This window comes from Pseudomonas sp. LAP_36, from assembly GCF_019456785.1.
In the GTDB taxonomy this organism is placed as follows: Bacteria; Pseudomonadota; Gammaproteobacteria; order Pseudomonadales; family Pseudomonadaceae; genus Aquipseudomonas; species Aquipseudomonas tritici.
Genome location: NZ_JAHZMS010000003.1, coordinates 172,324 through 285,024, shown reverse-complemented (window position 1 = coordinate 285,024; position 112,701 = coordinate 172,324). Strand labels below are relative to the sequence as shown.

Sequence of the window (112,701 nt, the reverse complement as noted above, 5' to 3'; positions counted from 1 at the left end):
GCCAGAAAAAGCGTTTGGCGTGGTTGAACAACGAGGAAGTCCACCGCGTGGCCGAAAGCCTCGGCGTGGAACCTCGTGAAGTGCGCGAGATGGAAAGCCGCCTGACCGGCCATGACATGGCCTTCGACCCGGCCGCCGAAGCGGACGACGACAGCGCTTTCCAATCGCCGGCCAATTACCTGGAAGACCACCGGTACGACCCGGCGCGTCAACTGGAGGATGCGGACTGGAGCGACAATTCCAACCACAACCTGCACGAAGCGTTGGAAGTGCTGGACGACCGCAGCCGTGACATCCTCTACCAGCGCTGGCTGGCAGAAGAAAAAGCCACGCTGCACGACCTGGCACAGAAGTATAACGTGTCGGCCGAGCGGATTCGTCAGCTTGAGAAAAGCGCGATGAATAAGCTAAAGTTGTCGATCGCCGCCTAAAACGCTGCGAAAAGCCAAAAAAATGCCCCGCTCGAAAGATCGGGGCATTTTTGTATGTATTAGAAAACCTGAAGCTCAACGCGGTTCACTGTGGGAGCTGGCTTGCCTGCGATAGCGGTGTGTCAGTTTCCAAAGGGTTATCTGGCAGGCCCTTATCGCAGGCAAGCCAGCTCCCACAGGAACCGTGTGGTGTCAGTCGGACCAGGGGGCTTTGCGCGAGTTATTCAACTCAACCAGATAACCCTCCCCACCCAGCTGGCTCATCTGCCGCCGAATCCACGCCGCGCGCCTTGCCACATACGCCGTCGGGTGGCTGGCACTCCAGACCCGAGGGTTAGGCAGTACAGCGGCCAAATAGCTGGCCTGCTGCCGCGAAAGGCCCTTGGCACTTACCCCAAAGTGATGCCGCGCTGCCGCTTCTGCACCAAACACTCCCTCATCCCACTCAACGCTGTTGAGGTACACCTCAAGAATCCGCTGCTTGGGCCACAACACCTCGATCAGCCCGGTAAACCACGCCTCCAGGCCTTTGCGCAAATAACTGCGGCCGGCCCACAGGAACAGGTTTTTCGACACCTGCTGGCTCAACGTGCTGGCGCCGCGTATCGAACCACCGCGCTCGTTGTGCTGGATCGCCGCCTGGATTGCGCCGAAATCAAAGCCCCAGTGCTGCGGGAAACGCTGGTCTTCACCGGCCATCACCGCCATTTTGAGGTCATCGGAGATCTCGTCCCACGGCACCCAGCTGCGCTGCAGGTCGATGGGCTCGCCGTCAAACCAGGATTCGACCTTGCGCTCCACCATCAGCGCAGTGAAGGGCGGCGGGACGAAGCGAAACAGCAGCACCAACAGCACACTGCCGATGGCGAACCATTTGACGACGTTGAGAAAGCGTTTGAAGAGGACACGCAGCATAGAGATGGCTTGGCCGAACCCGTTGAGCGGGCCATTATACAGACCCTGCCCGATGAGTCTGACTGGAGTTCCTCATGCTGCGTAGCTTTCTGATGCTGGCTGCCTTTTTCGGCTTCACCGGTGTCGCCCTTGGCGCCTTCGCCGCCCACGGCCTGAAGAATCGTCTGAGCGCCGAATACCTGGCGATCTTCCATACCGGCGTGACCTACCAACTGGTGCACACCCTGGCCCTGTTTGGCGTGGCACTGTTGGCTGCGCACATTCCGGGTCGGCTGGTCACCTGGGCGGGCATCTCCTTTGTCATCGGCATCCTGCTGTTCTCCGGCAGCCTGTATGTGCTGACGATGACCGGTATCAGCAAGCTCGGCATCATCACGCCATTTGGTGGCCTGGCTTTTCTGCTCGGCTGGTTCTTCCTTGGTTTGGCTGCCTGGCGTTTGCAGGCGATCTGACCGAGGGACTTGGGCCCGCTACGTCAATCGGGCTAGAATGCTGGCCCCTAAAAACGATGGCGGCCCCTGGCATGCGCATTCAGTTGAACGGCGAATTCCTTGAACTGCCCGACGGTGAAACCGTTGCGGCCCTGCTGACCCGTCTGGACCTGACCGGGCGTCGCGTCGCAGTGGAACTCAACCTGGATATCGTCCCGCGTAGCCAGCACGCCGAGACCGCGCTCACCGACGGTGACCAGGTCGAAGTGGTCCACGCCATCGGCGGCGGCTAGTCGCGCAGCTTGCTGAATTCTGCAGAACCTCACCCCCATTTCGAGGATTTCCCATGAGCATCGTTCGTAGCGACAAGCCCTTCGTCCTGGCCGGTCGTACCTACCAGTCCCGCCTGTTAGTGGGTACCGGCAAGTACCGCGACATGGAAGAAACCCGTCTGGCCATCGAAGCCTCGGGCGCCGAGATCGTCACCTTCGCCGTGCGCCGCACCAACCTCGGCCAGATAGAAGGCGAGCCGAACCTGCTCGAAGTCCTCTCGCCGGATCGCTACACCTTCTTGCCGAACACCGCCGGGTGCTATGACGCCATCGAAGCCGTGCGCACCTGCCGCCTGGCCCGTGAGCTGCTCGACGGCCATAATCTGGTGAAGCTGGAAGTGCTGGCCGACCAGAAAACCCTGTTTCCCAACGTGATCGAGACCCTCAAGGCTGCTGAAACGCTGGTCAAGGAAGGCTTCGACGTGATGGTCTACACCAGCGATGACCCGATCATCGCGCGCCAACTGGCCGAAATCGGTTGTATCGCCGTAATGCCGCTGGCCGGTCTGATCGGTTCCGGCCTGGGTATCTGCAATCCGTACAACCTGCAGATCATCCTCGAAGAAGCCAATATTCCCGTACTGGTGGACGCGGGCGTAGGCACTGCCTCCGACGCTACCATCGCCATGGAACTGGGCTGCGACGCGGTGCTGATGAACTCAGCCATCGCCCATGCCCGACAGCCAATCATGATGGCCGAAGCCATGAAACACGCCATCGTCGCGGGCCGCCTGGCGTACCTCGCCGGTCGCATGCCAAAAAAACTCTACGCCAGCGCCTCCTCGCCGCTGGATGGTCTGATCAAGTAAGAGCCATTGATGACTGAATCAAACGAAACGCCGAACACTCTGGACGAAGCCGACGAGTCCAAGCATCGCCGCATCAAGAGTTTTGTGATGCGCGCCGGTCGCATGACCGAAGGCCAGCAAAAGGGCCTGGAGCAAGGCACGCCATTGTTTGTGCTGCCCCTGGCCGACGCGCCGGTGGATTACGACCAGGTATTCGGCCGTTCGGCCCCGCGTTCCCTTGAAATCGGCTTCGGCATGGGCCACTCCCTGCTGGAAATGGCCGCAGCCTCGCCAGAACAGGATTTCATCGGTGTTGAAGTGCACCGCCCGGGTGTTGGCGCGCTGCTCAACGGCGTGTTGACCCAAGGGTTGACCAACCTGCGGGTCTACGACTGCGACGCGATCGAAGTGCTCAACCGCTGCATCGCCGACAACAGCCTTGATCGCCTGATGCTGTTCTTCCCTGATCCTTGGCATAAATCCCGTCACCACAAGCGTCGTATCGTCCAGGCGTCCTTCGCGGAGCTGGTGCGCAGCAAGCTCAAAGTCGGCGGCATCTTGCACATGGCCACCGACTGGGAACCTTACGCGGAATACATGCTGGAAGTCATGAGCGTGGCCCCTGGCTACCGCAACCTGGCCGAAGACGGCAAATGCGTGCCACGCCCGGCTGAACGCCCGATCACCAAGTTCGAACGTCGCGGCGAGCGATTGGGGCATGGGGTTTGGGATTTGAAGTTCGAGAAGGTTGACTGACAGGCCACTAGCTTGGAATGCAGTCAAAAATGTGGGAGCGGGCTTGCTCGCGAATGCGGTGTGTCAGTCACTGAAAATGTCGACTGATCCACCGTATTCGCGAGCAAGCCCGCTCCCACATTTGCTTTTGTGTTGTAGCTGAGGTCAGCGACGGTCGGCAACCACGCCAATCAACACCAGCACCACCACCAACACCGGTGCCAGGCTGTAGTTATTGAACTGGCTCAACCCTCGCACAATCCACGGCGTGGCATAGATCAACGCCGCGCCGCTGCCGATCATGCACAGCAGCGCCATCAACGGTACGCGCAATGCGCCGGCGACGCTGCCCAGGCGGGCTTCTACCCAGCCTTTGATATCAGCGCCAAACAGCACCAGCAAACAGCCGACAAGGGCCAAGGATATTTCCGACAGGTTGCTGCGGCTCCAGCGGGATACGGTGGCGAGCAGGTCGAGTACCAAATCCATTCGATTTCCTTAGAGCGTCAGCTCAAAAACTTTTGCAGCAGGTCATTGAGAAAGAGTTGCCCGCGGTCGGTCGCCGCCAGGCGTGACGGTTCGACCTGCATTAAGCCGCTTTGTTCTGCATCCGTGCGTGCGTCATCCAGGCTTGCCAGATCGAGGCCGGTGCGCTCGGCGTAGAGCTTGGCTTCGACACCGTCGGTCAGGCGCAAAGCGTTCATCAGGAATTCAAACGGCAGTTCCTCGTTAGTCAGCTCTTTCGCCCCAGCCTGAAAGCTTTTAGCCGGGTTGAGATAGTCCTTCGGCGCTCGCGTCTTCCAGGTGCGCACGATGCGCCCGTCCGGATGGCTGAGTTTGCCGTGGGCGCCGGCGCCGATGCCGATAAAGTCACCGAAGCTCCAGTAGTTCAGGTTATGCCGCGCCGGACGACCTGGCTGGGCATAGGCCGAGACTTCATATTGCGCGTAACCGTGTTCAGCAAGCAGCGCCTGGCCCGCTTCCTGAATATCCCACAGCGTATCGTCTTCCGGCAGCGCGGGCGGCTGGTTCCAGAATACGGTGTTGGGCTCCAGGGTCAGTTGGTACCACGACAAGTGCGTGGGTTTGAGCGCGATGGCTTGGCGCAAATCGCTCAACGCGTCGTCCAGGGACTGATCGGGCAAACCGTGCATCAAGTCCAGGTTGAAGTTATCAAACCCGGCCAGGCGCGCCATGCCCGCTGCACGCACGGCTTCATCACCATTGTGGATACGTCCCAAGGCCTGGAGCTTTTCCTGCTGGAAACTCTGGATGCCGATGGACAGGCGATTGATCCCCAGCTTGCGATAAGCCACGAACTTCTCTTGCTCGAACGTCCCGGGGTTGGCTTCCAGGGTGATCTCTATATCGCTGGCAAACGGGATGCGCGCTTTCACGCCCTCAAGCAAGCGGCCCAGCGCTGCGGCGCTGAACAGGCTGGGCGTACCACCACCAAAGAAGATCGAACTCAGTTCGCGACCGTAAACCGCATGCAGGTCCTGATCGAGATCGGCCAGCAAGGCGTCCACATACTCTTCTTCCGGCAGCACCTTGCTGGCGGTGTGGGAGTTGAAGTCGCAATAGGGGCATTTGCGCACGCACCACGGGATGTGGATATACAGCGCCAGGGGCGGCAGCACAGGCAGGGCCGCCCGGGGTGTTTGCGCGCCGCCATGGATCAGCGGCTGCGCGGAGGTGTTCTGGGTCATTTCAGGCTCAGGCGTTGGCGCAGCAAATCCATTGCGCGAGCACGGTGGCTGATCTGGTTCTTGTCGGCAGGGCTCAACTCGGCGCTCGAGACATTACGTTCCGGCACCCAGAACAGTGGGTCATAGCCAAAACCATGCTCGCCGCTGGCCGCATGCAGAATGCGCCCGTGCCACAGGCCTTCGCACAGGATCGGCAATGGATCATCGGCATGTCGCACCAGGGCCAGCACACACACGAACTGCGCGCCGCGCATCGCGTCCGGTACATCCTTGAGGGCGTCGAGCAGCTTGGCGTTGTTGGCCGCGTCGCCTTTGCCGTCGGCGTAGCGTGCCGAGTAAATGCCGGGGGCGCCGCCGAGGAAGTCCACCGCCAGGCCCGAGTCATCCGCCAGCGCCGGCAGGCCGGAAATACGTGCCGCATTGCGTGCCTTGAGGATGGCGTTCTCGACGAACGACAGGCCGGTCTCTTCCGGCTCCACCTGGCTGAACTCGCCAATCGAGCGCAATTGCACGGATTCGCCGAGCATTGCCTGGAGTTCTTTAAGCTTGCCGGCGTTGTGGCTGGCGAGTACGAGTTGGGTTAGGTTCATCATTGCGCCGGAAACAGTTCCTGGTTGAATTGGAAGCTATGGGCTTTGCCACCGGTTTCAACATTGATGGTAAACGTCTTGTATTCGCGCTGCGTCACGGAGTAAGGCGCGAGGTAATTAATCCCGCCTTTTTCTTCGATTTGCTTGAACGTCAGTATCTCGCTCTTACCGCCCAAATCCTTGATGGTGCCCGTTACTTGCGCCGCCACCGGGGTTACGCCCTTGATCACGGTGACGTTGATCAAACCCTTCTCCTTGCTGCGCACCACGCCGATCTTCTGGGCGGTTTCCGGCTGCAGGAAGCTGGAAGTGAAGGTGTTGTAGTGGACAGTGATATCGCCGAAGTCTTTCTTGCGATTTGCGTCGATAGCGTCCGCGGCCATGGCGCTGGCACCCAGGCAAGCGGTCAATAGAAAAACAGCCAAACGACTCATGAACGTCCCTCTTGAAAGATGATTAGACGGCAATTTTGTGGTCGGTCAGGCCAGGACTACTGACCCGGTAAATACCAATTTCACCCAACAGATTGGGCCATAGCTTACTCGCCCAACCGTGGCGATGCTGTTGATCGACGGCAAGGCGGTTGATCACCTTGGCTTCACGCTCGCTACACAAGGCTTCGAAGTCTTCGAAAGTGCAGAAGTGGATGTTCGGCGTGTTGTACCAGGTGTAGGGCAGGAAGTCCGATACCGGCATGCGGCCCTTGGTGGCCAGGTACCAGCGGCAGCGCCAGTGACCGAAGTTGGGAAAGGTGATGATGCATTGGCGGCCGACGCGCAGCATTTCGTCAAGGATGCGATCCGGGTAGTGCACCGCCTGTAGCGCCTGGGTCATCACCACGATGTCGAAACTGTTGCTGGCAAAGTTGCCCAGGCCCTTGTCCAGGTCCTGTTCGATCACGTTGATGCCCTTGGCCACGCACTGGGCGATGTTGTCAGGGTCGTTTTCCAGGCCGTAGCCGGTGACTTGCTTGTGGTCGCGCAGCCAACTCAGCAGTTCGCCATCGCCACAGCCCAGGTCGAGCACGCGGCTGCCTGCGGGGATCCAGTCTTGGATGATGTCCAGGTCGGCTCTCATGGCGTTCTCACAAAGTTATGCGGTTCATGTAGTTGCTGAAGGCCTGCAAGTAGCGCGGGATCGGAATCAGGAAGGCGTCGTGGCCTTGCGGAGCATCGATCTCCAGGTAGCAGACGTCTTTGCGCGCAGCCATCAGCGCATCCACCAGCTCACGCGAGCGCGCCGGCGAGAAGCGCCAGTCGGTGGTGAAGGACATCACGCAAAACTTGGCCGTGGCGCCTTCGAAGGTTTTTGCCAGGTCGTCGTCGTGGTTGGCGGCCGGGTCGAAGTAGTCCAGGGCCTTGGTCATCAGCAAGTACGTGTTGGCGTCGAAACGTCCCGAGAATTCCTCGCCTTGATAACGCAGGTAGCTTTCCACCTGGAACTCAACACTGTGGAAGTCGTAGTTGAGCTTTTCGCTCTTGAGGCCACGGCCGAATTTTTCACCCATGGAATCATCGGACAGGTAGGTGATGTGCCCGACCATGCGCGCCAGCATCAAGCCGCGCTTGGGAATCACACCCGCTTCCTGGAACGAACCACCGTGGAACTCGGGGTCGGTGAGGATGGCCTGGCGCGCCACTTCGTTGAAGGCGATGTTCTGCGCCGACAACTTGGGCGCCGAAGCGATAGCCAGGCAATGGCGCACGCGATCCGGGTAAGTGATGGTCCATTGCAGCGCCTGCATGCCACCCAGGCTACCGCCGATCACCGCTGCCCATTGATTGATACCCAACAGGTCGGCAAGGCGCGCCTGGCTGTGCACCCAGTCTTCCACGGTCAGCACCGGGAAGTCGGCGCCGAACGGCTTGCCGGTTTCCGGGTTGATACTGCTGGGGCCGGTGGAGCCGTTGCAGCCGCCGAGGTTATTCAGGCTGACAACAAAGAATCTGTTGGTGTCGATGGGTTTGCCAGGGCCGATGCAACTGTCCCACCAGCCAGGCTTGCGCTCGTCGACGGAGTGGAAACCGGCTGCATGATGATGGCCGGACAAGGCGTGGCAGATCAGCACGGCATTGCTCGCCGTGGCGTTCAGTTGGCCGTAGGTTTCGTAGATCAAGTCATAGGCAGGCAGCGAACGGCCGCAGGCCAGGGCCAGCGGTTCGCTGAAGTGCGCCACTTGGGGCACGACCAGTCCAACAGAATCGGGGGGAAAGGCAGTTGGCATCGACCCTGCTCTCGTTTAAATGAGGCGTAAGTCTAAAGACCGCTGCACCTAGCGGCAAGCAAAGGCCTGTGCGGATTCAATTCAACAGGCAGATACAAAATGTGGGAGCTGGCTTGCCAGCTCCCACACGTTGCTGCGCCAAGTGTTAGATCAGCACTCGCAGGATGTCCGGCATTGAGGTCATGGCCGCCAGGTTGTTGATCACCAGCATATCCAGCAACTTGAGCACCATGAACGCCAGGATCGGCGAGATATCCAGGCCGCCCAGGTTCGGCAGCAGCTTGCGGAACGGCGCCAGGGCCGGCTCGCAGATCTGGTTCACCAGCTCAGCGCCAGGGTTATGGCTGCCCGGAGCAACCCAGGACAGGATCACGCTGATGATCAGGGCAAAGAAGAAGATCTTCAGGAACAGCGCGGTCACGCCGATGATTGCCCAGACCAGCAACTGGACGAAATTGCCGGTGGTGCCGTAGGTCAGCAGCAGGGTCAGCGCCATCAAGGCCAACTGCACTAGGATCGCCAGTACCAGCGACGACATGTCCAGGCCGAACAGGCTCGGGATGATCCGGCGCAATGGCTTGAGCAGCGGCTGGGTGGCCTTGACGATGAACTGGCAGAGCGGGTTGTAGAAGTTCGCGCGCACCAGTTGCAGCACGAAGCGCATCAATACGATCAGCAAGTACAGACTGCCGATGGTTTGCAGCACGTAGACGGCTGCGGTGTTCAAACCAATCATGTTGGCTCCTTATTTGCCAAGTTGTTCGGCGAGTTCGGCCGAGCGGTGCGCAGCGGCGCCCAATGCTTTTTCAACCAGGGCTTCAAAGCCCCCGGCCTGGAACGACTCGATGGCTGCCTGTGTGGTGCCGCCAGGGGAAGTCACGCGACGGCGCAACTCGGCCGCGTCCACGTCGCTGGCCACCGCCATATGTGCGGCGCCCAGGGCGGTCTGTTCAGCCAGTTGCTCGGCAACGTCCTTGGACAGGCCCAGTTTCACGCCGGCGGCGGTCATGGCTTCGATCAATAGGAAGAAATACGCCGGGCCGCTGCCGGACACAGCGGTGACCGCGTCCAGTTGCTGCTCCTGTTCCAGCCACAGGGCGATGCCCACGGCGGACAGCAGCTCCTGGGCCTGGTCACGCTGGGCAGCGCTGACTTCGGCGGTGGCATACAGGCCGCTCACGCCTTTGCGCAGCAGCGAAGGGGTGTTGGGCATGCAACGCACGATCGGCTGGGCGCCGAGCCATTGCTTCAGGCTGGCGCAGTTGATCCCGGCGGCGATGGACACCACCAGTTGCTGCGGCTGCAGGCTCGGGCGCAGGCTTTCGCACACGGCCTTCATGGCTTGCGGCTTGACTGCCAGCACGATCACATCGACGCCCTGGATGGCCTCGGCGTTGTCGGCAAAGGTTTCAATGCCGTGCTCGGCGCTGACGCGGGCACGGGTCTCGGCGCCCGGGTCGCTGGCGCGAATTTGCGCGCTGCCCAGGCCTTGGGCCCGTAGGCCACCGATCAGGCTGGCCGCCATGTTGCCGGCGCCGATAAAAGCTATACGCGTGTCTGTCATGACAGGTCCTTGGTTAAATAGAAGTCAGCCATTTTCAAGGCTGGCCGTAGTCGCGGGCGCCAAACAGGGCGGTACCGATCCGCACCCAGGTGGCGCCTTGGGCAATGGCCGACTCGAGGTCGTGGCTCATGCCCATGGAAAGTGTGTCCAACGGCAGATTCAAACGGGCTTGCAGCTCGCGTACGGTGGCGAACGCCGCATCTTGGGCCGCCCGATCTTCAGTCGGCTCGGGGATCGCCATCAAGCCACGCAGTTTCAGGCGCGGCAGGGCGCTGATCGCATTGGCCAGGGCCGGCAGGTCGGCGGGTGTACAGCCGGACTTGCTGGCTTCGCCACTGACGTTGACCTGAATGCAGATATTCAGCGGCGGCAGGTTGGCCGGGCGCTGTTCGGACAAACGTTGAGCAATTTTCAAACGGTCCACGGAATGCACCCAAGCGAAGTTCTCGGCGATCGCACGAGTCTTGTTCGATTGAATGGGGCCGATGAAGTGCCAACTCAAGGGCAGGTCGGTCAATTCCGCCTGTTTTCCCAACGCTTCCTGTAGATAGTTTTCGCCAAAATCGCGCATCCCGGCGGCATAGGCTTCGCGCACTGCGAGTGCGGGTTTGGTCTTGCTCACGGCCAGCAGGTGGATGCTGCTTGCGTCACGTTGCACGGCGTCGGCTGCGGCGCGGATGCGCTGGCTAACCAGGCCGATGTTGTCTGCTATCGTCGACATTCAAGATGCGCCCGTGGATATGGAGTCCGCGGCATTCTACTGGAAATGGAAAGCCCTATGGATATCACTGAATTACTCACGGCCAGCGTGCGCCGTGGCGCCTCCGACCTGCATTTGTCGGCTGGCCTGGCGCCGATGTTGCGGGTGGATGGCGAGGTGTGGCCGCTGGATTGGCCGGTGCTCTCACCTACGCAAGTTGCGGACTTATTGAGCCCCTTACTGAATCAGCACCAACAAAAGGATTTCGAAACATCTCTTGAAACGGATTTTGCTTTCGAGCTACCCGACGTGGCGCGGTTCCGGGCGAATGTGTTCCAGCAGGATCGTGGCATGGGCGCCGTGTTTCGCACCATCCCCTCTGAGGTGCAGAGCCTGGAAAGCCTTGGCCTGGGAGATGTATTTCAGCGTATCGCCCAGCTACCACGCGGCTTGGTGTTGGTGACTGGCCCCACTGGCTCGGGCAAGTCCACAACCTTGGCGGCGATGATCGATTTTCTCAATCAGCATCGGCGTCAGCACATCCTTACGCTCGAAGACCCCATCGAGTTTATCCACACACCGAAAACGGCGTTGATCAACCAACGCCAGGTGCACCGCGACACCCATAGCTTTTCCACCGCACTGCGCTCGGCGCTGCGGGAAGATCCTGACGTGATCCTGGTGGGTGAACTGCGCGACCTGGAAACCATCCGCCTGGCGCTGACGGCGGCGGAGACCGGGCACCTGCTGTTTGGCACATTGCACACCAGCTCGGCGGCGAAGACCGTAGACCGGCTGGTGGATGTGTTCCCGGCCGGGGAAAAAGCCATGGTCCGCGCGATGCTGTCGGAGTCGTTGCAGGCGGTGGTGTCTCAAGTGCTGGTGAAGAAGATGGGCGGCGGGCGGGTGGCGGCTCACGAGATCATGCTGGGCACGCCGGCGATTCGGAATTTGATCCGCGAGGACAAGGTGGCGCAGATGGTCTCGGCGATCCAGACGGGTGGAGCGTTGGGGATGAAGACGCTGGATATGAGTTTGAAGGCGTTGGTCGGGGAGGGCGTGATCAGCAGGGAGGAAGCGCGGGAGAAGGCGAGGGTGCCTGCAGATATCTAGAGAGCAGTGAGATCAGTGTGGGAGCTGGCTTGCCTGCGATAGCGCACTGTCAGACGATATTTTTGCGACTGACACACCGTTATCCCAGGCAAGCCAGCTCCCACATTTGGCTGCATTCCAAATGGGGAGTCTGGTGGCATTGAACTTAGCGCTGAACGATCCGCAAGTTGTTCTGCTCTTTCGGCAGAACCCGCTTGGCAATCACGTAGTTCTTATCCCAGAACGGCTTTTTCAGCGTGTCGATGCTCACCGATTTGCCACGGCGCGGTGCGTGGATAAAACGGTCATTGCCCAGGTAGATGGCAACGTGGTTCACCTGGCGGCTCTTCAGTTTGAAGAACAACAGGTCACCCGGTTTCAGGTCCTTGCGATCAACCTTCTGCCCGTGGCCGGCGGCCATGGCATTGGACGTGCGCGGCAAGTCCACCGCTGCAACATCATTAAACGCATATTTCACCAAACCACTGCAGTCGAACCCTTTACTTGGGCTGCTACCGCCCCAACGATAAGGAGTACCGAGCACGTTGACGGCGCGGCTGAGGACGGTGCTGCTCTGCTTGGTGTTGACGCCTACCAGGCCCGGTACTGCTTTGCCGTTGTGGGCCTTGCTCAGTTGAGTCGGGCGGTTGACAGTCAGCTTTACCGACTTGGTAGTACCTGGCGTGCTGTGGACTTTAGGGGTGAAACCGTTAACGTTAGGAAGTCGTTGCTCACGATTGGTGGCGTGGGCGGCCAGTGGCATTAATAGGCAAATGGTTAGCCATGTCTTGAAAAATGGTCGCATTAGGCGTGGCTCTTATGGGTTTGCGCGCAACTTTATAACAGGTTTTAGTGTCGTTCTCAGGCCGTTTGTCGACTGAACCTTGACGTCAAAATCAGGAAAAACGCGACGATTCGCCGCAATTGTCCTACACAAGGCAGGTGGCATAAGGCTTTCAGGGCAGGGAAGATACCATTTGCCGTACGTCGGGCGCCTGTAAAAAAGTCACAAAGAAAGTGAAAATTTTTTTCTATCGAGGCAAAAGAGGTACGCGATGAACACCTATCAACAGATTGGCCAGCAACAAGACACCCACAGCAAGGTGATCGGTTACCTGTTGTGGATTTTCGGTTTTACCGGCGCGCATCGCTTCTATTACGGCAAGCCGGTGACCGGCACGATCTGGTTTTTCACCTTGGGCTTGCTGGGGATTGGCTGGCTGATCGACCTGTTCCTGATCCCGGCCATGGACCGTGAAGCGGACCTGCGTTTTACCGCCGGGCCTATCGAATACAACGTGGCCTGGATCCTGTTGGCGTTCCTGGGCGTATTTGGCGTGCACCGTATGTATCAGGGCAAATGGATCTCCGGCCTGATCTACCTGCTGACCGGCGGTTTGTTCCTGGTGGGCGTGCTGTATGACTTCTGGACGCTGAATACGCAGATTTCGATTCGCAATGCGGAGCGCAATAACGGGCGATAAGTCCCTAGAGGTCGATACAAAGCCAAATGTGGGAGCGGGCTTGCTCGCGAAAGCGGTGTGTCAGCCAACGAATATGCTGACTGATCCACCGCATTCGCGAGCAAGCCCGCTCCCACACTTACTGTGCCCACCCCTAGGCCAGCGTCAGGCCTGGTAGCTGATCCGCCCATCCACCAAGGTGTAGCGCACCGTCGCCGGCAAGCTATGCCCGATAAACGGGCAATTCTCACCTTTGGACAGCCAGTGTTCCCCAGCCACCGTGGAGCTGGCCGGATCAAACAGCACCAAATCCGCCGCAGAACCCACCGCCAACTTACCCGCCGGCAGGCGCAAGGCCTCGGCCGGGCCTGCACTCAGGCGTGTCAGCAACGTCGGCAAATCCAGCAAACCCTCTTCCACCAGCGTCATCGCCAACGGCAGTAACAGCTCAACGCTGCTGATACCCGGCTCTGTCGCGCCGAACGGTGCCAGCTTGGCATCGCGCTCGTGGGGCTGGTGGTGGCTTGAAATCGCCGAGATCACACCCGACTTCACCGCCGCGCGCAAACCATCACGGTCGGCACGGGTGCGCAGCGGCGGTTGCACGTGGTACAGGCTGGAGAAGTCGATCAGCGCCTCATCGGTCAAAATCAGCTGATACAACGCCACATCCGCCGTCACCGGCAAGCCACGGGCCTGGGCCTGGGCGATCAGGGCGACACCGCGTGCGCTGGTCAATTGGCTGAAGTGCGCGCGCACGCCGCTTTGTTCCACCAGCAGCAGGTCACGGGCCAGGGCCACGGTTTCGGCGGTTTCCGGAATGCCCGGCAAACCGAGGAAGCTGGCCACGGCGCCTTCATGGGCCAGGCCGCCTTCGGCCAGGTCGCGATCCTGGGAGTGGAAGATCACCGTCAGGTCGAAGGTGGCTGCGTACTCCAGGGCGCGGCACAGGGTGCGGGTACTGCGAAAGCTCTCCAAACCGTTGCCAAAGGCTACGCAACCGGCGTCGCGCAGGGCGATCAGCTCGGCGAGTTGTTCGCCGTCCAGGCCTTTGCTCAGGGCGCCAATGGGGAACACTTTGCAATTGCCGGCTTCGCGGGCGCGGTCGAGGATCAGTTCGGTCACCGCCGAGGTGTCCAGGACTGGCTTGGTATGCGGCGGGCAGCACAGGCTGGTCACGCCACCGGCCGCAGCGGCGCGGGTTTCGCTGATGATGTTGCCCTTGCGACTGTAACCCGGCTCGCGCAGGGCGACGTTCAGGTCCACCAGGCCAGGCGCGGCCACCAGGCCTTTGGCGTCGATGGTTTCAACCGCGCTGAAGCCAGCAGGGGCAGCGCCAATGGCGATGATCTTGCCGGCTTCCAGATGCAGATCGGTAACTTGATCCAGGCCACTGGCTGGATCGATGACTCGGGCGCCGAGAATGCTGAGCTTCACTGGGCGTTCTCCTGCTCGAATTGACGTTGCGCGGTTTGCCCGCTCATGGCCATGGACAACACCGCCATGCGCACGGCGATGCCGTAGGTCACCTGGTTAAGGATCACCGACTGGTTGCCGTCGGCCACCGCAGACTCAATCTCCACCCCGCGGTTGATCGGGCCCGGGTGCATCACGATGGCATCCGGCTTGGCACCGGCCAGGCGCGCGGTGGTCAGGCCGAACAGGCGGTAGAACTCACCTTCGCTCGGCAGCAGGCCGCCGGCCATGCGCTCGCGTTGCAGGCGCAGCATGATCACCACGTCCACGTCCTTGAGGCCTTCGGTCATGTCGGTGTAGACCTTCACGCCATACTGCTCGATACCGATCGGCAGCAGGGTTTTCGGTGCAATCACGCGGATGTCCGGGCAACCCAGGGTCTTCAGGGCCAGCATGTTCGAGCGCGCCACCCGCGAGTGCAGGATGTCGCCGACGATGGCCACCGAGAGGTTTTCAAAGCTGCCCTTGTGCCGACGGATGGTGAGCATGTCGAGCATGCCCTGGGTCGGGTGGGCGTGACGGCCGTCGCCGCCGTTGATGATCGCTACCTGCGGGCACACGTGCTCGGCGATGAAATGCGCGGCGCCGGAATCGCCGTGGCGCACCACGAACATGTCGGCGGCCATGGCTTCCAGGTTGCGCAGGGTGTCGAGCAGGGTTTCGCCCTTGCTCGCCGACGAGGTCGACACGTTCAGCGTGATTACGTCGGCCGACAGTCGCTGGGCGGCCAGCTCAAAGGTGGTACGGGTGCGCGTGGAGTTCTCGAAGAACACATTGCAGATGGTCTTGCCGCGCAGCAGCGGGACCTTCTTCACCGCGCGGCCGCCGACTTCGAGGAACGAGTCGGCGGTGTCGAGGATTTCGGTGAGCAGTTCGCGGGGCAAACCGTCGAGGGACAAGAAATGTTGCAACTGGCCCTGAGCATTGAGCTGCAGCGGGCGCTTGGCATCTAGAGGCGTCATCGCGGGGACTCTGTACAAGGCGGTTTAAAGGGCAAGGTCTTGCAGTTCGAGTTCGAGCGGCGTGGGACCGGACAATTTTACCCGCTGGTGGGCTTCCAGCGACAGTGTGGCGCCGACCACATCCGGGCTGATCGGCAATTCGCCGGCTTCCAGGTCCAGCAGGCACACCAGGGTCACGCTGGCCGGGCGGCCGTAGTCGAACAGTTCGTTCAGGGCGGCGCGAATGGTGCGGCCGCTCATCAGCACGTCATCGATCAACACCAGATGCTGGCCTTCGATCTCGAAGGGCAGGGCCGAGGGGCGCACTTGCGGGTGCAGGCCGTTCTGGCTGAAGTCATCGCGGTAGAAGGACACGTCCAGGGTGCCCAGGGGCGAATCGCTGCCGAGCGCCTCCAGCAGTGCCTGAGCCACCCACACACCGCCCGTGCGAATGCCGATGAAACGCGGTTCGCTGATGGCGCGGTGTTGCAGATGGGCCGTGAGGCTTTTGGCCATCTGGCTGATCAGTTCGGCGGGGTTCGGCAAGCTCATGGTGGCTCCTTCAAGGCCTTGGCGGGGGCAAGGTCCGGGCGTAAACGTAAAAAGACGCGGCAAGCCGCGTCAGTCAGGATTCAAATAAAGCAGTGTTTTCGTCCAGCCAACCCTGCAACAGCAGGGCGGCGGCAATGGCGTCCACGGGGTTGTCGCGGTAGCTGCCTTTCTGCCCGCCACGGTCGCGCCGCTCGCCCTTGGCTTCAAAAGTGGTCAGGCGCTCGTCGTGGGTATAGAAGGGGATGTTGTAGCGGCCATTGAGGCGGCGTGCGAACTTTTCGGCGCGCAGGCACATGTCGCTGGGCGTGCCATCCATATTCAAAGGCAAGCCGACCACCACGGCGTCGGGCTTCCACTCTTTAATGAGGGCCTCGACCTGGTTCCAGTCCGGGATACCGTTCTGGGCCTTGAGGGTGCACAGCTCGCGGGCCTGCCCGGTAATCACCTGGCCGACGGCTACGCCGATCTGCTTGGTGCCGTAGTCAAAGCCGAGGATCAGACGCAAGGCCATCAGGCGTGCCCCGCCTGGCTGGTCAGCAGGCTGAGGTTGACCCGCAGCTTCGCCGCCGCGGCTTCCAGGCGCAGTTCGCTGGGGGTGTTGAAGAGGATGTCGGCGTCAAAGGGGCAGGTCAGCCAGGCATTGCTCGCCAACTCAGCCTCCAGTTGCCCGGCTTCCCAGCCCGCATAGCCCAGGGTGATCACGCTTTGCTCGGGGCCAGCGCCGTCAGCGATGGCGAACAACACGTCCTGAGAGGTCGACAGCGACACGCCTTCCAGATCAACCGTGGCCTGGAACTTCGGCCCGGTGGGGTGCAGTACAAAACCGCGATCGGTCTGCACCGGCCCGCCGATGTAGATCGGCACGTCCTGGCAACGGGCCGGCGGGTCGACGTCTGGTCGCAGTTGTTCGAGGATATCCGCCAGGTTCAGCTCTTGCGGGCGGTTTACCACGAGTCCCATAGCACCATTGGCCGTGTGCTCGACAATGTAGGTCAAGGTGTGCGCAAAGTTCGGGTCGGCCATATGGGGCATGGCGATCAGGAATTGGTGCTTGAGGTAGGTCGGGCTGACATTTTTCATGTCCGCTAGTGTGGCGTTGGAGGGGCGAACTGACAAGGTGGGGATGTGCCGCATCCGGCAATTGTCATCAATTGCTGGAAAGCCGATCGCCCTTGGCGAACTTCCAGGTGCGGATGATTTCCAGGCGGTCGACGTCGTTCAAATCCCCACTGAACGGGGCAAACGGTGCCGCCAGGCGCACGATGCGCTGGGCAGCCTGGTCCAGCAATGGCTGGCCGGAGGACTCCAGAACCTGCACTTCATATAGCGTGCCGTCACGGTTGATTGATACCAATAGTCGCAAATTTCCGTAAATCTGCTGGCGTCGGGCTTCTTCGGGGTAGTTGAGGTTGCCGATGCGCTCGACCTTCTTGCGCCACTCGTCCTTATACCAGGCACCTTTGTCGCGCATGGTCGAGGCGGCGTTTAGCCGGTAGATGCGCGGGCGCTTGGCGTACAGCTGCTGTTCGTTGGCCAGTTCGGCTTCGAGGCTGGAGATCTCGTCGGACAGGGTCGAGCTGTCGAAGGTCGGTGCTGGCTTTACGGGCTCGGGCGTGGGTTCGGTCTTGGCCTTTTCGCGCTGGGTCGGGACTTTTTGCGGTTTGGGCGCGACAGTAGTCACCGCAGGCTTGGGTGCGGCTTGCTTGACCTCGGGCTTAGGCGTCGGCGGCGGGGTGACTTTATTCACCTTGTTGTCCTGGAACGGCGCCACTTCGGTGGTCTTGGGCACGGCTTTCTTGTCCAGGGTGCCGCTGCCTTGCTGGTTGTTCTGGGCGAGAAAGTCGGCCTTCTCGGGCTTCTTTTCGCTCTTGAACGTGGCGAGGGTGATTTCCAGGGTTTTGCTGATCTGCTTGGGTTCGACCATCGTGAACCCCACGCCGAGGATCAGGGCCAGGTGAATCAAGGCCGCCAGGAACAGGGTAAATCCGAGCCGATCAGCCGGGCGCACGCCGCTATGGGAGAGTTCGGGGGGCAGTTCGGACGGGAGTGTCATGACAAAAAAACCAACATCGCGCGTTTCACAGGTGGCGCATGATAACGCAATGTTGGTATGTGTCCGGCTGTTCTATGTCACTTGGCTTGTAGCTTGCGCTCAATGGCGGCCATCAGCATTTCGCCGATGTTCGTGCCAAATGCATTGTCGATCTCGCGGATACAGGTCGGGCTGGTGACGTTGATTTCAGTCAGGTTCTCACCGATCACGTCCAGGCCGACAAACAGCAAGCCCTTTTCACGCAGCGTTGGACCGACTTGGGAGGCGATCCAACGGTCCTTGTCCGACAAAGGCCGTGCTTCGCCGTGCCCACCGGCCGCCAGGTTGCCACGGGTTTCGCCGGCTGCCGGGATACGCGCCAGGCAGTAATCCACCGGCTCGCCGTCGATCATCAGGATGCGCTTGTCGCCGTCCTTGATCGCCGGCAGGTAGGCCTGGCCCATGATCTGCTGGGTGCCCAGGGCGGTCAGGGTTTCCAGGATCACCGACAGGTTCGGGTCGCCCGCGCGGTGACGGAAGATCGAGGTGCCACCCATGCCGTCCAACGGCTTGAGAATCACATCGCCATGTTTGGCGGCAAATTCACGCAGCACATCGGCGCGGCGGCTGACCACGGTCGGCGGCGTGCACTGCGGGAACAGCGTGGCGAACAGCTTTTCATTGCAGTCGCGCAGGCTCTGCGGCTTGTTGACGATCAGTACGCCAGCGCGTTCGGCCTGCTCCAGCAGGTAGGTGGAGTACACGAATTCCATGTCGAACGGCGGGTCCTTGCGCATCAGGATCACATCCAGATCGCTCAACGGGCTGTCGATTTCATCTTGCAGCTCGAACCACTTCTGCGGGTTGGCAAACACCTGCAGCGGGCGCATGCGTGCGCGGGCTTCGCCGTCGCCCTGGTAAAGATCGCGCTGCTCCATATAGAACAACGTCCAACCGCGGGCCTGGGCGGCCAGGAGCATGGCCAGCGAGCTGTCCTTTTTATAGGAAATGCTGGCGATAGGGTCCATGACAATGCCGACGCGAACGCTCATGGGGGATTTCCTCTAGCAAATAAGGGCACACAAAAGTGGCGTCAGAGTGGCGCTGCGGCTGTTGTGGGTCAAGGAAAAACCACCCGGCCGGTTGCTCGATAGATTGCGCCCGGAGACTGTGCTAAAAAGACTGCCACAGCGCAGCAGCCCTTGAATTCCAAGGCTTGCGGCGTTCATCCTGTGCAACATCAGGCAGTACACACCGAAAACCGATTCGCTGTGGCGATGGCAGAGCAGATATGGAACAGCAATCCAACGCCTTGAGAGTGATGGTGATCGACGATTCGAAGACGATCCGCCGCACCGCCGAGACCCTGTTGAAGAACGTGGGGTGCGATGTCATCACGGCCATCGACGGTTTTGATGCCCTGGCCCGGATTGTTGATCATCACCCGCACATTATTTTTGTCGACATCATGATGCCGCGCCTGGATGGCTATCAGACGTGCGCGCTGGTGAAGAACAACCCGGCGTTCAAGTCGATCCCGGTGATCATGTTGTCCTCCAAGGACGGCCTGTTCGACAAGGCCAAGGGCCGTACCGTGGGTGTCGATCAGTTTTTGACCAAACCTTTCAGCAAGGAAGAACTGCTGGGCGCAATCAAGGCCTACGTGCCTGCCTTCGCCGCAGTAGAACAAGCACACTGACACCGCCTCACAAGGGCCGGTGTCCACCTATGTAGTGGGGAAAACCATGGCACGTGTTCTGATCGTCGACGATTCGCCGACCGAAATGTACAAACTCACCGGCATGCTGGAAAAGCATGGCCACCAGGTCCTCAAGGCTGAAAACGGTGCGGACGGCGTGGCTCTGGCCCGCCAGGAAAAACCCGACGCCGTGCTGATGGACATCGTGATGCCGGGCCTCAATGGCTTCCAGGCCACGCGCCAGCTGTCCAAGGAGCCGGAAACCAACGGCATCCCGATCATCATCATCACCACCAAGGACCAGGAAACCGACAAGATCTGGGGGGCACGCCAGGGCGCCAAGGATTACCTGACCAAGCCGGTGGATGAAGAAACCCTGATCGCCACCCTGAACAAGGTGCTGGCCGGCTGACGGCACGTCATCATGACCGAGTCGCAAACCGCCTTTGAGCTGTTGCTGGACATCGACCGCCGCTGCCGCCTGCTGGCCGCCGACCTGCCGTCCCAGGAAACCCGCTTGCAACGTTGGAGCGGTATCGGCTTTCGCCTGGGGCAGCACTGGTATGTGGCGCCCATGGGTGAAGTCGCCGAAGTCCTGCATGAGCCGCGTTGCACTTTAATGCCCGGGGTCAAGGCCTGGGTCAAAGGCGTGGCTAATCTGCGTGGGCGCTTGTTGCCGGTGATGGACCTGGGTGGGTTCCTCGGCCTTGAACTGTCCAAGGCGCGCAAACAGCGGCGGGTGTTGGTGGTGGAATGTAACGACCTGTTTGTCGGGCTGCTGGTGGACGAGGTGGTGGGGATGCAGCATTTTGCACAAGACGCGTGGCTGGCGAACGCCGCACCCGACGCACCGTATATCCAAGGCTGGTTCGACGGCGACCAGCAGTGGCAGGTTTTCAGCCCCTTCGCCCTGGCCCAGGCCCCAGGCTTCATGGACGTTGCCGCATGACCACCGCCACCACGCCCAAACCCCAGGCCGGCTCGCGCAGCCGCTCGCAGATCATCGTGCTGTTTATTGCACTGATCGTGTTCATCATGTTGCTGTTCGCCAACTTTGCGTACCTCAACACCCAGTCGACCTATGACAAACAGTACATCGGCCACGCCGGTGAATTGCGCGTGCTGTCCCAGCGCATTGCCAAGAACGCCACCGAAGCCGCCGCCGGCAAGGCGGCTGCGTTCAAGCTGTTGGGCGAGGCGCGCAACGATTTCGCCCAGCGCTGGGGCTACCTGAAAAAAGGCGACCCGCAAACCGGGCTGCCCGCCGCGCCCAGTGCGGTACGCGCCGAAATGCGCGCCGTACAGACCGACTGGGAGGCGCTGCTGAAAAATACCGATGCGATTCTCGCCAGCGAACAGACCGTGCTGTCGTTGCATCAAGTTGCCGCGACGCTGGCCGAGACCGTGCCGCAATTGCAGATCGAGTCGGAAAAGGTCGTCGACATCCTGCTGCAACGTGGCGCCCCGGCCAGCCAAGTGGCGTTGGCCCAGCGCCAGTCATTGCTGGCTGAACGTATCCTGGGGGCGGTGAACACCGTGCTCGCCGGCGACGAAACCGCCGCGCAGGCCGCCGACGCCTTTGGCCGCGATGCCAACCGATTTGGGCAGGTGCTCAACGGCATGCTCCAGGGCAACCCCGGCCTGCGCATCACCCAGGTCGAAGACCGCGACGCCCGCGCGCGGCTGGCGGAAATTGCCGAGCTGTTTGAGTTTGTCTCCGGCTCCGTGGATGAAATTCTTGAGACCTCGCCGCAACTGTTCCAAGTGCGCGCATCGGCGAGCAACATCTTCAACTTGTCGCAAACCCTGCTCGATGAAGCCTCACACCTGGCCACCGGGTTTGAAAATCTCGCCGATGGGCGCAGCTTGGACACCATCGGTGGCTATGTGCTGGGCTTGCTGGCGCTGACCTCGATCATCCTGATCGGCCTGGTGATGGTGCGAGAGACCAACCGTCAACTGCATGAAACCGCCGAGAAGAACGAGCGCAACCAGAACGCAATCATGCGTCTGCTGGATGAAATCGAAGACTTGGCCGACGGCGATCTCACGGTGACCGCATCGGTGACCGAAGACTTCACCGGTACCATCGCCGACTCCATCAACTATTCCGTGGATCAGTTGCGCGATCTCGTCGCCACCATCAACCTCACCGCCGGGCAAGTCGCCGGAGCGGTGCAGGATACCCAGGCCACCGCCATGCACCTGGCCCAGGCGTCGGAGCATCAGGCCCAGCAGATCGCCGAAGCCTCCACCGCGATCAACCAGATGGCCCAGTCCATCGATCAGGTCTCGGCCAACGCCGCCGAATCGTCGGCAGTGGCGGAGCGTTCGGTGGAGATTGCCAACAAAGGCAACGAGGTGGTGCACAACACCATCCACGGCATGGACAACATTCGCGAGCAGATCCAGGATACCGCCAAGCGCATCAAGCGCCTGGGCGAATCGTCCCAGGAGATTGGCGACATCGTTAGCCTGATCGACGACATTGCCGACCAGACCAACATCCTCGCGCTCAATGCCGCGATCCAGGCGAGCATGGCTGGGGATGCAGGGCGCGGCTTTGCCGTGGTGGCGGATGAAGTTCAGCGCCTGGCCGAACGTTCGTCGGCCGCGACCCGGCAGATCGAAACCCTGGTGCGCGCGATCCAGGCCGATACCAATGAGGCGGTAATCTCCATGGAGCAGACCACCACCGAAGTGGTGCGCGGCGCGCGGCTGGCGCAAGACGCCGGGGTGGCGCTGGAAGAAATCGAAGGCGTGTCGAAGACCCTGGCGGCGCTGATCCAGAGCATATCCAACGCGGCGCAGCAACAGACCTCGTCGGCGGGGCAGATTTCGCTGACGATGAATGTGATTCAGCAGATCACTACGCAGACCTCGTCGGGCTCCACGGCTACGGCCGAAAGTATCGGTAACCTGGCAAAAATGGCCAGCCAGTTGCGCCGGTCGGTGTCGGGTTTCACCCTCCCGCCCCCCAAGCAAGTCGACGATTGAAATGCTTTCTAAAGAACACCACAGTTGATCTCCATTGTTCTTGGCAGCACCAGCAACCCACGAATTCTAAGCGGAGCAGTTATGGTTGATCGGCACGACTACGTGGCCCTCGAATGGGTCAAGGGCGACATTGCCGAAACCCTGAAACAGGCCCGTTCGGCGCTGGACGCGTATGTCGAAACCACTGACGGCGACGCAATAAGCGAGTGCCTGGCCGGCATCCACCAGGTGCATGGCGCGCTGCTAATGGTCGAGTTCTACGGCGCAGCGCTGCTGGCTGAGGAAATCGAAGAACTCGCCCTGGCCCTGCAAGCCGGGCGCGTCAGCCAGCACGATGAAAGCATCCGTCTGCTGCAACAGGCCCTCAACCAATTGCCGCTGTATCTGGAGCGTGTGCACAGCGCCCGACGCGACCTGCCGCTGGTGGTGTTGCCGCTGCTCAACGACCTGCGCAGCGCACGCGGCGAAAGCCTGCTGTCGGAGACCAGCCTGTTCAGCCCGCAACTGCTGTCGATTGCGCCGCTGCCCGACGAAACGCTGGCGCAACGCGCGGCGCCTGACCTGAAAGAGCAACTGCGCCGGTGGCACCAACTGCTGCAACAAGCCTTGGCGGGTTTGTTGCGCGAAGACCACGGCCCAAGCAACCTGGAAGACATGGCGCGAGTGTTCGCGCGTCTTGAAGCGTTGTGCCAGGGCGCGCCGCTGTTGCCACTGTGGCAAGTCACCTCGGCCTTGGTCGAAGGGATGCTCACCGGTGTGATCGCCAACAGCCCGGCCCTGCGCAGCTTGCTCAAGGCCAGCGACAAACAGCTCAAGCGCCTGCTCGCCCAGGGGATCGGCGGGGTCAACCAGCCGGCGCCGGATGAGTTGCTCAAAAGCTTGCTGTTCTATGTCGCCAAGGTCACCCGACCGACGCCGCGCATGCAAAGCCTCAAGGAACGCTACGGTTTGGATGAGGCCTTGCCTGACAGCGCGGTGGTCGACGCCGAGCGCGCCCGCCTGGCCGGGCCGGATCGCAATGCGATGGGCTCGGTACTCGGCGCGTTGTGTGAGGAGTTGGTACGGGTAAAAGAACGCCTCGACTTGTTCGTACGCAGCGACCGCCAGCACACTAATGACTTGGAGGCGCTGCTCGCGCCGCTGCGGCAGATCGCCGACACCTTGGCCGTGCTGGGCTTCGGCCAACCGCGCAAAGTCATCATCGACCAGCTTGCTGTGGTGCTGAGCCTGGCTCAAGGTCAGCGCGAGCCCAACGATGCCGTGTTGATGGACGTCGCTGGAGCCTTGCTCTATGTCGAAGCCACACTGGCCGGCATGGTCGGTACCGTCGAGCCGGAAAGCCGCGAAGAAAGCCGCCTGCCGACTACCGACCTGACCCAGATCCACCAACTGGTGATCCGCGAGTCCTGCCAGTGCCTCAAGCAAGCCAAGGAACTGGTGATCGACTGCATCGAAGCCGACTGGGACCGCCAGCGCCTTGAGTCCCTACCGGAACTGCTGAGTCAGGTGCGCGGCGCCCTTGCGATGATCCCGCTGCCCCGCGCGGCGAGCCTGATGCGCGGATGCACTGATTACGTCGACGAGCAATTGATGGGCACCGATGCGCCGCCGTCCGAGATGCAGCTTGCGCATTTTGCTGACGTGATCAGCAGCCTGGAGTACTACCTCGAACGTATGCTCCAAGACCCGGACGCCGTCGGCGAACGGGTGCTGGAACTGGCCACCCAAGGCCTGGCCGCACTGGGTTACCTGCCCGCCGAGAAGCCCTGGCGCCAAGCCTTGGCTGCACCGGATGGCGCACTCTCGGGTGAGATAACGCCCAGCCAGTCCCAGTTCGATGCACTGGCCAGTCCAACGTCGCGCCTGAACCCGCCGGCCCTGCAACGCCCCGGCAGCCTGTTGCCGCCACCGGCCGATGAAGAACCCATCGACGATGAGCTGCGCGAAGTCTTCCTCGAAGAAACCGACGAAGTCCTCGAGGCGCTGCACCGCAATCTGCCCAACAGCACCGACAAAACCGCCCAGGGCGAAATGCGCCGTGCTTTCCATACCCTCAAAGGCAGTGGCCGCATGGTGCGCGCCCTGGTCCTGGCGGAGCTGGCCTGGGCCGTGGAAAACTTGCTCAACCGCGTGCTGGAACGCAGCGTTGTCCTGGGCCCCGAGGTGCAACAGGTGCTGGATGAAGCGGTGGCCTTGCTGCCGGAGCTGATCGCCGACTTCGCCACCGACGACCAACACCAGCGCGATGAAGTCGACGCCCTGGCTGCACGTGCCCACGCCTTCGCCAGCGGTACGCAAGCGCCGGTCGCAGAGTCCCACGACCCGATGTTGCTGGAGATCTTCCGCAACGAAGCCCAAAGCCATCTGGACAGCCTCAACCACTTCCTGCAACAGGCTGCCGAGCATGTGCCGCTGCAAGTCAGCGATGAGCTGCAACGCGCCTTGCACACCCTTAAGGGCAGCGCCTACATGGCCGGCGTGTTGCCCATCGCCGAACTGGTGCGCCCCCTCGACCACCTGACCCGCGAATATAAAGCTCACCGCCTGCCGCTGGACCTGGACGAAGTGGAGTTGTTGCTGGAAGCCGAAGACCTGTTCCAACGCGGGCTGCGTGATTTGGACAGCGATCCCTTGGCGCCGATCAAAGGCGCAGAGGACTTGATCAGCCGCACCCAACGCCTGCTGGATCACCAGCTCGAAGCACTGCTCGACGCGCCGAGTAGCGGCTTGCACATCAAGCGTGACCCGCAACTGATCGCCAACTTTCTGGCCCAGGGCATGGACATCCTGCTCGACGCCGAAAGCCTGCTGCGCCGCTGGCAAGAGCACCCCGGCGAGCGCCAGGAACTCACCGCGCTGCTGGACGAATTGACCACGTTGGGGGAGGGCGCGCACGTTGCCGACCTGCACGCCATCGACGAACTCTGCGAAGCCCTGCTCGACCTCTATGGCGCCGTGGAAGAGAGCAGCCTGGCCGTCAGCGAGCGGTTTTTCCAAGAAGCTGAGCAAGCCCATGAAGCGCTGATCAGCATGCTCGACCAGTTGGCCGCCGGCCAGGAAGTCAGCCCGGCCCCGGCACGGGTCCACGCCCTGCGCGGTCTGCTGAACGAAGCCCTCGATCCGTCCGCCACCGGCCTGATCAAAAGCGACGGCAGCCGCACGCTGAGCATTTCCGAGCTGGGCGCCGCCACGCAGCAGTTGGAGCATGAAACGGCGATAGACGACGAGATTGTCGACATATTCCTCGAAGAAGCCGTGGACATCCTCGACAGCGCCGGGCAGTCGCTCAAACGCTGGTTGCTGGAGCCCGACAGCGCCGCACCGTTGTCGTCGTTGCAGCGCGATTTGCACACCCTCAAGGGCGGTGCGCGCATGGCCGAAATCGGGCCGGTGGGTGACTTGGCCCATGAGCTGGAGTGCCTGTACGAAGGGTTGGTGGACCGCCGCTACAGCTACTCCCCTGAGCTGTCCCTGTTGCTGATGGCCAGTCATGAGCGGCTGGCCTTGCAGCTTGAAGAACTGCAACAGCACCAGCCCCTGAGCGATGCCAATGAGCTGATCGCCCCGTTGCGTGAGTTCCGCCAGAACAGCACACCTTCCGCACCGGCCGAGGCGCCTCAAGCGTCGGGCGCTGATCCTGAATTACTGGATATTTTCCTCGAAGAAGCCGCCGACATTCTCGACAGCTCAGGCAGCGCATTGCTGCGCTGGCAGGCCGAGCCCGGTAATCGACAGGAAGTGGAAACTTTGCTGCGCGACTTGCACACCCTCAAGGGCGGCGCGCGCATGGTCGAAATTGCGCCCATTGGCGACTTGGCCCATGAGCTGGAATTTCTCTACGAGGGCCTGTCCGCCGGCTTGCTCGCGCCCTCTGCGGAGCTGTTCGCGTTGCTGCAAGGTTGCCATGACCGCCTGGCGCAGATGATCGACGCTGTGGCGGATGGCCTGCCTGTAGGCTCGGTGGACAAACTCATCGAACGCATCAAAGGCCTGGTGCACCCAAACGTAGAGCCGGTAACGCCCGTGGCGTTGCCAGCCGGCAAGACGGAAGCAGTCGTCGACCCGGCGGCCGACATGGTGAAAATCTCCGCCGAGCTGCTCGACGACTTGGTCAATCTGGCCGGTGAAACCTCGATCTTCCGTGGCCGAATCGAGCAGCAAGTCAACGACGCACGCATTGCCCTGACGGAAGTGGAAACCACGATCGAACGCATGCGCGATCAACTGCGCCGTCTCGACACCGAAACCCAAGGCCGCATCCTCAGCCGCCAGCAGGCCGAGGCCGAACGCCTGGGCTACGAAGAGTTCGACCCGCTGGAAATGGACCGCCATTCGCAGTTGCAGCAGCTGTCCCGCGCGCTGTCCGAATCCGTCTCCGACCTGCTTGACCTCAAGGACACCCTTGAGCGCCGTAACGAGGATGCGCACGACCTGTTGCAGCAACAGGCACGCATCAACACCGAGTTGCAAGAAGGCCTGATGCGCACGCGCATGGTGCCGTTCGAACGCATGCTGCCGCGCCTCAAGCGCATCGTGCGCCAGGTAGCGGGCGAGTTGGGCAAAGACGTGGAGTTCATCGTCGGCAACGCCGAGGGCGAGATGGACCGCAACGTGCTGGAGCGCATGGCGGCGCCGCTGGAACACATGCTGCGCAACGCCGTCGACCATGGCCTGGAACCCCGCGATGTGCGGCTGCTGGCCGGCAAGCCGGAAAAGGGTCGCATCACCCTGGACCTGACCCATGAAGGCGGCGACATTGTCTTCGACATGCGTGACGACGGTGCCGGTGTGCCGCTGGAAGCGGTGCGGCGCAAGGCGATCAAGCGTGGCTTGCTAGACCCCAATCAAGAGATCAGCGACCGCGACGTGTTGCAGTTCATCCTGCAGCCCGGGTTCTCCACGGCGGAGAAGATCACCCAGATTTCCGGGCGCGGCGTGGGCATGGACGTGGTGCATGAGGAAGTGCGTCAGTTGGGTGGCTCGATGGTCATTGACTCGACGCCGGGCGAGGGTGTGCATTTCCGCATTCGCCTGCCATTTACCGTGTCGGTCAACCGCGCGCTGATGGTGCAGTGTGCGGACGATCAATACGCGATCCCGCTCAACACCATCGAAGGCCTGGTGCGCGTGCTGCCGCATGAGTTGGCCGGGCACTATCAGCAGGATCCGCCGTGTTATGAGTACGCCGGCCAGCGCCACGAGCTGTTCTATCTCGGCGACTTGTTGCAGACCGTCAGCCGCCCGAAACTGTTAGGCCAGTACCAGCCGGTGCCGGTGCTGTTGGTGCAGTGCAATGAGCGGCGCGTTGCCATCCATGTGGACGCCATGGCCGGCACGCGGGAAATCGTGGTCAAGGGCCTGGGCCCGCAGTTTGCAGGTGTACAGGGCTTGTCCGGCGCGACGATTCTGGGCGATGGGCGTGTGGTACTGATCATCGACTTGCTGGCACCTATCCGCGCCCGTCAACCCGCGTTGCCGGCTCAAGCGGCTGACGTGCCGCTGATCCTCAACGACCCCCTGAAAAAGCGCCCGCTGCTGGTGTTGGTGGTGGACGATTCGGTTACCGTGCGCAAAGTCACCAGTCGCCTGCTGGAGCGCAACGGCATGAACGTGCTCACTGCCAAAGACGGCATCGACGCGCTCGCTGTGCTTGAAGAACACACCCCGGACCTGATGCTGCTCGACATCGAAATGCCGCGCATGGACGGCTTCGAAGTGGCGACCCAGGTGCGCAATGACCCGCGGCTGATGCGCCTGCCGATCATCATGATCACCTCGCGCACCGGCCAGAAACACCGCGACCGCGCCATGGCCATCGGCGTGAATGACTACCTCGGCAAGCCGTATCAAGAGTCGGTGCTGCTGGAAAGCATCGCCTACTGGAGCAAGTCCCATGCTTGACCACCGCACCAGCCAACTCACCGGCCTGCTCCTGCCCCTGGCCGACCGCCACCTGGTGCTGCCCAACGTCGCCATCGCCGAGTTGATCGACTTCCAGCGCGGCGAACCGGCCAGCGATGCGCCGCCGTGGTATTTGCGGCAAGTGACGTGGCGGGACCGGCAAATCCCATTGATCAGCTTTGAAGCGGTGTGCGGTGAAGCCAGTGTGACCGGCGAACGCTCACGGATTGTGGTGTTGAATGCCTTGGGCGGCCGGCCGACATTGAAGTTTATTGCGCTGGTGATCCAGGGGATTCCGCGCTCCTACAAGCTCGACAGCGAGTTGAGCTACGTGGATGTGCCGCTGTGCCCGCTGGAGTTGGCGGCGGTGCAAGTGGGGGAACATGTGGCGAAGGTGCCGGATTTGATGGGGCTTGAAGCGCTATTGGTAGAGTCCGGCCTGGCCTGAGCCTCCACCCTCAAACCCTGTGGAGATCAAAATGTGGGAGCGGGCTTGCTCGCGAATACGGTGGGTCAGCTACACAAGTATCAACTGTCAGTCCGCATTCGCGAGCAAGCCCGCTCCCACACTGGATTGCGCTCGTCTCAGATATTCACTCAATCCGCGCAAACCGCTTCCTGCATACCTCTTTTGTGGCGAGGGAGCTTGCTCCCGCTGGGGCGCGAAGCGGCCCCAAAACCTACCGCCGCTTTTGTTTGATCGTTCCTTATCGTGCGCCATCAATGTAGGGCTCGGACTGATAGCGTGTCTGAAATTTCTGTAAGTCTCACCTCCGTATTTTTACTGATTTTTGAGTGCTAGTTTTTATCGCTCAACCCCATCAGCAAGGATTCGCAAATGGCCGTCCCTCCCATGCCTTCGGGCGTTTCGCTGCAAGACAACATCGCCTTGGCCAACAACCGTAGGATGCATCTTAAGCCGGGCTCGGCGTTCACCTATTCGTGGTTTTACTCACAGGTCAGGGGGCGCGGTCCTTGGGACTATAAACAGAAAAGCCGTGAGTACGAGGCATTCGGTAACTTCAACTATGGCGTTACCGGAACGGTGTTGGGTATTCCCGAGGGTGTGTTGTTACGAGCGGCAGGAGCAGCGCAAAAAGCGGCGGGTACGTCTCGGGTAGAGTTTGGAGACTGGTGGGGTGATGCGCCTTATGGCGACGATCATAGTGACCAGCACTGGATAAAGGAGGGTATCGAATATGCCAGGGCCCAAGGGTACTAAGTGGATGGTGCAAGGTCTGCTCAATGGGCTGTTGGTGGTGTGTCTGGGCTATTTGGGCTTTGGTTGGCTGATGAGCCCTGGAGCGCCGGAGTTGGATGAGGTGGTGCTCAAGTACTCTCTGAGTAACGGCAAGTCGATCTACGGGGTTCGGGATGGTCAGGGTGGTGCGACGGTCGGATTTTCCTACAGGTATTACATTCATGAGGACATGGATACTGATCAGGAGATACTTACCGGGCTGGTCTCGAAATATCCTTTTCTGAAAACCAACGCGCCGGATGTTCAAGTGATCCGGCAGGATGGCGTCATTCACCTCATTGTTCGTGGTGAGGTTTATGAGTACCGCAGCTATCCGCTTGAAGGTTTGGGGGCTGTGAGCATAGACATGAAGTTGTAGAGCGGCTGGCTTCGGATTTTTCCTGCAAGATTTTGGGCAGTGCGTGAACTTGTCGTGTGCGGTCAGCGCACCTAGTCTTCGTCCCGTCATCGCAAAAAACGGTGACACGGACGTGCAAGTCCGACGAAACTGTTTAGGCGTGCAAACGCCCAGCCAACCAACGGGCGTTTTTTATGCCTGCTGTATTTGTTATGGCGGCTGTGCGTGGGAGATCCTTCGGGGTCTGCCGGGGTCCGATATGCCCGGTCTTGCACACCTGCGCACGGCTGCCACCTTAATTTGCGTGCAAGTGAAAGAGGGCAGTCTCCATCACATATCGGAGCTGTAAATCATGGTCAAACCTACCCCCCAATCCGCCCCTCTTCACTGTAAACCCCGCCCAAACCACCGAAACCCTGCTGGTCAATGCCGGCGAAACCCTGTCTTCCCTCAACGCACTCACCTGCAACCTGGCCTTCGACCTGGACGCTTCCCAGCGCGCAATCATGCTGGGGATTCAGCAAATGGCTGAGTTCGGACAATTGTTGGTCGAAAGGGCGTTGGAGCAAGTCAGCCCGTCGCCGGAGGTGGTCCCAAAAAGGGACTGATCGGTCCCTTAATGGGACTGCTATCTAACAAACAACATCGGGCAAATGTGGGAGCGGGCTTGCTCGCGAAGGCAGGGTGTCAGTCCATGCAACTATTACTGACCCACCGCATTCGCGAGCAAGCCCGCTCCCACTTTTGATTGACTGCGGCACCACCTTGCCGGGAAATGCGGAGGACCTGTTGGCTAGCTATCAGTGGGGTTGACTGGGTCAAAGTGTGGGGAGGGCGTCTTGGGAATTGCGACGAGCCACGGAACACTTGCTCCCCCATCGTAAAGATCCCCGCTCCACTGCCGATAGCGAGGGGAATTTTTCGACAGAAGATCGACGCAATGTGGCTTTTGGATGGGTTTGCCTGGATGTACGACCTCAACCGTTTCACTGGCGCGTTGCTGATGTGGTTTGGGGTGCTGGTGCTCACGGCGGCTGTAACCATGAACGTGCAGTCCAATCGTGGGAAGCTGTGGGGGTTCGTAATCACTTCCGCAGGTGCGGTGTTTATTTTGATGTATCTAGAAAGCCTCAAGCTGATCGATGACGATAAGGCGATCAAGGGCGTAGTCAGCAACTTAGTGGTCATGACCCTGGGTGGTCTCGGGTCAGGTCTGTTGGCGGTTGCGATATCCCGGGGGCCGACTCCGGATGAAGACAAACAGGCCCGTGGGTTTATCCGTGATCGTCTGCTGGATGCGCTTGAGTACGCCTTTGTGTATGTCGCGATCTGCTCGTTCACGTTGTTCGCGGTCTGCCTGCCTCTCAATCTGCTGGGGTGGCCTCCCGTCGGCGAGCATGACCTGCTGAGCCTGCTGCTTGTGTGCCTGGGCGCATTGCTGGGTTACGCGATAGGGTCCCATCCTAGTCGCTTGAAAAACTGGGAGCAACTGGGGGCCTGTGCGATGGTGGCGCTGCTCTTGCTGCTATTGCCGGTTTACGCGCAGTCGCTCTCGGGCCTGTGGAGTTGGAGTTGGGCAGCCGTGTTGGGGCTGCACGTTTTTGCGGCGTTGGCATTGTTCAGGACCCTATGGTTCCACCGGGTCGAGTGGCGCAGAACCTGAACCCGCGTTCATTGGCTTATCATTAACCCAGACGTAACAGTCCAACATCCAGCTTGATTGATGGTCCTCCGGATCACTCCTAAGGTAAGCCCCACGACAGCAACCTCCGTGGAGCGACCATGACAACAACAATCACCCCCGACTCGCGCTGGACGCGGCGGCGCGACGAGAAGCAACGGCGGCTCGGGCTGGTCAAAAAATACGCAGACGGGGCGGTGTTGCCCAGCGACAGGATCGTCGAGGCGCTTGAGGCGCTGATCCTGCCCGGCGACCGCGTGGTGCTGGAGGGCAACAACCAAAAGCAGGCGGATTTTCTCTCGCGCTCCCTGGCCAAGGCCGACCCGGCCAAGCTCCACGATTTGCACATGATCATGCCCAGCGTCGGCCGTTCCGAGCACTTGGACCTGTTTGAAAAAGGTATCGCACGCAAACTCGACTTCTCCTTTGCTGGCACCCAATCCCTGCGCATCAGCCAGTTGCTGGAAGACGGTCTGCTGGAAATCGGTGCGATCCATACCTATATCGAACTCTACGCACGGCTGGTGGTGGACCTGATCCCCAACGTGGTGCTCTCCGCCGGTTTCATGGCCGACCGCGCCGGCAATATCTACACCGGTGCCAGCACCGAAGACACTCCGGCGTTGATCGAGCCCGCCGCGTTCAGCGATGGCATCGTCATCGTGCAGGTCAACCAGTTGGTCGACGACGTCACCGACTTGCCCCGCGTCGACATCCCGGCGAGCTGGGTGGATTTTGTGGTGGTGGCTGACAAGCCGTTCTACATCGAACCGCTGTTCACCCGCGACCCGCGTCACATCAAGCCAGTCCACGTGCTGATGGCGATGATGGCGATCCGCGGCATCTACGAAAAACATAATGTGCAGTCGCTCAACCATGGTATCGGCTTCAACACCGCCGCCATCGAGTTGATCCTGCCGACCTACGGCGAATCCCTCGGCCTCAAGGGCAAGATCTGCCGCAACTGGACCCTCAACCCGCACCCAACCCTGATCCCCGCCATCGAAAGCGGTTGGGTGGAAAGCGTGCATTGCTTCGGCACTGAACTGGGCATGGAGAACTACATCGCCGCACGGCCAGACATTTTCTTCACCGGCCGCGACGGCTCGATGCGCTCCAACCGAATGTTCTGCCAACTGGCCGGCCAATACGCGGTGGACCTGTTTATCGGCGCCACCCTGCAAGTCGACGGCGACGGCCATTCTTCCACCGTGACCCGTGGCCGCCTCGCCGGTTTTGGTGGCGCGCCGAACATGGGGCACGACCCGCGCGGCCGTCGCCATGGCACGCCAGCCTGGCTCGATATGCGCCACGGCGACGCCCCGGAAGCTTTGCTAGAACGCGGCAAAAAGCTTGTCGTGCAAATGGTCGAGACCTTCCAGGAAGGCGGTAAACCGACCTTCGTCGACACCCTCGACGCGGTGGAAGTGGCGCGCAAAAGCGGCATGCCGCTGGCGCCGATCATGATCTACGGTGACGACGTGACTCACCTGCTCACCGAAGAAGGCATTGCCTACCTGTACAAGGCGCGTTCCCTTGAGGAGCGCCAGGCGATGATCGCCGCCGTTGCCGGGGTGACTGCCATTGGCATGCGCCACAACCCCAAGGACACCGCACGCATGCGCCGCGAAGGCTTGATCGCCTTGCCCGAAGACTTAGGCATCCGTCGCACCGACGCCACCCGCGAACTGTTGGCCGCCAAAAGCGTGGCTGACTTGGTGGAGTGGTCCGGTGGCCTGTACAACCCGCCCGCCAAATTCAGGAGCTGGTAAATGCGCGCCCTCAAACTGCATGAACTGAGCCTGGCTGAACGCCTGGCGGATATGGCCGTCGATGCGCTGATCGACGAGGCGGACCTGTCACCCAAACCTGCGTTGGTGGACCGGCGTGGCAACGGCGCCCACAGCGATCTGCACCTGGGCCTGATGCACGCCTCGGCGCTGTCGCTGTGGCCGATGTTCAAGGAGATGGCTGAGGCGGCTATCGAATTCGGTGAGGTCGGTTTACCCCTGCGCGAAGCCCTTGGGCGCATTGGCCGGGAAGGGGAGTTGGCGATGCTCGCTACCACCAACGACGTGAATACCCATCGTGGTGCCATCTGGGCGCTCGGCTTGCTGACCGCCGCCGCCGCTCTGGAACCACGCGCCATAACGCTGACCGCCGCCAGATTAGCCTTGCTCAACGACCGCTTCGCGCCCCAGCCCATGAGCCACGGCGCCCAGGTTGCCCAACGCTACGGCGCCCGCGGCGCCCGCGAGGAAGCGCAACTCGGCTTCCCCTCCGTGATGCAACGTGGCCTGCCGCAACTGCGCAAAAGCCGTCAGCAAAATACCGGCGAACAGAACGCTCGCCTGGATGCCTTGCTCGCGATCATGACTGACCTGGCCGACACCTGCGTGCTCTACCGCGCGGGTATCGAGGGGTTGAATGCCATGCAAAAAGGCGCTCAAGCGGTGTTGGACGCCGGTGGCAGCGCAAGCCTCGCTGGGCGTCGCAGCTTGCACGAACTGGACAACCAGTTGCTGGCCCTGAATGCCTCCCCCGGTGGCGCCGCTGACCTGTTGGCCGCCTGCCTGTTTATCGATCGTCTCGACGGAGCGTTTTGATGGAAACCTTATCCTTTGAATTCCCCGCCGGGCAGCCGCCAAAAGGCCGCGCGCTGGTGGGTTGTGTCGGCTCGGGCGACCTGGAAGTGCTGCTGGAACCAGGCACGCCGGGCACGCTGACCATCCAGGTGCAGACTTCGGTGAAGGGCGCCGAGCAACGCTGGCAGCATCTGTTCGAACGCATCTTCCAGGAGCAGACGCCACCGGCGTTGAAGATTGATATCCACGATTTCGGCGCGACCCCCGGCGTGGTGCGTTTGCGTCTGGAACAAGGCTTCGAGGAGGTTGGTCATGACTGACTTGCTCGCTAAACACAGCTTTGTTGAATTGGGTGCGCGGCAGCGGGCCAAGGCGCTGCTGGATGCAGGTTCCTATCGCGAATTGATCGACCCGTTCCAGCGCGTTATGTCGCCGTGGCTCAGCCGTCAAGGCGTGGTGCCGCAAGCCGATGACGGCGTGGTGATCGCCAAGGGCTGCATCGCTGGCTTGCCGGTGGTGATCGCGGCGATCGAAGGCAATTTCCAGGGCGGCAGCCTGGGTGAAGTCGGCGGTGCAAAAATCGCAGGCGCTCTGGAGCTGGCGGCTGAAGACAATCGCAAGGGCATTCCGACCCGCGCAGTCCTGCTGCTGGAAACCGGTGGCGTGCGCTTGCAGGAGGCCAACCTGGGCCTGGCGGCGATTGCGGATATCCATGCGGCGATTGTCGACCTGCGCCAATACCAGCCGGTAGTTGGCGTGGTGGCGGGCAGTGTCGGTTGCTTTGGCGGTATGTCGATTGCGGCCGGGCTGTGCAGTTATCTCGTGGTCACCCGTGAAGCGCGTCTGGGCCTGAATGGCCCGCAAGTGATCGAACAGGAAGCGGGGCTTGAAGAATATGACTCCCGCGACCGGCCTTTCATCTGGAGCCTTACCGGCGGTGAGCAGCGCTTCAACAGCGGCCTGGCCGACCGTTATGTGGCAGACGATGTGGCGCAGATTCAGCAGACCGTCAGCGCACTGCTGGAACAAGGCCTGCCCGCCCAGCAACGCAGCCGTCAGGCCGAATATTACCTGGCGCGCCTGGCCGAATTGGACACCACACCGCAAATCGACCCGGCGGCGGTGCGCGAGCTGTATCAAGGAGAACGCTCATGAGAGGTTTGCAGTGGTTCAACGCATTGAGCGTCGGCGCGACGCCTGTTTCGGGTTTGCCGGATTCTCTGAAAGTGGCCGACGGCGTAGTGGGCGAACACGCCGTGCGCTTTCTGGCCGTGGTCACCGACGAACACAATCGCTTCCCCCGCGCACGCAGTGGTGAAGTCGGGTTGCTGGAAGGTTGGGGGCTCGCTAAGGCGGTGGATGAAGCCATCGAGAAAGGCGACAAGCGCCCGCTGATCGCCATCGTCGATGTGCCGAGCCAAGCCTACGGACGTCGCGAAGAAGCCCTCGGCATCCACCAGGCGCTGGCCGCCGCCGCTGACAGCTACGCCCGCGCGCGACTGGCCGGGCATCCGGTGATTGCGCTGCTGGTAGGTAAAGCCATGTCCGGTGCATTCCTCGCCCACGGGTACCAGGCCAACCGCCTGATCGCCCTGCGCGACCCCGGTGTGATGGTGCACGCCATGGGCAAGGCGTCGGCGGCGCGGGTGACCCTGCGCAGTGTCGAAGAACTGGAAGCCTTGGCCGCCAGCGTGCCGCCGATGGCCTATGACATCGACAGTTATGCCAGCCTCGGTTTGCTTTGGGAGACCTTGTCGGTCAGCCAGATCGAACAGCCAACGGCGGAAGACGTGGCGCGCGTCAGCGATTGCCTGGTGAGTGCGATCAAGGATATCGGGGGCAGTGATTTGAGCGGGCGCCTTGGTGCAACCAATCGCGCTGCGTCCAGCCATGTTCGCCAACTGCTGCGGGAACAATGGTGAACGCGCACGACCTGCTCTGGGGCATGACCCCGGCGCACCTGCCTGCTGATGCGCCGGCCTGGGCAGTGGAGGTGATTGGTGCCGGTCACCCGGTGGTGGTGCGTCGCGCCATCGTCGAGCCGGGCCTGGTTGCAGTGGGTGTGCGCGGGCGTTTGCGTGAGCAGCGGCTTGCTGCTGAAATGCCCTTCGCGGCGGTGCAGCGGTGCGTAGTACCGGAAGCTTTGCGCGCCGTGGCGTCGCCACGGAACTTGCCCGCACTGCGAGCACTTGCGGCGCTGCAGACGGTGCTGGCGAACGAAACTTGGGGCGTCACTGGCAGCGCCGGTTTCGAACTGGCCACGGGTATCGAAGCGCTGCATGCCCAGAGCGACCTGGATTTGATTGTGCGCACGCCCGAGCCATTGGCGCGAGGTGATGCCGAAGATTTGCTGGCGATTCTTGAAACGGCGGAGTGCGCCGTGGACCTGCAACTGCAAACCCCTTTCGGTGCAGTCGCCTTGCGCGAATGGGCGAGCGGGTCACGCCGTGTGCTGCTCAAAACCGTCAGCGGTGCGCACCTCGTGCTTGATCCATGGCAGGCCGTGGCATGAGCAGCCTTCTCGTCTTCCCCGGCCAGGGCGCCCAACGCCCAGGCATGCTCCAGGCGTTGCCGGCCGCTGTGTTGGAGCAAGCCAGCGATGCCTTGGGTGAGGACGTTCGCGCATTGGATTCGGCGCAAGCCCTGGTGAATACCCGCGCTGTTCAGCTTTGCCTGCTGATCGCTGGCGTGGCCCACGCGCGCCTGCTGCAACACACCCCGGATTATGTCGCGGGCCTGTCCATCGGTGCCTATCCGGCGGCGGTGATCGCAGGCGCGCTGGACTTCAACGACGCAATCAAACTGGTCAGCCTGCGCGGTGAGCTGATGCAAAACGCTTATCCACAGGGCTACGGAATGACCGCCCTGATTGGCCCGGAGTTATCCACAGTCGAACATCTGTTGGCTGATATCCACAGCCCCGAAACCCCGGTGTACCTGGCCAATATCAACGCCGACAACCAAACCGTGATCGCCGGGAGCGACGCCGCCATGAGGCAGGTCGCCAGCCGCATCAAAGGCAACGGCATCGCCAAACGCCTGGCCGTCAGCGTGCCGTCCCATTGCGCGCTGCTGGAGCAACCGGCGCAGGAGCTGGCCGAGGCATTCGTTACGCTCAAGGCGCCGCGCATTACCTACCTGAGCAGCACGCGCGCGCGGCCTATTCACAACCCGGAACAGCTACGCGACGACCTGGCCCTCAATATGTGCCGCGTCGTCGACTGGCGCGGCACCGTGCAAAGCGCCTATGAGCGCGGCGTGCGCCTGCAAATCGAACTACCCCCCGGCGCCGTACTCACCGGCCTGTCGCGCCGCGTGTTTGAACAAGGCACGGTGATCGCCTATGAAGGCGCCCGCCTGGATACCTTGCAGGCCCTGCTGCAAGAGGAGGAACGCCGCCACCGATAAAGCACCACCCAAGGCTGTCGAAGCACAAAAACAACAATTTCGATCGAGCACTTTGAGGACAACAACAATGATTATTTACGGTGTGGCGTTTTTGGCGCTCTGTACGTTGGCCGGCCTGTTCGTCGGTGAACTGCTGGGCAAATGGATGGGCATTCCGGCCAACGTCGGCGGGGTGGGTATCGCTATGTTGCTGTTGATCGGGCTGGGCAGTTGCCTCGCCAAGCGCGGCTTGTTTACCGGTAAATCGGAGCAGGGCGTGAGCTTCTGGGCGGCCATTTATATCCCGATCGTGGTGGCCATGGCTGCCCAGCAAAACGTCTACGGTGCAATCAGTGGCGGCCCGATGGCGATTCTGGCTGGGACACTCGCGGTGGTGCTGGGTTTTGCCCTGGTGCCAGTGCTGGTGCGCATCGGCAACCGTGAGCCAAGCGCGGTTGTCCCCACCAAAGAAGCCGGGTGATTGCCATGTACGAATCAATGATGAAAGTGATCACTGGCTACGGCCTGATCAGTGGCTTTGCGGTAATCGGGCTGACCATGTGGGTCTCTTACTGGATCTCTGACACCTTCACCAAAGGCCGCCTGCACGGCTCGGCCATCGCTATTCTGTTGGGTCTGGTGCTGTCTTACGTCGGCGGTGCGTTTACCGGTGGCTCCAAGGGGGTGGTGGATATTCCGTTGTTGTCGGGTATTGGCCTGCTGGGCGGGGCGATGCTGCGCGACTTTGCCATTGTTGCCACGGCGTTTGGCGTGAGTGTCGATGAGCTGAAACGGGCAGGATACGTCGGGGTATTGGCGTTGTTCGTGGGCGTGGGCTCATCGTTCATCGCGGGCGTCGGGGTGGCCATGGCGTTTGGCTACACCGATGCCGTGAGCCTGACCACCATCGGCGCCGGCGCCGTGACGTACATTGTCGGCCCGGTGACCGGTGCGGCGATTGGCGCCAGTTCCGAAGTGATGGCGCTGTCGATCGCCGCCGGGTTGATCAAGGCCATTCTGGTGATGGTGATGACGCCGTTCGTTGCCCCGCTTATCGGTTTGAATAACCCTCGTAGCGCGGTGATTTTCGGCGGGCTCATGGGCACCTCCAGCGGTGTGGCTGGCGGCTTGGCCGCAACCGACCCGAAACTGGTGCCCTACGGCTGCCTGACCGCGGCGTTTTATACCGCGCTGGGCTGTTTGCTGGGGCCTTCGCTGTTGTTTCTGATCATGCGCGGGCTGGTGGGTTAGCGCCCCGGTTGGCATACATCCGACACTCCGCCAACAGCGCGAGCAAGTTAGGGTCGCGCTCCTTGGCCTTCAAGAACACCACGCCAATCTGCTGCTGCAACCGATACCTGGGTTGCAGCGGTATCAGCTTCACGCGGTTCTCATACACCGCCGCAATCCTGCCCGGCAGCAACGCATAGCCCACCCCTGAACTGACCATGCTCAGCAGGGTGAAGATGTCATTCACTTGCATCGCCACCTTCGGCTCGAACCCCGCCTGCTTGAACACCCGATTGCCGTCCTGGTGGGTAGCGAAGCCTTGGGTGAGGGTGATGAACGTGGCGTCGCGCACATCGGCCAGGTCAATTTCCTGCTCGCGGTCGAACGGTGATTCGGCCGGAGTGGCGAGGAAAATGTCGTCGGTAAACAGCGCGATCTGTTCGCAGTCGGGGTCGTTGGCGTGCTCATCCAGCGAGATGAGGATCGCGTCCACCTCCATGTTTTTGAGCTTGTAGAGCAGGTCGAAGTTGGAGCCCAGGATCAGGTCGATGTTGAGTTCGCTGCGACGGATTTTCAGGCCCATGATCAGCTGCGGCACGGTCTTCACCGTGAGCGAATACAGCGAGCCGAGCTTGAAGCGTTCGGCGGAGAAACCTGCGGCCTCGCGGGTCAGGCGCACGCTGTCGACCACATCGGCCACCAGTTTCTGTGCGCGCTCTTCCAACACGTAGGCGCTTTCCAGCGGGGTGAGGTTGCGCCCTTCGTGTTTGAACAGTGGGCAGCGCAGCGCATTTTCCAGGGAGTGGATGGCGCGGTGCACGCTGACGTTGCTGGTTTGCAGCTCGGCGGCGGCGCGGGCCAGGTTGCCGGTGCGCATGAACGCCAGGAAGATTTCGAGCTTTTTGAGGGTGAATTCTTCGTCGATCAGCATGGCCGTGGGCTCTTGTTCGAATGCCGACAATTGTGCCCGCAAAACCGCCCGGCGTCCCCGGAACGTCATAAGCCGCTTGCACTCTTATGCGCAAGGCTGGACGCTTGGCGGCCAACCCATAACGGTTACGGGAGGTCGATGAACGATGTACCACGGGGAACGATTCAACGCCTGGAGCCATTTGCTCGGTGCAATCGCGGCGTTTGTAGGCGCAGTGTGGATGTTGGTGGTGGCGAGCCTGGATGGCAGTCCCTGGAAGATCGTGAGCGTGGCAATTTATGGTTTTACGCTGCTGGTGTTGTACAGCGCGTCCACCGTGTATCACAGCGTGCAGGGCCGCCGTAAAGAAATCATGCAGAAGGTTGATCACTTTTCGATCTACCTGTTGATCGCCGGCAGTTACACGCCGTTTTGTCTGGTGACCTTGAGAGGGCCGTGGGGCTGGACGCTGTTCGGCATCGTGTGGGGGCTGGCGGTGATCGGCATCCTGCAAGAGATCAAGCCGCGCTCCGAGGCGCGCATCCTGTCGATCGTGATTTATGCGGTGATGGGCTGGATTGTGCTGGTGGCGGTCAAGCCGCTGATCGCCGCGCTGGGCACGGCAGGGTTTACCTGGCTGGCGGCGGGCGGGGTGTTGTACACCGTCGGCATCATCTTTTTTGCGTTGGAGGACCGCCTGCGGCACTCCCATGGGATCTGGCATTTGTTTGTGATTGGCGGCAGCCTGCTGCACTTTGTGGCGATCATGCATTACGTGCTGTAACCCTGTGGGAGCTGGCTTGCCTGCGATTGCGGTGTTTCAGTCAATAACCTTGTGACTGACACTCCCTCATCGCAGGCAAGCCAGCTCCCACATTTGATCATCGGTACGCTGTTAGAGCCGTTCCAGCAGCTCTCGGGCGCGGTGGCCGAAAATCTCCAGCAGATTAGCCAACATATGCGGCGGCGGTTCATCGGCGCGGGTCAGGGCGTACAGCGTGATCGGCAGCGGCGGAGTGAGCGTGCGGATGCAGGTGGTGGCGGTCGAAGCACCGAGCGCGGTGAAGGGGTCGATCACCGTAAGGCCGGCGCCGGATTCCACCATCGCACGGGCCAGGGAGTAGGTTTGTACGGAGATCGTCACCCTTGGCGGCGGATCGACGTTTTCCAGGTAGCTGTCGAGTTTAGCCGCCAGCGGGTCGGCGCTGGAAAGACCTATCAGCAGCGTACCCGCCAGATCAGCCAGGGGCAGTGGGCTGCTCAGCTCCGCATCAGACCAATAGCCTTTGGACGCCAATGCCACCAACACCCCGTTGGCCAGCACTTGCGTGGTCAGCCCTGGATGGCCGGAAAAGTTGAGGGTTAGCGCCAGGTCAATCTCACGCATCAGCAGCTTCTGCACCAGCTCGCGGCTGTGGTCGCTGGACAACTCACAGGCCATGTCCGGGTAATCGCGCTTCCACTCAAGAATGGCTGGCGGCAGCAGCGACAAGGCCAACGCCGGGATCGCGCCGATGCGCACACTCTGGCCCGGTGCACGGCGCAAACTCTTGGCCAGGCGCCGCACGCCTTGCAGGCTTTCTGTGACTTTTTCCACTTCGCTTTCCAGCGCCAGGGCTTCCGGCGTGGGCTGCAACTTGCCGCGCACGCGCAGAAATAGCGGGAAGCCCAGCTGCAATTCGGCGTGCTGCAACACCTTGGTCACCGCCGGTTGCGACACATGCAGCAGTTGCGCGGCGGCGCTGACGGAGCCGGTCTGGCGGATGGCCTGGAAGATTTCGATATGACGCAAACGCATGGCAAGTCCATAACCTTTGTTTATGGGTGACCCATCTTTATTCATTGTCGGTGGCCTGTCACCTGCCCCTAGGCTTGTGGCTTCTTGATTCAGCGGCGGGCGGCGGGAATGGTGCACATCATTGGGGGTGGGGTGATTGGTCTGGCGAGCGCGTATGCGTTGGTGCGTGCGGGCCACGAGGTGACGGTGATCGACGCACGCGAGACCCTGGGCAGTGAAACCAGCTTTGCCAATGGCGGGCAGTTGTCCTATCGCTACGTGGCGCCGCTGGCCGATGCCGGCGTGCCGCTTCAGGCCATCGGTTGGCTGTTGCGCGGTGACTCGCCGTTAAAGCTGCGCCCACGCCTCGACCCTCAGCAATGGCGCTGGATGGCCGCGTTCCTCGGTGCATGCCGTAGCTCGGTGAACAAACGCAATGCCGCCCACCTGCTGCGACTTGCCTCCCTGAGCCAGGACACGTTGCAGCAATGGCGCGAGGATGATCACCTGGACGGCTTCGACTGGCGGCGCAACGGCAAACTGGTCACCTTCCGCAACGCCAGCTCCTTTGCGCATGCCCGCAGCAAGGTCACCGATATCCTTCAACAGCAGGTGCTGTCGGCCGCCGATTGCGCACGCCTGGAGCCGGCGCTGGCGGGCGGTGGTTTTGTCGGCGGGATCTACACGCCGAATGAGGAGGTGGCTGATTGTCATGCTTTCTGCCAGCGCTTGGCGGCGCGCCTGGAAGCGTCCGGCCGCTGCCACTTTTTGCTGGGGCGCAAAGTCACCGGCATTCGCCACGCTGACGGTGTGGTGCAGGCTATCGAACTGGGCGCTGAGGTGGTGCCGGTCGAGCATCTGGTACTGGCGGCCGGCTATCGCAGCGCCGAGTTGGGTGTGTCGCTGCCGCTGTACCCGCTCAAGGGTTACAGCCTCAGTGTGCCGATTGGCGCGCAGCACCAGGCGCCGAACGTGAGCATTACCGACTACGACCGCAAGATCGTCTATGCGCGCATCGGCGAACAACTGCGGGTGGCGGCCATGGTGGACATCGTCGGCTTCGACGCCAGCCTTGAACCCAAGCGCCTGGCGCTGATGAAACGCCAGGCACTGGAGACATTTGCGCAGGCCGGCGATTACGCCCATGCGGTGGAGTGGGCGGGTATGCGCCCGGCCACCCCCACTGGCGTGCCGCTGATTGGTGCCAGTGTGTATCGCAACCTGTGGCTGAACCTGGGCCACGGCGCCCTTGGTTTTACCCTGGCCTGCGGCAGCGGCCAGTTGCTGGCTGAGTTGATTGGGCAACACGCGCCTTCCATTGATATGCAGGGCCTTGCGCCCCGCGCCGCATGAGGATGTATGGATGACCATCAGCCGAATCCGCAGCAATGAGCGCCTCTCGGGCGCAGTGACCTTCAAGGACCTGGTGTTCCTCTCGGGCCAGGTGCCCGGTGATGGCAAGGACGTGGCGACACAAACCCAGGAGGTGCTGACCAGGATCGATGCGCTGCTGGCCCAGGCGGGCAGCGATAAGGATCATCTGCTCAACGCAACGATCTATTTGAAAGATATCGGCAGCGGTTTTGCACCGATGAACGAGGTGTGGTCCGCCTGGCTGTCACCGGGCATGGCGCCGACGCGCACGACCCTTCAAGCGGAACTGGCGCGGCCGAGTGTGCTGGTGGAAATCAGCGTGATTGCTGTACGTAAATAATCGAAAAACCAACGGAGAATAACAATGAAAAAAATCCTGTTGACCGGCTGCACCCTGGCGCTTTTGCTGGGCGCACAAGCCCATGCGAACCAAGCGCCGTTGGACGGCACGCTGGGCAAGATCGCTAACGCCAAGTCCATCACTTTGGGCTATCGCGATGCGTCGGTGCCGTTTTCCTACGTGGGGGATAACAGTGGCAAGCCCATGGGCTACTCGGTGGAGCGGGCAGATAAGATCGTCGAGCGCATTCAGCAGAAAATCGGGGAGGGCACGCTCAATGTGAAGTACAACCTGGTGACCTCCCAAACCCGTATCCCGCTGGTGCAGAACGGCACTGTCGACCTGGAATGCGGTTCTACCGGGGTGACGGCCGAGCGGCAGAAGCAGGTGGCGTTTTCCTACGGGTTTATCTATGTGAAGGGGCAATTGCTGACCGCCAAGGACAGTGGTATCCAAGGCTTTGCTGATCTTGCGGGCAAGAACGTGGTGACCACCGCGGGTACCACCAACGAGCGTTTCCTCAAAAGCTACAACGCCGAGCACAAGGCCAATATGTTCGTGATCAGCGCCAAGGACCATGGCGAAGCCTTCAAGATGCTAGAGACCGGCCGTGCAGCGGCGTTCTATATGGATGACGCGTTGCTTTACGGCGAGCGCGCCAAGGCCAAGGACCCGCACAATTGGGTGGTGGTGGGGGAGGAGCAGTCGCGGGAAATCTACAGCTGCATGGTGCGCAAGGACGACCCGCAGTTTCTTGCAGTGGTCAACGAGACACTTGGCGACCTTTATCGCAGTGGGGAGATCAACGGGATTTACCAGCGCTGGTTTGAGTCCCCCATTCCGCCCAAGGGCTTGAACCTGGAATTCCCGATGACCAGTGAGTTGAAGGCGATTATTGCCAAGCCAGTCAGCGACCCGGTGGAGTGATGTAATGGCGTGGTAACCCATTCCAAATGTGGGAGCTGGCAAGCCAGCTCCCACAGTTTTGATTGGGGTTGCAACGGAAGAGGTTTAAAAATCGCCCCAGAGTTGTTGGGCCACACTCAGCGCGACTACCGGCGCCGTTTCGGTACGCAACACCCGCGGCCCCAGACGGGCGGCGTGGTAGCCGGCCGCTTGCGCGGTTTCGACTTCCTGGTCGGTCAGCCCACCCTCAGGCCCGATCAAGAAGGCCAGGCTCGAGGGCTTGGCATGGCTGACCATCGGCTCGGCCACCGGGTGCAGCACCAGCTTCAAATCCGCCTCGGTCTGTTTCAACCAGTCCGCCAGCAACAGTGGCGGGTGAATCACCGGCACCGTTGAGCGACCACATTGCTCGCAGGCGCTGATGGCCACCTGGCGCCAGTGCAGCAGGCGTTTGTCGGCGCGTTCATCCTTGAGGCGTACTTCGCAGCGGTCGCTGAAAATCGGCGTGATCGCATTAACGCCCAGTTCGGTGGCTTTCTGAATTGCCCAATCCATACGCTCGCCCCGGGACAGGCCCTGGCCCAGGTGGATATGCAGCGGTGATTCGGTCTGGCCAGCGAAGCACTCCGTGAGTTGCACGGTGACGCGTTTCTTACCGACTTCCAGCAAGCTGCCGAGGAACTCCTGGCCGGAGCCGTCGAACAGTTGCACGGCATCGCCTTCGCCCATGCGCAGCACGCGGCTGATGTAATGCGCCTGGGCTTCGGGTAATTCGTGGTCGCCGAGGCTCAGCGGGGTGTCGGTGAAAAAGCGGGACAGTCTCATTTCTGTTCTCTGGAAAGGTGGGTTAGGCAATCAACCTGGATCGCGGAAGCCTGGGTGGAAGTCTTTTGGCACAGCGACACTGACGTTGCTATTGGTGGCGATGTCGATCCCTTCACTGGCGACTTCAGCCAGGAAGTCGATCTGCTCCGGCGTAATCACGTACGGCGGCAGGAAATACACTACGCTGCCTAATGGTCGCAACAGGGCGCCACGTTCCAGGGCGTGCTCGAACACCTTCAAGCCACGGCGCTCCTGCCACGGGTAGGCGGTCTTGGTGGCTTTGTCCTGGACCATCTCGATGGCCAGCACCATGCCGGTCTGGCGCACTTCCGAGACGTGAGGGTGGTCCACCAGGTGCGCGGTGGCGGTCGCCATGCGCTGGGCCAGGGCCTTGTTGTTTTCGATGACGTTGTCTTCTTCGAAAATATCCAGCGTCGCCAACGCCGCCGCGCACGCCAGCGGATTGCCGGTGTAGCTGTGGGAGTGCAGGAACGCGCGCAATGTCGGGTAGTCGTCGTAGAAGGCGTCGTACACGTCATCGGTGGTGACCACGGCGGCCAACGGCAGGTAACCACCCGTGAGCGCTTTGGACAAGCACAGGAAGTCCGGGCGGATACCGGCCTGCTCACAGGCGAACATCGTTCCGGTGCGGCCGAAGCCCACGGCGATTTCATCGTGGATCAGGTGCACGCCGTAGCGGTCGCAGGCTTCGCGCAGCAGCTTGAGGTACACCGGGTGGTACATGCGCATGCCGCCGGCGCCCTGGATCAGCGGTTCGACGATGACGGCGGCGACGGTGTCGTGGTTGTCCGCCAGGGTCTGTTCCATGGCCAGGAACATGTTGCGCGAGTGTTCTTCCCAGCTCATGCCCTCGGGGCGCAGGTAGCAATCCGGGCTGGGCACCTTGATGGTGTCGAGCAGCAGCGCCTTGTAGGTCTCGGTAAACAGCGGCACGTCGCCCACCGACATCGCGGCGATGGTTTCGCCGTGGTAGCTGTTGGTCAGGGTGACGAAACGCTTTTTGTCAGGCAGGCCGCGGTTGAGCCAATAGTGGAAGCTCATTTTCAGCGCGACTTCGATACACGACGAACCATTGTCGGCATAGAAGCAGCGTGTCAGGCCTTCAGGCGTCATCTGCACCAGGCGTTCGGACAGCTCGATCACCGGCTGGTGGCTGAAACCGGCGAGGATCACGTGCTCCAACTGATCGACCTGGTCTTTGATGCGCTGGTTGATGCGTGGGTTGGCGTGGCCGAACACATTGACCCACCAGGAACTGACGGCATCGAGGTAGCGCTTGCCTTCGAAGTCTTCCAGCCAAACCCCTTCACCGCGCTTGATCGGGATCAGCGGCAATTGCTGATGGTCTTTCATCTGGGTGCAGGGATGCCAAAGCACCGCAAGGTCGCGTTGCATCCACTGGTTGTTCAAGCCCATCGGTTATCTCCTCGAAGCGGTCCTGCGGCTGGCGCAGGTAAAACAATCGCGCAAGCCTATGCAATGGGCGGCTGTGTCACAAGACATTACCTGTGAATTGGTTGTAAACGCAGGACGGTCTGTCACGTTTCTTCTGGATAGTCCTTAATCCGTTGTTAATTTACTCTTCATACCCTCAAGATCGTATTTCTCGATATTTCAAAGCAGGATTTTCCGCTTTAATTCGATAGGTAAATCGCTAGTCTTGGGCGCAGCTATTACGGGATTAAGTACATGCAGTTACGCAATTCACCGGCCCGCTATGGCTGGGTCAGCATCGTTTTGCACTGGGGCGTGGCCTTGGTGGTGTTCGGCCTGTTCGCTCTGGGCTTGTGGATGGTCGGCCTCGACTACTACAGCGCCTGGCGCAAAGAGGCTCCGGACCTGCACAAGAGCATTGGCATCACGCTATTCGCAATCATGCTGGTGCGTATCGTCTGGCGCTTGGTCAGCCCACCACCACCACCGTTGACCAGCTACAGCCGCATGACGCGTATGGGTGCCGCGTTTGGCCACGCGTTCCTGTATCTCGGGTTGTTTGCCGTGATGATCGCCGGTTACCTGATTTCCACCGCAGACGGTGTCGGTATCCCGGTGTTTGGCCTGTTTGAGATTCCTGCCGTGGTTTCCGGGCTACCGGACCAGGCAGATAACGCCGGCTTGGTACACCTGTACCTCGCTTGGGTGTTGGTGGTCTTCGCCGGTTTGCATGGCGTGGCTGCGTTGAAACACCACTTTATCGATCGTGATGTGACCCTCACGCGAATGCTGGGGCGCAAAGCCTGATGTTCAACCTCGACTCACAAGGAATAGAAAGCATGTTGAAAAAGACCCTCGCCGCTCTGGCAATCGGTACTGCCCTGCTGTCCGCAGGCCAGGTGATGGCTGCTGACTACAAGATCGACAAGGAAGGCCAGCACGCCTTCATCGACTGGAAAATCAGCCACCTGGGCTACAGCTACATTCACGGCACCTTCAAGGATTGGGACGGTACGTTCAGCTGGGATGCCGCCAAGCCAGAGGCCAGCAAAATCGCGGTCGACGTGAAAACCGCCAGCCTGTGGTCGAACCACGCAGAGCGTGACAAGCACATCGCCAGCAAAGACTTCCTGGACGTTGCCAAGTTCGCCGACGCCAAGTTCGTCTCCACCGCTGTTAAGTCCACCGGCGCGAAAACCGCTGACGTGACGGGCGACCTGACTTTCCACGGCGTGACCAAGCCTGTGACCTTCAAGGCCACGTTCAACGGCGAAGGCAAGGATCCGTGGGGCGGCGAACGTGCTGGCTTCAACGCCACCACCACGCTGAACCTGAACGACTTCGGGATCAAAGGCCCAGGCCCGACTTCCCAGACGGCAGACCTGGAAATTTCGCTGGAAGGTGTTAAGCAGAAGTAATTTCTGCCTGCACAAAAAAAACCGGATCTCAGTATCCGGTTTTTTTATGCCTGGAATGTGGTCAGTGTGAGAGCTGGCTTGCCTGCGATACCGCTATCGCAGCATAGGTATCTACACATTTTCAATGTGAGAGTGCGTAGCAGCTGTCGAGCCCCGGCGAGGCTGCGTTGGCGGCCTGTCTGACACACCGCTGACGCAGCCTCGCCAGGGCTCGACAGCTGCTACGCAGAGGGCTCGTTCTAGACGTGGAGATACCTATGGTTATCGCAGGCAAGCCAGCTCTCACAGAAAGGCACATTCGATTTATGTGACGTCCAAAAAAATGCCCCGTATCTTTCGATGCAGGGCATTTTTTATGAGGCTTTGAAAATCAGCGGTTGCGAGTCAGCAGCGCTGGTTTTTCACCACGAGGGCGGCCTGGCAGTTGATCCAACTGCTCAGGTGTCGGGAAGCGATCCGCTTTCGACTCCTTGTGGATGATCTTCGGCGCCGGGCCACCGCGCGGGTTCTGCACGGCTGGTTCGGACGAGCGAGGCTGGTCGTCACGGGCTGGGCGGCGGTTGTTGCTGCGCGAGTCTTCGCGACGGGCTTGACCGTCACGCGGTGCGCCATTGCGCGGGCCGCTGCGCTTGGCAGGTGGCGTGCCGGTGGTACCGCCGCTGCTGTTGCGCGGGCCGTTCTGACGACCGCCCTGAGGCTGGCCGCCACGTGGTGCGCCGGTACCTGCGCCCTGTGCCGGAGCACCTGGGCGACGGCCACGACCTTGGGCGGGTTTTGCCTGAGGTACGTAGTCAGCGCGGTTACCGAAGTTATCGATATCGTCGTCAAGGAACTCGTCCGGGGCGCGATCGGCAGCGGCGCGTGGCGGCTGGCTCGGCTGGCGCTGTTCGCGGGCCGGGGTACCTTCACGGGGCTTTTGCTCGCGGGCTGGGCGCTCGCCACGGCCGTTGGTTGGCGCTTTTTCCTTGCCGCCTTTGTCTTTGCCCTTGTCGCGACGACCACCGCCACCGCCGCCGCCGTTCGGGCCATCGCCCTTCGGACCGCGAGGGTTGCGTGGGTTACGCACGTCTGGGCGCTCGCGCGCTTCAGGCTTTTCAGCCTCCACGGCGCTGGAATCGAAGCCCATCAGGTCGCCGTCGGCGATTTTCTGCTTGGTCATGCGTTCGATGCTTTTCAGCAGTTTTTCTTCGTCCGGTGCAACCAGGGAAATGGCTTCACCCGAGCGACCGGCGCGGCCGGTACGGCCGATACGGTGCACGTAGTCTTCGTCGACGTTTGGCAGCTCGAAGTTGACCACGTGTGGCAACTGGTCGATATCCAGGCCGCGAGCGGCGATATCGGTGGCAACCAGGATGCGTACGCTACCGGCCTTGAAGTCGGCCAGGGCTTTGGTGCGCGCGTTCTGGCTCTTGTTGCCGTGGATGGCGACGGCGGTGAGGCCGTGCTTGTCCAGGTACTCGGCCAGACGGTTGGCGCCGTGCTTGGTGCGGGTGAACACCAGCACCTGTTCCCACGCGCCGGCGGTGATCAGGTGGGCAAGCAGCGAACGCTTGTGGCTGGCGGCCAGGCGGAATACGCGTTGCTCGATACGCTCGACCGTGGTGTTCGGCGGCGTGACTTCGATGCGCTCCGGGTTGTGCAGCAACTTGCCGGCCAGGGCGGTGATGTCCTGGGAGAACGTTGCCGAGAACAGCAGGTTCTGACGTTTGGCCGGCAGGCGGGCGAGGACCTTTTTCACGTCATGGACAAAGCCCATGTCGAGCATGCGGTCGGCTTCGTCCAGCACAAGGATTTCCACGTGGGACAAATCGACGCTGCCTTGGCCGCACAGGTCGAGCAAACGACCCGGGCACGCCACCAGCACGTCTACACCACGGGACATGGCCTGAACCTGTGGGTTCATGCCAACGCCGCCGAAGATGCAGGCACTGACGAACTTCAAGTCGCGGGCATACAGCTTGAAGCTGTCGTGCACCTGGGCGGCGAGTTCGCGGGTTGGGGTCAGGACCAGTACGCGCGGTTGGCGCGGGCCGTGACGCTGGGATTTGTCCGGGTGACCGTTGGGGAACAACCGCTCCAGAATCGGGAGGGCGAAACCGCCGGTTTTACCAGTACCTGTCTGAGCCGCAACCATCAGGTCGCGACCTTGCAACACGGCGGGAATGGCCCGCTGTTGCACCGGAGTAGGCTCGGTATAGCCCGCTGCCTCGATGGCGCGGACTAAAGCCTCGGAGAGACCGAGGGAAGCAAAGGACATGAGTAATCCTGTTTTAGTTAGGGCTTGGCCCAAAGGGATAATCTTGCCGGGCGTGAATGGCGCTTAGGGGAGCGCAATCCCGTCCGGTCCTGCTGCGTCTGGCGGGCACTCCACCGGCTCGCGCGGGCTGAAAGCTGCGCAGTAGCGGGGTTGGGTGCCTTTTTCAAGACCTCAGCGGCCGGGCGTAAGCCTGGCGGAAAGGCCGGAGTATAACAGAGCAATCACTGCGCGCTGCTTTCCTGCTGCTCAACGGTGTGTACAGACCCCGTAATCGCTTGGATTCCACCATATTTTGCACTCAAGGCGGTGTAGGCCGGCTCTTGTTTGAAGCGTTTAAGTTCTGCGGCGAAGCGTTGTACCAGCAGGTCCATGCCCGCGCCACGGCGCACGGCGAGGTACTGCTGCTGGCGGCTGACCACTGCCGGCGCCTGGCTGACCTTGCCCTCGAGGCCCAGTGCCTTGATCACATGCTGACCCACCCGGCGATCGGTAATCAGCAGATCGATGCGCCCGAGCATCAATTTGCCGAAGTTGGCCTCATGACTTGGGGCTGCTTCGCGGTTGAACAGGGTCGAATCGCTGAATTCTGCGCCGTACAGGTAGCCCGGTGACGTACCGACGGTAAGGCCGCGCAGCGCTTCGAGGCTTTCGGCGGGATGAGGGCGCTCATTGGCGTAGAACAGCACGAACTCCACCTCCGACAGCGGTTCGCTGGGGTAGAGCAGCAAGGCGTCGCGCTCATGGCTGTGGAAAATGTCCAAGGCGCCATCGGCCTGTCCCTGGTCCAGCATCGCCAGGCAGCGCTTCCAGGGCAGGAATTGCCATTGCACCTCGACCCCCAGGCGCTGGAACACGATGACTGTGGTTTCGTAGTCCAGCCCCTGCATGCTGCCGTGTTCCTCATACACGTAGGGTGCCCAGGGCTCGGTCACAATGCGCAATTTCTCGCCATAAGCGGCCAGACTCAGGCAAGTAAAAAGGGCAGCGGTCGCAAGCTTCAAAATGATGGACATGCCCTGAGGTTACGACGCTCCTGCATTAAAGAGAAGCTCTGGCACACGCATCTGCGGACGCTGCTATTTGGCCTCTGAGGTCATCAGGTGTTCGTAGATGGCCGCGCGCCGCTTGCCAAGTATCAAGCGCACCAGGGGGTTGGCGAACCAGTGCTCCAGTTGGTGCGCGTCGACCGGGCATTTCTGGCGTTCTTCCTGATTTTGCAGGGCCTTGTCCCACCACACCGGGCCGCACGCCTGGTCGAATTCGTTTTCGTGCTCGTAGCAGCCGTAGAGAATCTCGCGGATGAACTGCTGCTTACGCTTGGGCAAAGCCAGGGTGATCAGCTTGTACATTTGGCGTTGCAGGCGCGGCGGGCGTGGCAGGTGGGCGGATACCTTGCGGGTATCGGCCAGTGCCACGGCGCTGGTGGGGGCGGCGGCGTGCTTGGCGACCCACGCCAGGACCTTGGCACGGAACAGCTGTTTGCGGCTCCAGTAATGATGGATCAGGTCCGGGCATTGGCGTACGTTGAGCGCACGGTACGCGGCCACCGACAGGCAGAACTCTTCCAAGGTGTAGGCGCCGCGGGCCATCGGGAACAGCTCGTCCATCAGCGCGATCGAGCGGTCAAGGAGGTACGCATCCTGCCGGGCCATGCCCATGACGCCGGAGTTGAGCAGCCACATCTCATCGTCGGCTGCGCCTTGTTCTGCGAGGTGTTTGGCCAGGGTTTCATACAGCACGCTTTCGCGGTTATCGCCGTACTTGGCGTGGAAGGCGTTGCACAACAAGGTGCCGGGTGCGACGCGTTCGAACAGCGCCATGGGCGAGTCGTGGAAAAACGTGTCGGTGTCGATCAACAGCGCCTGTTCCGCCGTTTCCAGTACCTGGCGCAGCAGCACATGCTTGGTTCGAAAGTGGTAGCCGTGGGGCTCGCTCCACTGTTTGCGCGTGGCTTCGTCCAGTGTGCGGACCTGCACCGGCAAGCCCACGTAGGGCGCCGGGTTGTCGCTGAACACCTGAATGTCCAGCGGCATGTCCTGGGCACCGCCCAAATGAGACAGCGCGCTGGCGATGCTGAATACGGCTTCCTGATGGTAGGTCTCGGCGCCGAATACCAGGTAAACCAACTGCGGGCGAGGTGTCGGGGACGCTGTATTCATTTACTGCGGGCTTCCATTCCAAGGATGTTTGAACAAAAAAAGCCCCCGTATGAACGAGGGCCTGGATGCTACTCAAACGACCTCAGCGCGGCAGCTTGAGGTTGTTCCAGATCGCAAGGCTCGGCTCAGCCTGGTTAAGGGTATAGAAGTGCAAGCCTGGCGCGCCACCTTGCAACAAATCTTCACACATATTGGTGATGACCTGTTCGCCGAACGCCTGGATGCTCTTGACGTCGTCGCCATAGGCTTCCAGTTGTTTGCGCACCCAGCGTGGAATCTCGGCACCGCAGGCGTCAGAGAAGCGCGCCAGCTTGCTGTAGTTGGTGATCGGCATGATGCCCGGCACGATCGGGATGTTCACACCCATGGCCTGTACCCGCTCGACGAAGTAGAAGTAGCTGTCGGCGTTGAAGAAGTACTGGGTGATTGCGCTATTGGCACCGGCGTTCGCTTTACGGACGAAGTTTTGCAGATCGTCTTCGAAATTGCGTGCCTGCGGGTGCATCTCCGGATAAGCCGCCACTTCGACATGGAAGTGATCGCCGGTTTCTTCACGAATGAAGCTCACCAGGTCATTGGCGTAGCGCAGCTCACCGCTGGCCATGCCCATGCCGGACGGCAGGTCGCCACGCAGGGCAACGATGCGCTTGATGCCGGCTGCCTTGTATTGGGTCAGCAGGCCGCGCAGGTCGCTCTTGCTGTCGCCCACGCACGACAAGTGCGGCGCGGCGGGAACTTTGACTTGGCTTTCCAGCTGCAACACGGTGTTGATCGTGCGATCACGGGTCGAGCCACCGGCGCCGTAGGTGCAGGAAAAGAAGTCGGGGTTGTAGCTGGCCAGCTGCGTAGCAGTCGCCATCAGTTTTTCATGCCCAGCATCGGTCTTGGTCGGGAAGAACTCGAAGCTGTAGCGACGGTCTTGGGACATGGTAATACCCTTTGAAACTCAGAAGGCCGACGGTGCCCCCCCTGTAGGAGCGAGCTTGATGTGGCGAGGGAGCAAGCTCCCTCGCCACAACAAGCCCGCCCCCAGCAAAGCAGGGGGCTGTGACTCAGTAGCGGTAAGCGTGCGGCTTGAACGGACCTTCAACGGTCACGCCGATGTAATCGGCCTGGGTCTTGGTCAGTTGAGTCACTACGCCGCCGAAGCCACGGACCATTTCCAGGGCCACTTCTTCGTCGAGTTTCTTCGGCAGTACTTCCACGGTCAGGCGCTCGGCTTTCTGGGCTGGCGACAGGTCGGCGTACTTCTGGCCGAACAGGAAGATCTGCGCCAGTACCTGGTTGGCGAACGAGCCGTCCATGATGCGGCTTGGGTGGCCGGTGGCGTTACCCAGGTTAACCAAACGGCCTTCGGCCAGCAGGATCAGGTAGTCATCGTTCTGCGGGTCGAAATCACCAGCGCCGGTACGGTGAACCTTGTGCACCTGCGGCTTCACTTCTTCCCATGCCCAGTTCTTGCGCATGAAAGCAGTGTCGATCTCGTTGTCGAAGTGACCGATGTTGCAGACAACGGCGCGCTTCTTCAGGGCTTTGAGCATGTTTGCGTCGCAAACATTCACGTTGCCGGTGGTGGTCACGATCAGGTCGATTTTGCCCAGCAGGGCTTTGTCGATGCTTGCTTCGGCGCCGTCATTGACGCCATCGATGAACGGCGAAACCACTTCGAAGCCGTCCATGCAGGCTTGCATGGCGCAGATCGGGTCAACTTCGGAGACTTTAACGATCATGCCTTCCTGGCGCAGGGACTGGGACGAACCTTTGCCCACGTCACCGTAGCCGATCACCAGGGCTTGCTTACCCGACAGCAGGTGGTCAGTGCCGCGCTTGATGGCATCGTTCAGGCTGTGACGGCAGCCGTACTTGTTGTCGTTCTTGCTCTTGGTCACCGAGTCGTTGACGTTGATGGCAGGGATTTTCAGCTCGCCCTTGGCCAGCATGTCCAGCAGGCGGTGTACGCCGGTGGTGGTTTCTTCGGTCACGCCGTGGACGCGGTCGAGGATCTGCGGGTACTTCTTGTGCAGCAGCTCGGTCAGGTCGCCGCCGTCGTCGAGGATCATGTTGGCATCCCAAGGCGCGCCATCTTTGAGGATGGTTTGCTCCAGGCACCACTCGTACTCTTCTTCGGTCTCGCCTTTCCAGGCGTAAACCGCGATACCGGCAGCAGCGATAGCGGCAGCGGCCTGGTCTTGAGTCGAGAAAATGTTGCAGGACGACCAACGCACTTCGGCACCCAGGGCTACCAGGGTTTCGATCAGCACGGCAGTCTGAATGGTCATGTGGATGCAGCCGAGGATCTTCGCGCCTTTGAGCGGTTGCTCAGCGGCGTACTTGCGACGCAGGCCCATCAGGGCAGGCATTTCGGATTCGGCGATAAAGGTTTCGCGACGGCCCCAGGCGGCGAGGGACATGTCGGCGACTTTGTAGTCGGTGAAATCTGCAGGCGTGTTGACAGCGCTCATGAAGAGCCTCCATTCGTAGTGTGCGAATGGGCGCCGTTGTGCGTTTAGTATCAGGCCGAATAAACCAGGCCGGACAACGCCCCATCCGAGCCTGACAGGTTGAACCTGCTGCAGCGCCCCTCGGACAGGTGGCGGGAGAACGGTATCAACCAGAGATGACCGTTTTGAAACGGAGGCGATTATAGCTGTGTGCGCCAGACTTCCCAAGCCTTTCTGTCGGCCATATGAAGATCGCTCATGGGGTTGATAGGCAATGGCTCATAGAGCTTGGGGGCGGGCTCTGCCATGATGTTGCCCATCATTTCGCAACACGCTTTGGAGTGACCATGAACTTCCACACCCGCAAATGGGTAAAACCCGAAGACCTCAACCCCAACGGCACCCTGTTCGGCGGCAGCCTGCTGCGCTGGATCGACGAAGAAGCGGCGATCTACGCCATTGTGCAATTGGGCAATCAGCGCGTCGTGACCAAGTACATCTCCGAAATCAACTTCGTCAGCGCCTCGCGCCAGGGCGACATTATTGAACTGGGCATCACCGCCACCGAGTTCGGCCGCACCTCCATCACCCTGACCTGTGAAGTGCGCAACAAGATCACCCGCAAAAGCATCCTGACGGTCGAGAAAATGGTCTTCGTCAACCTCGGTGAAGATGGGTTGCCTGCACCTCACGGCCGCACCGAGATCAAATACGTGAAGGATCAGTTTCAGGACGACAGCCTTCCCGAATAACCACGCCGCGGTTTGATTTGCTTTACCAAATCATTCCGCATGGATCGTTGCGCGGCGCGCTCATCACTCAGGACCACACCCTGTAGAGAGAGCCCGTGGATGAAAGTGTTTAATTCGATTGCGCAGATTCATCCCTCATTGGGTGAAGAGGGTCATTTCCCGCCCCATCAAGCTGAGAAGACGCCTCTGGTGGAGGGCGTTGGCGAGCGCAACCTGACGCTCCTGCGTGATAACCAGGGACGGGTAGAGGTGATTTTATCGGCACCGCCCGTCACGAGCTTGGTGCTCAGTGGTGGTGGGGCCAAGGGCATCGCTTTTTCGGGGGTGGTGCAGGCACTTGAGGACGTCGGACAGCTGCAAGGTATCCAATCGACCTCCGGCTCATCTGCCGGTGCGATTTCAGCGGCGCTGATTGCTAGCGGAATGGGGGCTGCGGCGTTCGACAGGTTGTCGGACAGCATCAATTTGCCAAGCCTGTTGAACAGCAAAGGTGCCGTGACAGCCTGGATGCAGGAGGTCAGTACGACACTTGGCAAACTCGCTGGCCACTTGCCCGGCTCCGTCGGCACTGTTTCTCAGTTGTTGATGACCTTGCTGCCCCGCTTCCAGACTGAAGCCTTGCCCCTGGAAGAATTGATCCGCAAAGAGACGCGCGAGTCGATTCTTGGCCACATCGCGCAAACCCCTCGGGAAACCCGGCCCGCCGAAGTCATCGACATTGCTGACAAACTGAGTGCCGGTGGCGCTCCCACGTTTGGTGATCTCGAGGTGTTGAGCCGGCATATTCCTGCGATCAAGCAACTCAATATCACCGGTACCGGCATGTTTGGCGGCCGCCCGCAGCTGGTGATGTTCAATGCCAGTCTGACCCCGCAGATGGACATCGCCAGGGCGGCGCATATTTCGGGTGCGCTGCCGGTGCTGTTCAAGAACCCGGTGGAGCAAGGTCATGGTTTCCAGGCGTCAGCTGAAACCACCGCGTTCAAAGACGGCGGCTTGCTGCTCAATACCCCGGCGCCAGGCGTGGTGGAACGGTTATTTCCTGATAGCCCCTTGAACAAATCTGAATCGTTGATCGTCAAGTTCGAGGCTGGCATCACTGATGCGCCAGTGCGCAGTGGCAGTTTTTTCAGCCGTGTGGCCGACCGCATTACAGGCGTTGCGCATTCGGCCGCTGGCGCCTTTCAAGACAAAAAGCTCGAAGCGTTTGCCGATCAGATTGTGACATTGCCCCTCAAGACCGAAAAAGGTGACTTTCGTGGCCTGCTCACGGGCACGGTCAACTTCACTATGCTGGATGAACAGAAGCAACACCTGCAGGCAAAGGCGCGTCAAGCGGTGGGGGCACATTTGGAACGTCGCACCACGGCACTTGAGCATCACGCGTTCCATTCGCTGGATGAGGCAGTGCTGGCCATGGATGATGAAATGCTCGCCAGTGTGCAACCGACACTGCACAAGGACCCGGCCGCTGCTGATGTCCTCATGTTTCGAAAGAGCGCGCAGCAGGTGTTGAAAACCCTGGATGACGCGATTGGCGAGGCCAATCAGTCACAGGTCGTGTTGGTGTTCACGCCGAAAATATCAACGGCATTGCGTAATCTGGATGCCCTCGCCCAACGGCCTGAGCAGATCGATTGGTTGGCGCGGCGCCTCAATGTTGCAGGCCAGCGCAATTTCCAGCAGTTGCTGCAAGTGGCGGCCAGGCAGATCGCAAGCGATGCGGTGCCGATGTCCAACGTCATCGGCGGCGCTGTCGCCGAGATGAAACTGCGTGATATAGCGATGAAGGCTGAGAACTTCACACGGGAAGTCATTTATCCCTCGTTGTTTCGGCCGGGCCAACCCGAGTCCAACGTGGAGCTGTTGTACCGCACAGCTCAAGACCTGGCGCGGGCAGACACGCCCGCCGAATTCAACCGGGTGCTCGATACCCTCAGTGACGGCTACAAAGCGCGTAACAAACCCTGGGACAAGGCGTCCAGTTCGACCACTGTGGAGATGGCCAAGGCCTGGCGTGTGCAGGTTTAGTTGCTTGGCCACTGAACAGCCACTGTGGCGGCGTGTCGTAGCTACAGGCACCCCTTGGACTCTGGATAATCATGGCCACTGACGAATCAGGCAAAACCGCTAATCTGTCGCAGGAAGAGCAGCAGGACGTCGACAAAAACCAGCCGCCCCGTGCGGCGGTGCTGCATGAAATCATCCGCACTCAGGGCGACCAGGAGCTGGAGCGTAATGTGGCTGCGTTGTGGTGGTCGGCGTTGGCTGCTGGCCTGACCATGGGCCTTTCATTGATGGCGATGGGGCTACTCAATTCGCGCCTGCCGGACGGCGAAGGATTCAAGGTTATTGCCAGCTTCGGCTACTGCGCGGGCTTCCTGGCGGTCATTTTGGCGCGCCAGCAACTGTTCACCGAAAACACGCTGACCGCCGTGCTGCCCGTGATGAGCAAGCCCACCCTCGGCAACGCGGGACGCCTGTTACGGTTATGGACCGTGGTGCTGGTGGGCAACCTGTGTGGCACTTTGCTGGTGGCTTACGTGATGTTGCACCTGCCGATCTTTGACACCAAGACCGACATGGCCTTCCTCGACATTGGGCGCAAGATCATGGAAAACGATGCCGGCCAGATGTTTGCCAAGGGCATCATTTCCGGCTGGATGATCGCCACCATGGTCTGGATGATCCCCTCCATGGAAAGCGCCAAGATGTTCATCATTATCCTGATCACCTATCTCATGGCGCTGGGGGACTTCACTCACATCGTCGTGGGTTCGGCAGAGGTCTCGTATCTGGTATTTGCAGGCGAGTTGCCGTGGAAGGATTTCTGGTTGGTGTTTGCCGGGCCGACCCTGGCCGGCAACATCATTGGTGGCAGCTTTATCTTTGCGCTGATCAGTCATGCGCAGATTCGCAGCGAAGGCAGCCTGCCGGGCAAGAAAGCTGCGGACCCTAGGCATCCGCAGCAGATCAACAAGGATCAGTGAGCGTCAGGCGTAGCCTGGGGCTCGTCCCGGGTTACGCGCTTGACCAGCTTGCCGATGCTCAAACCCTGCAACAGGATTGATGACAGCACCACGATGTAGGTGATGCTCAGCAGCAGGTCGCGCTCCGGGCCCAGCGGCAAGGCCAATGCCAGTGCCACGGAAACTCCGCCGCGCAAACCACCCCAGGTGAGGATGCGGATGGTGCCGCGTGGCACCGTGCGCCAGCGCCGCAGCAACAGGATCGCCGGGGCCACGGTCAACAGGCGTGACAACAGGATTGCCACCGCCAGCAAGCTGGCAGCGAACACGTGCAGCCAGTTGAAGGGCAGCAACAGCAGCTCCATGCCGATCAAGGCGAACAGCAGGGCGTTGAGCATGTCATCGAGCAATTCCCAAATTTTGCCATTCGCATTTTTTTGTCAGTTGTTCTGGGCGCCTGTAGAATAGACATTACAGCCAGCTCACCATGGATTTTGCAAGTGACAATCGTCAAAAAAGGATCGCCAATCGAAACCTATCCCTTCCGAGCTCTGGCGCCTGATGTGGTGGAGTTGTTTCGGCGTTGCGCTGAGCGTAGGAAGGTGCCGTCGACGACGACATTGAAGGTTCTCGAATGCTTTTGTGACATCACCAACCAGCCCTTGTCTTTCTTGAAGCTTTCGTCGTCAGAGCTGACCCACATCGTTGCGGGTTTTCAAGGAGCGCTGTTCGAACAGGATTTGGTCGGTACGTCTGACGTGACGCGCGCGAAGATTTCCGTTTATCTGCAAGACATTCTGCTCGAAGCACGTAATTACGTCCCTTCCATGCCGCCGACAGAATGTGGAAGTGGACTAAGAAAAAAATATAATGCGAAGTGGAAAAAAATACTTCTTGGGGTTGACCAGCGTAAAATTAAATATTGGACTGGATGGCCTGTAGAAAACCGTAAAGGCACCAAGTTGTATTGTCACTTTGCCAATATTCATAACAGTCATGGTCATGACTTTACATCCGGCCTGTATGAGCAGCTACGACTCCATATTTCAGGGTATGGAACTACGCAGTTAACTATGCCGAATAAGATGGCTGGTTTTCTGAGTCAGAATAGTGATTCCTGGCCTGAATACACGTTTAACGATTCGACAATGATTTACAATTTTTTCTGGGATTTTAGGGAAGGTTTTTTCATGAGTGGCGAGGCCCTGGGGCTGGATATCGACGCACAAATGAAGACCTGGAATAAGTATATTGGGTTCGTCGAGAAGATTTTCATTCTTCCAGGCATATGGGCCGAGCCATTGGGAGGGAAACTGCCGTTAGCACCTGCGAAGCGAATCGATGGTCAGTCGACTAATATCAGAAAAAATGATGATGGTGCGGAGGTGAAAGTTAAGCTCGTAATGGAAGTGCCATTACATCTTACTGAGTCTGAAGCTATTGAAATATTATTCATTTCCATATCTAATCGGCTGAAGATTATTGAAGGATGGGCCAAAGCTCAGATAGCAGATCTATATAGTAGGGTTCTTCGTCGTAAACAGCTCGCTGCGCAGGGAGAGTTGGTAGATACGACTAAACGTAAGAAGGGACACCTACTAATAATCCCCAATATTTGCTGTATTTTCGAGACCTACGGCTACGGAGAACCTTACAGCCACTACGCCTCCTTGTCAGTGGATACAAAAGATTCTCAGACTCCTGCTTCTGATTTAGCCAGCTATATGGGGATGCCACTGTCGGGGAGTCTAATGCCATTTAAGCTCCTAATTATTCTAAGGCATCCGATAATTACGTCAGAGTTTCTGGGTGATTTCGATCTTTGGAATAAGCAGGGGCAGAGATCTGGATATGTACTGGACGGGTCGGTATATAAGCTGGTGGGGTACAAGGATCGTAAGGGGGCAGGAAGGTCTGAACAAAAAATCACGCTAACCCCAGAAACTAAAGCTTTGGTCGACCAAATTATTGAGATCACTGCGCCCCTACGTGAGTATCTGAAATCACAGGGTGATCCCTCATGGAGGAAGCTGTTCATTACATGCGGTAACGCATTTTCACCGCCTGTCAAAAGCACCCTAACCCCGTGGTCGAGGTCGACACTTAAACCTGGTACGTATTTGAGAAATAATCTTTTAGCTCAGTTTCGTCCTCATACTGACATGCCTGAAGATGATCTCGTTAAGTTTTTGGCGATGGTGAGTGCGTCTTCCGTACGCGCATCCAGAGTAACCGAGATATTCATTAAGACGCATAGCGCTGAAACTACATCTCAGGCTTTAGGCCATGATAGCTACGATCCTAACCTCATGGATCACTATCTGCCCAAGGTGATTATCGATTTCCTGCATGAAAGGCGTATGCGAGTATTTAACAAGATCTTAATTTGTCATAGTCTTAAAGATAGCCCGTTTTTATTTCGGGCAAGCAATTTTTCAAGCGTGGCTGAATTAGACACTTTCCTAGTAAATCATGCTTTTGGAGATATCCCTGCGTATCTTCAAGATCCAGAGGGTCGTCATGAAAAGCTTGAGAACGACGGGACTGTATATGCGTTAGTGTCTGCCGATATTTTGAGCGTGCTGCTCTCGATAAAATTGGCTGTTGAACAAGCGCCACCCAATCAGAAGGTTAATGCTAAGGCAGTCTACTGGGCGAGTTACGCAGGCTTTCTTGAGGGAGAGATCAGTAAGCATCGAGATGTCACTTATCGGAGCGATCTACACAAGGCGTCACTAACAGCAAGCGCAACGTCAATGGAGAGGTTTGTTTATGAATGCTCCATCTAAACTTGGGTTCCTCAACGAGCCTCGCATGGCACCGGCAGAAGCGTTCCGTAAGGCTTCTTGGCTAACCACTGATTTTAATGCCTCCATCTGGAGCGTAAATTTCAACGGTGATCCTATCCTGCTCAACTGGAAGGTAGCCCTAGACAATAATTCATACCTCACCGATGACGAAAACTTAGATCTGTTGAACGGTCTTAAATACTCCCTTATTGGCGCCACGCGAAATAGCCTGGTTGAAATGGCCAACTCCCAAAGTGTTGAGACATTAAGGAGGAAATTTCACGCAGCGGTAGGTGTCATTGACTGTCTGCTAATTCACGCGACCGAGCTTAAACTTTTAAGTGCAGGGTTGGCAGGTTTGTCTGAAGGCGATATGAAATGGATACTGAACAAGCTGTCTTCAGAATCCTCCGTGGCCGAAGCGCTGTATGATTGGTCAGGGAAATTGTGTGAGTATGCTCAAGCCCTGTTGAATGAGATCCCAGGCGCGACGATATCTTCCATATTGGAAGAGAATCCATCGATGTTAGAGATAAGTTCTACTCAGCTCGAGTCTAACGAGCTTGATGTTTCCGTTGAAAATATTCCACGTATCCGGGCCGCTTTATATTATAAAGGCCACTACGACGGACATAGAGGTGCTGGCTATACGGTAAACTCCGTACGTATCTCAAACGAGATTTACAAAAATACGATCCGTGGCAGCATGGCCAAACCGAGGCATGAAATCCTCAGTTTCTATCCGCTTGGAGAATCCTATAAACGTGAGATGGAGGGGGTTAGGGTTACTTCTAGTTCGGGGAGTCTTATGACTGAGTCCCAGTACAGGCTGTTTTACAATTTCTTATACGGAATGGGTCTGCTTAAAAATCTTGGTATGCCAGGGCCTAGTGAGCGAGTCTTGGATGGAATCAAAGGTTACACGCCAGAGTTAGCCAAGCCTGGTCGCTTTGTGACAGTGCCTTCCGGCACTATTTTTAAGTTATTCAAAGGTGCTGTCGAGTTTCATTACGAGCTTGGCCCTCTCGTAGTTGAGGGGTTTTGCAGGTTGGCTCGATACTGTGACGAGCATGACAAGTCGCTTACAAGCCTAACAGATGAACAGGTTGTTTCAATTATTGGCAGTGATTTGGAGCGTCACGGCGTAACGAAGCTGGGGCTTGGCTGCAGAAATACAAGTGATGTCGATGGTAGTGGTCTTGAAAATCGCAAGGGAGCGAAAGAGGACTATTTTGAGCGACTAAGATCCAATGTAGGCCTGCTTGAGCTTGTCTATGTTTATATTGGTGTTATTCAATTTGTTGTTGGTTTGCTTATGGCGCGGCGAATCGATGAGCTTTTGCAGATCCCATCAGCACAAGCATTCGACTCCACGAGTACCTGGCTGATGTTTAGGAGAGAAAAGAGCACAACAAATACGTATGGTCTACGTAAGTATGATGCTAGGCCTATAGATCCCCTTGCGGTACAGATGCTTGCGCAATTAGTGCGGCTTCAAGAGGAGCTGATTGATGCGGGCTTCTCGGCTGAAGCTCCTACTATTTTCTCTGTTCCTTCTCTCCATGGAAGAAAGGTACTATATTCTGCCACGAAAACAAGCATGAATACCTGTTTCGACTTCCTTTGTGACTACTTCGAGAGTGAAGTTAATGAGGTAGGTCTTCGGTATTATGTCAGGCAACACCAGTTGCGCCGCGTGGCGGCTTTGTTATTTTTTCACGCGTATGGCAAAGGACGCATAGATACACTGCGTTGGATTCTCGGGCATAACGATATTGAGCACGCATGGAGGTACATTACAGATGCTACAGATGGCGCATCCCTCCGTGGGGCGGAGGCTCAAATTATTGCTGAGAAATTTTTTACTGGTGATGTGCATAACTATAAATCATTACGTGCGTTGATGAAGGAGCAGTTTGGAACGGATGATCTTCGCCTTGTAGATCAAGAATCCTTTGCAGAACATCTGGATCACTTAATGAGTAAAGGCATTGTCAAATTCGAACCCGTATTTGTTCTCGGAACTAATGGCAAAGAAATGCAGGTTCTTGTTCACGTCAAGGGTGCATAGTCATGGGTAAGTCTAGATCAGAAATTCAAGTTCATAATGAATCAATCAAAGCGCGGCAGGTTCTGTTGGAGGACATACTAGCCGATATACGAAAATACATCTCAAATGAGGTTGTCACTGCTGCTCTAAGAAATCAGGGGGCTTTGGCTTCCCTTTCTTACAAATTCGATTTAGCTGGAAAGCATTACACTATCGACTCTACAAGTCTGAACACCCTCAAAAAAAAATCCGATGAGTTACTTGGTCATCACGGTTTCGCAGGGCTAGAGCGTCTTAGAGGCTTGGCTAAGGATGCAATTGCCGCGTATGCCGAAAGGGGTAACAAGCCCACCAAGAAGACCAAACATGGGCTAGAGCAAATTAATAGCGAGTTAGAATGCACGGTGGTCGCACTGCGGCGCGCTAATTTCAGGTTGCTTCAAGGGCTTTCCACTGCTATCTCAGGAATCAAAGAAACCAGGGATGGTTCTAGTGAGGCTGTTAGAAATAAAATCGCTAGCGAAGCCGTAAATGCACTGTTGGCAATAGTCTCGCTTAATGAGTCTCCTTTTGACGTGATTCCATCTCACGAGAATATCCAGTCTTTAAAGGTAGTACGGAGTGAGTAATTTCCCTGAGCGTAAGCTTTATTCAGTGGTTCCTGAGCTTCAGTTGTTTGACCACAACGCACTGGGGAAGCTCGTGATTAGGGATGCGAGCAATCTGACATTCATCAATTGGCCAAACGGGGCACCCTGTTTTGCCGCGAATCTCTATATGCTTTCCCTTACGGTTCGCCCCAATAGGATGAAGCGTAAAGGGTTAGCCCGTACAGGTAGAAAAGGTGGGACGATTGGTGAGTACGCTCAGAAAATAAGTCAGTTGGTTAGATTCTGTTATGCTTCAAACATTGATTTTATAGATCTATCAGATAACGATTTTACGCGTTTTATTCATCATCTAGGTACGGAGGTAGATCCCAAAAATCTTCGTGATAAGAAGAAAGCCACACTCACCGTTGTAGACGTTGGGACTGTATGTATAGACTTCCTAAAGTATATTGGAGGGCTTTATGAGCAACCCAATTTCGTCGCGATTGGAGGGCGAATAAAAATTACTGAAAGCGTTACAGTGAAAAAAGATAAGCGTGGTCGTGATTATGCTGTGCACAGTGTGTGGCATCACGCATTTCCACCTGGTGGTAGGAGGCACGAGCGGAATGCGATTCCTGCTGTTCATGTCGACCAGCTCAGGAGCGCTGTCGATGAAATGGGGGGCTCACGTTTCATCAAGATTCGGCGGCATGCATTTATCTCAACATTGGAAAACTCTGGGGCTAGGCTTTCAGAGGTGGCGAGTCTTAAGGTCGTAGATGTCCTGGCCGCTTATGAAATGAAGCACCCTATGCTTAGGTTTATCACCCTGAAGGGCGACGACAGTGAGGAAAGGGAAATACCCGTAAATAAGATGTTCCTCAATGAACTGATCTCATACATTGAGTTTCACAGGGATAAAGTTGTAAGAAAAAAATTCTCCAGTATTAATGATCATGGCTTCGTATTTGTATCGTCAGCAACCGGAACGCCGCTTTCAGAAACGTCCCTTGGTAACGAGATCGGTTCAGTGCGTAGGTTTGCTGGCATCGAGGAACAAGCCTGTGCACACATGTTTCGCCACTCGTTTATCACGAACTTGGTAATGGAGTTTGTACAACGGGATAGATATAGGCGTGCAGGAGACTTTGAAGTCAGGTTGCTTTCTGATGAAAGTTATCTTGAGGAAGTTAAGATGTATACCGGCCAGAAATCAATTGCGACTATCATGGGCTATGTGCATGCAGCATTCAAGGAGATTGAGGGGTATAGCACTACAGTTAGCAATGTTTTCCTAATTCGAGCCATGGAGCAGTTCGACAAATACTCTCGTAAGCTCAGGGCCCAGCTCGGCTCTACCCTTACAATTCAAGAGTATAACTTAGAGATGGAGAAGCTTGAGGCTTTAAGAGATGATGACTTTGCTCGTGAGCTTGCAAGAGAGAAAACGGTCAAAGGAATCGCTCCGATTCTGCCTGGCCGCGAATGATTCGGTGAATTCTGGGAAGGGTCTATCATTCACAGGGTAGTGTTGAGATACCATGGTTTATGAGCAATGGATTCAAGCCTAGTGTTTCAGGTTAGGAAAACGTCTTGATGCTGCTTTCACGCCTCTGGAACCTTATCAGCCCCGACCGTCGCCCCGAGTGGGAGAAAGCGCGTGAGCGCGAGTTCATCCTGGCGGCGAACTCCTTGAAGACCCTCAAGGTGACACCCGAGGGTGGAATGTCCATCGACCCCGAAGAGCTCCGCGAACAGATCATCGCCTCACGTGAGCAGTTGAAGCACCTTGTCCACAAACCAGGAGCGCCTAGCAGGGCATCCAAAGCAGCGGGGGGCGTCGAGGTGGAACCGGAAGCGAGTCCCGCCGTAGTGGCTGCAGTGAGTGTCATGGAATGTGTCGAGGTGGTGGCTTGGCGTCGGTTGCAGACTGGCGCTGCCGTGCGCTACGTGTGCCTCCAGTCTACGAGTACGGGGCGATTCGCTGTCGCTTCAGCAAGCATGTTCACAGGAGCCATAGAGAGTCTCCCCGCTTGGGTCGACGGCAATACCAAAAGGCAAATCGCGAATGCCGTACAGCTCGGTGATCTCCAGTGGTACGCGGGTTTGAGCGAGGCTATGGACGCATGGGATGCAGAGTTTTGATGGCCCTGCGCTTTCAGTTGGGGCGTGCCCCTGCGGGGAGCGGCTGTCGTGTACCGAGCCCTGGCGATGCCAAGGTCTCGACCCTTCGGGCTTCCATCCCACACGCCAGCGCGCTTCGCTTGCCCGATCCAGCCGCATGATTACCTGGCTTCTGTTCGGGCAGTCAGACAAGCTGAGCTACATCCAAAACTCAAAGGAATCAGTGCTTTTGTAAAGTTGAGGGGAGGTAGTTCAAGCTTTGAAAGAAGCGCGGCAGGCTTCCATCAAAGCAGTCGCGTCATGGAAAGCTCGGTGGTGCCTAGTTGTTGGCAGTTGGCGATAAATGTCACTGGCAGCCTCCCGGCCCACAAACACTTCCAAAGGTTTCAACTCGAGGGTGGGCATCAGATCTGCTGCCTCGTAGAGGGCATCGAGCCAAACCCCGTCTTTGAGGTGAATCGCTGCAAAGCACCTGCTCTGAAAATAGCTCATTCATATTTCTCGCCACAGCGCATGGGGTATCACCTCGCTGACGCACCTGATCCTGACAGAGACAATGCATGTCTTGCGCATCAAACGACCAGTCCGTTCAGTAACGGGCTGGCTTGATCAGCGAGTTGAAGGAGGTTTCACTCGACACGACAGCTACTTCGATAGGATAGCTATCAGGAGCTATTCCAGAGGCTTCAAAATCAATAAAAAACGAAGGCCGTTCCACCTTGCTGCTCCTGTTTGAGGTTGCGATTTTCAGCGGCTACACCGACTGCTTGTCTGTTTGCGCCGCCATCGCTCGAACCAGCCGCTCTAGCTGTTAGCAGCCTTTGCAAGTCGATGGTTTTGCAGATGCTGCATCTCGCGCTCCCATTCAGTCAGGAATTTATACCAGTCTGACGCGTATGGCCCATCAACCAACCTGGTCGACCCGATGCTTGCTTGGTGGAAACGCTCCCTCCAAGGTTGCGGAATAGTCCGCTCCAAAATGATGTCGATTCCGGAGTGGTGATGCTGCACCGTGACACAATCCCGAACCCTGTTGAGCTCAAGTGCCTTGTCAGTATTAGGGGAGTCTTTTCGCTCTTGAAGTCCAAGGTCGTCAAGGATTGATAAGGCACCGAACGCCTTCGGATCGCCTGGAGACATGTTCGCAAGCATCCACAAAGCCTTTCGCCTCTTTGCTTCCAGCTCGCGGAGTTCATCGTCGGGCATCTGAGTTACCTCTGCTTGAGCGAGCTGGCGCTGATGGCGTGCCGCCTGCGGCGTCAGGCTGCCGTGAATCGAGCCCCGCCGAGGCGTGTCTCGACCCTGCGGGCTAGCATTCCACACGCCTGCGCGCTCCGCTTGCTTGGTGTTTGCGTCTTGGGAAGAATAGATCGTAACGCATCCTCCCTCAGGATTCGCAGCGCAACGCGCTGCTCTTGGAGCTTGGTGTAGCGCTTAATCCAGGCATAAAGGCTGTGCACGGACACATCCAATCGCGCAGCCACCTCCAACGCAGGAAGCTGCTTTTTGGTCACTTGATTTATCGCTTGGATTTTGAATTATTCGGGATAATGCGGGTTCTGAACGAGCGCTTTGGAAATGCGAGTAAACTTTAGCTCTCAACTGGATCAGTTGCTGTCTGTCTCCACACTTCAGCGGTGGTTTTGATGAGTAAACTGTTACTCATGCCGGTGATTAGCGCAAATGATCGACAGTGCTTCTCTACTCTCGGCCATGTCCCTGACGAATGACTTTTGGATCTTGATTCGATCAAATGGAACGAGCGCAGGTATCAAAGTGAGGAATACCCGCTACCAAAATCTTCCAGGGAAATTGCAACACCCCATGCCGTCAGTGCCTGGAGGGTTCGGTACGTGCGCAGTAGCCCTTTTAATCGCTTTCGTCCGATAGCTTCCATAGACCCACCGCATTCCTTGCATTTCAATTTTGACATGGCCATTATTCCGCCATCTTGCCATTCGGCACAAGATTGACCAAGGATCGTAGGACAAATCATTGCGCGCAGGACTCTGCATCGAGATCGAGCAAGGCATGCATATGGTTCGGGCTTAGCCGTTCCATGAGCCAATATCTGACACCAACACCAAAATCAGTCGCTGCTGTCCATGGTCTCACAGGGAAGGGGTAGGACTTGCTTCAGAAAATTTTTGGCTGGTTTAGCGCTAGCAGTAAGCATCATAGAAGTGAAAACCCTTTTCTATATCCTCTCGACCTTGACGAATTGAAAGCAGAGCTCAAGGTTGAGTACCATGCCAAGCGACTAGGCGAGCTTGGCCTACCTGCTGCAAACGATGAAAAGTTGACAGGCGCCGAAGAGGCCATTAAGGGACGACTAGAGAACGCCCGCCGTGATGCCCTGTCCTGGGCGACGCACCGGCTCAAGACCATCCATAACCGACTGGCAGAGCTAGACATCACGCCTATCGTCAATCGGTCTCTACAGGCGGATGAAGAGTTTGAGCGCCAGGCGAACTCGATGCTGTCTGACGAAGAACCGGCGTTACGATCTACCCATCAAGCTGCAGTAACAGCTACCAGGGAACTTGAGCAGTTCAAGATTAAGCACGGACTCCAGAGAGCTGCGAAGACACAGTCAGGAACAAGGGTTTTTACCCTCTCTATGGTGCTGATCCTCATGGTGTTGGTCGAAGCGGCTGTCAACGCCAAACTTTTCGCTGCAAGCTTCGACGGCGGCATCATGGAGGGCGGTACCTGGGCGTTAGGCCTCGCGGTGTTAAACGTAGCCTGGAGCTATTCTTGGGGACGTTTCTGTCTTCCGAACGCGCTCCACGTAAACGCTGCACGAAAGATACTTGGATGGTTTTCGATCCTTCCGGCATTTTCCGGCGCCGTCGCCGTAGGATTGATCACTTCCCACTTCCGAGATGCGCTCTCAGCCGGCGCCGATATCGGCTCGAACGAGGCTGCCAAGATAGCGCTTGATACGCTAACTCAGACCCCATTCCATTTTGCAGATGCTTTCTCGATGTTGTTGTTCGGCCTAAGCGTAGGCTTTGCAGTCTTTAGCTACTTCGACGGATTCTATTGGAAGGACGGTTATCCCGGCTATACCGCCGTCCAACAGCAAGCTAACGAAGCTATCGACGCCTATGAGGGGGAGGTGGAAGAGGTACGCGCTAAGTTGAATGATCTGAAGGAGCAGTTTCTGAGGGAGCTCGACGAGGATAGGGATACCTCCAAGAATCAAGTCGTTGCCTACTCACATGAGATCGAGGAGAAGCGGGTAACCCAGCAGCGTGTGCAGGCTCTTTTGCATCAGGCACAGAACCTGTCGAGTTCTCTCATAGCTCTCTTCCGCTCGGAGAACGAGGTATATCGTAAGGGCGCTCCTACCCCAGATTATTTCAACCAAGGGATTCTGTTCCAAGATATTACCCTGCCTGACTTCAACACGGCGCCTCAGGAGATACTGCTCGGCCTGCAGCAAACTCTTCTTTCTGGCCTACATAACAGGACGGAAGTGATTCGCCAACGGATTCAATCCTCATTCAATAGTAAATTCGATCAGTTGCAACCGTTCCGTGACCAGATCAACAAGGAAGGTAAAAGTAATGGCCAGGCGTAGTCGGGCAGCTCAGAAAAAGAAAAGTCGCGAGATGATTGCTGCCATTGTCACTGGTGCAATTGTGATTGCGGTTATATTAGGTTGCATATGGGCATATAACGACAGGGACATCGCGCCTGATAAAGCAACCCTTTGCCCAGCCTCAGGCCCTTTGGGCCACTATGTCATTTTGGTGGATAATACAGATCCATATCGCTTCATACAGAGGGAAGCATTTCTCCAGCGAATTAAAACGCTCGCGACGTCCCGAATCCCTGAAGGCTATCTAGTGTCTGTATATCTACTTGGCTCAGATTTCACACAGAATGCGAGACCTGTTTTTGAGAAGTGTAATCCGGGCCTAGGTACAGGCAAGACTGAGCTCAACTCAAATATTCAGCGCATCAAGAAGCGTTATCATAGCGAGTTCATTGATCCATTGGTGATGATGGCGGACTCCCTTCTGCTCAAGGAAAGCTCGGCTCAGTCACCGATTTTTGAAATGCTTAAGCTCGTAGGCATAGGCTTTGATCGCTCCAATGTTCAAGGCCAGCGCACACTGATCATGTTCTCCGACATGATTCCGAACACAAAAGAACTAATGATGTACAAGGGCATCCCTGACTTCACCGCTTTCGATAAGACTGCTTATGGCCAGATCTCGCGCTCAGACCTCAAAAATGTACGGGTAGAAATTGAGATGCTTAAAAATAGGCCTGACATTCAAACTGGAAAACTAAGAATGTTTTGGGAAAGCTATTTCGACAACTCCGGCGCGACCTTGGCGTCCGTCCATGGCATGGAAGGATAACCAATGAGATCGCTAAAGATTCTCCCGCTATTTATTGTTACCTGTACCCTAAAGATAGGGCTTGCTGTACTGGCCTGGTATGTACAGAGCATGTTGATACTGGGATCGATAATCCCGCTCTCGTTGATGATTTTGTACATATTTATTGGCTATCGATACCGCGAGTCCGTTGTATCCGATGAAAAATTTGCCGATTCTTGTTATTACTTAGGCTTTATTTTTACGATTGTATCGATCATCTTGTGTTTAGCCGACTTACCGAACATTGGCAGCGAAATCTACATTATCGCTGCTCGATTCGGCGCGGCGATGATTAGCACCGTACTTGGCCTCTTTGTTAGGGTGTGCCTAGTGAGTTTCAGGCCTACCCTGGAGGACGCAGTCCGGAACATGGAGGATCACTCCGTCGAAGCCTCAAGAAGGCTTATCGATTCCTATCAACGCTCCTTCGATGAACTGGAGCAGTTTCGCGGTGAAGTGGCAGCCGCAGCCAAAGAAACAGTTCTGGGTGTCACGAGAGAAATCCAAAGCATCACTGAGCACACCGCAAAACGCATGGACGAATTTTTTGTAGAAGTATCTACGAGAAATTCCCAGGCGATGGCTGAAATCGTTGAAGATGTCAGGAGCACTACGCTGGATCTTAAAAAGGCGGTGGAGATATACACTAAGGCCGCCACCGGCTCCGTCAGTAAGGTGGACAAGGCCGTCGACAGTTTTGCATCGGGTGTAGTTGAAAAGCTGGACAGTATCGATTTCCCACAAGATTTGTTTTCAAGAAAACTCGATACAGCTATTCATGCTCTCAACGGATCTACCGATGCTTTGACTCAAGGCGTGACAGCTATCTCTGGTCAAGTGCTTGATGCGGCTCGCCTGGTAGAGAAAAGCATCACCAAGATCAACCTCAAGTCCAACTCGATCACCAACACCCTAGAGATCGCTGAAAAAATTTCGATCCAGCAAAAGGTGCTCCTCGAAATCATCGAACACCGAAATGAGGAGATGATCGAAAGCCTGCGTTCCCAACAAGAGCAGATTGTTAATGCTCTTGATCACCAACGTATAGCCACTGCGGACGGGGTCTCGAGACAGCTCGACGTATTGACTGAAATCTCCGGCACATTCTTGGAGATCGGCAACACTATGAAAGCGGTTAACGAGAACGTGGCGCTATCAACTGATCTATCTGCTGAGATCAAGGATGGCATCGTCAGCTCCGCTCATGAGGAAGCGCGTGCCCAGTTGGCCATACAGGAGAACCTGGCAACCTTGGAGCAAGCAATCAAGGCAAACCTCGACAATATTGCAGATATTTCGGTGGATAGAAAAAGCCTGATTGATAGCCAGGAAGCCTATCAGGCGCGCTTGAGCGAAACCCTCAACCAGATCGACCGCGCAGCCTCGGCTAGCACTGAGACTCTTCTAGCAGCTCAAGCAGTGCTAACCGCGACGCCGGCTCAAACCGAACCGCCTATTAACCATGTCGAGCCGGGAACAACGGATCTCGAGGGTCACCAGTTTCTAAAAACGGCTGACCAAACGAAAGGTTCGTGGTTTGGACGTAAGGAAGCACCCTAAGTGTCCGGTCAGAAGAACGATCAGATATTCCAGCTATCGCTTACGGAACTCGCGTTCATGATTTCGTTTTTGCTGATGCTGATATTGGGGATGATGGTGTTCAAAACAGCCAAGGAAAACGAGTCCCTTAGAGCATCTATCGAAAGTAGCGGTGACGCTCAGCGGCAAATGGACATGCTTACCCAGATTACCCAGACCCTCAAATCGCAACTGCAAGCTGTGGGCGTAAAAAAGCCTGAAGATACCATCACTAAGCTGATCCTAGCAGCTGAAGCCAAGGCCGAAACTGAACGTCTTAAGGTTCTCCTTGAGGAGAAAAACAAGGAGGTCACAGCGCTCATGGAAATTGATAAGGCTTTGGCCGAGATGTCGGACGAGAAGAAAAAAGATCAGGCGAAGGAGGTTCTGAGGCAGGCTATGCTGACCCTTGCAGATCTTAAAAAGGCTCTCCAAAACCAGCAAGATGAATCAACGGGCACGTTGAGTAACGAGGCCATCATCGCGAAGGTTCGGGAGTTACAACAGACCAAGCAACGCCTGGCCGGCTTTTTGAACGTGAAGGTAAGCGACCTTGACGAGTCCAAGATTGAAAAGCTAGTGAGCGATGCGATTGCATACGGTGAGTTTCAGAAAAAAGACGTCAACCCGGTTCAACTGAAAAAAGAAAATAGCGACCTACAAGGCCAGATCGCTTTCCTTCAGCACAAGCTTGATGCCAGAGGTGGGATGGACTATCCCCCTTGCTGGGCTGATCCAGTCAGCGGAAAAATCCAGATGCTGTTCTTTGTCGAGCTAAATGATACCGGCCTGGTGTCTTCACCCGATTGGCCTGAATCAAGGCAGCAGGATGCCGTGGATCTTCCAGGTATCCAGTCAATTCTAACCAAACAGACTTACGGCTATGAAGAGTTCTTGCAAGCGGTACGTCCCATATTTGATATGAGCAAAGCCAAAGGTTGCCGTTTCTACGTGCGCATGAAAAACAATGTTACGACTGGTGTTGAATCAGATCGTAAACGCCGCTCGATTGAAAACTTTTTTTATAAACAGGAAATGCGACGCTGAGATTGTGAATTTTAGTGCGGGGTTCTTATTCAACCTGCATAACCAATCAGCATCTTTGCTGAACGGTATACAATAAATAACAGTCATCATCGAAATCTTGGTGATGGCTGTTATTTTAAGCGCAGCTCTTTGTTTTTAATGTTTACGTGAGATATCAAACTTCGAACTCAATGAAGTTCCCATTATCTTCAATCATCAGCGCGACATTCACTGTTGGGCGGTACGACTCAGGAACCTCTTTGAGTATAGGCTTGATTTTCGCGCGAATTTGATTGCGCGCGTCTGCCTTGCGGTCTGTTTCATTAGTGCCAGTAACGGCCATGACGCCTGTAAATGTCGTTTCAATTTGATCCACTTTATCCCACTCACGCTTGAATTCAGCGATTTTGTTTCGTACAAAATCCGCAGATTCCTCCGCCCTCTGAGAGTTAGGAGCACTCTGATGAACCGAATAAGTAAGCATGAAATAACAGCGCATAGAAACACCTCTCGCTAAATAAAATACGAATTTTTAGTTTGTTTTTTGCACCCGCTTATCGGAGGCGAGCCCTATGTTTATAATGGATTAAAAAACAACAATCAAGCTGAAAGTTTCACTTGAGGGCGGAAGTTTTTTAATGATGGATGGCGTTTATCTTTGCCATCGCGCGCGCGAATACCACAATAATAAAATTATTTCACGCTACCCTAGTCGGAATAATATGTCGTATGGCGAAGTGGCAAACAATTTGAATTTGCAAGTTAAGCTAAGGAAGATATTTTTGAAGAGCCCCCCTTGAGCTGACTACTTTGTACGCATCGGGCGACCGCCGCACAAGGCTAGGGTGCGCTGCTTCGAGGCTGACGACCGCTTAGGTAGGCGGATGCACCTGGTAACCTCGGAGAAAACACGTTGTTACCAAGTGAGGAATCACCAATCAGGTTCTGGCTCCGTTCCCAAATGAATCGTCATAATCAGTGCACGCCGGTAATGTAAAGGAGTCGCGTGTAACTCTAGGGACTGAAACCTATTTGCTGCACCGACCAAAGCGCTCATACGCTCCCGAGGTACGGATATGAAGACTCCAAGCCGTTTTCCGCTTGCAGTTATGGATCCAATGCCTCTAGGCGCGTCAATGTCCTGAGATAGGCGCGCATCGGCATAAAGCTGGCACTCAACCTCCGGATATTTGAAGTTCTCTGGGTGGACGACCTTGCCTCGCAGAGTTAGGAGCATATGTTCATTATAATGGCCTTCGTTTGCCCTCGAAAAATCTGGTCGCGCTAGGCTGAACGACCAAGACAGATCCCAGCTTGACAGCTTGATTTGGTAAAGAACTCGCTGCGTTTCAAGCTTCGGACGGCCTGATCGAGACTTTGGCTTCGGCTTGGCTATTCTGGCCATAGTGACCTCGACTAAACGTATGGTCAGTTTTTGAACAGTATTCCGGCTGATTTCAAATCGTACAATTGCAGTCGTGAGTCCAGATCCGCTGGCTCGCTCCTCAAGACGGCGAATGCACTCAGCTTGGTGGTTGCGTCGATTCTCTCACTTCACGACAATGCCCCCCATCATCTATTGCACGGAATGCAGCATGGAGCGGCAGCATCAACAAGGCGTCAGCTATCAAGCTCTCCGGACTGACTTACTCCTGAAGCAATCAAAATTCGTGAGAAGCACACCGGGCTTTGTTGCACACAACGCAAATCCGAACCGCTGTCAGTCTGCCAATTCTTCACCGCAGCCCTGCGCATGCCACCGCCGCCTTGAAGTCAACACCGGCGAGCAGCCAGTAGCCGCAAACTACCATTCTCATTCTCCACATTTCGCGAAGGCGGTAACTCTCCCCCATGGCTATCAAAAAATCTGAGCTTTATTCGTCCTTGTGGAAATCCTGCGACGAGTTGCGTGGGGGTATGGATGCGTCGCAGTACAAGGATTATGTGCTGGTACTGCTGTTTGTGAAGTATGTTTCCGACAAATACGCAGGCAAACATAACGCCATGCTTGAAGTGCCGGTCGGCGGTGGCTTTGCCGACATGATCGCGCTCAAAGGCGACAAGGAGATTGGCGACAAGCTCAACATCATCGTTCGCACTCTTGCCGAGGCCAACGGCCTGACTGGCGTGATTGATGTGGCTGACTTCAACGATGCCGAGAAGCTTGGCAAAGGCAAGGAGATGGTGGATCGGCTATCCAATCTGGTCAGCATCTTTGATTCACCCGGTCTCAATTTCAAAGGTAACCGCGCTCAGGGCGATGACATCCTCGGCGATGCTTATGAATACCTGATGCGCCACTTCGCCACCGAGTCGGGCAAAAGCAAAGGTCAGTTCTACACTCCGGCGGAAGTCTCGCGGATCATGGCTAAGGTCATCGGTATTAACACCGCTACCGACAGTACCCAGACCATTTATGACCCAGCCTGCGGTTCTGGCTCTTTGTTGCTGAAAGCCCACGACGAAGCCAAGCAGGCCACCAATCTCGACTTGAGTATCTACGGCCAGGAAATGGACAACGCCACCAGCGCCTTGGCCAAGATGAACATGATCTTGCACAGCTGCGAGACGGCCACTATCTGGAGGGACAACAGCCTTTCCGCGCCATACTTCACAGATGCCCATGGCCCGTTCAAAGGCCGGCTCAAGCGTTTTGACTTCGTCGTCGCCAACCCACCGTTCTCAACCAAAGCCTGGAGCAACGGCTTCAACCCGGCTGAGGATGAGTTTGAGCGCTTCGGCTTTGGTATCCCGCCCGAAAAGAATGGTGACTACGCGTTCTTGCTGCACATCCTTACCTCGCTCAAGCACTCCGGCAAGGGCGCGGTGATTCTGCCCCACGGCGTACTGTTCCGTGGTGGTGCAGAAGGAGTTATTCGCCAGCGCATCCTCCAGCAAGGCTTTATCAAGGGCATCATCGGTCTCCCGGCCAACCTGTTTTACGGCACCGGCATCCCGGCCTGCATCATCGTGCTGGATAAAGAGCAAGCCCACAGCCGCAAAGACATCTTTATGCTCGATGCTAGTAAAGGCTTTATTAAAGATGGCAACAAAAACCGCCTACGCGCGCAAGACATTCACAAAATTGTCGATACATTTACCCAGCAGCACGAAGTGCCCAAATACGCTCGCTTGGTGTCGCTGGACGAGATTGCCGCCAACGACTACAACCTCAACATCCCGCGCTATATCGATGCCTCTGAAGAGGAAGACCTACAAGATATCGAAGCCCATCTAAAAGGCGGCATTCCCAGCCGCGACATCGATGCGTTGGCCTCCTATTGGCAGGTTATCCCAGCGGTACGCGTTAGCTTGTTTGCCCCGGCACGGGCCGGCTATAGCCAGTTGCAAGTGACTATTGGCGAGATCAAGTCGACCATCTTCGCCCACAAAGAATTCACCACTTTCAACCAGACCATTACCGAGCTGTTCAACGGCTGGAAAACTCGAAATCGCCCGCACCTTCGCGCCATAGCAATTGGCGACAAGCCCAAAGCCTTGATCGATGCCTTGGCCGAAGATCTGCTTGCCAGCTTCGCCCAAGCCCCGTTGTTGGATGCCTACGATGTGTACCAGCACCTGCTCGATTACTGGGCCACAACCATGCAGGACGATCTCTATCAGTTGGTCAGTGCCGGCTGGCAGGCGCTGATCGTTGACGGCGCCAAGCAAGGCCAACCTAACACCGATTTGCTGCCTCCAGAGCTGCTGATCAAGCGATACTTCGCAACTGACGCCGCAGCAATCGAACAACTGGAGGCCGCCCGCGACGCCTTTAGCCGCCAGTTGGAAGAGCTGGACGAAGAGCATGGTGGAGAAGACGGTCTGTTAGCCGAGGGCAAAACCGACAAGGGCAAACTCACGGTCAAAAGTGTGAAAGACCGCATCAAGGCTATCAAAAACGACTTGGCCGCTGCCGAGGAGCTCTCTGCCCTTGAGCGCTACCTCGCCGTACAGGAACAAGAAGCCGCCGCTGGGAAAAAAGTCAAAGAGACGCAAAAGGCCTTGGATACAAAAGTCGCCACGCAGTACCTCCTACTCGACGAAGAAGATATCCAAGCCTTGGTAATTGAAGACAAATGGTTGGCCACCTTGGCCGTGGATGTACAGACTGAATTAGATCGAGTCTCCCAAGCTCTAACATCGCGCATCCGCCAACTGGCTGAACGCTATGCCTCGCCATTGCCACAACTGACTGTTGAGGTCGAGGCGCTGGCAGCCAAGGTGAGTAAGCACCTGTCCAAGATGGGCTTTGTGCTATGAGTACGCAGGTAAAGTCGGGGTACAAGCTAACGGAAGTCGGGGTAATACCGGAGGATTGGGAACTATCAGAAATTTCAGCTGTGTGCATGACCTCTTCGGGTACAACACCTGCACGAAGTCTCGCTGACAGATATTACAGAAACGGAACAATAAACTGGGTAAAAACGCTCGACCTTAATAACTCTGAAATCACTGACACCGATGAGCTTGTTACTCAAGAGGCACTCGAAGAAACATGCTTAAGAGTCTATCCCAAAGGAACTGTTCTTGTTGCAATGTATGGAGGTTTTAATCAGATTGGTAGAAGTGGGTTGCTGCGAATCCCTGCGGCTGTTAATCAAGCAATAACTGCTATTCAGACCAAAGCGACGCTCCGTCCTGAGTATCTTCTCGCAACACTCAACTATAGAGTTGACCATTGGAGGAGCGTAGCAAGCAGCAGCCGTAAAGATCCCAACATTACCAGTCAAGATGTTCGATCTTTTAAAGTTCCATTTCCGCCGATAAAAGAACAGAGTGCTATCGCCTCCGCTCTGTCCGACATTGACGTTCTGATCAAGGGACTAAATCAGCTGATCGCCAAAAAGCGCGACATAAAACAAGCCGCAATGCAACAGCTCCTCACCGGGCAAAAACGTCTGCCGGGATTTAGTGGGAAGTGGGAAAAGAAAACTATTGGACAGATTACGGAGTGTGTGTCTGGAGGGACACCTAACACATTAATCCCAGCTTACTGGGGTGGAGATGTACGATGGATGAGCTCCGGCGAGTTGAATCTAAAAATTGTAAGAGAAGTTAACGGTCGCATTACCGATGTCGGTCTAGAGAATTCTAGCACAAAAATAATTCCAGCTTTTTGTGTCTTGATTGGTTTGGCTGGACAAGGAAAAACTCGCGGAACAGTAGCAAAAAATGTTGTTGAACTTTGTACAAACCAGTCAATTGCAGCCATTCTCCCTAACCCCACATTTTGTACCGACTATCTTTATTACAATCTTGACTTCCGTTACGACGAGTTAAGATCTCTGTCCGCCGGCGATGGCGGAAGAGGTGGTCTAAATTTGAGTATTATTAGATCGCTTAATGTTCCTTTACCAACTCTTGCCGAACAAATCGCTATCGCTAATATCCTCTCCGATATGGATAGCGAACTAACCACACTTGAAATTCGTTGCGACAAAGCTCGTAATCTCAAGCAGGGTATGATGCAGGAGCTGTTGACAGGAAGGATTCGTCTTCTATGAGCACCATTACCCCGCACTACCGCACCGTGCAGCAGCTATTGCATAGTCAGTCCTTCTCCATTGATGAGTACCAGCGTGAGTACAAATGGGAACGAGAAAATATTGAAGAGCTGCTGAGTGACCTACGCGACAAGTTTCTGAGCAGCTACCAGGAGGGCGACAAGACCAAGGAGGTCAGCAATTACGAAGACTACTTCCTCGGGTCAATCATCGTCAGCAAGCGCAATGGCAAAAGCTATCTGGTCGATGGTCAGCAGCGAGTAACCTCTCTGACCTTGCTGCTAATATATCTGCACAATGCGGCCAAAGAGCAAGACCTAGGAGTGGTGGGTAACCTTGCCCCACTGATCTACTCCGCGCCCTTTGGGGAGCCTTTGTTCAATCTCGATATCACCGAACGACTGCCAGTGATCGAGGCGCTGTTCAACGATGTGCCTTTCAACCCAGACGGTAGGGAAGAGTCCATCCAGACCATGTACAACCGTTACCAAGACATTGGGCAAATTGATTTGGTGGGTGAGCTAAAAAATGCGTTGCCGCACTTCATCTACTGGCTCATCAATAAAGTTGGCCTGATTGAAATTGCCACCGACAACGACAGTTATGCCTATGCTATTTTCGAGACCATGAATGATCGCGGCAAGCCGTTGAGTCCGGTGGATATGCTCAAGGCTTACCTGCTTGCCCCTATTGAAGATGACGCACGACGCCAAAATGCCAATCAGGTTTGGAAGCGCCAGGTGCTCGATCTGATTTCATGGGGGAATGAGTCAGAGCCGGAGCGCGATGCTGCCTGCATAAAAGCTTGGTTTCGCGCGCAATATGCCGACTCCAAACGCGAGGGCAAGGCCGGAGCAATCGACAAGGACTGGGAGCTGATCGGCTCGGTTTTTCACCGCTGGGCACGCGATAATAAAGCCCGTTTAGGCCTTGGTTCTGAGACGGCTAGCCTTGAGTTAATCACTACTCACTTCCCATTTTTCAGCTCCGTGTACCGTCAGATTCTTGATGCGAGCCATACTTATACTTCAGGGCTAGAGGCGATTTACTACAACGCCCACAATGAATTTACTTGGCAAAATACCGTGCTATTGGCTCCCCTACGAGTAACCGATGACGGCGAGACGGTACGACGCAAATTGGCGGTAACCGCTAGCTATCTAGATATATGGCTGATGCGTCGAACGGTCAACTACATCCGTGTGGGCTACTCAAGTACCAGCTACACGATGTGGTCTTTGTGCAAAGAGATCCGTGGGCTAAGCCTTGAGCAGTTGGTTCAGGTACTGATGGATAAGGTTGATGCTGACGATGTGACTTTTTCGGGAAGTCCAAGTCGTGGACGTCATGGCATCAGTGATCTTAGATTGAATCAGTTCAGTCGGCGCTATATTTACCATTTATTAGCTCGCATCACAGCATTCACCGAAATGGGTGCAGGTAAACCAGATTTATTTCCACACTATGTAGACCGTAATTCGAAAAACCCTTGCGACATCGAGCATATCTGGGCTGACAAATACAGTCGGCATGCCGAAGAGTTCGCATCTGATCAGGAGTTTCAGGCAGCTCGCAATCACGTAGCGGGGCTCCTCTTGCTTCCGGCTGATGTGAACCGCAGTTATCAGGACAATACCTTCGAAGAAAAGGCCCCGCAGTATGCGCAGCAGAATTTTTATGCAGCGACGCTTACTGAGTCGGCCTACAAGAACCAACCTAAATTTGCAGCGTTCCGGCAATCCGAGCAATTGCCTTTCAAGTCTTATGCAACCTTCAACAAAACGCAGCAGATAGAACGATGCGAACTGGTTGAGGCGCTTGCAAATCGTGTATGGGCACCTGAGAGGCTGAAGCATTATTTGCTTTAAGGCATGTTGACAATCCCGAACCGAAGGGTTGATAACCAAGGATATTGTCAGCGGACATTTGGCGTTAGATGGAGCTACTTGAGAAGTATATGAATACAGTCGGCCAGGTCGAACGTAAGACCCAAGAACGCGTGGTTTCGCTGTTCCAGCACACCCTCGGCTACGAGTATCTAGGTGACTGGGCGGATCGCGCTGGGAACGCCAACATCGAGCAAGAGCTGCTCCGCATCTGGCTAACCAGGCGGGGGGTAGACGTCACGCTGATTACCCGGGCCTTGTTCGAGCTGACCAAGGTAGCTGCCGATGCCAGCAAGAGTCTGTATGACTGCAATAAGGCGGTGTATGAACTTCTCCGTTACGGCGTGCGAGTCAAACCTGAGGTGGGCGAAAACACCCAAACGGTTTGGTTAATCGACTGGGAAAATGCAGAGAACAATCACTTCGCGCTAGCTGAGGAAGTGACAGTTATGGGGGCAAACGCTAAGTCCAGCAGCAAGCGCCCTGATATCGTGCTGTACATTAATGGTATTGCCTTAGCTGTGCTGGAGTTGAAGCGTTCACGAACTGCGGTCAATCAGGGAATTCGTCAGAACCTTGATAACCAGAAGCCTGAATTCATCCAGCCGTTCTTTTCCAGCATGCAGTTGGTGATGGCGGGTAATGACACTCAAGGAATGCGCTACGGCACCATCCAGACAGGAGAGAAGTATTTCCTGACTTGGAAGGAAGACAGCCCAGTTGAGAACCTCCTAGACCGCCAGCTGCAGCAGATGTGCAGTAAAAGCCGTTTATTGGAATTGATACACGACTATGTGGTGTACGACAGTGGCGTGAAAAAACTCTGCCGCCAAAATCAGTATTTCGGTGTGCGTGCCGCCCAGCATTACTTGCGCCGTCGCGAGGGTGGGATCATCTGGCACACCCAAGGCAGTGGTAAGTCACTGACCATGGTCTGGTTGGCCAAGTGGATAAGGGAAAACATTCAGGACTCTCGGGTACTGATCATCACCGACCGTACCGAACTGGACGAGCAAATCGAGAAAGTCTTTACCGGGGTCAATGAGCAAATATACCGCAGCCAGAGCGGCGCTGACCTGATCGCTAAGCTAAACCAGCCGGCACCCTGGCTGTTGTGTTCGTTGGTGCATAAGTTCGGTAGCCGCGAAGAGGACGAGTCAGGTAACCCAGATATCAAAGGTTTCCTTGAAGAGCTGCGTAAGAACCTGCCGGCTGACTTTCGCGCCAAGGGCGATATCTATGTGTTCGTCGATGAGTGCCACCGTACCCAGTCTGGGGAACTGCACAAGGCGATGAAGATGATTCTGCCCAACGCGCTGTTTGTCGGCTTCACCGGCACGCCGCTGCTCAAGGCGGACAAGCAAAAGAGCATTGAGGTGTTTGGCGGTTACATTCACACCTATAAGTTTGATGAGGCCGTTAAGGATGGCGTGGTGCTCGACTTGCGCTACGAAGCCCGTGACATCGACCAGAACATCACCTCGCAGAAAAAGATCGATCAGTGGTTTGAGGCCAAAACCAAGGGCCTGAATGACTTGGCCAAGGCCCAACTGAAGCAGCGCTGGGGCACACTGCAAAAAGTGCTGTCGAGCCAGTCGCGCCTGGAGAAAATCGTCGCCGACATCATGCTCGACCTGGCAACCCGTGATCGCTTAGCGAATGGGCGAGGTAACGCGATGCTGGTCACTAGCAGCATCTTCGAGGCATGCAAGTGCTACGAGCTATTCGCCAAGGCCGGCATGGCCGATACCTGCGCCATAGTCACCAGCTACAAGCCATCGCCAGCCGACATTAAGGGCGAGGCTACTGGCGAAGGGCTGACCGAGAAACTGCGTAAATACAACATCTACAACCAGATGCTGAATGGTAAAGATCCAGAAGTTTTCGAAAAAGAGGTCAAGCAGAAGTTCATCAAGGAGCCAGGGCAGATGCGTCTGCTGATTGTGGTCGATAAGCTCCTGACTGGCTTTGATGCCCCTTCAGCCACCTACCTATACATCGACAAGCAAATGCGCGACCACGGCCTGTTTCAAGCCATCTGCCGGGTCAACCGCCTCGATGGTGAAGACAAGCAATATGGATACATAGTCGACTACAAAGATTTGTTCAAACAGCTAGAAAACTCCATCGACGACTACACCAGTGGTGCGCTGGATGGCTTCGATAAATCCGATGTCGCTGGCCTGCTGGAAGACCGCCTCAGTAATGCACGTGACGACCTTGAGGATGCGCGCGAGACGATCAAGGCGCTGTGCGAGCCAGTTGATCAGCCACGAGATACTCCGGCTTATTTGCGCTACTTTTGCGGAACCGAATCAGGCAACGCCGAGCAACTCAAAGCCAATGAGCCGCGCCGGCTGAACCTGTACAAGATGACCGCCACCTTGATTCGCTGCTTTGCCGCTGTCGCCAACGAGCTGGAAGAGGCGGGCTACAGCGCCAAGGAAATCGCCGAGATTAAAAACGAAGTTGATTATTACAACATGGTGCGTGACGAGGTTAAGGTTGCCAGCGGTGACTACATCGACCTCAAGGCTTATGAGCCTGACATGCGCTTTTTGATCGACACCTACATCCGTGCTGAAGAAAGCGAGATCATCTCGGCATTCAACGATTTATCGTTGATCCAGCTCATCGTCGAGCGCGGCGTTGATGCGGTAGATGCGCTGCCTCAGGGAATTCGCGGTAGCGAGGAGGCTGTGGCAGAGACCATCGAGAATAACGTGCGTAAGCTGATTATCGATGAGTCGCCAATCAACCCGAAGTATTACGAGACGATGTCGTCGTTGCTGGATGCGTTGATCGCCAAGCGCAAAGAAGACGCCATCAGCTACCAGCAGTATCTACAGGAGGTTGTTGAGCTGACAAAACAGGCGAAGAACCCAAGCAGTACCAATAGCTATCCATCAACCATGAACACTGGGGCTCGCCAGGCGCTGTACGATAATCTGAATAAAAATGCCGGATTGGCAATGGCAGTCGATTACGCTGTGCTTGCGAACCGTCAGGATGATTGGCGCAACAACCCCTTCAAGGTGCGCAAGGTGCGCCTGGCGATTAAAGAGGTGCTCGATGCTGCCAGCCACGAAACTGGAGAGCTTGCCGGCGAGTGCCAGGTGAGCGCAACTAATCAGGCCTTGGATAAACTTCTAGACCTAGTAACGAGCCAACGTGACTACTGACAGCCACAGCCACAGCCACAGCATCACCGTCAGCGGACTGAGCGTCGAGGTGGTGCGTAAGAACATCAAAAACCTGCATCTGGGCGTTTATCCTCCCTTGGGCCGAGTGCGCGTGGCAGCCCCATTGGCCGTCAGCGACGACGCTGTGCGCTTGGCTGTAGTGGGCAAACTCGGCTGGATCAAACGCCAGCGCGCGAAGTTTGAAGCACAGCCACGACAATCTCAAAGACGTATGGTTAGCGGCGAAAGCCATTACTTTATGGGCCAGCGTTATCGTCTGCGTGTGGTCGAAGGCAGCATACCTATGCGTGTCGTTTTGCGGGGCAAGGCCGCGCTGGATCTGTTCGTGCGCCCGGAGAGCAACACGGAGCGGCGCGAAGAACTCCTGCAAGCCTTCTACCGCGCCGAGCTGAAAAAGCTAATCCCTACGTTGCTAGATAAATGGCAGCCGATTTTGGGGGTTGAGGCGAACGCTTGGGGCATCAAGAAGATGAAAACTAAGTGGGGAACCTGCAACATCGCTGCCCGCCGTGTCTGGCTCAACCTGGAGCTGGCCAAAAAGCCGATCCAGTGCTTGGAATACATTCTCGTCCACGAGCTGCTGCACCTAATTGAACGTCACCATAATGACCGTTTTCGCAGCTTGATGGATCAGTATTTGCCGCAATGGCAGGCGCATCGAGATGAGTTGAATAGGTCGTTGCTGGCTGAAGAACGCTGGGATTATTAAAATCAGCTACCTTTCCGCACCACCTGATTCTGACACTGCAGCTTTTAGCGTTGAAAGGCCTCGGAAAGTAGGACAGCCCCTTGTAGAGCATCGGCACAAGCCTCTGCTTACTGCGCTAATTAATTTTGAATGAGCCCACGCTGCTTCATCCGCTCGAGCAGAGCTGCAGGGTGGATTCGATAGACACCATCGGTGACACGAATGGTGATCTTGCGGTAAGTCGGAGTATTTGCGCTGCTGATTTCAGAGTTGGACAAAAACGTACCACTGCTACCTAACGGCAACTCCGAAAAGAACTTCATGAACTCCTGGCGAGTAACCTTCAGCCCCGTGCCCAGCAGGCCGTCGATGCAAGCATCAAGTAAGCGATCTGCTAGCGAAAGATCGGTCGAGATGGCCATATTATTCTCCAGTAGTAGGTAAGCGGCGGTAGACGGCCTTGTTACTGCTATTTCTCGAAACCCATTCGGCCAACCCAGACTGGGCTGCCTGTTTGCGGAACGTCTTGCCAAAGGATTTACGGTCTCCGGAGGACATCGACTGCCAGATATCTACGGGTATTACATCCTCGACCAAAAACTCCTCGCCCTCGACAACTTTCGCAACCTCTTTCAAGGTGACCTGGACAGCGTGTACGAGGTCGACGGCCTCGGTTTCTGGCTGATCCAAGGCTGCCGCAAGCAACATATTCAACACCTCTTCTGTTGTGGTGTTATTGCTGCTGCTCCGTTCAATCAGGGCCACCAAAAGATCATCACGGATTTCAATCATCACCTTCATGAGTTCACTCCTTTCAAATGCTTTTTCAGGGAGCAAGAATGACCTAGTGCCATTCAGAAGTCAAACCATTACACAGGAGAGTAAAGGTTTTTATTTTTAGGCCGTTTTCACTCTTGATCGCCATCGTCTTACCCTCATGGAATAGCGACGGGCGATAGGGCAAATGAATGTCTCCTACGGGCTCGTTTGGGCCGGCCATGGGGCCATGCTTCTGCTACAGTAAGTGCGGAGACAGATGGTGCTGACCACTAGACAGCCGCAGAAACTGTCGAAGGCTCGCACGCCCATTACCGCGCTGAAATGTTGCGAGCACGTACCTGGAGTTTTCGGTCGTCATCACCCAAAACCTGCCTTCATGCTCGACTTTGACCACATCAGAAGTGCGGATCAAATGGCCGTCGCCGAACCGCCCATACTGGTCTTTTCGCTTGTGGCCAAAAACCACGCCGATGCCAGCACGAGCCTTTATGGATACTCCGCAGAGATAGGCTGTTATAGGTTTGTCGAAGCCTTGCGCTTGTGCTTTTAGGATTCGTGCGAGATCGAAATCGGTATGCCGTTTTCCATGCAGATTTACATCAATTGTGTTCAGCATAATTGCGTTCCTTTCGCAGTCCGTATGGCGTTACCAGGAAGTCTTCACGGAACCATCTGTGCTGGTATCGTGCAGGATTCTTGGTAAATCTCAGGCTGTACGAATCATGTTCGCGTGATAGATCGGACGAAGGTTGCTCAGCACATCAGTGTTGAAGCCCGGTTGGTGAGAGCTGTGATATTTGGAGCCTGTCTCGACCTCCAGCAGGCAGACAACACACTCGTGTTGGTCTTCGCCAAGCGTCACCTTGGTCAGTTTCTCCATCCGCCAAGCTCCCGTGCCATTCATGTGGGCGGGAGTGACTACTTGTACCTCTGTAATGATCGTCTCAGCGTCTTGGGCAATCAGCAGTTGCTGAAGCCGTGGTTCGCTGTCGATCATCAGAACCGCCTCTGAAGTTCTGTCCTCGTACTTAGCCTGGACAGTTACGTGATACCAGTGATTACGAAGCACTTTGGATACCTGATGCCATTGGTATTGACCCTCACCGAACATGCCCGGTAGGCCCAGCATGTCGGCGTCGTGTGTTCTAAACATCGTATGTCCTTGGCCTGAAGGGGCTCCGATATAGAGCGCAGGTTAGAAGAGGGAGAAAACGTCTTTCAGGCTTGCGAGCTGTTCATGACCAGGGCCAATCAATACGTAAACAGAGCTTCTGGTCTCGAACGCAACCCCGTCGTGGAAACCGATACACATGCTTGAACGAACCCAATCGCCGCGTTCGAAACGGCCTTGGCTGTCCTCTGCCACGTTGTGAGCAAATAGGATCATCGGTAGCTGGCCCGCTGCATGGCATTTGAAGAGTTCGTCGCGGGTGACTTCAATGCGAAATATTGTCCAGTCTCGAACCAAGCAGTAAGGCTTTTCGGGAAAACGTTGGTTCGCCAGCGCTCGTGCATCAGAGCTGCTCGACAGGCCTTCCAGTGGTGTACGTGGCCCCTTCATAAAGTCGGGTTCTTCGATGCTAGCCATACGGCTTCCTTTTTCATTAATAACCAGGAAATTGACAATTCAATCTCTGGACTTGTCGCTCGTCTTGGCCTGAATTTCCCGATCCAGCGCACCCTTTGCGCAGCTCTGCCTGAGGAAGCGCCGGCATCGAAATCATGCCGAGAATTAAAACCAGTCATAATGAGGATGATAAGGCGTGTTATGACGGAGCGCAATGTGGCTTTATCCTCGATTTGCTGGAGGGAAATCGATGGAGGCAGCAGAAGCGCTAGCTGTGGTGGTACGAGCAGTGCGCAGAGGACAAGGTCTGTCTCAGGAGGACTTGAACAGCATTGACCGATCCCATCTCAGTCGGATTGAGCGGGGAGAAGTAAGCATCACCATTGATATGCTGGTAAGACTGGCATCCATCTTGGAGCTTGATGCGGCTGCGTTGATTCTCATGGCGACCTCCTTGCAGGCGAGTGAGCCGTTTGGAGACGGTCTAAGACGTGTTTCGAGGCAATTGAACAGGATCAGAAAGGACGGCATTGATATCGAGATTGAGTCGTTAGCACGGACTGGGAAGTTGTTTCCTGGTAGACCCTCCAGATCTGGGGCGGCACATAAGACGATAGAGGCTCAACGACTGCGGAAAGAAGGAGTGCCTGTTGTCGAGATCGCTGAAGCATTAGAACTCTCTGAAGCCACTGTCCGTAGATATTTGAAAACAACGGTTCCTACACAGGAGTGACTTCTCCAAAAATTGTGTTGCGTCACTCGATCTATAGTCCAGCGACCGGCGCTAAGGTGCAGATTTATTGTCCTTTTTCTTTCATCGCCCGGGCAAAAGATCATCAAACTCACGATTTGCTTTTTGGTTTCGGTCTTTCTACGTAATCGGCAGGTTTGCTGCGAACCAGAGGAGGATTAAGATCTTTGCAAATTTGGATATTTTTATTGAGATCCTTTCTCTGTTTTCTTTTCAAATACCAAAATTTTCCGAGCGAATCTTTGGCAAACAAGTCTTTTATTTTATAATCGTACTCCATAATAGGAGTTGGACAGACAATGAATTCAGAGGGCTCCAGCTTCTTCGGCAATGTATCGCCATCCAAAAATTTAACAACCTTTTTTTCACGGTCTTCAAAAAGCAGTCCGCCCGAAACTATCCATATTGGTTTTTCGCCTCTGTTAGTTATGCAAAGATAAATTAAATGTGTATTCTCATTTTTCGTGATTAGATTGGTATCAATAACAACCTTGCGTCTGTTTAAAAAAGGTTGATAGAACAGGGCGACTATAACTGCCAGAAACGTAGATATAGCGCTAATGGCATTCCAGTCAATCTTCGATAATTCAAAAGACATATATATCTCCATGGATAAATTTGACAAAAAAATGATTAGCGGACGGTTGGATCATGCTCGTCAAACATCCATTGATATTGGTCGCATCGTTCACATGATGTTCCGTGCTCGGCTTCGTGCGGCTCGAGAATAGTATGGCAGTGCTCACACCGCTTATATTCAGGTTTGGTTTCACACCAGTGACAAATGTCGTGATGGCTGTGGAACATGTGCACAAAACATACGGGACATTCTTCCACAATCTGCTCTGTATCAAAGGCAGATTCATATTTGAGCAGGAATTCCGCTTCCAACACGGCGAGCATACCGGCCCGGTGATGACAGACTAAGCACTCATACCTGAATTCAGGCGTATCAACAGGAAGACTCGCTGCAGCATCTTCTTCAAAAGGCTGCAGAAGAGGAGACCCACAACTCCCGCACTGGCAGCCTTTAAGAAATTTCAGGGCGTTGGTGGGCAAACCTATTTTTTTCCATTCAGCTCGTGCCCTCAGTCTGTTTTTTTCGAAGAAGTCGTGTGTTTGGAGCATAGTTTCCCAGGCTTTTCCTAAAAGTGCGCCTGGGCTGTCGAATAACTCGCTACTTATGAAGTTCTGAAGAAGTGGGAAAAGAGCTGCTAGGAATTTTTGTATTTCACTTGTTTGGTGAGTAGGATGGAGATGCTCGAGGTTATTGCGGCAGTCTCTCAGCGTTTTAACCACCTCCCAATCATGCTCTACATTTAAACTATCTAGTCGAGCGTGGATCGCGTCGGTATCGATTGAGCGAGGATTTTTCTGTTCGAAAATGGGACGCCATTCGATCCCGCCTTCCTCAGTCAAGTAAGGGAGTATGACTTTAGGCTCATAAAGGAGCTGCTCGGCCTCCTCCGGAGTTTTCGCGAGGGACGCAAGCTTGTATTTGAACAGCAAAATGACACCGGCGAATAGGTTGCGCGATGATGAAATGGCTCTGGTCGTGTCTCCGCCTGGTGCTGTACTGACCGCGTAGTCTTCAACTCCTAGTTGTATTGAGAAAATGGCGTTCTGAAGGATTTTGCCAAGCTCAAACTGCTGCCGCTTATTTGCAGACATCACGATTCTCCATTCCGAACACATTCAAGCGGCTTCTATGCTGCCTAAAATGATTGTATGTGCGATTGCCTACAATCTGATAGGCGCTTTTTCTGCGGCAGCTGAGGCTGCCGGACTTTGAGCTCGGGAGACGAGGTTTTTTGCAGAACTTCCGCGACCCAGAATCGACGCATGGGGCGGTCGTGGACAGTTTCACTATCGGCATCCCTAAAAAAGCGACCAGATTCGGGCTTGGGGTAGTGGAAAGAGCCTTCAGGGTTGTCACCACAGCCCAACTCCGCGAGTGGCTCCTACGTGCGGGCCTTCCAGTTCATACTTAGCTCCACCTGATTGGCCAATATAGAATACTGATCCATGCGCCTTCTCAGGGTAGCCCTTTCTTCGGATTGCTTTAGGTGAACATGCTGGCGATGATACGGGCATCAAGGAGAGCGTGATGCGGAAGCGGAACCCCGTCACTTGAGGCATCTAGTGTGGTTGCGTCGGTGGGGTAATTCCGAACGTTCCTTGGCCACTTACCATTGTCATATGCAAGTTCGGTGAAAAGCTCCCAATCGTACTGTGGAGCGTCTGTGACAATCACCAGAGCTTCGTCAAACGACGCTAGGAACTCGAGCAGCGCTGACCTTGCCTCAATGGTGGGTCGTACATAGCTACCGCCCCACAGCTGCGGAAGCACGATTTCCTTTACGAAATCACTGCAGTCTTCTTCTTTCCAAGCATCGAGCAATTCCAAGTAGAATTCGCGCCCATCCTCAGCCACCAATGCGAGTGATATCAGCTTCGCAGCCGCTGAGAGCTTGGTAAACTCGCAATCAAGAAAGACCCTCACCTTGTTAGAACTCCGTAATGACTAGGGCTCGCCTGGATATGGCGCAGGAAGGCCAGCTGTGGGAGATAGCTCTTGAACATCTTGGCTCAGACGGACTGCTTCAGGTGGTTGTAAATATGTGGAGTCACGCCGCGCCTCCGCCCAAACCTGTCGTTGAGCACTTGTCCACGAAACAGGTGAGCCCAGAAGTCCTAGATATACTGAAAATTGCCCAAGAGCGAGTCAGTGCCTTCGTTGCTGATCGGATACCGGTTCCTGGCACAGTGACGCTATACGCTCGTCACGCCAGTGACCTAGCGGGCGGGCTCATCACGCTATTACCGAAGGCGCAGCTTTCGCGAGCCTGGAGAGGTTCCTGTCTAGAAATAGACTTGGGTATCTGAAGTCTGATCATGCTCCACAGCGTACCTTGGCGTAGCCACCCCTGTAGAATTTGTTGAGCTAATTGCTTCTCCATTGAGATGTTTTATGAACGCTGATTTAACTGAAGAAGAAATGCGTCGCGCCTTGTTTGGTGAGGCTCAGCAGGAAGTGCAGGTTTCTGCTCCTCCGGTGCAGGAGCCTACGCCAGAGGTTGTTTTTACCAAGTCGATAGCAACTCCCGCAGACAAGAAAAAAGCAGAGAAAGTGTTTACGCCCAGGCTGCGGGTCACGCTTCGGGTTGGTAACGAGTTTGAAGGGAAAATGGTCGAGTTGATTCACGAGGCTGATACGTTGAGCTCGTTGCTTGCTGAGCAAGAGGCTGTGAAGGCGGCTAGGAAGAAATACAAGTATGTTGAGGTCGTATCGGTTAAATCGATGTAGACGCGCCAACTGATCTGGTTGAGCGAAGGGTCGGCCAGTACCTGGATCATAGATCAAACATCTTGCCTGGCCAAAGGGGCCTTCAGATCGCTCGCATGCAGCTGCTCTTGATGCCATTGGCGCTGATGCTATAGGATCAGACCAGGAGATGGCATTCCTCCTTTAACCGCCTTCGTGCTGATGATGCCTACGTGAACCCTGGACAGGGCGCGTAGGTGTGCGTCCCTGTCCTCCAATTTAGGACAGGCTATGATCTTACCCTTCGAGTTTCCCTTTTCTTTCAGCGCGAGCCGCTTGCCAGTTAGTCCACCCAGGTCTGATGAGGAGGACTCACCGTGCTGAAGTCATTAATCGTCATCGCCGTTGGCGCGTCACTTGGAGCCTGGTTGCGCTGGCTATTGGGCATGAAGCTGAATGCTCTTTTCCCGACGATCCCGCCAGGTACTGTGGTCGCGAACATGGTTGGGGGTTACATCATTGGCCTGGCCATCGCATTCTTGGCCGCATCTCCGACCCTAAGCCCTGAGTGGCGTCTCCTAATCATCACGGGTTTCTGTGGTGGCCTTACTACCTTCTCTACATTTTCAGCCGAAACGGTTGCCTTGATTCAGGAAGGCAGACTGCTCTGGGCGCTCGGCTCAATTTCGTTGCACGTCGTAGGTTCGTTAGCGATGACCGCTGCCGGACTTCTGTCCTACCAAATGATTGGTACTCGCTGAGGAGATAGAAATGAAAGGTTTTATGGTCGCTTTCTTTACTCAACAAAACCGTCGCTATCAGGGAAAGATGCTAGGCGAATGGATCGTCGACGTGGCTAAAGAAATGGGGTTACGCGGCGCCACGCTCTGCACTGGAATCGAAGGGTTTGGGCACACCGGAAAACTGCATTCATCGCATTTTTTTGAGCTGGCGGATCAACCCACGGAGATTCGCTTGGCAATCACGGAAGATGAGGCAGAACGGTTATTCACACGACTGGACTCCGAGGAAATATCGGTGTTTTTCACTAAGACGCCAATCGAGATGGGCACTCTTGGAAAAACGCCTTCCAGCGCAGACCCTTCCAAAACTTCGGAGCTATGAACATGAGCTACACGGATATTCCAGCTGGTAACGCCATCCCCGATGACTTTTTCACCGTTGTCGAGATTCCTGCAAACCACTCGCCGATCAAGTACGAGGTGGACAAGCCAAGTGGGCAGATCTTCGTCGACCGCTTCCTCAGCACACCGATGTTCTATCCGGCCAACTATGGGTTTATCCCGAATACGCTGAGCGACGATGGTGATCCGCTGGACGTCCTGGTGGTTTGCCCTTATCCCGTCTCACCTGGCGTTGTCATCCGCAGTCGCCCGGTTGGTGTGATGTACATGACTGACGAAGCCGGAGCCGATGCCAAGGTGATCGCAGTGCCTCATGAAAAACTCAGCTCGATGTACATCGACGTAAAGGAGTGCTCAGACCTCCCTGCGTTACTTCTCGCACAGATTCAGCATTTCTTCGAAAACTACAAGGCATTGGAGCCGGGTAAGTGGGTGAAGATGGGCCGTTGGGGAAGCGCGAATGAAGCGCGGGAAGAGATTCGCAAGTCGGTAGCGGCGTACGTACCAAAGTAGGTTTACGCCAGGTATGAAATACCTCTGTCGGAAGGTGGAGCTCAGGGGCATGTGATTTTCCCCTCGGTTGCTCCGATCATCAATTGCCCGGAGAAGGGCTACAAAATTCCCCAGACGCGTGCGGACATCAATGAGTTTCTTGAAAAAGCGTCAGGCATTGTTGTTCCACTACTGGAACGGGTCAAAAAGGCTCGAGAGGTGTATCGGCTGAGTAGTCGAGGAGAATATGACATCGTGACGGCAGCCAACCTGACTGAGCTAGCCAAGCTGCTAGCTGCGCTCGAGGCGTTTGCAGATGACTGAACTCAGTCATTGTGACGAACCTCAGCAGGCTGCATTGATCCAGGATGAAATCCTAGAGATCTTGAAAGAAGCCAAGGTGCTTGCTCGTAGATTCTATAGCTTGACCGGCAAGCCGCTGGGCGTGACAGGCGAGGTCGCAGAGTACGAAGCTGCTACTAGACTCGGCCTGTTACTACATCCTGCAAGGCAGGCAGGTTACGACGCTACAGAGACGCTGGAAGATGGCGTCGCGAGAATCCAGATCAAGGGGCGATGTATCCTGAACCCGCAAAAGATTACGGGCCGTATGGGTGCAATTGATCTACGACAACCCTTCGATACTGTGCTCTTGGTGCTGCTTGATTCTGAGTTCAACGCATTTGCAATGTACGAAGCGAGTCGTGCCAAGGTAGAGGCAGCACTGACCCTGCCTGGCTCGAAAGCCAGAAATGAACGGGGAGCTCTGGCGATTAGGCAATTCATGTCGATAGCTACCTTACGCTGGTCTCGCCATGAAGCCAGCGAATCCGAGAGTCAACTACCCTCCTAGAATCGAACGCTGGTGGTACGTTGCTCTGAGATACCTATTTAATGTCCCCAATACGGCACATTAACCATAATTTTTAGGCTTAATGGCCGTATTTGGGTACATTATGCTGAGCAACGGAACGCGACAATGATGGCTATAGCCCCTACCTCAGCCAGACTGTCTTCTGTTGTGTAAGAAAACCCATGATAGTTTCCGGCATAGTTTCTAAATATCCGTGTAGTAACACTGCGCCATAAAGATTCAATGGTAGTTGTACTTATAGTTTTATAAAAAAAAGGCGCTGATGTAGTTCCACGCGCAGAAAAAATAATAATCGATGTGGTTCGCCACGAAGCTAGGTGCCGCAAGCGATAGGAAGTAGTGGACAATGGCTGCGTATAGACAGAAGCACACAGTCCAAGCAAGCCAGTAAACGGTGCGTCCGGACGATATAGGTTTTTCAACCAAGCGCTTCCAGTCGTCGGCAGACATAAAGTTGTAGATCTTCTTCCGCCATCCTTCTCTACTGCTGTCAGCAAGACTGTTAAAACGCAAGGTTGATAGAGTGTTGATAACTATGCTCAATATGAGAAGTACAGAAACACCGAGATACAGAATCGTAGTGGCTGTATCGGCTACGCCTGTAGTCGCTATCGGAGTCTTGAGAGCTAAGACAACACCCGCCACCGCGAAATCACGCCAGAGAGCTGATATTAAATCCCTTGTTGCAGTTTGTGTCTTATTAACCTCGTCCTGCAAACCCTTGCGCAGATCTCCCAGGCTTTTGACAGCCTCCTTGCTCTGATCCTGGAGATGAAAGGCGAACGCTTCCTTGGCCCCCGAGAGGCTATTTTTTAAGAGTGGCGTTGAGCCAGAGGGCCACGTCGTCCCACTGATCCAGTTGATAGCAATGTGATTATTGAAAAGTTGGAATTTAGTTTCAGACTCTCTAGGGGTTGAGTAGATCCACTGGCAGGTGTCGTGAAGTGTTTCAAAATTGATATCAGCCCAGTTAATAGGCTGGTCTATAGCTATGGGGAGTGAGCGCCCGCCTCGAAATATTACATGAGTCTCATCATCTTCCTTGCGAATCTCGGCTGGCAAGCAAAAGGAAAGCTTTTCCACCGCCACGCGTTTCCAGGCTGTAAAAGGTTCGCTTTCAGTAATTGGCTCAGCAGTGAGCAGCCATGGCTCAAGCGACGGAGGGGTAAGGGAGTGGGTAAGATCCCGCACCATTTTCCATGGTTTTTCAGGATGTTGAGTCGCGGTCGGTAAATTTTTATCCCCACCCATTTCTTTCACTAGAAACTGATGAGTGGAAAACTCAACGGTTTCACCTGCAACCCACACGCACATTTTTTTCTGTGAGTTCTGTGCTGAGAATTGGTTTGTCCTCAACCAGTTTTCGAAACCTTTTAAAGTTAGGAAATAACACCAACCATCATCCGTTGGTTTCTCCAAGATGACTGTTAGTCTGTCATTTTCCACATCCTCCAAATCGAAACCCTTGATCTCGATGCTGTCGGAAACTTCTCCAAAAAGTTCTATCTTTCCGATGCCAACAGAACAAACACGCTGGGCAAGATCTTTCAATTCTCGAACAAACCCAGAGGATGTAACGCTCACTTCATCAATTCGAATAATATGCGCAGTTTCAATCTGCGCAGAACCGCCCGACGCCGTAAGTCGCTCAAAGAAGCTGCGAAGTTCCAGCGCTAGCTGTTTCATGATTCACGCAAGCGACTTGTACGAATAGTAATAACAGTTTCATCCTTTCCATTTTCAATAGTTAAGCTTCCCTTTGCCCGCGCAGGCATATTGATGGTTATGCCTTCGCTTGTTACGTATTTCTTTGCCTCATTGGTAGGTAGCTCTTCCTCATCATAGGAAAACACCTCACCAGTCAAATTTAGGCTTTCCAATTCTTTGTCGAAGGTCGCCCGGATTTCATCTTGGCCATTGATGCCAAAAAAATCTGTGAAGAATTCGTCGACTTCAAAGTCTTTACGCTTTTTCGCAATCTCAACGACTTTCTCAGCGACCTTCGATGTGATAGCAGGCGGCAGATCACCCAGGTGTGTCCTTACAGTTTTTTTGATTGCCTTAACCAAATCTACCGTCATTTCCTTTGAGTTCCGGAGGCGCTCTACTCCCAGGAATTCTTTGAAGAAGTCACTGATTCCTGAGCGGCTCATTTTATCAATGATCACTACTTCTGAGTCTTTGGAATCCAAATCAATAAGAGCTGATTTCTGCAGCGCTTTTGGTGATTCAGTAAAGTTGTTAGTAACTGCCTGAAGTATTGCCTGGGCCCCCTTAGTTTCAAATGTAACAACTTTTTCAGAGTCATACTTTATTAAGGAATAAAACTTTTTAGCGCCTGTAACCAAACCAATTACAATCAATACGCCTGACTTCATACGTTTATCGCCAAGGCGATGAAATTGTCGAGCCAAACTCTTGGAGATATCGACAAAATTCGACTCACCCTTCTCCCAACTATTCAATTTAGCCTTTACTTTGGATATTTCAGCGAAAGAAAATTTATTGCCCTTGAGGGTTTCTTTGATGCGGTCAATGAAGAACGGCTCGAAGGTGCTTAAGGGGGTGTCGTCAAAAAGGATCGGATCATCGGCTCGATGATGCACCACGTGAAAAATGAAATTCTCGATTTTCAGGGCTTCGATTTCTTTATCCGTAAGAGTGGCCAAGTTAAATCCTCATCCTTGCTGGTGGCGACATGACATTAAGCATTGATGTAAGCACCTTTTCAGCGTTATGCCTAGCGTCCCCCATAGGGCATAGCATGCGAACTACTGTATAAATATACACATATAGAAAGCGGTTGGCTGCCGTTTGCCCCACCCAGGATCAATTGTCCGATGGAAGGCTCACTGGTGGGCGTGTTGACTCCTAGACGCGGGTGGTATGCCCACACCTTGATGTCTTGATGATGTGGATTCTGATAAAGGGGAGCGACCAGAATAGATAGCTCGGCAGGAACAGAGGCGCATCTCAGCTTTCAGTGGCGCTGCGTAGCTCCCTTCAATGTGACAAAGATGCAGGCCTTTTTGGCGCCTTTGGGAAAACCCAGAAACCGTCGAGGTAGCGGCGGGTCATGTCGTTCATCGCCAACTGGCGGCCCAGGTTGCCGATGATCAGGCCGGCTACCACCATCGCAATTGGAGCGGAGACGTGTAGCTCGGTGGCCATCGCTGAGCCGCCGATCACCAGGGCGAGTGTCAGCATTACCTCAATCTGGTGCTGCTCGATGCTCTTGATCATCAGGTACACCAGGTAGCCGATGAGGCCACCGAACACCACGCCGCCAATGGCTTCATGGGCGAAGAGCATCGCGGTGGCGCCCACGGTCGGCGTTTCGCCCAGCTGTGCGATGCCCAATAGCACGGTGAAGACCACCACTGCAGTGCCGTCGTTGAATAATGATTCGCCGACGATGGTGGTTTTCAACGGTTTTGAGGCATTGGCGGTACGCAACACACCGAGCACCGCAATCGGGTCGGTGGGCGAGATCAGTGCGCCGAACAGCAGGCAGTAGAGGAAACTGACGTGCCAGCCGAACAGGGCAAAAATGTAATACGCCAGGCTGCCGATCACCGCGGTGGCGATCAATACGCCAAAGGTCGCCAGCAGGCCGATGGGCCAGCGGTAACTGCGTAGGTCGTTCAGGTTGACGTGCAACGCGCCGGCGAACAGCAAGAATGAGAGCATCCAGTTCATCAGCAAATCGCCAAAGTCGATCTGGCCGATCAACTGCTGGATGCGCTCTTCCAGTCCTGGGTAGCCGAGCAGGCTCAAGCCTTGCAAGAACAGGGAAAATATCAGGGCCGTGACCATCACGCCGATGGTGGGCGGCAGGCCGATAAATCGGAAGTTCACATAGGTGAGCAGGCTGGTGAGGCAAATGAAGGCGGCGACAAGTTCAAGCATCCGGGGTCCTTGGAAGTTGAGGGGGAAACGTGGGTGAGGGGATGGACCGCCGCGACGGCGGGATGTTGCAAACTGCGAGGTAAAAGGCCATAGAACCTTTCCACACGCTACGGTTCATAGCGGTAGGGTGCGGCCTGGTGTTTTCAGTGCTAAAACTCTAATCGCTGTTTAAAACTAAAAAAGGAATGAGTCATGACGGTCGCTTTCTGGTGTGTGTTGATCGCAATTTTTCTGCCTTACCTGTGTACCGGCGTGGCCAAGTTCAGCGGCGGAAAGTTTCGGCCGCGCCACAACCACGACCCGCGTGCATTCCTCGAGACGCTCGACGGGGCTGCCAAGCGAGCCCACAGTGCACAACTCAACAGCTTTGAAGTCACCCCGGCATTTGCGGCGGCGGTTATCGTCGCGCACCTGGCCGGTACGGCTGAATTGGTGACCATTAACGTGCTGGCCGTGCTGTTTATCACCAGCCGCTTGTTGTACATCATTTGCTACCTGGCGGACTGGGCGATGCTGCGCTCGGTGGTGTGGGCGGTGGGCATGGCGTTGATTGCGAGCTTCTTCTTTGTCTCGATCTAACGGTTGACGCGAATCCTGCTGTGGGAGCGAGCAAGTCGCACCGCCGCTCCCACATTTGATCTTCAGTGTCTGTCAGCTTCCGACAGGTGCATCCGGCACTTGCGGCAACGCTGCGCCCTTGGGCCACAGCATCCAGATCTGGCCCTGCTGTTTCATATTGCCCGCCAGTTCACCGGCTGCATCGCCGGTGCCCCAGAACAGGTCCGCGCGCACTTCACCGGTGATTGCTCCGCCGGTGTCCTGTGCGGCCACGGGTCTCGTGATCGGCGAGCCATCCGGCTTGGTGGTCGACAGCCACAACAGACTGCCCAACGGAATCACCTTGCGATCCACCGCTACGCTGTAGCCAGGGGTCAGTGGCACGTTCAAGGAGCCGCGCGGGCCTTCGTTGCTATCGGGGCGGGCGCTGAAGAACACATAGCTCGGGTTACTCGCCAGCAGTTCCGGAATACGCTGCGGATGCGCCTTGGCCCAGGCGCTGATGGCACCCATGGTCACGTCTTCTTTCTTCAACTCGCCTTGCTCCACCAGCCAGCGACCGATCGGGCGGTAAGGGTAGCCATTCTGGTCGCCGTAACCGACACGAAGTTGGCGCCCGCCCGCCAGTTGAATCCGGCCCGAGCCCTGGATTTGCAGGAATTGCAGGTCCATCGGGTCTGTCAGCCAGGCAATCGGTTTGGCGGTTGAACCCTGGCCGTTGATGGCGCTGGCATCGTCATAGGGCTTGAGTACGCGACCTTCCAGGCGACCCCGCAGACGCTTGCCCTTGAGCTCGGGGTAGATGCTTTCCAGGTTGACGATGATCAGGTCGTCTGGCACGCCGTACACAGGCACGTTGGCTTTGGCGGTCTTGGTCAGGCTGCCGGGGTAGACCGGTTCGTAGTAGCCGGTTATCAAACCGTTCGGGGTGTTGTCGGCCGAGCGCAGACCGAACACATCCAGGCGCTCTTTTAGAAAACCGCGCACTGCCACTGCGTTGCTCGGGACCGTGGCGGCTGCCGCACAGGTCGCGCCCCATACCGGGTCGGCCTTGAGGCGTTGGCAGGCGCTGCGCCAGGATTCGAAGCCGGCCAGCAGGTCGCTGTCGGACACTGCTGGCAAGGCTTCCCACGGCGCACTGACATAGGTGGCGACGGCGTGAGGCTTGGACGTTTCATCCTTGGCTGTTTCTTTGCCCGCGTCGCAGCCGGCCAGTAGCGCGATCATCGGTAGAGCCCACGCCAGGCGGCGGCTCCAGGGTTTCAAGCTGACATTCATACAAATAATTCCTGAAGCGATTGCCCACGTCGCAGCGCTTTTTGGCAACCCTTATTAATAATAGGGCTATTGGTCTTTGCGGGCGGGGCGAGGATACTGGCCGCCGTTTCCCGTGACCTCGAAGCCACCATGACTTTTAAAAGACTGACCGTTGTACTGCTGGCCTGCCTGACACTGTCCGCCTGTGGCGGCGTTGATCCGAATTCGCCGCTGGGCCAACGCAAGGCGATCTTCAAGCAGATGCTCAAGACCGGCGAAGACCTGGGCGGCATGTTGCGTGGACGCCTCCCGTTCGACGGCGCGAAATTTGCCGAAGGTGCGGTCAAACTGGATGCGTTGTCCCACGAGCCGTGGAAGCATTTTCCAAGCGTGCGCGAAGAAGATCACACCAGCGCCAAGGACGATGTCTGGCAGAAACAGGCGCAATTCCAGCAATTGGCCCGCGACCTTGAGGCGGCCACCGGTGAATTGGTGACCGCCAGCCAAGTGCAGCCTTACAAGGCGAGCAACCTGGGGCCAGCGGTGCAAAAAGTTGAAGATGCCTGCAGCGCCTGCCATAAGCAGTTCCGCGACCACTGATCGGTTTTACTGGTCGAGCTCCTCCACGGCATCCTGCAGTTCCTTGCGGGACTCGGCGAGCTTGTCCTTACGTTTGTTGATCTTGTCCGCGTCGCCTTTTTTCATGGCCTTGTCCAGATCGGCCTGACGGCGGCTGACCTCATGCTTGGCGTCGAGCACCTTGTTTTCCCGCTCCTTCTTCAGGGATGCGTCGGTGCAGTTGGCGGTGACTTCGCTCAGGGCTTTTTCCAGGCCGGCTTGTTGCGCACTGTTGCCGTGGGCCTTGGCCTGTTCGATCTGGGTGCTGATGGCTTGGCGCTTGGCGGCGCAGCCGGTGAGCTGCGGTACGTCCTCCGCAGCCAGCAGCGGAGTGGTCATGAAGCTTGCGACGGTCAATAGGGCAAGCGGTGCTAGAAATTTCATGTGGGGCTCCAAGGTCGCAATCTGGTGGCCGGCTGCGGTCTAAAACCCGTCGATGCCGGCCGCGCGTAATGTGTCTGCCAAGGCCTGTACTTGCGGGTCGCGGAAAAAGGCGCTCAATTGCGCTGCGCGGCCCGGGCCGATGCCCTCGATGGCCAGCCAGGCTTGGGTATCTCTGGCGACCAGCGTCTGCCAGTCGCCTTCCAGGTTGTTACGTGCCGCAGGCGGTACCCCCAAGGCTTTGAGCCATTGTGCGAAGGGCCGTTGCCGCGCGCTGTGAAGGCTTTCGAGGACGCGCGCGCGGCTGCGATCACCGAAGCCATCAATGTTAGCAAGCTCTGCCGCATCCAGGGTCAACCAATCGAGAAAGCCTGCGATTAGACCGGCCTGGATTAATACGTTCCAGGTCTCGCGGCCTATGTGTGGCAAAGCGAGGCCCTCGTTGCCGCTCAGCCAGGTAAGGCGTGCCAGCAATTGTTCTTCACAACCGGGGTCCAGTTGCCAGCAGCTCAACGCGTGGAATTTTCCTGGGTTGGGCACTGGCAGCTCCGCCCTTGTGGTGTTGCGCAGAATGACCTCATCCAACCGAGGGATGACTTGGCCCGCCAGGCTGATGGAAACCTGGTCACCGGGGCGGATATCCAGCGCTTGCCAGCGCCTCAATGAGCCCGCGCTCACCCGGCTGATCTGCCGGTCATCCAATCGCACCGGTTCCAACTCCAGCATGGGGGTCACGCGCCCGGTGCGGCCGATCTTGAATTGCACGTTACGCACCAGCGCCAAGGCCTTGGCCGCCGGGTACTTCCAGGCAACCGCCCAGTAGGGCGCGCTGACCTGCCAGCGATCGGCGGGTGCGCGCTGCGCCTGGTGCAACACCACCCCATCGCTGGCGAACGGTAGAGGGTGGTTGTACCAATAGGCACGCCAGTGCGTGGCTTCGTTGATGTCGCGGATGGGCTGGCTGTATCGCCGGCTATCGGTGAAACCCCAACTTGCCAGCGTGGCCAGGCGCTCGGTGAACCCTGCCGGCCCCTCGGGCCAGGCCCAGACGAACAGACCAATGCCGGCGGCGTCGGTGTCGCTTAATTGTTTGCGGTTCATCAGCCCGGCCACCTTGCTGCGGGCATTAAGCCCTCCGCTTGCCGATTGCACATGGTCGTCGAGGTGCCAATAGAGTTCGCCTTGCAGCACCACGTCGATAGGCTCTGGCAATTGCTGGACAATGCTGGGGATTTTTCGCGCGGAGGCAGACCAGTCGTGGCCCTTGACGCCATCGCCTCGGCTGATGACTTGACTCAGGCGCCCCTGGCGATACACCACAGTCACTGCCACACCGTCTACCTTGGGTTGAATCCAGACATCCTCGCGTGTACCCAGCCAGATACCGACTGCCTGTTCATCCAGCAGTTTCTCCAGGCCGGTGTGGGCAACGGGGTGAGGCAGGGTTCCGCGTGAACTCGCGAGAGGGTTGTTGGGCGTCGCAGTGGGTTCGGGAAAGCACCGACGCCAGTGGGCCAAGCGCTGGCGCGCCTGGTCGTAGAGTTCATCGCCGACCGGGGATTGGCCAAGCCGGTGGTAGCTGTCATCCCACTGGCGGATCTGTTCGGCCAGGGTGCCGACCTGCGAGCGGGCTTCGTCCGGGCAGCCTTCGGCCCACACCCAGAAGGGTAATGCGCTGAGTAAAAGGGCAAACAATAAACGCATCATGAGCATCCTTGCTCGGAAAGGGTGCCCAGCCTAAATGATCCTCGCGGGCACAAAAAAGCCCCGACAGTGCGAGGCTTTTTACTGGGTGTTTCTATTTACTTGAACAGACCGCCCAGGGCTTTCACTGCGTCGGGCTTATCGGCCTTGGCCTCCTGGTTTTGCTGCTTGGCGTCGGCTTTGGCCTGGGCTTCAGAGAGTTTGTTGCAACCTTTGTTGATCTGGTCCTGCGCGGCTTTGAAAGCCTTCACTTTCAGCTTGTCCTTTTGGGCTTCGGCGACATCGATCTTGGTTTGCAGGTCTGCAGATTGCTTCTGGCAGTCGCCGGAATTGCCGCCACCCAGTTGGGCGCCCAGGGCGCCACTCAGTGCGCTCAGGTCGGCGGCGTTTACCGGCAGGGCGAACAGGCTGAGCAGCAGGGCGGCAGGGGCGAGCGTGGAGATGCGCATGAAAAACCTCAATGTTCGATTGCCTGCGCACGTGTCTATCCCGGGCTGGCGCAGGGCAATATCCAAATAAGGTAGAGGGCCCGAGAGGGCGCGGATTCTAGAGCGCCATCATTGTGCCTGCAAGGTTTGGATCCAAAAAATGTGAAGGTCGTCGCGCGAATTGCCGTGCAATAAAAAGCCCCGCCAGGCGAACCCGGCAGGGCTTTTGTGTACCAGGAGCGATTACAGGCCGGCGGCAGTCCGCAGGTCGTTGGCGCGGTCGGTTTTTTCCCAGGTGAAGGTGGTGAAGGTGTCGTCGCCGACAGTCTTCTGCGCAGGGGTACGACCGAAGTGGCCATAGGCTGCGGTTTCCTGGTACATCGGGTGCAGCAGGTCGAGCATGGTGGTGATCGCGTAAGGGCGCAGGTCGAAGATCTCACGCACCAGTTTCACGATCTTGTCATCGCCGATCTTGCCGGTGCCGAAGGTATTCAGCGAGATCGACGTAGGCTGGGCCACGCCGATGGCGTAGGAAACCTGAATCTCGCAACGCTCGGCCAGGCCGGCTGCGACGATGTTCTTGGCCACGTAACGGCCGGCGTAGGCGGCCGAACGGTCAACTTTGGAAGGGTCTTTACCCGAGAACGCGCCACCGCCGTGACGGGCCATGCCGCCGTAGCTGTCGACGATGATCTTGCGACCGGTCAAGCCGCAGTCGCCTACCGGGCCGCCGATGATGAACTGGCCAGTCGGGTTGATGTGGAACTGGGTGTCCTTGCTCAGCAGTTCGGCAGGCAGCACGTGCTTGACGATCAGCTCCATCACGCCTTCGCGCAGGTCGGCATAGGACACGTCCGGGTTGTGCTGGGTCGACAGAACCACAGCGTCGATACCGACGACTTTGCCGCCTTCATAACGGCAGGTCACCTGGGACTTGGCATCCGGACGCAACCACGGCAACAGGCCGGATTTACGGGCTTCGGCCTGGCGCTGCACCAGTTGGTGCGAGAAGGTGATCGGTGCTGGCATCAGCACGTCGGTTTCGTTGCTGGCGTAACCGAACATCAGGCCCTGGTCGCCTGCGCCCTGGTCTTCCGGCTTGGCGCGGTCGACACCCTGGTTGATGTCCGGGGATTGCTTGCCGATGATGTTCATCACGCCGCAGGTCGCGCCGTCGAAGCCGACGTCGGAGCTGTTGTAGCCGATGTCGGTGATCACGTCACGAACGATCTGCTCAAGGTCAACCCAGGCAGTGGTGGTCACTTCGCCAGCGATGATCGCTACACCGGTTTTCACCAGAGTCTCGCACGCCACACGGGCGAACTTGTCTTCAGCAATGATGGCGTCCAGCACCGCGTCAGAAATCTGGTCGGCGATTTTGTCCGGATGCCCTTCAGACACGGACTCGGAGGTGAAAAGGGAGTATTCGCTCATCTCGATGTTTTCCTGATTTTACCGATGGTGAGTGTCGCCAGCCGGCCGCTGAAAATGGCGGACCTGAATCTGGAAACCATTACGTAAACCTACATAGAGGCTTTCCCCGGGAACGAGTCCCGCAGCGGTGGCCCAACGGGCCAGATCGTCCTGTTCAAAACCCAACCAGAGATCACCGCAGGCCTCCCTGGCCCAATTCTGGTTGTGGCTGCATAAATCCGTAACCAACAGGCTACCGCCGGGGTGCAGCAACCCGGCCATTTGTTTGAGCGCGTCGGCGGGGGCGGCGAAATGGTGCAAGACCATGTTCAACACCACGCAGTCGGCTTTAATCGCTGTGCTATTCAATGCATCAGCCAGTTGCAGGCGCACATTGCCCAGTGCCTCGCGCTCGCAGAGCTGGCGCGCCAGTTCGAGCATCGCCGGGCTGTTGTCCAGCGCCGTGACCTGGTGAAAACGCCGAGCCAGTTCCGGCAGGAAACCGCCATCGCCTGGGCCGACTTCGAGTGCCGTGGCCTCATCACTGAAGCTCAGCTTGTCGAGCAGCGCCAGTACGCTGTCGCGATATTGGGCAAGGCCGGCAATCAGGTCTTGCTGGGCGCGAAACTTGTCGGCAACCCGTGCGAAAAAATCCTGGCTCGCGGCAGCCCGCTGCCCGTGGACCTGGCCGATGCGGGACTGCACATCCCCCGGCAGCAGCAGGCTGTCCACTTCTTCAAGCAGGGCGGCGTGCAGCTTGCCACCGAGCAGTTCGGTGTGGGGCAGGGCGCGGCGGTAGAAAATCGCATTACCTTCACGGCGGGTGGCCACCAGGTCGGCCTGGGCCAATACCTTCAAGTGGTGACTCATGCCGGACTGGCCAATGGCGAAGATCTGCGCCAGTTCCAGTACGCCGAAGGAATCGTTGGCCAGCGCGCGCAATACGTTCAAACGCAGCGGATCGCCAGCGGCCTTGCACAAGGCTGCCAGTTCATCGCCGTCGTCGGGGCGCAGTGAGGGCATGGGTAGATTCATAAGGCCAGCAGTCTAGTGATGGGTGGATAACCCCGCAAGGCCAATATCAAAAAGTTTTGATATTGGTCGATAAGTGGTGGTTACAAGCAGCCGCTATAACCTTTAGACGAACCGGTTAAAGGTTTATGCAAGGGATTGGCGCCCAAAGCACAGGAAAAACCGCCCAAGTGAGTATCTGTCATTGCCCGCAAGCGGTGGCTGAGGGAAAATGCCGGTCCTTTTTTCCGTTTCTTTATATTCAAACCTCAGGAGATCAGCGATGCCCAGCCGTCGTGAGCGTGCCAACGCCATTCGTGCCCTCAGCATGGATGCCGTGCAAAAAGCCAACAGCGGCCATCCCGGTGCCCCGATGGGCATGGCGGATATCGCCGAGGTACTTTGGCGTGACTACCTGAAACACAACCCGAGCAACCCGTCGTTCGCCGACCGTGACCGCTTCGTGCTGTCCAACGGCCATGGTTCGATGCTGATCTACTCGCTGCTGCACCTGACTGGCTATGACGTCACCATCGACGATCTGAAAAGCTTCCGCCAGCTGCACAGCCGCACCCCGGGCCACCCGGAATTCGGCTACACCCCAGGCGTCGAGACCACCACCGGTCCCCTGGGCCAAGGCCTGGCCAATGCCGTTGGCTTCGCGCTGGCTGAGAAAGTCTTGGGCGCACAATTCAACCGCCCTGGTCACGACATCGTTGACCACCACACCTACGTGTTCCTGGGTGATGGCTGCATGATGGAAGGCATTTCCCACGAAGTCGCGTCCCTGGCCGGCACCCTGGGCCTGGGCAAACTGATCGCTTTCTACGATGACAACGGCATCTCCATCGACGGCGAAGTCGAAGGCTGGTTCACCGATGACACCCCTAAGCGTTTCGAAGCCTACAACTGGCAGGTGATCCGCAACGTCGACGGCCACGATCCGGAAGAGATCAAGATCGCCATCGACACCGCCCGCAAGAGCGCGCAGCCGACCCTGATCTGCTGCAAGACCACCATCGGTTTCGGTTCGCCGAACAAGCAAGGTAAAGAAGACTGCCACGGCGCCCCACTGGGTGACGCGGAAATCGCCCTGACCCGTGAAGCGCTGAAGTGGAACCACGGCCCGTTCGACATCCCGGCCGACATCTATGCCGAGTGGGACGCCAAGGAAAAAGGCCTGGCCGCCGAAGCCGAGTGGGACCAGCGTTTCGCTGCCTACTCCGCCGAATTCCCGGAGCTGGCCAACGAACTGGTACGTCGCCTGGCCGGTGACTTGCCTGCCGACTTCTCGGAAAAAGCCTCGGCCTACATCGCCGAAGTCGCGGCCAAGGGCGAGACCATCGCCAGCCGTAAAGCCAGCCAGAACACCCTGAACGCCTTTGGCCCGCTGCTGCCTGAGTTCCTCGGCGGTTCCGCCGACCTGGCCGGTTCCAACCTGACCCTGTGGAAAGGCTGCAAAGGTGTTTCGGCTGAAGACGCCAGCGGCAACTACATGTACTACGGCGTACGTGAGTTCGGCATGAGCGCCATCATGAACGGCGTGTCCCTGCACGGCGGCCTGGTGCCTTACGGCGCGACTTTCCTGATGTTCATGGAATATGCGCGCAACGCCGTACGTATGGCGGCGCTGATGAAGAAGCGTGTGATCCATGTGTACACTCACGACTCCATCGGCCTGGGCGAAGATGGCCCGACGCACCAGCCGGTCGAGCAACTGACCAGCCTGCGCACCACGCCGAACCTGGATTGCTGGCGCCCAGCCGACGCCGTCGAATCCGCGGTGGCCTGGAAGCACGCGATCGAGCGTAAGGACGGCCCTTCGGCGCTGATCTTCTCGCGTCAGAACCTGCAACACCAAGTGCGTACCGATGCGCAGATCGCCGACATCAGCCGTGGTGGCTACGTACTCAAGGACTGCATTGGCGAGCCGGAGCTGATCCTGATCTCCACCGGTTCCGAAGTCGGCCTGACCGTTCAGGCCTACGACAAGCTGACCGAGCAAGGCCGCAACGTACGCGTCGTGTCCATGCCGTGCACCAGCGTGTTCGAAGCCCAGGACGCGGGCTACAAGCAGTCGGTATTGCCGTTGCAGGTCAGCGCGCGTATCGCTATCGAAGCGGCGCACGCCGACTACTGGTACAAATACGTGGGCCTGGAAGGCCGCGTGATCGGCATGACCACCTACGGTGAGTCGGCGCCGGCGCCAGCATTGTTCGAAGAGTTTGGCTTTACCCTGGAAAACATCCTGGGTCAGGCTGAAGAGCTGCTGGAAGACTAAGTCAGTCTGCGTTGTCTGTACTGGCGCCATCGCGGGCAAGCCCGCTCCCACATTTGGATCGCGGTCTAATGTGGGAGCGGGCTTGCCCGCGATGGCGTCAGAACATTCAACACCGAACTCACATTGATCGAGAACCCCATGCCTCAACCGCGTCCCTACAAAGTTGCACTCAACGGCTACGGCCGCATTGGTCGTTGCGTCTTGCGTGCGCTGTTCGAGCGAGGGGCGGCAGCCGGGTTTGAAATTGTCGCGATCAACGATCTGGCCGACATGGCCAGCATCGAATACCTGACACGTTTTGACTCCACCCACGGCCGGTTCCCCGGCGAAGTGCGGGTTGAGGACGACTGTCTCCATATTAATGGCAGCTGCGTGCAAGTCTTGCGCAGTGCCACCCCCGAAGGCATCGACTGGAAAGCACTGGGCGTCGACCTGGTGCTGGAATGCTCCGGTGTCTATCACACCCGCGCCGACGGCCAGCGTTTTATCGACGCCGGCGCACCGCGTGTGCTGTTTTCCCAGCCGATGGCCAGCGAGGCGGACGTGGATGCCACCATCGTCTACGGCATCAACCAGGATTGCCTGACCGGCGCCGAGTTGCTGGTGTCCAACGCCTCCTGCACCACCAACTGCAGCGTGCCGCTGTTGCGCCTGCTGGATCAGGCGATTGGCCTGGATTACGTGTCGATCACCACGATTCACTCGGCGATGAACGACCAGCCGGTGATCGACGCCTATCACCACGAAGACTTGCGCCGCACGCGTTCTGCGTTTCAGTCAGTGATTCCGGTGTCTACAGGCCTGGCGCGTGGCATCGAGCGACTGCTGCCGGAACTTGCCGGGCGAATCCAGGCCAAAGCCGTACGGGTGCCGACGGTGAACGTGTCCTGTCTGGATATCACGATGCAGACCGTCAGCGACACCGATGCGACGGAGGTCAACCGAATCCTGCGCGACGCCGCCACCAGCGGTCCGCTCAAAGGTTTGCTGGCCTACACCGAGTTGCCCCACGCCAGTTGTGATTTCAACCATGACCCGCATTCGGCGATTGTCGATGCCAGCCAGACCCGCGTTTCCGGCCCGAGGCTGGTGAACATCCTGGCCTGGTTCGACAACGAATGGGGCTTTGCCAACCGAATGCTGGATGTTGCGGAACATTATCTGCACATTGCCTCTAAACAACCTCAACAGTAATTCAGGAACTGCGACCCATGACCGTGTTGAAGATGACCGACCTCGATCTGCAAGGTAAGCGCGTACTGATCCGCGAAGACCTCAACGTCCCAGTCAAGGACGGTGTTGTCACCAGCGATGCGCGAATCCTGGCCTCGCTGCCGACCATCAAGCTGGCCCTGGAAAAAGGCGCGGCCGTGATGGTTTGCTCCCACCTGGGTCGCCCGACCGAAGGTGAGTTCAGCGCGGAAAACAGCCTCAAGCCTGTCGCCGATTACCTGAGCAAAGCCCTGGGCCGCGACGTACCGCTGGTGGCTGACTACTTGGGTGGCGTCGACGTTAAAGCCGGCGACATCGTGCTGTTCGAAAACGTGCGCTTCAACAAAGGCGAGAAAAAGAACAGCGACGAACTGGCCCAGCAATACGCTGCGCTGTGCGACGTGTTCGTGATGGACGCGTTCGGCACTGCCCACCGCGCCGAAGGCTCGACCCACGGCGTGGCCAAGTTCGCCAAGGTCGCCGCTGCTGGCCCGTTGCTGGCCGCTGAACTGGATGCACTGGGCAAGGCGCTGGGGGCTCCGGCGCAACCGATGGCTGCCATCGTTGCCGGCTCCAAGGTGTCCACCAAACTGGACGTGCTCAACAGCCTGAGCCAGATCTGCAACCAACTGATCGTCGGCGGCGGCATTGCCAACACCTTCCTGGCTGCCGCCGGTCATCCGGTGGGCAAGTCCCTGTACGAACCGGACCTGCTCGACACCGCCCGCGCCATTGCCGCCAAAGTCAGCGTGCCATTGCCGGTCGACGTGGTGGTTGCCAAGGAGTTTGCTGAAAGCGCCGAAGCCACCGTCAAGCTCATCGCCGACGTGGCTGACGACGATATGATCCTGGATATCGGCCCGCAAACCGCCGCCAACTTCGCCGAATTGCTGAAAGCCTCCCAAACCATCCTGTGGAACGGGCCGGTTGGCGTGTTCGAATTCGACCAGTTCGGCAACGGCACCAAAGTGCTGGCCAAGGCGATTGCCGAAAGCTCGGCATTTTCCATCGCCGGCGGCGGCGACACCCTGGCCGCCATCGATAAATATGGCGTTGCTGACCAGATCTCCTACATTTCTACCGGTGGCGGCGCATTCCTTGAATTCGTCGAAGGCAAAGTGCTGCCTGCCGTTGAAGTGCTGGAAACCCGAGCCAAAGGTTAAGGCGCGTGATCCGGAAAAGGAGTATTCCCATGATCAAGTCGTTGGCATTGGTGATCGCAGCGGGCCTGCTGGCCGGCTGCGGTAGCACGCCAAGCGCTGCGCCTGAGCCTGGAAAGCCGGGAGCGCAGCCGAAAAAAAGCTGCTACCAGGCTGACTGGCAAGCCGAGACCATGCCGGTGATTAACAAGCGCCTTGGCAACGAGCGGCTGGAGCAATACGACTCCGCGCCCAACGGTCAGGAACAGGGTTGCCCTTGACGGGTCTGATCAACTAACCGACTGCATCGGTGGCCCAAGGCCCCCGTGTGAGGATTGGCAATGAAAGGTGTTTTCGCCCTGGCAGCCCTGGCCCTGTTGGCCGGCTGCAGCAGCATGAATATGTTCAACAAGGCAGAAACGGCCGATAAGTGGACCACCTGGACCTGCGACAGCAAGGCCGAGGTCAACTGGCGCTTTGCCAACCAGGCCCGCAGTGAGGTGGATGTACGCCTCGGCGGTTCTGATCAGGTCTACCGCCTCAAACAGGACGTTGCCGCCTCGGGCGTGTTGTATGCCAACGACCAATTGGCGTTTCACACAAAGGGTGAGGAAGGCCTGGTTTACTGGGTCGCGACTGATGATTTGATCGGGCGCGGTTGCAAAGCCCAATAAGGTCTCAAATTTGATGAGATCCAACTGTGGGAGCGGGCTTGCCCGCGATGGCGGAGGGTCAGCAAAAAAAATATTGACTGATACACCGCTATCGCAGGCAAGCCAGCTCGCACATTAATCCGGTTCCACAGTGACATAAGTTGCGAACCGGACACTGCAATAACGATTCAGCAGGCCAGGCATGCAAACCCTGACCCGCAATAACTTGAATAGCAGCCGCCGCTACGGCAGGCTTGCACGATTAACGACCCTCGACCGGGAGAGACAACACAATGGCACTTATCAGCATGCGTCAAATGCTGGACCACGCAGCCGAGTTCGGCTACGGCGTCCCAGCCTTTAACGTCAACAACCTTGAGCAGATGCGCGCCATCATGGAAGCCGCTGACAAGACCGACTCCCCCGTGATCGTCCAGGCTTCGGCCGGTGCGCGCAAATACGCCGGTGCACCGTTCCTGCGTCACCTGATCCTCGCCGCGATCGAAGAATTCCCGCACATCCCGGTGTGCATGCACCAGGACCACGGCACCAGCCCTGACGTGTGCCAGCGCTCCATCCAACTGGGCTTCAGCTCGGTGATGATGGACGGCTCCCTCGGCGAAGACGGCAAGACCCCAACCGACTACGAGTACAACGTACGCGTTACCCAACAAACCGTCGCCATGGCTCACGCCTGCGGCGTGTCGGTTGAAGGCGAGTTGGGCTGCCTGGGTTCGCTTGAAACCGGCATGGCCGGCGAAGAAGACGGCATCGGCGCCGAAGGCGTGCTGGATCACAGCCAAATGCTGACCGACCCGGAAGAAGCCGCCGACTTCGTCAAGAAGACCCAAGTTGATGCCCTGGCCATCGCCATCGGCACCAGCCACGGCGCCTACAAGTTCACCAAGCCGCCCACTGGCGACGTGCTGGCCATCGACCGCATCAAGGAAATCCACAAACGCATCCCCAACACCCACCTGGTGATGCACGGTTCTTCTTCGGTGCCGCAAGAGTGGCTGGCGATCATCAACCAGTACGGCGGCGACATCAAAGAAACCTACGGCGTACCGGTTGAAGAGATCGTCGAAGGCATCAAGTACGGCGTGCGCAAGGTCAACATCGACACCGACCTGCGCCTGGCGTCCACCGGTGCGATGCGTCGCCTGATGGCCACCAACCCAAGCGAGTTCGACCCGCGTAAGTTCTTCGGTGCCACCGTGACCGCTATGCGTGATGTGTGTATCGCGCGTTATGAAGCGTTTGGCACGGCGGGGAATGCTTCGAAGATTAAGCCGGTTTCGTTGGAAGCGATGTATCAGCGTTACCTGAAAGGTGAGTTGAACGCTAAGGTGAATTGAGCCTAGGCGTTTAAAAGGAAGCCCGCAGTGATGCGGGCTTCTTTTTGCCTGGAATTTGATCAGGCTGCGGTGGGCTTATCAAAACCACGGTATTCGATTACGCGAAACGCATCACTCACGTCCTGCACCAGAATCCGCGCCGTATTGGCTACGTTGTTCAGGTCGCGCTCGCCAAAGTCCGCCTCCCACACGGATCATTGGCGTATTCAAGCGTGCGAATGATCTGTGGGCTCGTTAGGACTAGGCCTGCAAGACAGGAGTCGATGCTTACTCGTGATCAATATCCAATTTAGCAAACGTCACCCGCGCGCCTTCCTTGGTATTCCCACTGTTGTCCTGTACGTACGCCCCGGCCTTGAAGTACAACGGCTTTGACCCCCACGCAGCACCAATGCGTTCATTCCACTCTCCATCCGCCGCATACACACTGAGCAGCCCGGCTTTGTTGAGATTGATCACATAGGTAAAGCTCTTCTCCAGCGGCACATTCGACGCGACGGTAATCACCCGACCTTCACCGTCATCCGGGCGCATGCGCACCTTGGCGACGATGTTGCCGGCCTGGGTCTTCTCCTTGAATTGGTACTCCAGCTTGATCAACGGTTTCTGGCTGTCATAGGCGTGGATCTGCCCAATCACGACCTTGCCGGTGGAGGGCACTTGGTTGACCGTCAGGGTGGCACGCAAAAAGTTGTCGGCATCCGGGTAGGTCCAGTTGCGCAGACGCCCGTCGGCGTAGGTTTCGCGCAGTTCGCTGCGTGGGTACACGGCGTTTTCCGTGCGGGTGCCGGTGACGGGGGTCCAGAATTGCACGTTGCTGCCTTCGGCCTGGAAGTATTGGTCTTTGAAGCCGCTCATCAGCTTGGGGGTGTCGATGGTCGCGGGCGGGGAGCCGACGGGGATGCTCAGGTTCCAGGTGGAAAGGTCAATCATGGGCGTAGGCCTTTTTACAGAGGGGTGTAGGCTATGGCCCTTGGGCCAGACAGGTTCTTTATAGGCGGTCGCCACCCGCTTGTTAATTAAACGCTGGCAAATTATTGGCGCCAGGGGAATGCCAAAAAGCCATGTTTCCCATGGGCCGTGGCCTCCAGGCACTGACCGTTAGTCGGCTTCCTGAACTTTGACGCAATGATGGCACTGCGGTTACTTCTGATTTTTCGGAACCGGGGATAGAGTGAGGCCTCATTGTATGTCCGGGTTTTTTCCCAGAAGTGACCGGAGCAGCTCCTAAGGAAGATTCGTAGCATGGAATGCGCTCCACACCACGGCGATGGCAGTTCGGTTCTCTTGGTGGTCGATGACTATCCGGAAAACCTGATCAGCATGCGTGCACTTTTACAGCGTGACGATTGGAAGGTCGTCACTGCGAGCTCCGGCGTAGAGGCCTTGGAGTTGTTGCTGGCGCACGAAGTCGACCTGGTGTTGCTG

The 112,701-nt window shown here is 57.2% G+C and carries 110 protein-coding genes, 6 pseudogenes and 2 riboswitches (2 of these 118 cut by a window edge); of the genes and pseudogenes, 65 read left to right on the top strand and 51 right to left on the bottom strand.

What is annotated here, in order from left to right; all coding sequences use genetic code 11:
• Nucleotides 1-431, top strand: the 3' portion of a protein-coding gene (gene rpoH, locus JBO08_RS12395) for an RNA polymerase sigma factor RpoH (protein ID WP_003176698.1). 424 nt of this gene lie to the left of the window's left edge; the window shows 431 of its 855 coding nt (coding positions 425-855); the start codon falls outside the window, past its left edge; the stop codon is at nt 429-431.
• A gap of 192 nt (nt 432-623) precedes the next feature.
• Here the strand turns inward: rpoH and mtgA are convergent, their stop codons facing one another.
• Entirely contained in the window at nt 624-1,346 is a 723-nt protein-coding gene (mtgA, locus tag JBO08_RS12390) for a monofunctional biosynthetic peptidoglycan transglycosylase (protein WP_220074697.1), read from the bottom strand.
• A 74-nt stretch (nt 1,347-1,420) separates the two neighbouring features.
• On the opposite strand from mtgA, the gene JBO08_RS12385 reads away from it, so the two are divergent.
• From JBO08_RS12385 to trmB, 4 genes are all read left to right on the top strand, one after another.
• Nucleotides 1,421-1,798: a DUF423 domain-containing protein gene (locus JBO08_RS12385; protein ID WP_065871957.1), complete on the top strand. Its 378-nt coding sequence runs from the start codon at nt 1,421-1,423 to the stop codon at nt 1,796-1,798.
• A gap of 71 nt (nt 1,799-1,869) precedes the next feature.
• Nucleotides 1,870-2,070, top strand: a complete 201-nt coding sequence (gene thiS / locus JBO08_RS12380) for a sulfur carrier protein ThiS (protein ID WP_175403039.1) — start codon at nt 1,870-1,872, stop codon at nt 2,068-2,070.
• A 53-nt stretch (nt 2,071-2,123) separates the two neighbouring features.
• Nucleotides 2,124-2,918, top strand: coding sequence for a thiazole synthase (locus tag JBO08_RS12375; protein ID WP_220074698.1), 795 nt, complete (start codon nt 2,124-2,126; stop codon nt 2,916-2,918).
• A gap of 9 nt (nt 2,919-2,927) precedes the next feature.
• Nucleotides 2,928-3,653, top strand: a complete 726-nt coding sequence (gene trmB, locus JBO08_RS12370; protein WP_065891351.1) for a tRNA (guanosine(46)-N7)-methyltransferase TrmB — start codon at nt 2,928-2,930, stop codon at nt 3,651-3,653.
• 144 nt (nt 3,654-3,797) lie between these two features.
• On the opposite strand, the gene JBO08_RS12365 is transcribed toward trmB, so the two are convergent.
• The 9 genes from JBO08_RS12365 to JBO08_RS12325 form a co-directional block, all read right to left on the bottom strand.
• The gene (locus tag JBO08_RS12365) at nt 3,798-4,121 is read right to left on the bottom strand and encodes a DUF3392 domain-containing protein (RefSeq protein WP_010207241.1); all 324 of its coding nucleotides are present in this window, start codon (nt 4,119-4,121) and stop codon (nt 3,798-3,800) included.
• Between the two features lie 17 nt (nt 4,122-4,138).
• A complete protein-coding gene (gene hemW, locus JBO08_RS12360) occupies nt 4,139-5,341 on the bottom strand; it encodes a radical SAM family heme chaperone HemW (protein ID WP_065880186.1) in 1,203 nt (400 codons plus the stop codon).
• Nucleotides 5,338-5,934 (bottom strand): RdgB/HAM1 family non-canonical purine NTP pyrophosphatase, encoded by a 597-nt coding sequence (gene rdgB, locus JBO08_RS12355; RefSeq protein ID WP_065871952.1) that lies wholly within the window; start codon nt 5,932-5,934, stop codon nt 5,338-5,340. The genes hemW and rdgB overlap by 4 nt, the downstream gene beginning before the upstream one ends.
• Entirely contained in the window at nt 5,931-6,365 is a 435-nt protein-coding gene (locus tag JBO08_RS12350; protein ID WP_065871951.1) for a DUF4426 domain-containing protein, read from the bottom strand. The genes rdgB and JBO08_RS12350 overlap by 4 nt, the downstream gene beginning before the upstream one ends.
• A gap of 22 nt (nt 6,366-6,387) precedes the next feature.
• Nucleotides 6,388-7,008 (bottom strand): methionine biosynthesis protein MetW, encoded by a 621-nt coding sequence (gene metW, locus JBO08_RS12345; RefSeq protein WP_057006516.1) that lies wholly within the window; start codon nt 7,006-7,008, stop codon nt 6,388-6,390.
• 7 nt (nt 7,009-7,015) lie between these two features.
• Complete coding sequence (locus JBO08_RS12340; protein WP_065871950.1) at nt 7,016-8,155, bottom strand: homoserine O-acetyltransferase; 1,140 nt, start codon at nt 8,153-8,155, stop codon at nt 7,016-7,018.
• Nucleotides 8,156-8,300: 145 nt separating this feature from the next.
• A complete protein-coding gene (locus tag JBO08_RS12335) occupies nt 8,301-8,891 on the bottom strand; it encodes a YggT family protein (RefSeq protein ID WP_065871949.1) in 591 nt (196 codons plus the stop codon).
• 9 nt (nt 8,892-8,900) lie between these two features.
• Entirely contained in the window at nt 8,901-9,719 is an 819-nt protein-coding gene (gene proC / locus JBO08_RS12330; protein WP_065871948.1) for a pyrroline-5-carboxylate reductase, read from the bottom strand.
• A gap of 34 nt (nt 9,720-9,753) precedes the next feature.
• The gene (locus JBO08_RS12325; RefSeq protein ID WP_065871947.1) at nt 9,754-10,440 is read right to left on the bottom strand and encodes a YggS family pyridoxal phosphate-dependent enzyme; all 687 of its coding nucleotides are present in this window, start codon (nt 10,438-10,440) and stop codon (nt 9,754-9,756) included.
• Between the two features lie 57 nt (nt 10,441-10,497).
• Between JBO08_RS12325 and JBO08_RS12320 the strand changes: the two genes are divergently transcribed.
• Entirely contained in the window at nt 10,498-11,532 is a 1,035-nt protein-coding gene (locus JBO08_RS12320; protein ID WP_220074699.1) for a type IV pilus twitching motility protein PilT, read from the top strand.
• A 145-nt stretch (nt 11,533-11,677) separates the two neighbouring features.
• On the opposite strand, the gene JBO08_RS12315 is transcribed toward JBO08_RS12320, so the two are convergent.
• Nucleotides 11,678-12,316, bottom strand: coding sequence for a C40 family peptidase (locus tag JBO08_RS12315; protein ID WP_065871945.1), 639 nt, complete (start codon nt 12,314-12,316; stop codon nt 11,678-11,680).
• Nucleotides 12,317-12,566: 250 nt separating this feature from the next.
• On the opposite strand from JBO08_RS12315, the gene JBO08_RS12310 reads away from it, so the two are divergent.
• On the top strand, nt 12,567-12,995 hold the full coding sequence (locus JBO08_RS12310) for a TM2 domain-containing protein (protein ID WP_065871944.1): 429 nt from the start codon (nt 12,567-12,569) through the stop codon (nt 12,993-12,995).
• 144 nt (nt 12,996-13,139) lie between these two features.
• Here the strand turns inward: JBO08_RS12310 and JBO08_RS12305 are convergent, their stop codons facing one another.
• The 7 genes from JBO08_RS12305 to gshB all read right to left on the bottom strand — a co-directional run bounded on the left by JBO08_RS12305 (nt 13,140) and on the right by gshB (nt 19,027).
• Nucleotides 13,140-14,411 carry a dihydroorotase gene (locus JBO08_RS12305; RefSeq protein ID WP_065880184.1) on the bottom strand — a complete coding sequence of 424 codons (1,272 nt, stop codon included), beginning with the start codon at nt 14,409-14,411 and terminating at the stop codon, nt 13,140-13,142.
• Entirely contained in the window at nt 14,408-15,412 is a 1,005-nt protein-coding gene (locus tag JBO08_RS12300) for an aspartate carbamoyltransferase catalytic subunit (protein ID WP_025857712.1), read from the bottom strand. The genes JBO08_RS12305 and JBO08_RS12300 overlap by 4 nt, the downstream gene beginning before the upstream one ends.
• A gap of 24 nt (nt 15,413-15,436) precedes the next feature.
• Nucleotides 15,437-15,943 (bottom strand): bifunctional pyr operon transcriptional regulator/uracil phosphoribosyltransferase PyrR, encoded by a 507-nt coding sequence (gene pyrR, locus JBO08_RS12295; RefSeq protein ID WP_065871942.1) that lies wholly within the window; start codon nt 15,941-15,943, stop codon nt 15,437-15,439.
• Between the two features lie 73 nt (nt 15,944-16,016).
• Nucleotides 16,017-16,454 (bottom strand): Holliday junction resolvase RuvX, encoded by a 438-nt coding sequence (ruvX, locus tag JBO08_RS12290; protein ID WP_003176676.1) that lies wholly within the window; start codon nt 16,452-16,454, stop codon nt 16,017-16,019.
• Nucleotides 16,454-17,023 (bottom strand): YqgE/AlgH family protein, encoded by a 570-nt coding sequence (locus JBO08_RS12285; RefSeq protein ID WP_065909996.1) that lies wholly within the window; start codon nt 17,021-17,023, stop codon nt 16,454-16,456. The genes ruvX and JBO08_RS12285 overlap by 1 nt, the downstream gene beginning before the upstream one ends.
• A gap of 67 nt (nt 17,024-17,090) precedes the next feature.
• A complete protein-coding gene (locus JBO08_RS12280; RefSeq protein ID WP_220074700.1) occupies nt 17,091-17,996 on the bottom strand; it encodes an energy transducer TonB in 906 nt (301 codons plus the stop codon).
• A gap of 77 nt (nt 17,997-18,073) precedes the next feature.
• Complete coding sequence (gene gshB / locus JBO08_RS12275) at nt 18,074-19,027, bottom strand: glutathione synthase (RefSeq protein WP_220074701.1); 954 nt, start codon at nt 19,025-19,027, stop codon at nt 18,074-18,076.
• Nucleotides 19,028-19,266: 239 nt separating this feature from the next.
• Here gshB and pilG point away from each other — a divergent pair, with 239 nt between their 5' ends.
• The 19 genes and pseudogenes from pilG (at nt 19,267) to madM (ending at nt 39,074) form a co-directional block, all read left to right on the top strand.
• A complete protein-coding gene (gene pilG, locus JBO08_RS12270; RefSeq protein ID WP_049711119.1) occupies nt 19,267-19,674 on the top strand; it encodes a twitching motility response regulator PilG in 408 nt (135 codons plus the stop codon).
• Between the two features lie 46 nt (nt 19,675-19,720).
• On the top strand, nt 19,721-20,086 hold the full coding sequence (gene pilH / locus JBO08_RS12265; protein WP_014720320.1) for a twitching motility response regulator PilH: 366 nt from the start codon (nt 19,721-19,723) through the stop codon (nt 20,084-20,086).
• A 12-nt stretch (nt 20,087-20,098) separates the two neighbouring features.
• Nucleotides 20,099-20,623, top strand: a complete 525-nt coding sequence (locus JBO08_RS12260) for a chemotaxis protein CheW (RefSeq protein WP_065871938.1) — start codon at nt 20,099-20,101, stop codon at nt 20,621-20,623.
• Nucleotides 20,620-22,671 carry a methyl-accepting chemotaxis protein gene (locus JBO08_RS12255; protein WP_065871937.1) on the top strand — a complete coding sequence of 684 codons (2,052 nt, stop codon included), beginning with the start codon at nt 20,620-20,622 and terminating at the stop codon, nt 22,669-22,671. The genes JBO08_RS12260 and JBO08_RS12255 overlap by 4 nt, the downstream gene beginning before the upstream one ends.
• Before the next feature lie 81 nt (nt 22,672-22,752).
• Nucleotides 22,753-28,572 carry an Hpt domain-containing protein gene (locus tag JBO08_RS12250; protein ID WP_220074702.1) on the top strand — a complete coding sequence of 1,940 codons (5,820 nt, stop codon included), beginning with the start codon at nt 22,753-22,755 and terminating at the stop codon, nt 28,570-28,572.
• Nucleotides 28,565-29,020 (top strand): chemotaxis protein CheW, encoded by a 456-nt coding sequence (locus JBO08_RS12245; protein WP_010207210.1) that lies wholly within the window; start codon nt 28,565-28,567, stop codon nt 29,018-29,020. The genes JBO08_RS12250 and JBO08_RS12245 overlap by 8 nt, the downstream gene beginning before the upstream one ends.
• Before the next feature lie 390 nt (nt 29,021-29,410).
• Nucleotides 29,411-29,794 carry a polymorphic toxin type 44 domain-containing protein gene (locus JBO08_RS12240; RefSeq protein WP_065891354.1) on the top strand — a complete coding sequence of 128 codons (384 nt, stop codon included), beginning with the start codon at nt 29,411-29,413 and terminating at the stop codon, nt 29,792-29,794.
• Nucleotides 29,795-29,798: 4 nt separating this feature from the next.
• On the top strand, nt 29,799-30,191 hold the full coding sequence (locus JBO08_RS12235) for a hypothetical protein (RefSeq protein ID WP_371913952.1): 393 nt from the start codon (nt 29,799-29,801) through the stop codon (nt 30,189-30,191).
• Between the two features lie 331 nt (nt 30,192-30,522).
• Nucleotides 30,523-30,778, top strand: a pseudogene (locus JBO08_RS12230) (DUF6124 family protein).
• 332 nt (nt 30,779-31,110) lie between these two features.
• Nucleotides 31,111-31,833, top strand: coding sequence for a hypothetical protein (locus tag JBO08_RS12225; RefSeq protein ID WP_065871932.1), 723 nt, complete (start codon nt 31,111-31,113; stop codon nt 31,831-31,833).
• A gap of 119 nt (nt 31,834-31,952) precedes the next feature.
• The gene (mdcA, locus tag JBO08_RS12220; RefSeq protein WP_065871931.1) at nt 31,953-33,623 is read left to right on the top strand and encodes a malonate decarboxylase subunit alpha; all 1,671 of its coding nucleotides are present in this window, start codon (nt 31,953-31,955) and stop codon (nt 33,621-33,623) included.
• Nucleotides 33,624-34,457, top strand: a complete 834-nt coding sequence (locus JBO08_RS12215) for a triphosphoribosyl-dephospho-CoA synthase (protein ID WP_065871930.1) — start codon at nt 33,624-33,626, stop codon at nt 34,455-34,457.
• A complete protein-coding gene (locus tag JBO08_RS12210; RefSeq protein ID WP_065871929.1) occupies nt 34,457-34,756 on the top strand; it encodes a malonate decarboxylase subunit delta in 300 nt (99 codons plus the stop codon). The genes JBO08_RS12215 and JBO08_RS12210 overlap by 1 nt, the downstream gene beginning before the upstream one ends.
• Nucleotides 34,749-35,591 (top strand): biotin-independent malonate decarboxylase subunit beta, encoded by an 843-nt coding sequence (locus JBO08_RS12205; RefSeq protein ID WP_065871928.1) that lies wholly within the window; start codon nt 34,749-34,751, stop codon nt 35,589-35,591. The genes JBO08_RS12210 and JBO08_RS12205 overlap by 8 nt, the downstream gene beginning before the upstream one ends.
• Nucleotides 35,588-36,358, top strand: a complete 771-nt coding sequence (gene mdcE, locus JBO08_RS12200; protein ID WP_065871927.1) for a biotin-independent malonate decarboxylase subunit gamma — start codon at nt 35,588-35,590, stop codon at nt 36,356-36,358. The genes JBO08_RS12205 and mdcE overlap by 4 nt, the downstream gene beginning before the upstream one ends.
• Nucleotides 36,352-36,948 carry a malonate decarboxylase holo-ACP synthase gene (locus tag JBO08_RS12195; protein WP_065871926.1) on the top strand — a complete coding sequence of 199 codons (597 nt, stop codon included), beginning with the start codon at nt 36,352-36,354 and terminating at the stop codon, nt 36,946-36,948. The genes mdcE and JBO08_RS12195 overlap by 7 nt, the downstream gene beginning before the upstream one ends.
• Nucleotides 36,945-37,844: a malonate decarboxylase subunit epsilon gene (gene mdcH, locus JBO08_RS12190; RefSeq protein WP_065871925.1), complete on the top strand. Its 900-nt coding sequence runs from the start codon at nt 36,945-36,947 to the stop codon at nt 37,842-37,844. The genes JBO08_RS12195 and mdcH overlap by 4 nt, the downstream gene beginning before the upstream one ends.
• Nucleotides 37,845-37,911: 67 nt before the next feature.
• On the top strand, nt 37,912-38,304 hold the full coding sequence (gene madL / locus JBO08_RS12185) for a malonate transporter subunit MadL (protein ID WP_220074703.1): 393 nt from the start codon (nt 37,912-37,914) through the stop codon (nt 38,302-38,304).
• Between the two features lie 5 nt (nt 38,305-38,309).
• Entirely contained in the window at nt 38,310-39,074 is a 765-nt protein-coding gene (gene madM, locus JBO08_RS12180) for a malonate transporter subunit MadM (protein ID WP_049713463.1), read from the top strand.
• On the opposite strand, the gene JBO08_RS12175 is transcribed toward madM, so the two are convergent.
• Complete coding sequence (locus JBO08_RS12175) at nt 39,052-39,984, bottom strand: LysR substrate-binding domain-containing protein (RefSeq protein ID WP_065880177.1); 933 nt, start codon at nt 39,982-39,984, stop codon at nt 39,052-39,054. The two genes, madM and JBO08_RS12175, sit on opposite strands and share 23 nt — an antisense overlap.
• A gap of 145 nt (nt 39,985-40,129) precedes the next feature.
• Between JBO08_RS12175 and JBO08_RS12170 the strand changes: the two genes are divergently transcribed.
• On the top strand, nt 40,130-40,747 hold the full coding sequence (locus tag JBO08_RS12170; protein ID WP_065880176.1) for a hemolysin III family protein: 618 nt from the start codon (nt 40,130-40,132) through the stop codon (nt 40,745-40,747).
• Nucleotides 40,748-40,858: 111 nt separating this feature from the next.
• Here the strand turns inward: JBO08_RS12170 and JBO08_RS12165 are convergent, their stop codons facing one another.
• Nucleotides 40,859-41,761 carry a LysR family transcriptional regulator gene (locus tag JBO08_RS12165; protein WP_065909983.1) on the bottom strand — a complete coding sequence of 301 codons (903 nt, stop codon included), beginning with the start codon at nt 41,759-41,761 and terminating at the stop codon, nt 40,859-40,861.
• A 108-nt stretch (nt 41,762-41,869) separates the two neighbouring features.
• On the opposite strand from JBO08_RS12165, the gene JBO08_RS12160 reads away from it, so the two are divergent.
• From JBO08_RS12160 to JBO08_RS12150, 3 genes are read left to right on the top strand one after another with little or no spacing between them, the layout of a single operon-like run.
• Nucleotides 41,870-43,093, top strand: a complete 1,224-nt coding sequence (locus JBO08_RS12160; protein WP_065909980.1) for a D-amino acid dehydrogenase — start codon at nt 41,870-41,872, stop codon at nt 43,091-43,093.
• Between the two features lie 10 nt (nt 43,094-43,103).
• On the top strand, nt 43,104-43,454 hold the full coding sequence (locus tag JBO08_RS12155) for a RidA family protein (protein WP_065909978.1): 351 nt from the start codon (nt 43,104-43,106) through the stop codon (nt 43,452-43,454).
• A gap of 24 nt (nt 43,455-43,478) precedes the next feature.
• Nucleotides 43,479-44,381 carry a transporter substrate-binding domain-containing protein gene (locus JBO08_RS12150; protein WP_220074704.1) on the top strand — a complete coding sequence of 301 codons (903 nt, stop codon included), beginning with the start codon at nt 43,479-43,481 and terminating at the stop codon, nt 44,379-44,381.
• 84 nt (nt 44,382-44,465) lie between these two features.
• Here the strand turns inward: JBO08_RS12150 and JBO08_RS12145 are convergent, their stop codons facing one another.
• Both JBO08_RS12145 and JBO08_RS12140 read right to left on the bottom strand, forming a co-directional pair.
• Complete coding sequence (locus JBO08_RS12145; protein ID WP_065871918.1) at nt 44,466-45,185, bottom strand: 16S rRNA (uracil(1498)-N(3))-methyltransferase; 720 nt, start codon at nt 45,183-45,185, stop codon at nt 44,466-44,468.
• A 30-nt stretch (nt 45,186-45,215) separates the two neighbouring features.
• Nucleotides 45,216-46,622, bottom strand: a complete 1,407-nt coding sequence (locus tag JBO08_RS12140; protein WP_065880174.1) for an adenosylmethionine--8-amino-7-oxononanoate transaminase — start codon at nt 46,620-46,622, stop codon at nt 45,216-45,218.
• 273 nt (nt 46,623-46,895) lie between these two features.
• Between JBO08_RS12140 and JBO08_RS12135 the strand changes: the two genes are divergently transcribed.
• Both JBO08_RS12135 and JBO08_RS12130 read left to right on the top strand, forming a co-directional pair.
• Nucleotides 46,896-47,447, top strand: a complete 552-nt coding sequence (locus tag JBO08_RS12135) for a cytochrome b (protein WP_065871916.1) — start codon at nt 46,896-46,898, stop codon at nt 47,445-47,447.
• Nucleotides 47,448-47,479: 32 nt separating this feature from the next.
• A complete protein-coding gene (locus JBO08_RS12130) occupies nt 47,480-48,058 on the top strand; it encodes a YceI family protein (RefSeq protein WP_049711142.1) in 579 nt (192 codons plus the stop codon).
• Between the two features lie 370 nt (nt 48,059-48,428).
• On the opposite strand, the gene JBO08_RS12125 is transcribed toward JBO08_RS12130, so the two are convergent.
• The 5 genes from JBO08_RS12125 to ahcY all read right to left on the bottom strand — a co-directional run bounded on the left by JBO08_RS12125 (nt 48,429) and on the right by ahcY (nt 54,936).
• Nucleotides 48,429-50,315: a DEAD/DEAH box helicase gene (locus JBO08_RS12125; protein WP_065871915.1), complete on the bottom strand. Its 1,887-nt coding sequence runs from the start codon at nt 50,313-50,315 to the stop codon at nt 48,429-48,431.
• Between the two features lie 221 nt (nt 50,316-50,536).
• Nucleotides 50,537-51,328: an ABC transporter substrate-binding protein gene (locus tag JBO08_RS12120; protein WP_065871914.1), complete on the bottom strand. Its 792-nt coding sequence runs from the start codon at nt 51,326-51,328 to the stop codon at nt 50,537-50,539.
• A 63-nt stretch (nt 51,329-51,391) separates the two neighbouring features.
• Nucleotides 51,392-52,474: a hypothetical protein gene (locus JBO08_RS12115; RefSeq protein ID WP_065871913.1), complete on the bottom strand. Its 1,083-nt coding sequence runs from the start codon at nt 52,472-52,474 to the stop codon at nt 51,392-51,394.
• Nucleotides 52,475-52,556: 82 nt separating this feature from the next.
• Nucleotides 52,557-53,402 (bottom strand): methylenetetrahydrofolate reductase [NAD(P)H], encoded by an 846-nt coding sequence (gene metF, locus JBO08_RS12110; protein WP_065871912.1) that lies wholly within the window; start codon nt 53,400-53,402, stop codon nt 52,557-52,559.
• Nucleotides 53,403-53,526: 124 nt separating this feature from the next.
• Entirely contained in the window at nt 53,527-54,936 is a 1,410-nt protein-coding gene (gene ahcY / locus JBO08_RS12105) for an adenosylhomocysteinase (RefSeq protein ID WP_065871911.1), read from the bottom strand.
• A 21-nt stretch (nt 54,937-54,957) separates the two neighbouring features.
• Nucleotides 54,958-55,064, bottom strand: a riboswitch (S-adenosyl-L-homocysteine riboswitch).
• Nucleotides 55,065-55,262: 198 nt separating this feature from the next.
• On the opposite strand from ahcY, the gene JBO08_RS12100 reads away from it, so the two are divergent.
• The 3 genes from JBO08_RS12100 (at nt 55,263) to JBO08_RS12090 (ending at nt 58,657) form a co-directional block, all read left to right on the top strand.
• Nucleotides 55,263-55,667: an acyl-CoA thioesterase gene (locus JBO08_RS12100; protein WP_065871910.1), complete on the top strand. Its 405-nt coding sequence runs from the start codon at nt 55,263-55,265 to the stop codon at nt 55,665-55,667.
• Between the two features lie 99 nt (nt 55,668-55,766).
• On the top strand, nt 55,767-57,698 hold the full coding sequence (locus tag JBO08_RS12095; RefSeq protein ID WP_065871909.1) for a patatin-like phospholipase family protein: 1,932 nt from the start codon (nt 55,767-55,769) through the stop codon (nt 57,696-57,698).
• A 71-nt stretch (nt 57,699-57,769) separates the two neighbouring features.
• Nucleotides 57,770-58,657, top strand: coding sequence for a formate/nitrite transporter family protein (locus JBO08_RS12090; RefSeq protein WP_065871908.1), 888 nt, complete (start codon nt 57,770-57,772; stop codon nt 58,655-58,657).
• Here the strand turns inward: JBO08_RS12090 and JBO08_RS12085 are convergent.
• Nucleotides 58,651-59,058: pseudogene (locus tag JBO08_RS12085) on the bottom strand (cation:proton antiporter); the annotation flags it as partial. The gene JBO08_RS12090 and the pseudogene JBO08_RS12085 overlap by 7 nt on opposite strands.
• A 78-nt stretch (nt 59,059-59,136) precedes the next feature.
• Between JBO08_RS12085 and JBO08_RS12080 the strand changes: the two are divergent.
• The 5 genes from JBO08_RS12080 (at nt 59,137) to JBO08_RS12060 (ending at nt 66,213) form a co-directional block, all read left to right on the top strand.
• Complete coding sequence (locus tag JBO08_RS12080; protein ID WP_220074705.1) at nt 59,137-61,425, top strand: hypothetical protein; 2,289 nt, start codon at nt 59,137-59,139, stop codon at nt 61,423-61,425.
• Nucleotides 61,409-63,496, top strand: coding sequence for a hypothetical protein (locus tag JBO08_RS12075; protein ID WP_220074706.1), 2,088 nt, complete (start codon nt 61,409-61,411; stop codon nt 63,494-63,496). Before JBO08_RS12080 ends, JBO08_RS12075 begins: the two co-directional genes overlap by 17 nt.
• A 2-nt stretch (nt 63,497-63,498) precedes the next feature.
• On the top strand, nt 63,499-64,104 hold the full coding sequence (locus JBO08_RS12070) for a hypothetical protein (RefSeq protein ID WP_220074707.1): 606 nt from the start codon (nt 63,499-63,501) through the stop codon (nt 64,102-64,104).
• Complete coding sequence (locus JBO08_RS12065) at nt 64,097-65,557, top strand: site-specific integrase (protein ID WP_220074708.1); 1,461 nt, start codon at nt 64,097-64,099, stop codon at nt 65,555-65,557. The genes JBO08_RS12070 and JBO08_RS12065 overlap by 8 nt, the downstream gene beginning before the upstream one ends.
• 107 nt (nt 65,558-65,664) lie before the next feature.
• Nucleotides 65,665-66,213 carry a hypothetical protein gene (locus tag JBO08_RS12060; protein WP_220074709.1) on the top strand — a complete coding sequence of 183 codons (549 nt, stop codon included), beginning with the start codon at nt 65,665-65,667 and terminating at the stop codon, nt 66,211-66,213.
• 783 nt (nt 66,214-66,996) lie between these two features.
• On the opposite strand, the gene JBO08_RS12055 is transcribed toward JBO08_RS12060, so the two are convergent.
• The 3 genes and pseudogenes from JBO08_RS12055 to JBO08_RS28150 form a co-directional block, all read right to left on the bottom strand.
• Nucleotides 66,997-67,398, bottom strand: a complete 402-nt coding sequence (locus tag JBO08_RS12055; protein WP_220074710.1) for a hypothetical protein — start codon at nt 67,396-67,398, stop codon at nt 66,997-66,999.
• A gap of 200 nt (nt 67,399-67,598) precedes the next feature.
• A pseudogene (locus JBO08_RS12050) lies at nt 67,599-67,724 on the bottom strand (transposase); the annotation flags it as partial.
• A gap of 1 nt (nt 67,725) precedes the next feature.
• A pseudogene (locus tag JBO08_RS28150) lies at nt 67,726-68,041 on the bottom strand (EAL domain-containing protein); the annotation flags it as partial.
• A gap of 282 nt (nt 68,042-68,323) precedes the next feature.
• On the opposite strand from JBO08_RS28150, the gene JBO08_RS12045 reads away from it, so the two are divergent.
• The 4 genes from JBO08_RS12045 to JBO08_RS12030 are packed head-to-tail and all read left to right on the top strand — an operon-like array spanning nt 68,324 to nt 73,214.
• On the top strand, nt 68,324-69,778 hold the full coding sequence (locus tag JBO08_RS12045; protein ID WP_220074711.1) for a hypothetical protein: 1,455 nt from the start codon (nt 68,324-68,326) through the stop codon (nt 69,776-69,778).
• A complete protein-coding gene (locus tag JBO08_RS12040) occupies nt 69,765-70,568 on the top strand; it encodes a hypothetical protein (RefSeq protein WP_220074712.1) in 804 nt (267 codons plus the stop codon). Before JBO08_RS12045 ends, JBO08_RS12040 begins: the two co-directional genes overlap by 14 nt.
• Before the next feature lie 3 nt (nt 70,569-70,571).
• The gene (locus JBO08_RS12035) at nt 70,572-72,149 is read left to right on the top strand and encodes a hypothetical protein (protein ID WP_220074713.1); all 1,578 of its coding nucleotides are present in this window, start codon (nt 70,572-70,574) and stop codon (nt 72,147-72,149) included.
• Entirely contained in the window at nt 72,150-73,214 is a 1,065-nt protein-coding gene (locus tag JBO08_RS12030) for a hypothetical protein (RefSeq protein WP_220074714.1), read from the top strand.
• A 154-nt stretch (nt 73,215-73,368) separates the two neighbouring features.
• Here the strand turns inward: JBO08_RS12030 and JBO08_RS12025 are convergent, their stop codons facing one another.
• On the bottom strand, nt 73,369-73,692 hold the full coding sequence (locus JBO08_RS12025; protein WP_220074715.1) for a hypothetical protein: 324 nt from the start codon (nt 73,690-73,692) through the stop codon (nt 73,369-73,371).
• Between the two features lie 1,352 nt (nt 73,693-75,044).
• On the opposite strand from JBO08_RS12025, the gene JBO08_RS12020 reads away from it, so the two are divergent.
• From JBO08_RS12020 to JBO08_RS12000, 5 genes are all read left to right on the top strand, one after another.
• Nucleotides 75,045-77,456, top strand: coding sequence for a type I restriction-modification system subunit M (locus JBO08_RS12020; RefSeq protein WP_220074716.1), 2,412 nt, complete (start codon nt 75,045-75,047; stop codon nt 77,454-77,456).
• Complete coding sequence (locus JBO08_RS12015; protein WP_220074717.1) at nt 77,453-78,700, top strand: restriction endonuclease subunit S; 1,248 nt, start codon at nt 77,453-77,455, stop codon at nt 78,698-78,700. The genes JBO08_RS12020 and JBO08_RS12015 overlap by 4 nt, the downstream gene beginning before the upstream one ends.
• Nucleotides 78,697-80,568: a DUF262 domain-containing protein gene (locus tag JBO08_RS12010; RefSeq protein WP_220074718.1), complete on the top strand. Its 1,872-nt coding sequence runs from the start codon at nt 78,697-78,699 to the stop codon at nt 80,566-80,568. Before JBO08_RS12015 ends, JBO08_RS12010 begins: the two co-directional genes overlap by 4 nt.
• 89 nt (nt 80,569-80,657) lie before the next feature.
• The gene (locus tag JBO08_RS12005; protein WP_220074719.1) at nt 80,658-83,768 is read left to right on the top strand and encodes a type I restriction endonuclease subunit R; all 3,111 of its coding nucleotides are present in this window, start codon (nt 80,658-80,660) and stop codon (nt 83,766-83,768) included.
• Nucleotides 83,758-84,498 (top strand): M48 family metallopeptidase, encoded by a 741-nt coding sequence (locus tag JBO08_RS12000; protein WP_220074720.1) that lies wholly within the window; start codon nt 83,758-83,760, stop codon nt 84,496-84,498. The genes JBO08_RS12005 and JBO08_RS12000 overlap by 11 nt, the downstream gene beginning before the upstream one ends.
• A gap of 119 nt (nt 84,499-84,617) precedes the next feature.
• On the opposite strand, the gene JBO08_RS11995 is transcribed toward JBO08_RS12000, so the two are convergent.
• The 5 genes from JBO08_RS11995 to JBO08_RS11975 all read right to left on the bottom strand — a co-directional run bounded on the left by JBO08_RS11995 (nt 84,618) and on the right by JBO08_RS11975 (nt 86,845).
• Entirely contained in the window at nt 84,618-84,899 is a 282-nt protein-coding gene (locus JBO08_RS11995) for a hypothetical protein (protein ID WP_220074721.1), read from the bottom strand.
• A gap of 1 nt (nt 84,900) precedes the next feature.
• Entirely contained in the window at nt 84,901-85,278 is a 378-nt protein-coding gene (locus JBO08_RS11990; RefSeq protein ID WP_220074722.1) for a DUF1413 domain-containing protein, read from the bottom strand.
• Nucleotides 85,279-85,492: 214 nt separating this feature from the next.
• Complete coding sequence (locus JBO08_RS11985; RefSeq protein ID WP_220074723.1) at nt 85,493-85,873, bottom strand: hypothetical protein; 381 nt, start codon at nt 85,871-85,873, stop codon at nt 85,493-85,495.
• Between the two features lie 90 nt (nt 85,874-85,963).
• Nucleotides 85,964-86,254, bottom strand: coding sequence for a hypothetical protein (locus JBO08_RS11980; protein WP_258407107.1), 291 nt, complete (start codon nt 86,252-86,254; stop codon nt 85,964-85,966).
• 198 nt (nt 86,255-86,452) lie between these two features.
• Complete coding sequence (locus JBO08_RS11975; RefSeq protein WP_258407108.1) at nt 86,453-86,845, bottom strand: DUF6957 family protein; 393 nt, start codon at nt 86,843-86,845, stop codon at nt 86,453-86,455.
• A 193-nt stretch (nt 86,846-87,038) separates the two neighbouring features.
• Between JBO08_RS11975 and JBO08_RS11970 the strand changes: the two genes are divergently transcribed.
• Nucleotides 87,039-87,557, top strand: coding sequence for a transcriptional regulator (locus JBO08_RS11970; protein ID WP_309304403.1), 519 nt, complete (start codon nt 87,039-87,041; stop codon nt 87,555-87,557).
• A gap of 109 nt (nt 87,558-87,666) precedes the next feature.
• On the opposite strand, the gene JBO08_RS11965 is transcribed toward JBO08_RS11970, so the two are convergent.
• The 3 genes from JBO08_RS11965 to JBO08_RS11955 all read right to left on the bottom strand — a co-directional run bounded on the left by JBO08_RS11965 (nt 87,667) and on the right by JBO08_RS11955 (nt 90,078).
• On the bottom strand, nt 87,667-88,173 hold the full coding sequence (locus tag JBO08_RS11965; RefSeq protein WP_220074726.1) for a hypothetical protein: 507 nt from the start codon (nt 88,171-88,173) through the stop codon (nt 87,667-87,669).
• A 35-nt stretch (nt 88,174-88,208) separates the two neighbouring features.
• The gene (locus tag JBO08_RS11960) at nt 88,209-89,246 is read right to left on the bottom strand and encodes a hypothetical protein (RefSeq protein ID WP_220074727.1); all 1,038 of its coding nucleotides are present in this window, start codon (nt 89,244-89,246) and stop codon (nt 88,209-88,211) included.
• 391 nt (nt 89,247-89,637) lie between these two features.
• A complete protein-coding gene (locus tag JBO08_RS11955) occupies nt 89,638-90,078 on the bottom strand; it encodes a 3'-5' exoribonuclease (RefSeq protein WP_220074728.1) in 441 nt (146 codons plus the stop codon).
• Nucleotides 90,079-90,546: 468 nt separating this feature from the next.
• Here JBO08_RS11955 and JBO08_RS11950 point away from each other — a divergent pair, with 468 nt between their 5' ends.
• From JBO08_RS11950 to JBO08_RS11925, 6 genes are all read left to right on the top strand, one after another.
• On the top strand, nt 90,547-90,882 hold the full coding sequence (locus tag JBO08_RS11950; RefSeq protein WP_220074729.1) for a hypothetical protein: 336 nt from the start codon (nt 90,547-90,549) through the stop codon (nt 90,880-90,882).
• A gap of 135 nt (nt 90,883-91,017) precedes the next feature.
• A riboswitch (Fluoride riboswitch) is annotated at nt 91,018-91,079 on the top strand.
• Nucleotides 91,080-91,217: 138 nt separating this feature from the next.
• Nucleotides 91,218-91,601, top strand: a complete 384-nt coding sequence (crcB, locus tag JBO08_RS11945; RefSeq protein ID WP_055135309.1) for a fluoride efflux transporter CrcB — start codon at nt 91,218-91,220, stop codon at nt 91,599-91,601.
• A gap of 10 nt (nt 91,602-91,611) precedes the next feature.
• Nucleotides 91,612-91,965, top strand: a complete 354-nt coding sequence (locus JBO08_RS11940; RefSeq protein WP_220074730.1) for a DUF190 domain-containing protein — start codon at nt 91,612-91,614, stop codon at nt 91,963-91,965.
• 2 nt (nt 91,966-91,967) lie between these two features.
• Nucleotides 91,968-92,498, top strand: a complete 531-nt coding sequence (ppa, locus tag JBO08_RS11935; RefSeq protein WP_220074731.1) for an inorganic diphosphatase — start codon at nt 91,968-91,970, stop codon at nt 92,496-92,498.
• Between the two features lie 51 nt (nt 92,499-92,549).
• On the top strand, nt 92,550-92,801 hold the full coding sequence (locus JBO08_RS11930; protein WP_258407109.1) for a hypothetical protein: 252 nt from the start codon (nt 92,550-92,552) through the stop codon (nt 92,799-92,801).
• Complete coding sequence (locus JBO08_RS11925; RefSeq protein WP_220074732.1) at nt 92,794-93,330, top strand: hypothetical protein; 537 nt, start codon at nt 92,794-92,796, stop codon at nt 93,328-93,330. Before JBO08_RS11930 ends, JBO08_RS11925 begins: the two co-directional genes overlap by 8 nt.
• A 264-nt stretch (nt 93,331-93,594) precedes the next feature.
• Here JBO08_RS11925 and JBO08_RS11920 read toward each other — a convergent pair whose 3' ends face one another.
• From JBO08_RS11920 to JBO08_RS11910, 3 genes and pseudogenes are all read right to left on the bottom strand, one after another.
• Nucleotides 93,595-95,037, bottom strand: coding sequence for a hypothetical protein (locus JBO08_RS11920; protein ID WP_220074733.1), 1,443 nt, complete (start codon nt 95,035-95,037; stop codon nt 93,595-93,597).
• Nucleotides 95,034-96,020 (bottom strand): nucleoid-associated protein, encoded by a 987-nt coding sequence (locus JBO08_RS11915; RefSeq protein WP_220074734.1) that lies wholly within the window; start codon nt 96,018-96,020, stop codon nt 95,034-95,036. The genes JBO08_RS11920 and JBO08_RS11915 overlap by 4 nt, the downstream gene beginning before the upstream one ends.
• 379 nt (nt 96,021-96,399) lie before the next feature.
• A pseudogene (locus tag JBO08_RS11910) lies at nt 96,400-97,260 on the bottom strand (cation:proton antiporter); the annotation flags it as partial.
• 192 nt (nt 97,261-97,452) lie between these two features.
• Here JBO08_RS11910 and JBO08_RS11905 point away from each other — a divergent pair.
• Nucleotides 97,453-97,839, top strand: a complete 387-nt coding sequence (locus tag JBO08_RS11905; protein ID WP_065871906.1) for an MAPEG family protein — start codon at nt 97,453-97,455, stop codon at nt 97,837-97,839.
• Between the two features lie 72 nt (nt 97,840-97,911).
• Here JBO08_RS11905 and JBO08_RS11900 read toward each other — a convergent pair whose 3' ends face one another.
• A complete protein-coding gene (locus JBO08_RS11900; RefSeq protein WP_065871905.1) occupies nt 97,912-99,096 on the bottom strand; it encodes a murein transglycosylase A in 1,185 nt (394 codons plus the stop codon).
• Between the two features lie 129 nt (nt 99,097-99,225).
• Between JBO08_RS11900 and JBO08_RS11895 the strand changes: the two genes are divergently transcribed.
• The gene (locus tag JBO08_RS11895) at nt 99,226-99,675 is read left to right on the top strand and encodes a cytochrome c (RefSeq protein ID WP_065871904.1); all 450 of its coding nucleotides are present in this window, start codon (nt 99,226-99,228) and stop codon (nt 99,673-99,675) included.
• A 6-nt stretch (nt 99,676-99,681) separates the two neighbouring features.
• Here the strand turns inward: JBO08_RS11895 and JBO08_RS11890 are convergent, their stop codons facing one another.
• The 5 genes from JBO08_RS11890 to JBO08_RS11870 form a co-directional block, all read right to left on the bottom strand.
• Complete coding sequence (locus JBO08_RS11890; protein WP_065871903.1) at nt 99,682-100,077, bottom strand: DUF1090 domain-containing protein; 396 nt, start codon at nt 100,075-100,077, stop codon at nt 99,682-99,684.
• Between the two features lie 39 nt (nt 100,078-100,116).
• On the bottom strand, nt 100,117-101,781 hold the full coding sequence (gene ligB / locus JBO08_RS11885) for an NAD-dependent DNA ligase LigB (RefSeq protein WP_065871902.1): 1,665 nt from the start codon (nt 101,779-101,781) through the stop codon (nt 100,117-100,119).
• Nucleotides 101,782-101,876: 95 nt separating this feature from the next.
• Nucleotides 101,877-102,227, bottom strand: a complete 351-nt coding sequence (locus JBO08_RS11880) for a hypothetical protein (protein ID WP_065871901.1) — start codon at nt 102,225-102,227, stop codon at nt 101,877-101,879.
• A 222-nt stretch (nt 102,228-102,449) separates the two neighbouring features.
• Entirely contained in the window at nt 102,450-103,640 is a 1,191-nt protein-coding gene (gene metK / locus JBO08_RS11875) for a methionine adenosyltransferase (RefSeq protein ID WP_049711157.1), read from the bottom strand.
• Between the two features lie 18 nt (nt 103,641-103,658).
• The gene (locus tag JBO08_RS11870; RefSeq protein WP_065871900.1) at nt 103,659-104,654 is read right to left on the bottom strand and encodes a metalloregulator ArsR/SmtB family transcription factor; all 996 of its coding nucleotides are present in this window, start codon (nt 104,652-104,654) and stop codon (nt 103,659-103,661) included.
• Between the two features lie 259 nt (nt 104,655-104,913).
• Here JBO08_RS11870 and tkt point away from each other — a divergent pair, with 259 nt between their 5' ends.
• From tkt to fba, 6 genes are all read left to right on the top strand, one after another.
• Nucleotides 104,914-106,911 carry a transketolase gene (gene tkt / locus JBO08_RS11865; protein WP_065871899.1) on the top strand — a complete coding sequence of 666 codons (1,998 nt, stop codon included), beginning with the start codon at nt 104,914-104,916 and terminating at the stop codon, nt 106,909-106,911.
• Nucleotides 106,912-107,049: 138 nt separating this feature from the next.
• Nucleotides 107,050-108,105, top strand: coding sequence for an erythrose-4-phosphate dehydrogenase (gene epd, locus JBO08_RS11860; protein ID WP_065871898.1), 1,056 nt, complete (start codon nt 107,050-107,052; stop codon nt 108,103-108,105).
• Nucleotides 108,106-108,122: 17 nt separating this feature from the next.
• Nucleotides 108,123-109,286 carry a phosphoglycerate kinase gene (locus tag JBO08_RS11855; RefSeq protein ID WP_065871897.1) on the top strand — a complete coding sequence of 388 codons (1,164 nt, stop codon included), beginning with the start codon at nt 108,123-108,125 and terminating at the stop codon, nt 109,284-109,286.
• A gap of 29 nt (nt 109,287-109,315) precedes the next feature.
• Nucleotides 109,316-109,543, top strand: a complete 228-nt coding sequence (locus tag JBO08_RS11850) for a hypothetical protein (RefSeq protein WP_065871896.1) — start codon at nt 109,316-109,318, stop codon at nt 109,541-109,543.
• 60 nt (nt 109,544-109,603) lie between these two features.
• A complete protein-coding gene (locus JBO08_RS11845; RefSeq protein ID WP_065871895.1) occupies nt 109,604-109,936 on the top strand; it encodes an MliC family protein in 333 nt (110 codons plus the stop codon).
• Between the two features lie 272 nt (nt 109,937-110,208).
• Nucleotides 110,209-111,273 carry a class II fructose-bisphosphate aldolase gene (fba, locus tag JBO08_RS11840; protein WP_053128086.1) on the top strand — a complete coding sequence of 355 codons (1,065 nt, stop codon included), beginning with the start codon at nt 110,209-110,211 and terminating at the stop codon, nt 111,271-111,273.
• 59 nt (nt 111,274-111,332) lie between these two features.
• Here fba and JBO08_RS11835 read toward each other — a convergent pair.
• Together JBO08_RS11835 and JBO08_RS11830 are read right to left on the bottom strand one after the other, a co-directional pair.
• Nucleotides 111,333-111,452: pseudogene (locus JBO08_RS11835) on the bottom strand (fructose-bisphosphate aldolase); the annotation flags it as partial.
• 88 nt (nt 111,453-111,540) lie between these two features.
• Nucleotides 111,541-112,206, bottom strand: coding sequence for a polysaccharide lyase family 7 protein (locus JBO08_RS11830; protein WP_065871894.1), 666 nt, complete (start codon nt 112,204-112,206; stop codon nt 111,541-111,543).
• A 312-nt stretch (nt 112,207-112,518) separates the two neighbouring features.
• On the opposite strand from JBO08_RS11830, the gene JBO08_RS11825 reads away from it, so the two are divergent.
• Nucleotides 112,519-112,701: the start of a bifunctional diguanylate cyclase/phosphodiesterase gene (locus tag JBO08_RS11825; protein ID WP_065880168.1), read on the top strand. 1,923 nt of this gene lie beyond the right edge of the window; the window shows 183 of its 2,106 coding nt (coding positions 1-183); it begins with the start codon at nt 112,519-112,521; the stop codon falls past the right edge of the window.

Excerpts from the sequence above, each read along its gene's own strand:
- JBO08_RS11925 (WP_220074732.1), top strand. The coding sequence starts at position 92,794 with ATGACTGAACTCAGTCATTGTGACGAACCTCAGCAGGCTGCATTGATC.
- JBO08_RS12005 (WP_220074719.1), top strand. The coding sequence starts at position 80,658 with ATGAATACAGTCGGCCAGGTCGAACGTAAGACCCAAGAACGCGTGGTT.
- JBO08_RS11995 (WP_220074721.1), bottom strand. The coding sequence starts at position 84,899 with ATGGCCATCTCGACCGATCTTTCGCTAGCAGATCGCTTACTTGATGCT.
- JBO08_RS11950 (WP_220074729.1), top strand. The coding sequence starts at position 90,547 with ATGAACGCTGATTTAACTGAAGAAGAAATGCGTCGCGCCTTGTTTGGT.
- JBO08_RS12255 (WP_065871937.1), top strand. The coding sequence starts at position 20,620 with ATGACCACCGCCACCACGCCCAAACCCCAGGCCGGCTCGCGCAGCCGC.
- JBO08_RS11895 (WP_065871904.1), top strand. The coding sequence starts at position 99,226 with ATGACTTTTAAAAGACTGACCGTTGTACTGCTGGCCTGCCTGACACTG.
- mdcH (WP_065871925.1), top strand. The coding sequence starts at position 36,945 with ATGAGCAGCCTTCTCGTCTTCCCCGGCCAGGGCGCCCAACGCCCAGGC.
- pyrR (WP_065871942.1), bottom strand. The coding sequence starts at position 15,943 with ATGAGCTTGCCGAACCCCGCCGAACTGATCAGCCAGATGGCCAAAAGC.
- JBO08_RS12165 (WP_065909983.1), bottom strand. The coding sequence starts at position 41,761 with ATGCGTTTGCGTCATATCGAAATCTTCCAGGCCATCCGCCAGACCGGC.
- JBO08_RS12035 (WP_220074713.1), top strand. The coding sequence starts at position 70,572 with ATGAGATCGCTAAAGATTCTCCCGCTATTTATTGTTACCTGTACCCTA.
- JBO08_RS12060 (WP_220074709.1), top strand. The coding sequence starts at position 65,665 with ATGCTGCTTTCACGCCTCTGGAACCTTATCAGCCCCGACCGTCGCCCC.
- JBO08_RS12235 (WP_371913952.1), top strand. The coding sequence starts at position 29,799 with ATGGTGCAAGGTCTGCTCAATGGGCTGTTGGTGGTGTGTCTGGGCTAT.
- JBO08_RS12010 (WP_220074718.1), top strand. The coding sequence starts at position 78,697 with ATGAGCACCATTACCCCGCACTACCGCACCGTGCAGCAGCTATTGCAT.
- JBO08_RS12260 (WP_065871938.1), top strand. The coding sequence starts at position 20,099 with ATGACCGAGTCGCAAACCGCCTTTGAGCTGTTGCTGGACATCGACCGC.
- JBO08_RS11975 (WP_258407108.1), bottom strand. The coding sequence starts at position 86,845 with ATGGCTAGCATCGAAGAACCCGACTTTATGAAGGGGCCACGTACACCA.
- JBO08_RS12320 (WP_220074699.1), top strand. The coding sequence starts at position 10,498 with ATGGATATCACTGAATTACTCACGGCCAGCGTGCGCCGTGGCGCCTCC.
- JBO08_RS12205 (WP_065871928.1), top strand. The coding sequence starts at position 34,749 with ATGACTGACTTGCTCGCTAAACACAGCTTTGTTGAATTGGGTGCGCGG.
- metK (WP_049711157.1), bottom strand. The coding sequence starts at position 103,640 with ATGAGCGAATACTCCCTTTTCACCTCCGAGTCCGTGTCTGAAGGGCAT.
- JBO08_RS12125 (WP_065871915.1), bottom strand. The coding sequence starts at position 50,315 with ATGTCCTTTGCTTCCCTCGGTCTCTCCGAGGCTTTAGTCCGCGCCATC.
- mdcE (WP_065871927.1), top strand. The coding sequence starts at position 35,588 with ATGAGAGGTTTGCAGTGGTTCAACGCATTGAGCGTCGGCGCGACGCCT.
- JBO08_RS12130 (WP_049711142.1), top strand. The coding sequence starts at position 47,480 with ATGTTGAAAAAGACCCTCGCCGCTCTGGCAATCGGTACTGCCCTGCTG.
- metF (WP_065871912.1), bottom strand. The coding sequence starts at position 53,402 with ATGTCCCAAGACCGTCGCTACAGCTTCGAGTTCTTCCCGACCAAGACC.
- JBO08_RS12095 (WP_065871909.1), top strand. The coding sequence starts at position 55,767 with ATGAAAGTGTTTAATTCGATTGCGCAGATTCATCCCTCATTGGGTGAA.
- JBO08_RS11940 (WP_220074730.1), top strand. The coding sequence starts at position 91,612 with ATGAAAGGTTTTATGGTCGCTTTCTTTACTCAACAAAACCGTCGCTAT.
- JBO08_RS12160 (WP_065909980.1), top strand. The coding sequence starts at position 41,870 with ATGGTGCACATCATTGGGGGTGGGGTGATTGGTCTGGCGAGCGCGTAT.
- JBO08_RS12335 (WP_065871949.1), bottom strand. The coding sequence starts at position 8,891 with ATGATTGGTTTGAACACCGCAGCCGTCTACGTGCTGCAAACCATCGGC.
- JBO08_RS11830 (WP_065871894.1), bottom strand. The coding sequence starts at position 112,206 with ATGATTGACCTTTCCACCTGGAACCTGAGCATCCCCGTCGGCTCCCCG.
- JBO08_RS11890 (WP_065871903.1), bottom strand. The coding sequence starts at position 100,077 with ATGAAATTTCTAGCACCGCTTGCCCTATTGACCGTCGCAAGCTTCATG.
- JBO08_RS12075 (WP_220074706.1), top strand. The coding sequence starts at position 61,409 with ATGAATGCTCCATCTAAACTTGGGTTCCTCAACGAGCCTCGCATGGCA.
- JBO08_RS12245 (WP_010207210.1), top strand. The coding sequence starts at position 28,565 with ATGCTTGACCACCGCACCAGCCAACTCACCGGCCTGCTCCTGCCCCTG.
- metW (WP_057006516.1), bottom strand. The coding sequence starts at position 7,008 with ATGAGAGCCGACCTGGACATCATCCAAGACTGGATCCCCGCAGGCAGC.
- JBO08_RS12150 (WP_220074704.1), top strand. The coding sequence starts at position 43,479 with ATGAAAAAAATCCTGTTGACCGGCTGCACCCTGGCGCTTTTGCTGGGC.
- JBO08_RS12170 (WP_065880176.1), top strand. The coding sequence starts at position 40,130 with ATGTACCACGGGGAACGATTCAACGCCTGGAGCCATTTGCTCGGTGCA.
- JBO08_RS12115 (WP_065871913.1), bottom strand. The coding sequence starts at position 52,474 with ATGAATACAGCGTCCCCGACACCTCGCCCGCAGTTGGTTTACCTGGTA.
- rdgB (WP_065871952.1), bottom strand. The coding sequence starts at position 5,934 with ATGATGAACCTAACCCAACTCGTACTCGCCAGCCACAACGCCGGCAAG.
- fba (WP_053128086.1), top strand. The coding sequence starts at position 110,209 with ATGGCACTTATCAGCATGCGTCAAATGCTGGACCACGCAGCCGAGTTC.
- JBO08_RS11845 (WP_065871895.1), top strand. The coding sequence starts at position 109,604 with ATGAAAGGTGTTTTCGCCCTGGCAGCCCTGGCCCTGTTGGCCGGCTGC.
- JBO08_RS12100 (WP_065871910.1), top strand. The coding sequence starts at position 55,263 with ATGAACTTCCACACCCGCAAATGGGTAAAACCCGAAGACCTCAACCCC.
- JBO08_RS12135 (WP_065871916.1), top strand. The coding sequence starts at position 46,896 with ATGCAGTTACGCAATTCACCGGCCCGCTATGGCTGGGTCAGCATCGTT.
- JBO08_RS12155 (WP_065909978.1), top strand. The coding sequence starts at position 43,104 with ATGACCATCAGCCGAATCCGCAGCAATGAGCGCCTCTCGGGCGCAGTG.
- JBO08_RS12070 (WP_220074707.1), top strand. The coding sequence starts at position 63,499 with ATGGGTAAGTCTAGATCAGAAATTCAAGTTCATAATGAATCAATCAAA.
- JBO08_RS11880 (WP_065871901.1), bottom strand. The coding sequence starts at position 102,227 with ATGCGCATCTCCACGCTCGCCCCTGCCGCCCTGCTGCTCAGCCTGTTC.
- JBO08_RS12215 (WP_065871930.1), top strand. The coding sequence starts at position 33,624 with ATGCGCGCCCTCAAACTGCATGAACTGAGCCTGGCTGAACGCCTGGCG.
- JBO08_RS11965 (WP_220074726.1), bottom strand. The coding sequence starts at position 88,173 with ATGTCTTTTGAATTATCGAAGATTGACTGGAATGCCATTAGCGCTATA.
- JBO08_RS12140 (WP_065880174.1), bottom strand. The coding sequence starts at position 46,622 with ATGGGCTTGAACAACCAGTGGATGCAACGCGACCTTGCGGTGCTTTGG.
- JBO08_RS11870 (WP_065871900.1), bottom strand. The coding sequence starts at position 104,654 with ATGAATCTACCCATGCCCTCACTGCGCCCCGACGACGGCGATGAACTG.
- JBO08_RS12225 (WP_065871932.1), top strand. The coding sequence starts at position 31,111 with ATGTGGCTTTTGGATGGGTTTGCCTGGATGTACGACCTCAACCGTTTC.
- mtgA (WP_220074697.1), bottom strand. The coding sequence starts at position 1,346 with ATGCTGCGTGTCCTCTTCAAACGCTTTCTCAACGTCGTCAAATGGTTC.
- JBO08_RS12175 (WP_065880177.1), bottom strand. The coding sequence starts at position 39,984 with ATGCTGATCGACGAAGAATTCACCCTCAAAAAGCTCGAAATCTTCCTG.
- JBO08_RS11990 (WP_220074722.1), bottom strand. The coding sequence starts at position 85,278 with ATGAAGGTGATGATTGAAATCCGTGATGATCTTTTGGTGGCCCTGATT.
- JBO08_RS11960 (WP_220074727.1), bottom strand. The coding sequence starts at position 89,246 with ATGTCTGCAAATAAGCGGCAGCAGTTTGAGCTTGGCAAAATCCTTCAG.
- JBO08_RS12310 (WP_065871944.1), top strand. The coding sequence starts at position 12,567 with ATGAACACCTATCAACAGATTGGCCAGCAACAAGACACCCACAGCAAG.
- JBO08_RS12385 (WP_065871957.1), top strand. The coding sequence starts at position 1,421 with ATGCTGCGTAGCTTTCTGATGCTGGCTGCCTTTTTCGGCTTCACCGGT.
- JBO08_RS12340 (WP_065871950.1), bottom strand. The coding sequence starts at position 8,155 with ATGCCAACTGCCTTTCCCCCCGATTCTGTTGGACTGGTCGTGCCCCAA.
- JBO08_RS12025 (WP_220074715.1), bottom strand. The coding sequence starts at position 73,692 with ATGCGCTGTTATTTCATGCTTACTTATTCGGTTCATCAGAGTGCTCCT.
- JBO08_RS12285 (WP_065909996.1), bottom strand. The coding sequence starts at position 17,023 with ATGAAAAATGTCAGCCCGACCTACCTCAAGCACCAATTCCTGATCGCC.
- JBO08_RS12350 (WP_065871951.1), bottom strand. The coding sequence starts at position 6,365 with ATGAGTCGTTTGGCTGTTTTTCTATTGACCGCTTGCCTGGGTGCCAGC.
- ruvX (WP_003176676.1), bottom strand. The coding sequence starts at position 16,454 with ATGGCCTTGCGTCTGATCCTCGGCTTTGACTACGGCACCAAGCAGATC.
- JBO08_RS12325 (WP_065871947.1), bottom strand. The coding sequence starts at position 10,440 with ATGTCGACGATAGCAGACAACATCGGCCTGGTTAGCCAGCGCATCCGC.
- proC (WP_065871948.1), bottom strand. The coding sequence starts at position 9,719 with ATGACAGACACGCGTATAGCTTTTATCGGCGCCGGCAACATGGCGGCC.
- JBO08_RS12090 (WP_065871908.1), top strand. The coding sequence starts at position 57,770 with ATGGCCACTGACGAATCAGGCAAAACCGCTAATCTGTCGCAGGAAGAG.
- ahcY (WP_065871911.1), bottom strand. The coding sequence starts at position 54,936 with ATGAGCGCTGTCAACACGCCTGCAGATTTCACCGACTACAAAGTCGCC.
- JBO08_RS12120 (WP_065871914.1), bottom strand. The coding sequence starts at position 51,328 with ATGTCCATCATTTTGAAGCTTGCGACCGCTGCCCTTTTTACTTGCCTG.
- JBO08_RS11855 (WP_065871897.1), top strand. The coding sequence starts at position 108,123 with ATGACCGTGTTGAAGATGACCGACCTCGATCTGCAAGGTAAGCGCGTA.
- JBO08_RS11985 (WP_220074723.1), bottom strand. The coding sequence starts at position 85,873 with ATGCTGAACACAATTGATGTAAATCTGCATGGAAAACGGCATACCGAT.
- ppa (WP_220074731.1), top strand. The coding sequence starts at position 91,968 with ATGAGCTACACGGATATTCCAGCTGGTAACGCCATCCCCGATGACTTT.
- JBO08_RS12040 (WP_220074712.1), top strand. The coding sequence starts at position 69,765 with ATGGCCAGGCGTAGTCGGGCAGCTCAGAAAAAGAAAAGTCGCGAGATG.
- gshB (WP_220074701.1), bottom strand. The coding sequence starts at position 19,027 with ATGAGCGTTCGCGTCGGCATTGTCATGGACCCTATCGCCAGCATTTCC.
- tkt (WP_065871899.1), top strand. The coding sequence starts at position 104,914 with ATGCCCAGCCGTCGTGAGCGTGCCAACGCCATTCGTGCCCTCAGCATG.
- JBO08_RS12280 (WP_220074700.1), bottom strand. The coding sequence starts at position 17,996 with ATGACACTCCCGTCCGAACTGCCCCCCGAACTCTCCCATAGCGGCGTG.
- JBO08_RS12020 (WP_220074716.1), top strand. The coding sequence starts at position 75,045 with ATGGCTATCAAAAAATCTGAGCTTTATTCGTCCTTGTGGAAATCCTGC.
- pilG (WP_049711119.1), top strand. The coding sequence starts at position 19,267 with ATGGAACAGCAATCCAACGCCTTGAGAGTGATGGTGATCGACGATTCG.
- JBO08_RS11970 (WP_309304403.1), top strand. The coding sequence starts at position 87,039 with ATGTGGCTTTATCCTCGATTTGCTGGAGGGAAATCGATGGAGGCAGCA.
- JBO08_RS12300 (WP_025857712.1), bottom strand. The coding sequence starts at position 15,412 with ATGACGCCTCTAGATGCCAAGCGCCCGCTGCAGCTCAATGCTCAGGGC.
- ligB (WP_065871902.1), bottom strand. The coding sequence starts at position 101,781 with ATGATGCGTTTATTGTTTGCCCTTTTACTCAGCGCATTACCCTTCTGG.
- JBO08_RS12195 (WP_065871926.1), top strand. The coding sequence starts at position 36,352 with ATGGTGAACGCGCACGACCTGCTCTGGGGCATGACCCCGGCGCACCTG.
- trmB (WP_065891351.1), top strand. The coding sequence starts at position 2,928 with ATGACTGAATCAAACGAAACGCCGAACACTCTGGACGAAGCCGACGAG.
- JBO08_RS12210 (WP_065871929.1), top strand. The coding sequence starts at position 34,457 with ATGGAAACCTTATCCTTTGAATTCCCCGCCGGGCAGCCGCCAAAAGGC.
- JBO08_RS11920 (WP_220074733.1), bottom strand. The coding sequence starts at position 95,037 with ATGAAACAGCTAGCGCTGGAACTTCGCAGCTTCTTTGAGCGACTTACG.
- JBO08_RS11980 (WP_258407107.1), bottom strand. The coding sequence starts at position 86,254 with ATGATCGACAGCGAACCACGGCTTCAGCAACTGCTGATTGCCCAAGAC.
- JBO08_RS11900 (WP_065871905.1), bottom strand. The coding sequence starts at position 99,096 with ATGAATGTCAGCTTGAAACCCTGGAGCCGCCGCCTGGCGTGGGCTCTA.
- JBO08_RS11850 (WP_065871896.1), top strand. The coding sequence starts at position 109,316 with ATGATCAAGTCGTTGGCATTGGTGATCGCAGCGGGCCTGCTGGCCGGC.
- pilH (WP_014720320.1), top strand. The coding sequence starts at position 19,721 with ATGGCACGTGTTCTGATCGTCGACGATTCGCCGACCGAAATGTACAAA.
- mdcA (WP_065871931.1), top strand. The coding sequence starts at position 31,953 with ATGACAACAACAATCACCCCCGACTCGCGCTGGACGCGGCGGCGCGAC.
- epd (WP_065871898.1), top strand. The coding sequence starts at position 107,050 with ATGCCTCAACCGCGTCCCTACAAAGTTGCACTCAACGGCTACGGCCGC.
- JBO08_RS12240 (WP_065891354.1), top strand. The coding sequence starts at position 29,411 with ATGGCCGTCCCTCCCATGCCTTCGGGCGTTTCGCTGCAAGACAACATC.
- hemW (WP_065880186.1), bottom strand. The coding sequence starts at position 5,341 with ATGACCCAGAACACCTCCGCGCAGCCGCTGATCCATGGCGGCGCGCAA.
- JBO08_RS12250 (WP_220074702.1), top strand. The coding sequence starts at position 22,753 with ATGGTTGATCGGCACGACTACGTGGCCCTCGAATGGGTCAAGGGCGAC.
- JBO08_RS11905 (WP_065871906.1), top strand. The coding sequence starts at position 97,453 with ATGACGGTCGCTTTCTGGTGTGTGTTGATCGCAATTTTTCTGCCTTAC.
- thiS (WP_175403039.1), top strand. The coding sequence starts at position 1,870 with ATGCGCATTCAGTTGAACGGCGAATTCCTTGAACTGCCCGACGGTGAA.
- madL (WP_220074703.1), top strand. The coding sequence starts at position 37,912 with ATGATTATTTACGGTGTGGCGTTTTTGGCGCTCTGTACGTTGGCCGGC.
- JBO08_RS12365 (WP_010207241.1), bottom strand. The coding sequence starts at position 4,121 with ATGGATTTGGTACTCGACCTGCTCGCCACCGTATCCCGCTGGAGCCGC.
- JBO08_RS12055 (WP_220074710.1), bottom strand. The coding sequence starts at position 67,398 with ATGCCCGACGATGAACTCCGCGAGCTGGAAGCAAAGAGGCGAAAGGCT.
- JBO08_RS12015 (WP_220074717.1), top strand. The coding sequence starts at position 77,453 with ATGAGTACGCAGGTAAAGTCGGGGTACAAGCTAACGGAAGTCGGGGTA.
- JBO08_RS12315 (WP_065871945.1), bottom strand. The coding sequence starts at position 12,316 with ATGCGACCATTTTTCAAGACATGGCTAACCATTTGCCTATTAATGCCA.
- JBO08_RS12145 (WP_065871918.1), bottom strand. The coding sequence starts at position 45,185 with ATGAGACTGTCCCGCTTTTTCACCGACACCCCGCTGAGCCTCGGCGAC.
- madM (WP_049713463.1), top strand. The coding sequence starts at position 38,310 with ATGTACGAATCAATGATGAAAGTGATCACTGGCTACGGCCTGATCAGT.
- JBO08_RS12375 (WP_220074698.1), top strand. The coding sequence starts at position 2,124 with ATGAGCATCGTTCGTAGCGACAAGCCCTTCGTCCTGGCCGGTCGTACC.